We start from the raw sequence: 92,464 nt of genomic DNA on the forward strand, positions 1-92,464 counted from the left end.
CCGCGGATAATGTGGTCAATGCCGCTGAGTCTAACCAGTCTATCAATGTGACCGGTCAGGTTGGCGATCAGGTGCGGGCCGGTGATGCAGTGACCGTCACGGTGGGTAGCGAGACCTATCAGACTACCGTTAATGCCGATGGCGTGACCTGGAGCGTGAGTGTTCCCGGTAGCGTGCTTGCGGGAAATACCGCCGTTAATGCCACGGTGACGACCGCAGATGCCGCAGGCAATACCACTACGGCGGATGCTAACCGTCCTTACGATGTCGACACGGTAGCCCCGGATGCGTCGATTACCATTGATACCATTACCGCGGATAATGTGGTGAATGCGGCTGAGTCCGGCCAGACCATCAACGTCACCGGTCAGGTTGGCGAACAGGTACGGGCGGGCGATGCAGTGATCGTCACGGTGGGCAGCGAGACCTACCAAACCACGGTCAATACCGATGGCGTGACCTGGAGCGTGAGTGTGCCTGGTAGCGTATTAGCTGCCAATACAGCAATTAATGCCACGGTGAGGACCGCAGATGCGGCGGGTAATACCACCACGGCAGAGGCTAACCGTCCTTATGATGTCGACACGATTGCTCCGGATGCCTCAATTACCATCGATACCATCACCGCGGATAATGTGGTCAATGCCGCTGAGTCTAACCAGACCATCAGCGTGACCGGTCAGGTGGGCGATCAGGTACGGGCAGGTGATGCAGTGACTGTCACGGTGGGCAGCGAGACCTACCAAACCACGGTCAATGCCGATGGCGTAACCTGGAGCGTGAGTGTTCCCGGTAGCGTGCTGGCGGGAAATACCTCAGTTAATGCCACGGTAACCACCGCGGACGCGGCGGGGAATACCACCACGGCGGATGCCAGCCGCGGTTACACCGTTGATACCGTGGCGCCGGATGCGTCAATTACCATTGATACCATCACCGCCGATAATGTGGTGAATGCGGCCGAGTCCAACCAGTCTATCAATGTGACCGGTCAGGTGGGCGATAATGTCCAGGCCGGTGATGTGGTGACCGTCACGGTGGGCAACGAGACCTATCAGACCACGGTGAATGCCGATGGGACGAGCTGGAGCGTGAATATTCCCGGCAGCGTACTGGCGGGAAATACCTCAGTTAATGCCACGGTAACCACCGCAGATACGGCGGGCAATACTACCACGGCGGATGCCAGCCGCGGTTACACCGTTGATACCGTGGCGCCGGATGCGTCGATTACCATCGATGCCATCACCGCGGATAATGTGGTGAATGCGTCCGAGTCCAACCAGACCATCAATGTGACCGGTCAGGTTGGCGATAATGTCCAGGCCGGTGATGTGGTGACCGTCACGGTGGGCAGCGAGACCTATCAGACCACGGTGAATGCCGATGGTGTGACCTGGAGCGTGAGTGTGCCCGGCAGCGTACTGGCGGGAAATACCTCAGTTAATGCCACGGTAACCACCGCGGACGCGGCGGGGAATATCGCTACCGCGGATGCCAGCCGCGGTTACACGGTTGATACCGTGGCGCCGGATGCGTCGATTACTATTGATACGATTACGGCTGACAACGTAGTCAATGCCGCTGAGTCTAATCAGTCTATCAATGTCACCGGTCAGGTGGGCGATCAGGTGCAGGCAGGCGATGCGGTGACCGTCACCGTGGGTAGTGAGACTTATCAGACCACCGTTAATGTCGATGGCGTGACCTGGGGCGTGAGTGTTCCCGGTAGCGTGCTGGCGGGAAATACCTCAGTTAATGCCACGGTAACCACCGCAGATACGGCGGGCAATACTACCACGGCGGATGCCAGCCGCGGTTACACGGTTGATACCGTGGCGCCGGATGCGTCGATTACCATCGATGCCATCACCGCGGATAATGTGGTGAATGCCGCCGAGTCCAACCAGACCATTAATGTGACCGGCCAAGTGGGCGATCAGGTGCAGGCGGGCGATGCAGTGACGGTTACCGTCGGTAGTGAGACCTATCAGACCACGGTGAATGCCGATGGCGTGACCTGGAGCGTGAGTGTGCCCGGCAGCGTACTGGCAGGGAATACGGCGGTTACGGCGAGTGTCACCACCTCTGATGCGGCGGGCAATACCACCACGGCAGAGGCTAACCGTCCTTACGATGTCGACACGATTGCCCCGGATGCCTCAATTACCATTGATGCCATCACCGCCGATAATGTGGTGAATGCGGCCGAGTCCAACCAGTCTATCAATGTGACCGGTCAGGTTGGTGATAACGTCCAAGCCGGTGATGCGGTGACGGTTACCGTGGGCAGCGAGATTTATCAGACCACGGTGAATGCCGATGGCGTAACCTGGAGCGTGAATGTTCCCGGCAGCGTGCTGGCAGGGAATACGGCGGTTACGGCGAGTGTCACCACCTCTGATGCGGCAGGCAATACCACCACGGCGGATGCCAGCCGCGGTTACACGGTTGATACCGTGGCACCGGATGCGTCGATTACTATTGATACGATTACGGCTGACAACGTAGTCAATGCGGCCGAGTCTAATCAGACTATCAATGTCACCGGTCAGGTGGGCGATCAGGTACGGGCAGGTGATGCGGTGACCGTCACGGTGGGCAGCGAGACCTACCAAACCACCGTTAATGCCGATGGAACGAGCTGGAGTGTGAATGTGCCCGGCAGCGTACTGGCGGGGAATGCGGCTGTTACGGCGAGTGTCACCACCTCTGACGCGGCGGGCAATACCACTACCGCGAACGCAGAGCGTCCCTACACCGTTGATACGGTGGCACCAGATGCCTCGATTACCATTGATGCCATCACTGCCGATAACGTAGTCAATGCCGCTGAGTCTAACCAGACCATCAGCGTCACCGGCCAAGTGGGCGATCAGGTGCGGGCGGGTGATGCGATCACGGTAACTGTCGGCAGCGAAACCTACCAGACCACGGTGAATGCCGATGGCAGCACCTGGAGCGTCAATATTCCTGGTAGCGTATTAGCTGCCAATACGGCGATTAATGCCACGGTCACTACCTCTGATGCGGCAGGCAATACCGCCACGGCGGACGCCAGTCGTCCTTACTCGGTTGATACGGTAGCGCCGGATATTGATATTACGCATTTCGCGGGCAATGACGGTTATATCAGCCAGCATGAGTTGGTCAATACGGTCGTCAGCGGCACCAGCAGCGAGAAGACCGTCGATTTGGTCTTTACCGACGTCAATGGCCGGTCTGTCACGCTGAGCAATGTGCCGGTAGTTGATGGCACATGGCAGGCGCAAAGCGATCTCAGTTCACTGGCGGAGGGGAAGATCACCGTTGATGCCACGGCGACCGATCCGGCAGGCAATCAGTCTCATGCCAGCAGTGATGCGGTAATGGATATTACGCCGCCGGTTGCTCTCGATGATGCGGTAACCGGCATGGAAGATACGCCGCTGCATATCGGCTGGAGCGATCTCGGCGTATCTGCCGATACCTCCGGTATCGTAATCTCGGCGCTGCCGCCGGCCAATACCGGGACGCTCTATTTTAACGATGGCGGTAGCTGGAAGGCGGTAACGGTCGGCCAGGCGTTTACGGCTCAAGATCTTGATTTACGGTTTGAGCCGGCGGCAAATGCCGCGGGCTCTTCGTTAAGTGAGTTCTCATACCAGCCGGTCGATACGGTGGGAAATATCGGTAGCGATGCATCGTTGAGCATTAATATTACTCCGGTTGCCGACGCGCCGGTAGTTACCCTGAATATCGCCAGCGGCGAAACCACGCTGGTGCCGCAGACGATCGCCGTCAATGGCGGCAGCGAGAATGGCGGATTCGATATCCAGGACGGCAAGATCGTCGCTATCGGCGATGGCGTCCGCGTTTGGCTGACGCAGGGAGATCCGGTTCCCACGGTGGTGGGTAACGGCGTCATTGCCTATTACAACCAGGGGAATATCAGCGGCAGCAGTAGCTACACCGATATCTACGTGGTGCATAACGGCTCCGGATATGTCCAGGACGGCACCCAGCGCGGCCTGAATCAGGTCAGCGGCAATGGCGGATCGGAAGCGAGCGGTACGTCGCCGGACTATATTTTTATTCAAGACGGCGATACCAGTACCTACAGCGTCAGCACGTCGACCAACAACAATGCCGCGAGCAATGTGAATACGTTCGATGGCGTGAGCGTTTACGGCAACGGTCAGCTAATCAACAGCGGCAACCAGTTGGAAGGCGTTATCTACGGTGATGGCTCCACCGTTTTGGCGGATAGCGGCGATACCACCACGGTCGAGGTGATTTCCGTCCAAAGCGGTTATCAGCAGCACACAATCAATGTCTCCGCGGCGTTGACGGATACCGACGGCAGCGAAACGCTATCCGGCATTACTTTATCCGGGCTGCCGGAAGGCACGCAGATTGTCTCCGGCGATACGGTGCTTTATACCGTGGGGAGTGAAGGGACGTACCTGATTCCGAATACGGATAATGCGCAGTCGTTCACCGCTGACCTTAACATTCGGGTTCCGGTCGCGGCCGGCAAATTTGATGTAATCGCTCAGGCCACCTCAACCGAATCGGGCAATTATGATTCCGCGACCGGCTCTTCCGTGGAAGAGGTCGAACAGTATGGTTTAAGTATCGGCTCGACCGGTGATGATGCGATGTCGGGCACGCACAGCCATGATTTGATGGTCGCTGATGTTTCCGGGTTGCAGCTTGTCGAAGGGCAGAACTATAACATTGCGTTTATGGTGGATTCTTCAGGCAGCATGTCGAGTAGCGACATAGCAAAAACGCAGGCTTCGTTGACTAATGTGTTTAACAGTCTGATAAAAAGCGCCAATGGCGCCAACTCAGGCACGGTCAACGTCTTCCTGGCCGATTTTGACACTCAGGTCGGTAAAACGGTTTCCGTTAATCTGAGCGATCCTGACGCGTTGCAAAGTCTGACCGATGTGCTGAATTCGATGGTCGGCGGTTTGGCTAACGGCGGCGGCACCAACTACGAGGATGTGTTCAAAACCACCGCTAACTGGTTTTTAAGCGATCAGGTGACAAGCAATGTCGGCAATAACCTGACCTATTTTATTACCGACGGCGAGCCGACCTTTTATCAGACCGGCGAAACCAATGAAGTACGGGTCAGCGACCGGTGGCAGTGGCTGAATATTGACGATATCAACTATCAGCCCGGCGAAGCTTATTTTATGACTGTAAACGGTAGGTCTCGTGAAGTCATTGATGAACAAGGAAACGTCTATCGTTATAGCGGTCATAACAGTAGCGGTTCCGTCATTGGACAAGTTCATGCCCAGGGGGACGGCACCTACGAAATCTCTAACCTCGGCGGCGCAGGCAACAATAGTTCCTACTGGAACGGTCGCTATTGGGTGGATAATTCAGGTAATCTCGACGCCAGCAATGCACAAGCGACAGAAGCGTTTGCGCAGTTGAAAAAACTGTCCAATGTTGACGCTATCGGTATTGGCGACGATCTGAATGCCAGCAGCCTGCAACACTATGACACTGACGGTCACGTGCAGGATCATATCGATCCCAGTCAGTTGAATGAGGCGATCCTGGGCAGTAATGAGCCGATGCATGCCGGTAATGACGAACTCAACGGCGGCTTAGGTAACGATATCCTGTTCGGCGATGTGGTGACGTTTGATAATATTGAAGGCAACGGCCTCTCTGCGTTGCAAAACTATATTGCTGGGCGGATGGGGCTACAGGATACGCTGCCGACCGCGAAAGAGATGCACGGTTACATTACCGCGCACAGCAGCGAGTTTGATATTTCTTCCGCAAGTGACGGTAATGATATTCTTAACGGCGGCGTGGGCAATGACATCCTCTTCGGGCAAGGCGGCAACGATACCCTGAATGGCGGAAGCGGCAACGATCTGCTGTATGGCGGCAGCGGAGATGATCTGTTGATCGGCGGGGCCGGCAATGATGTGTTGATCGGCGGCGCCGGGGCGGACACCTTCAAGTGGCAGGCCGGTGAAGTGGGGCATGATGTTATCAAGGACTTCAATGCCAGCGAAGGCGACAGGATCGATTTAAGCGATCTGGTCGGCGAACTGGAAGAGGGAACCGATATCAGTCGCTATATTCGCATTACCGATAGCGATGGTTCGCCGACGATTGAAGTCAGTCCCGAAGGGAACTTCACCGGCGCTGGCGGCGGCACGGTGGCGGTATCCATTACGCTTGAGCACTACAGCGGCGCGTTACCGTCGCTTGAAAGTTTAATCAGCAAGCCAGAGCAAACTCAGAGCTGACGGTGATCGCGTGGAAAGGGCCTCAGAGTATGGGGCTCCTTTCATCTTTAAGCATACTTAAAAAGGTCTCGGAATATGTTTTATATCCAGCGCGATGGTGATGGGCATCTGCTTAAGGTTGATGAGAGTCCTTTTCCCGAGATGAATGGCGAATTGCCCGCCGGCTCCGCAGAGGCATTGGAATGGTTTAAAACCCATGATAGCGCCACGGCCAGTTTGCAACAGCTGCGTCAGAGCGACCTGGAGATGGTGCGGGTACTGGAAGATTTGATTCAGGTATTAATCAATAAAGGCGTCATCAGTATTACCGATTTTCCCTCCGCGGCGCAGCTCAAGCTGATCGGCCGGGCGCAGGCGCGCGAAGCCTTGAATAGCGGATTGGATAAATTAATCGGCGATGATGAAGACGGCATGTTCTGACAGGCGTAACAGCATGATGAAAAAGGCCTTAACCGGCCGTTTTTCATCCGATCGTCATCTTGTCGCCGGCGCCGGTTCTCCCAACAGACGTCCCATTGCGCCTTGCAACCCCATTTCCTGAAGCACTTTCAACTCGCCGGGGGTTTCAACACGCTCGGCGATAAGCGGCAGCGCAATGCTATTGGTGGCGCGATACAGGGCTTCAATAAACATTTTTTTATCTTCTTCACGATCGATATCCCGAATATAGCTGCCATCGACTTTTAAGTAAGCCAGTCCCCATTGAGACAAATTACCGATCATATTAAACCGGCCGCCAAAATGCTGAAGCCCCAGCGCGCAGCCATGTTCGTTCAGAAGTTTGATTAAGGCTTCAAGCTGAGCGGTGTCCGGCAGTTGGTTCTCATCCAATTCCAGAATCAGCCGCTTCGCCAACTGGGGCTGCTGCTTCAGCGGCGCCAGTAACTGAGCCATTAACGGCAGGTTAATCACGGTGTTGTAGGACAGACTTAACGCCAGAGCGCCTTGATGCTGGCGTAAATAACCCAGCACCTGTTTCAGCATCACCTGATCCAGCCGGGTATTCCAGCCAAAACGCTGAACCCAGGGAAGGAAGCGGCCTGCGGCGATACTGTTTCCCTGTTCATCCTCAATTCTTGCCAGCACCTTATGATGCAGTATCTGATTTGGATCGAGGCAATTCACCACCGGCTGTAAGAAAAGTTGCAGATTTCCCTGCTCCAGAATGGGAGCGAGCCGGTTAAACCACATGTGTCGGTCGGTGTCCGTCCGGGGGGATGTCGACAGGCTTTCATCGATGGTGATTTTGTCTGAATGCCTTTCGGCGCAGGTCAAAGCCTGATCGCCCTGGATCAGCAGGGATTGTGCGGCGTCTCCCGGTCGGAACGGCACCATACAAAACCGGGCCACCGGAGATACGTCTGTTTCACCCGTCAGGTATAAGCTTTCCATGTTGCGCGTCAGATCGTCTATCAACGCGTGGGCTTCCTTATCGACCAGGCCGGGGCACAGCAAGGCGAATTCGCCGCCGCGGATACGGGCTGACAAGCTCTCTGCTTTGACGTCCCGCTTTTGGGTTTTGTGGATGATTTGCCCGATTGCCGCCAGCACTGAATCGGTGTGTTGTCCTCCCAGACGCTGGTTCATTCCTGAGAGATCCTGGATGCGGATCATAATCAGGAAGCCCGGTGGCGTTTCATCATCGGCGAGTTTGTCCTGAAACTGAATGTCGAAAGCCCGGCGGTTGGCCAACCCGGTCTGAGGATCTTGATAAGCCTCCTGACGTAAGCGCTCGCTTCGTAAGGCTTCTTCCTCAAATAGGGTCTTGAGTTTGCTAACCATCAGATTCATGGCCTGCGCCACGCGGCGCAACTCCGGCGTGTTGGGTAAATCAGGCTGGTTGAGGAATTCCCGGCGGGTAATCGCCAATGACTGATTGACGATATAGTCCAGCGGGCGCAGTTGGCGGCGCAGCAGTATGGCGCCGAGCAAAACCCCAAGCGTACCGCAACTGAGCAGCCAGATGAGCGTGGCCGAACTGCTTTTCCACAAACGGGTGATGGCGAACATGGGATGGCTGACGACTTCCACTTTTGCCGCCTGTTCCCAGCCGCGCATGACGATCGCTTCGCCTGCGCCGGGTTGCAGGTTTACCAGCCGCACAAACCAGCGGGGCACATTGGGCACTTCCGGCGACGCCGTGCGCGCCAGCGTAATGTTATCGGTTTTTAAATCCCGAATGCGGATGCTGGAAAAGTAGCCGCTGTCAAAAATGGAGCTGACCATCAGTTCCACCATCGCCGGATCGTCGATATTCGGCGTCAGGGACAATCCCAGTGCGGTTGCCGCATCCTGGGCATGGGAACGAAGCTGGTTGTTATATTGCTCGCGCGAGTTTTCCAGACTGACGAAAAAACTCCCGCTGAAAATAATCAGCACGAACAGGCAGATGGCTATCAGTAATTGTTTGTATAGAGACATAGCCTTATCTTACTCCTCAAGTGAAAATCCTTCGGCACGCATTTTGGTCAGTAATTCCTGCCAGCGCGAAAGTCGTTTACTGTCACCTACGCGTTTGTTGCCGCCGGCGCCCGGCAGCCATAATCCTTCGCCATTAAAGGAATAGACCGGCAGTAAATCGGTGCGCTGGGTCGCAGGTTGAATGTTATTTATCAGGTTATCCAGCACCAGAGGGATGGCGGTTGGCGTCGGATAATAGGTAAGCACCATATGAGCCTTGTTTAGACGTAATGCCTTGACGTAAGTGATGCGCAGTTTTTCACCCGCCACGCCTAAATGACGCAAAGTGAAATATTTGGCGATGGCGTAGTCTTCACAATCCGCCGCGCCTTTGCGCAACGCTTCAATCGGGCTGGCCCAGTAATCTTCCTGACCCCAGATGACCGTATCATCACGAAACTGCAAACGGTCATTAAAAAAACGATTCACGGCTTCCAGCTGTTGTTGTTCATCCGCGTTGCGCTGGGAAATCAGCAACGCCTGCCATTCATCAATCCGTCGACTGGCCGCCGGGGTCGCCGGGCCATAAAGCTGGGCCGTCCGTTGAGTAATGAGGATGAAATCCCAGTCTGCGCGCAGCGAACCTGCCAGCAGCAATAGACAGCAAATGAGAAAAAGCTTGCAAAAAACGGTCTTAGGCAAGTGGTATTGCACTGATATTTCTCTGTTTGCTCACAAGGCGGCCGCCCCCGGCGTGAAGATTTAATAGATTAGACTATAGTGCAGACTATCTTACTTTTATAATGGCAAAAAGCCATTACTGCGGCACCAGGATAATGGTAGAAAAAAGTGCTGCAACGAAGAGGCAACAGGATGAATTTAGGCGCATTAGTATCAGAAACCCGCAATCCCGACACGATGGATTTGGATCAGTTGTCTACACTGGACATGATGCGTGTTTTCAATCGGGAAGATCAAAAGGTGCCGGAGGCTATCCGTCAGGTATTGCCGGCGATCGCCAGAGCGGTCGATCTGGCGACGGCCGCCTTAAAAGCGGGGGGACGGCTGATTTACCTGGGAGCGGGAACCAGCGGCCGATTGGGCGTGCTGGACGCCTCGGAATGCCCCCCGACGTTTGGGGTGCCGCATGGACTGGTGATTGGCTTGATCGCCGGCGGCCCGGGCGCATTGCTTCAGGCGGTTGAAGGCGCGGAGGATGATCCGGCGTTGGGCGAGGCCGATCTTGTCTCCCTGCATCTCACGGCGGAGGATATGGTGATCGGTCTGGCGGCTTCCGGCCGAACGCCTTATGTCATCGGCGCCTTGCGTTACGCTCGCAGCGTCGGCTGCCGGACGGCGGCGATCTCCTGTAATCCGCACGCGCCCATTGCAGAGGAAGCCCAGGTGGCGATTTCCCCGGTCGTCGGCCCGGAAGCACTGACGGGATCGACCCGCCTGAAATCGGGAACCGCACAAAAGCTGGTGCTGAATATGATTTCCACCGGCGTCATGGTTAAGCTGGGCAAGGTGTATCAGAATCTAATGGTGGATGTGAAAGCCACCAATGTTAAATTGTTGGATCGCGCGTGCCGGATTGTGATCGAAGCCACGGGAGCGGATCCGGATGTGGCCCGGCAGGCGCTGGCGCAGACCGGGAACGAGGTGAAACCTGCTATTCTGATGATTCTGAGCGGGGTGAGCGCGCAAGAGGCGCGACGGAAACTGCTGCAACATAAGGGTTATCTGCGCGAGGCGCTGATTGACTGACACGATGAGACATCGTCTTTTATTTATCGATCGCCGAGGAGTAACGTTTTGAGTGATAAGCGAAGCCTGCGCATTGTGTTTTTTGATTTGGACGGCACGCTGCATCAGCAGGATATGTTCGGTAGTTTTTTACGCTTTCTGCTCAAGCGGTTGCCGCTTAACCTTATTCTTGTTCTCCCGTTATTGCCGGTTATCGGCGCCGGTTTGCTGGTGCGCGGCCGCGCCGCCCGCTGGCCGATGAGCTGGCTGTTGTGGGCGATTACCTTTGGACGCCGTGAGGATAATCTCGTTCAGTTGGAAAAGCAGTTCGTCAGCGATTTTCGCCGTAAAGTGACGCCTTTTCCGCAGGTACAACAGCGGCTGAAAGAATATTTACAGGATACTCAGGCGCAGGTCTGGCTGGTCACCGGCTCGCCTCAGCGCCTGGTTGAGCAGGTCTACCATGATTCCCCCTTTTTACCCGGCGTTCGTCTGATGGGAAGCCAGATAACACGGCGCGCCGGCGGCTGGGTGCTGACGCTGCGCTGTCTGGGGCAGGAAAAAGTCATTCAGATGGAACAGCGGCTGGGCACGCCGCTGAAGCTCTATAGCGGCTACAGCGACAGCAAGCAGGATAATCCGCTGCTCTATTTTTGCGAGCATCGCTGGCGGGTGACGCCAAACGGCAGTTTGCAACAACTGGAGTGATTCCTCTCGGGCGTTGTCCGTATATAATGCCGCCCCCAACAGTGACAGCGAAAAAATTGCCTAAGAGGAAGCCGTGAGCCGCGTATTGGTACTGGATGATGAATATTGGATGCGCCATGCGCTGACCTTGGCCCGGCGCGCTCAGGATGAAGGCGAGGTGCCGGTCGGGGCGGTGCTGGTCTTGGATAATCAGGTAATCGGCGAAGGCTGGAATCGCCCGATAGGCCATCACGATCCGACCGCTCATGCCGAGATTATGGCGCTGCGTCAGGGAGGAAAAGCGCTACAGAACTATCGCCTGTTGCATTCCACGCTCTACGTGACGCTGGAGCCTTGCATCATGTGCGCGGGCGCCATGATCCACAGTCGCATTGGCCGGCTGGTTTATGGCGCGGCGGATGAAAAAACCGGGGCGGCGGGGTCGCTGGTGGATATTTTACGCCATCCCGGCATGAATCATCAGATAACCATCGATTCCGGCATTCTGGCCGCCGAGTGTTCCGCCACGCTCAGCGTATTTTTCCGCCAGCGGCGTGAGCAGCATAAAGCGCGGCGCGCGGCGGGTAAAAAAGCCGCGAATTAATCGCGGCTCAGACTGTTGACAAAGCCCGTTATGTTATTAGGGAGAGCGTGGCGAGGGGCCGTAGCGGCGTAAGCCGCCGACAAATTTGCCAGGAGCAAATTTGAACAGCATTTATGCTGGCCCGCAGGGTGGGGCACAAGGATGTGTCCCATAATGGCCCCTCGGTACGCTAGGCCCGGGTATCTCAGGCTTACAAACGACTTTGTCAGCAACCTCGACTTCAGCTTATGGCGTTATAAGACTTATTCCGGCACTTTATCCGGCGCAACAACCGGATAAGCCTGAGCGGAGAGCAACTGTTGCTGCGCTTTAGTCTCTTTTTCTGACAGATATCCCACCAGACTCACCATATAACGGCGGATATTTTCCACATAGTTGTAGGCTTCATGTCCGCGCGCATAACCGTAAGTGGTTTGCGTGTAATAACGTTTCTGGCTCAGCATCGGCAGACGCAGTTTCACATCGGCCCAGCTATCGGGGTTGCCTTTCTGCCTTTCCGTCAGTTTACGGGCGTCCAGCAAATGGGCATATCCCATGTTGTAGGCCGCCAGCGCAAACCAGATTTTTTCATCCTCAGGGATCGTATCCGGCATCTTCTGCATCATATGCGACATATATTGCGCGCCGCCGCGAATACTCTGTTCGGGATCGAGACGATCGGTAACATCCAGACTTTCCGCCGTATTGCGGGTAAGCATCATCAGCCCGCGTACGCCGGTCGGCGAGGTGGCCAGCGGGTTCCAGTGCGATTCCTGATAGGAGATGGCCGCCAGCAGTTTCCAGTCGATCTCCGTGGCATATTTTTCAAACAACGGCTGGAGATCGGGCAGCGTTTCATCAATGGCGCTGAGGAAGGTGGTGGTATCGACGTAATCAAATTCGCCGACATGGCCCAGATATTTTTCTTCCAGTCGGGCGAGGGTGCCGTCTTCAACGATGCGGCTGAAAAAATCCAGTAACGCTGCGGACAGGCTATCATCATTTGAGCGCCGCATGTACCAGGTGACCGGTTCTTCATCGCTGAGATCGAACGCCACGGCGAGCTGGGGATGAATACGCTGGATTAACCCAATGGTGACCGAATCTCCCAGGGTATAGTCGAGTTTACCGTCGATAACCTGTTTCAGCAGTTCCTGCGTGGTCAGTTCTGACGTTGATTCCCACTCCAACTGCGGATGTTTGTCCGCTTTCAGTTCGCGCAGCGTGGCGACATACGCGGATCCTGATGTCACGGCCAGGCGTCCGGGCAGTTTTCCCAGCGTTTTAGGGCGCGTGTTCCCCAGGCGGTACACCAACTGTTGCGACACCGAATAGTAGGTCGGCCCGGCGCGAAAGCGCGCCAAACGTTCATGATTATAAATGAGTCCGGCGGCCAGTAAGTCCGTATCGTCGTCATCCAGATCGTCAAACAGGTCGTCAAGATTTTTACGTGACGAGACCGTCAGCTTGACGCCGAGATAGTCGGCGAAACGTTTCGCCAGTTCATAATCAAGACCTGCCGGCTCACCGTTACTGATATAGTGAGTCAAAGGCGAGTCGATGGTGCTGATACGCAACTCGCCGCGTGAGAGGATCTGTCTGAGCTGATCGTCCTGGCTGCTGCGCCAGGGGATATTTGGCCATAGGGCCAGCGCCAGCAGTAACGTGATAATCCCGATGAAAAAATAATTTAATTTTAAACGCTTCAAATAATGGTCTCTCGGCGGCTTGGCTAGCCTGTCTATAGTGGCCGTTTTTTATACGAAAAGTCCCGGAGTCGAGGCATTTTGCGTAACAAACTGCCAGTGTGCAACTTTTATTGATTTGGTTAATGGTCATTCGGTGCCGTAAGGCGATGTGCAACAATCGCTACGCAAACGGTTTCGTCCGGGTCAAGGATTCTCTATAATGACGCGCGTTTCCCCCCTGTAGCGCCCAACGACTGCACCGCAGTCGGTGCATCGAAGACGAGAGAACTTTAGATTATGGAAATACTGCGTGGTTCACCTGCTTTGTCGGCTTTTCGTATTAATAAATTGCTGGTTCGCTGCAAAGAGCACTTTTTGCCGATCAGCGATATCTATGCCGAATATGTGCATTTTGCCGATGTCAGCGCGCCGCTGAACAACGATGAACAGGACAAACTGACACGGTTGCTGAAATATGGTCCTTCTCTCGCTGAACACGAGCCGCAAGGCCGTTTGCTGCTGGTGACTCCCCGTCCCGGCACGATTTCCCCGTGGTCTTCCAAGGCAACGGATATTGCGCGTAATTGCGGCTTGAATAAGGTTTTGCGTCTGGAACGCGGTCTGGCTTTTTATATCCATGCGCCGACGCTGAGCGATGAACAGTGGCAGCAACTGGGGGCGTTGTTGCATGACCGTATGATGGAAAGCGTATTCAATGAGATGAAGCAGGCGGAAAAACTGTTCTCTCATCATCAGCCCGCGCCGTTGAAACGTGTAGAGATCTTGTTACAGGGCCGGCAGGCGCTGGAAGAGGCCAATGTCCGGCTGGGGCTGGCGCTGGCGGAAGACGAGATCGATTATCTGCTGGATGCGTTTAACCAACTGGGGCGCAATCCCACCGATATTGAGCTGTATATGTTTGCCCAGGCCAACTCCGAACATTGCCGGCATAAAATTTTTAATGCCGACTGGGTGATCGATGGCGTGGAACAGCCGAAATCGCTGTTCAAGATGATTAAGAACACCTTCGTCCACACGCCGGATCACGTATTGTCCGCCTATAAGGACAACGCGGCGGTGATGGAAGGCTCCGCCGTCGGGCGTTTCTATGCCGATACGCACGGCAACTACGATTACCATCAGGAAGAGGCGCATATCCTGATGAAAGTGGAAACCCACAACCACCCGACGGCGATTTCGCCCTGGCCGGGGGCGGCAACGGGTTCCGGCGGTGAAATCCGCGATGAAGGCGCGACCGGACGGGGCTCCAAACCCAAGGCGGGGCTGGTCGGTTTCTCCGTATCGAACCTGCGTATTCCCGGCTTTGAACAGCCGTGGGAAGAAGATTTCGGCAAGCCCGATCGTATCGTCAGCGCCCTGGATATTATGATCGAAGGCCCGCTGGGCGGGGCGGCGTTCAATAATGAATTCGGCCGCCCTGCGCTGACCGGCTATTTCCGTACCTATGAAGAGCGGGTGGACAGCCATAACGGCACCGAACTGCGGGGTTATCACAAGCCCATCATGTTGGCCGGCGGCCTCGGTAATATTCGCGCCGACCATGTTCAAAAAGGCGAAATCAGCGTGGGCGCCAAACTGATCGTGCTCGGCGGCCCTTCAATGAATATCGGGTTAGGGGGCGGGGCGGCGTCGTCAATGGCCTCCGGTCAGTCTGACGCCGATCTGGATTTTGCTTCCGTTCAGCGCGATAACCCGGAAATGGAGCGCCGCTGTCAGGAAGTTATCGACCGCTGCTGGCAGTTGGGCGAACAGAACCCGATCCTGTTTATTCATGACGTGGGCGCCGGCGGCCTGTCCAACGCGATGCCGGAGCTGGTCAGCGACGGCGGCCGCGGCGGTCGTTTCGAACTGCGTGATATTTTGAATGACGAACCGGGCATGAGTCCGCTGGAAGTCTGGTGCAATGAGTCGCAAGAGCGTTATGTGCTGGCCGTCGCGCCGGAACAACTGGCGTTGTTTGATGAAATCTGCCGCCGTGAGCGTGCGCCTTACGCGGTGATCGGCGAAGCGACGGAAGAATTGCATTTGACGCTGAATGACCGTCATTTCAATAACCAGCCGATCGATCTGCCGCTGGATGTTTTGCTGGGTAAAACGCCGAAGATGCTGCGTGATGTCGAACGCAAACAGGTGGAAGGCGCATCGCTAAACCGTGATGACATTTATCTGGCCGACGCGGTAGAGCGCGTGCTGCATTTGCCGGTGGTGGCGGAAAAAACCTTTCTGATCACCATCGGCGACCGTTCGGTAACCGGTATGGTGGCCCGCGATCAAATGGTCGGGCCGTGGCAGGTGCCGGTGGCTGACTGCGCGGTGACCACGGCGAGTCTGGACAGCTATTACGGTGAAGCCATGTCGATTGGCGAACGCGCCCCGGTGGCGCTGCGCAATTTCGCGGCCTCCGCGCGTCTGGCGGTGGGGGAAGCATTAACCAACATTGCCGCGACCGATATCGGCCCTCTGACGCGCGTTAAGCTGTCGGCTAACTGGATGGCCGCAGCCGGCCATCCGGGGGAAGATGCCGGGCTTTACGATGCGGTTAAAGCCATCGGCGAAGAACTTTGCCCGGCGCTGGGGTTGACTATCCCGGTCGGCAAAGACTCCATGTCGATGAAAACCCGCTGGCGGGAAGGCGACGAAGAACGCGCCATCACCTCGCCGATGTCGCTGGTGATTTCTGCTTTCGCCCGGGTGGAGGACGTGCGTAAAACGGTAACCCCGCAGTTGCGTACCGATGAAGATAACGCATTATTACTGATCGACTTGGGCGCGGGACACCAGGCGCTGGGCGCCACCGCGCTGGCTCAGGTATACCGCCAGTTAGGCCGTGAAACCGCGGACGTGCGCAATGCGCAACAACTGGCCGGCTTCTTTAATGCCATGCAGCAGTTGGTGACGGACAAGGCCTTACTGGCTTATCACGATCGATCTGACGGCGGGCTGTTGGCGACGCTGGCTGAGATGGCGTTCGCCGGCCACTGCGCCGTGAATGTCGATATTGCTTCGCAGGGCGACGACACGTTGGCTACGTTGTTCAACGAAGAGCTGGGGGCGGTTATTCAGATTGCGGCTTCACGTCAGGCCGACGTGCAAAGCGTGTTTGCCCGGCATGGTCTGGCGGATTGCGTGCATTATCTCGGTCGCGCCGAAGAGGGAACACGCTTTATTATTACCCGCGGTGAGGACGTGGTTTACCGCGAAAGCCGCACCACAATGCGTAGCTGGTGGGCGGAAACCACCTGGCAGATGCAGCGCTTGCGTGATAACCCGCAGTGCGCCGATCAGGAGCATACCGCCAAGCAGGATGATAACGATCCCGGTTTGAATGTGGCGCTGACCTTTGAACCGCAGGAGGATATTGCCGCGCCCTATATTGCGAAACAGGTTCGCCCTAAAGTCGCCGTGTTGCGTGAGCAGGGGGTTAACTCCCATGTCGAAATGGCGGCGGCTTTCCACCGCGCCGGCTTTGACGCCGTAGATATCCATATGAGCGATTTGTTGGCGGGACGCCGCGATCTGCAAGATTTTCAGGCGCTGGTCGCCTGCGGCGGTTTCTCTTATGGCGACGTGCTGGGCGCGGGTGAGGGGTGGGCGAAGTCCATTCTGTTCAATCCGCGGGTGCGTGATGAATTCGCCGCATTCTTCCAGCGTCCGCAGACGCTGGCGCTCGGGGTGTGCAACGGTTGCCAGATGATGTCGAATCTGAAAGAGCTGATCCCCGGCGCGGATCTCTGGCCGCGTTTTGTGCGCAATAAATCGGATCGCTTTGAAGCTCGCTTTAGTCTGGTTGAAGTAGAGAAGAGTCCGTCGTTGTTTATGAACGACATGGCGGGATCGCGTATGCCTATTGCGGTTTCACATGGCGAAGGTCAGGTTGAGGTACGTGATGAAACGCATCTGTCGGCGCTCGAAGAGCGTGGTCTGGTTACGCTGCGTTATGTGAATAACTACGGCCAGGTTACCGAAAATTATCCCGCCAACCCGAATGGTTCGCCAAACGGTATTACGGCCGTCACCAGCACCAGTGGTCGGGCGACGGTAATGATGCCGCACCCGGAACGGGTATTCCGTACCGTCAGCAACTCCTGGCATCCGAAAGCGTGGGGCGAAGATGGTCCGTGGATGCGTATGTTCCGCAATGCGCGCAGACAGCTGGGTTAATCATTCTCAGAACGGTAAAAGTAAGACGCGGCAAGGAGCTTTGGCTCCTTGTCGTTTTTTTGCGACAAACGCTTGGTTAGATGTCTCTGATTGGAGACATTTAACTCTTTGATTTGTATAAGTTGGCGTGTTTAGTAGCAAAGGTGTCTGTTTTTGACGACATAAAATCGATATTGGGTTTATTTCGCGAACCAAGAGGGATTCTTGGTAATACATTTTTAAAAATAATAAACTTAAAATCAGTAACTTAAATTATTCCCTTGAAAACTGGCACGATAGGTGCATAATTATCAGCGTTGCTCATTCAACTGGTTATGATTGCGCTGCTGATTGGCAGAGATATTCGCTCATAACAACCGGAATGACGCCAAAAGAAAGGGTGCCTATCGTCCACCAGACCGATAACAGGATGCGCAAGCTGACTTTATCAAGCATCGGGCGACACGTTGAGTGAGGCACCGCCTATTTAGTTACGCGGTCAGGGGCATGATTTTCCTGACCGCGTAATGCTCCAATGCCCACTCCGCTTTCCTTTCCTGTTGATGATCACCTTTGTTTCCCTGTCGCTTTTTGTTTGGCGTTACCGCTGGATTAGACTGCGTTACGCACGTCGCCGGGAAACCTTGGCGGGCCATCTCTACCCGCCGCCTTTTAGGCCGTCGCCATGCGACGTTTAAAAACGTTCCTGACGTTTTTAGCAAATTCAGTTAGCATCAGAGCGGATCGATAGGTAACGAGATGATTTCCTTGAAACGATGGCGTTTATTTCCGCGCTCCTTGCGGCAGTTAGTAATCATGGCTTTTTTGCTGGTGCTGTTGCCTTTACTGGTATTGGCGTATCAGGCATACCAAAGCCTGAATACGCTTAGCGAGCAGGCCGCAGACATTAACCGGACCGCCCTGACGGACGCCCGTCGCAGCGAGGCGATGACCAGCGTGGCGTTAGCGATGGAGCGCAGCTATCGTCAGTATTGCGTGCTGGACGATCAAACGCTGGCCACGCTCTACCAAAACCAGCGCAATCAATATTCGCAGATGCTGGATTCTCATGCCTCCGTCCTGCCGGATCAGCGCTACTATCAAACCCTGCGTCAGCATTTAACCCAGCTTGCGGCGTTGCGCTGCAATAACAGCGGTCCCGATCGGGACGCCTCCGGACTGTTGGAGCGTTTTTCCCAGGCAAACGGGCAGATGGTGCAGGCGACCCGTGAAGTGGTGTTTTCCCGCGGACAGCAACTGCAACAGGCGATTGCCGAGCGCGGGCAGTTTTTCGGCTGGCAGGCGTTGCTGCTGTTTCTGGTCAGTTTGTTACTGGTGGTGCTGTTTACCCGTATGATCATCGGCCCGGTAAACGGGGTTGAGCGGATGATCAATCGTCTGGGGGAAGGCCGGTCGCTGGGAAATACCAGTACCTTTAAAGGGCCGCGTGAAATCCGCTCGCTGGCGCAACGTATTATTTGGTTAAGCGAGCGTCTTTCCTGGCTGGAATCGCAACGCCATGAATTTCTCCGGCATATTTCACACGAGCTGAAAACGCCGCTGGCAAGCCTGCGTGAAGGCACTGAGCTGCTGGCGGATCAAGTGGTCGGCCCGCTGACCGCCGATCAGAAAGAAGTGGTATCCATTCTGGACAGCAGTAGCCGCCATCTGCTGCAATTGATCGATCAGCTATTGGACTATAACCGTAAACTGGCGGATACGCCGACGGAGTTGGAACGGGTCGAAATTGAGGAAATCGTCGATATCGTGGTGTCGTCCCATAGCTTGCCGGCCCGGGCAAAAATGATTCATACCGATATTGAGCTGAAAATTGAACACTGCTGGGCGGAGGCGACGCTATTGATGCGCGTAATAGACAATCTCTATTCCAATGCGGTGCACTATGGTAAGGAATCCGGTAACATTTGGATCTATAGCCGTTCGGTTGGCAATCGGGTTCAGATTGATGTGGCGAATAGCGGTACGCCGATCCCCGACGCGGAGCGTAGCATGATTTTTGAGCCTTTTTACCAGGGTAGCCATCAGCGAAAAGGCGCGGTAAAAGGCAGCGGGCTGGGATTGAGTATCGCCCGGGATTGTATTCGCCGTATGCGTGGGGAGTTAAGCCTGATATCCGTTGACTATGCTGATGTGTGTTTTCGTATTGAATTGCCATTAACTTCTGAGAATGAATAGATAATGAATGCACGGTCTGTCCGTCCTTTTTCGTTACACATCCTGCCCGCCCTATTCGATGTGTCTTTTCGCCGTCTGGCAAAGGCCGTGGCGATGTTATCCCTGCTGTTACCGTCGGCCTTGCTGCTGACTGCCTGCAACGCTAACGTCAGCAGTTACATAGCGTCACAGGACGGGGAAAATTCAACGCCGAAAGAACAGGTCACCGATTACCGCCTTGCACAATGCGGGCGGCTCTGGCAGGCGGACGATCGGGACGTGATGAACAATGCGCTTTACTGGCTGCGGGCGATGGATTGCGCCGGTCGTTTGACCCAGTTTCAGGCGCGTGAAGAAGCACAGCTCCTGACGGTCGATAGCTGGGAGAATGCGTTCAAACGGGGAATTTTACTGGATAACGCGGGCATCACGCAGGCGGAAAGACGCCAGATGCTGGCGCAGATTAATTTGTACCGCCTTGATTTTCCTTCCGCATTGCGTCCGCTGATGCAGACCTGGCGCGATAGACAAACGCTGTTTCTGGCCTTATCCGATGAACGTTTACGTTATCAGCGTTTACAGGAATCCAGTGATAAACAGCTGGATTCCCTACGCATAGAACAAAACCATCTGCAATATCAGTTGGAGATAACGCGACAAAAGCTGGAAAACCTGACGGACATTGAACGTCGGCTTTCATCCCGTAAGCAACTGTCGGGTGAATTGCCCGATAACGATGCCGACCGTCGCAGCGAAGCAGGCCAGGCGCGCGACGGCTCGCCTACCTCGCCGAAATTGGATTCGGAGCCGGTAAACGCGGAGGATACCTACATCCCGCCGACCGAATCGGATACGGATAACTCGACGACGAAGAAGGAGCCGAAAAACCCATGACAGCCCGGAAAGCGGCGAATTTGTTGCTGGTAGACGACGATCCCAGCCTGTTGAAGCTGTTGGGAATGCGCCTGACCAGTGAAGGTTTCAGCGTGACGACGGCGGAAAGCGGCCAGGAAGCGTTGCGCCTGTTGACCCGAGAACGGTTCGATCTGGTGATTAGCGATCTTCGGATGGATGAAATGGACGGGATGGCGCTGTTTTCTGAAATTCAGCGCTATCAGCCGGGTATGCCCGTCATTATTCTGACCGCGCACGGCTCTATTCCTGATGCGGTAGCGGCAACGCAGCAGGGGGTGTTCAGCTTCCTGACCAAACCGGTCGATCGTGATGCGTTATACCAGGCGATCGATGAAGCGATGGCGTTGTCCGCCCCGGTTGGCGATGAAAGCTGGCGTGAAACCATCGTGACCCGTAGCCCCTTAATGCTGCGTCTGTTGGAACAGGCCAAGATGGTCGCGCAGTCGGACGTCAGCGTGTTGATTAATGGTCAGAGCGGCACCGGCAAAGAGGTGTTGGCGCAGGCGATCCATGCCGCCAGCCCGCGGGCGAAAAAAGCCTTTATCGCCATCAACTGCGGGGCGTTGCCCGAACCGTTGCTGGAGTCCGAGCTATTCGGTCATGCCAAAGGGGCGTTTACCGGCGCCGTCAGCAGCCGTGAAGGGCTGTTTCAGGCGGCGGAAGGCGGTACGCTGTTTTTAGATGAAATCGGCGATATGCCGCTGTCGTTGCAGGTCAAATTGCTGCGGGTATTGCAGGAACGCAAGGTGCGCCCGCTGGGCAGTAATCGCGATCTGGATATTGACGTGCGGATTATTTCCGCCACCCATCGTGATTTACCCAAGGCGATGGAAAAAGGCGAGTTCCGCGAAGATCTTTATTATCGGTTGAACGTGGTTAATATGAAGCTGCCGGCGCTGCACGAACGGGCGGAAGATATCCCGCTGTTGGCGAATCATCTGCTGCGTGAGTCGGCCGCCCGACACAAGCCTTTTGTGCGCACGTTTTCGACGGATGCCATGAAACGGTTGATGACGGCCAGTTGGCCGGGTAACGTGCGGCAGCTGGTCAATGTGATTGAACAGTGCGTCGCGCTGACCAGCGCGCCGGTTATCAGCGAGGCGCTGGTTGAGCAGGCGTTGGAAGGTGAAAATACCGCGTTGCCGACCTTTGTCGAGGCCCGCCATCAGTTTGAACTGAACTATCTACGCAAACTGTTGCAGATAGCCAAAGGCAATGTGACTCAGGCTGCGCGTATGGCGGGGCGTAACCGGACGGAGTTTTATAAACTGTTGGGCCGTCATGAATTGGACGCCAACGATTTTAAAGAATAATGTTAATAGATTGTAGGATTGGATTCCGCCAATCTTCTTGTTTGCTGATGCCCGGCTTTGGCCGCAACATAGGTAATCTAAGGTTTCCCCATGAAAAAAATTGATGCGATTATTAAGCCGTTTAAACTGGACGATGTACGTGAAGCGTTAGCTGAAGTCGGCATCACAGGGATGACGGTCACGGAAGTGAAAGGGTTTGGCCGTCAGAAAGGCCATACCGAACTTTATCGCGGCGCCGAGTACATGGTCGATTTTTTACCCAAGGTAAAAGTCGAGATCGTGGTGGCGGACGATATTGTCGATACCTGTGTGGAAACCATCATGCAGACGGCTCAGACCGGTAAAATCGGCGACGGTAAAATCTTTGTTTTCGATGTGGCCCGTGTGGTGCGTATCCGTACCGGCGAAGAGGACGAAGAGGCGATTTAACGCCAACCAACGGGATACAACGCGGAGGGCAGGCCGTTTGCGCTTCCGTCCTCTTGCCAAAAGCGCCTGCCGCCGTTTCAGAAGCCAGCCCTTATCCGGCTGGCTTCACTGTATTATTTTACCGGCGGTACGGAAGGCACCCAGCCACCAAGGACTTTTTCCGCCGTGAACTCCGCGGCTTCCGCATCGCTGAGCTGAGGTCGTTGATCGTTTTTCTCTGCGCCGGCTCCGCGGGATTGATATTCGAAAAAGCGTGAGTCCTGCGGATAAAACCATATTTTTTCGCCTTGCCGGTCTTTGCCGGACATTTTGTCCCAACCGTAAATATGATCGTCCATGCTGGTATTCAGAAAAACAGCCTGCCCGATGGCCTGCGGATCGGCATAGCGGCCGTCCGCAAAGGAGGTTGTCGGGTGCCACGGCCGACCTAAACCATAGCTTTTCGCCGGAACGTCCTGGCTTTCTTTAACGATCCGGCTATTGGTAAACACCAGACCATATTTCTGGTTGATGTTGGTGCTGGGCGCGGTGAGATACCCCAGCGGTTGGTCTTTAATATCCGTGCGGTTGCGGGCGATGATATCGCAATCATCAAATAAGGCCGTGCCGTCGCCAAAGATAAAATCCACGGTTCCGCTGATACGCGATTGCGAGAAGAAACTACGGCCGCCTTTTACATACAGCGTGTCCTGATAGCCCGTCAGGCTGACATTGTGAAAGTAGGCGCGATCGCTGTTTTCGGCGACCAGCAAGGCCACGGCCTGCGAGTCTTTCAGCCTGGTCGGATCGTTATCCGGCTTGCTCTTGTTGCCCGGGTAATCGAAATCGTTGCTGATGGTCAGCGAACGGGCGCTGAAATCCGCCGCATCCACTTTCACCGTATTGCTGCCGTAGGTTCCCCATTTACTGCCGTCGGGTTTGAGCATGCCGGCGGCAATGGCGGCGGTAATCACCGTGCCGTCGCGGCTTTCTCCGATTAGATGAATATTCGGGCGCGTAATGGTCAGTCTTTCATGATACACGCCGTTTTTTACATAAATGACAAACGGGGAATTGTCCGCCGGAGCGCTGGCAATAGCGTCGGTAAGGGTTTTGAACGTCTGGGATGCCGATGTGTTGGCCGAGGGGGAAACCAGCGCATCGTAAGTCGTCCGCGCCAGTGCCGGTTGCCAGGGAGTGGCGATAGATACGGCTAACGCTATCGTTTTGCAAACAGACGCGCCCGAAGGGGGTTTTAACATATCCAGACTCCTGCATTGACAAGTTTCATTGAGTAACGCTCTTCTCCCCGCCAATCAGGGAGAAGAGCGGATGAACCGGCGCTCGGTGTTATCGTTATGACTTATGCTGGCGGACGAGTTTGTCCGCCAGCGTTTTTAATTCCGGCGTCTGGCGAATCGCTTCCGCGACAATGCCTGACACGGCGATGGCCCCTTTTTTCTGAAAATGCGTGGTATCCGGTTTGGTCAGGCTGCCGGTCTGATGACGATAAAAGGGATAACGCGCGGGGTCGGCCGCCAGCCAGTACTGTTTCCAGTGATTGCTGTTTCCCTGGTTCGCCAGCGCGATCGTCGCGGGTTCGATATCCAGCAGAATGACCTTATTGGCCGCCGCCGTATCTTTGATGGTCTGGCTGTAGTCACCGACAAACGCGTAGCCCCCTTCCGCATTTTGCGTTGTAAAGTGACCGTGTACCGCCGGCGTTCCGTCTTTGCCGTCGGCGGTGCGAACCCGGGTGGTGGGCGTCAGCAATACCGGCGTTAATTGATACTGGCGGGCAAAATTAATATAACGTTCCAGCGAGGTCTGGAACGACATATCGGATTTGCCCGGAGGGGACTGGCGTTCTCCCGCCGCATTATTGGGATAGGTACACAGATTGGCGACATCGGCCGCGCCGCGCGCCGGCTTGGCGCTGTTACAATTCTGGTCGTTGTGCCCCATTTGAATAAACAGAAAATCGCCCGCTTTCATCAGCGGCTGCATCTGGCGGAACCAGCCTTCATGAAAATAATCGCGCGAGCTGCGCCCGGAGCGGGCGCCGTTAACGATTTTCACTCCGCTATCTTTACGGAACTGTTGTTCAAAAACCTGTCCCCAGCCCATGCGCGGCAAGCGCGCTTTTTCGTAGGTCGCGGCGGTGGAGTCTCCCACCAGGAAAATCCGCGTCTGGGCGTGTTGGATCGCATCCAGATGCGCTCGGGCAAAGTGGTAATCCAGCGGCTCATAGTCGCCCTGTGGGGTTAAACCCACGATCGGACGAAAAACGCCGTCCGTCAGCACCGTATGTCCCGAGTAACCCGAGTTATTGTGATAATTGCGATTGTGGTTAATCACCTTGATAATTTTGCTGACGGCATCTTGCTGGGCGGCAGGGTAGGTCAGGGGATCAAAACGTGCGGGCGAGGTTATCCCCGCTTGTTTCAGCGCGGCATTAAACCCCGCATGGAAGGCGGCGTACGCCTTTTTCAACGCGGTGCCGTCAAGCGTCGGCGATGCCGGATCGTCACCCAACTGTTGCGGGCCGATATAGCCCGCCGCGACGGCAACGTCGGAAATGATCCGGTCGGTTAGCGGGTTAATGTTGACGATATTTTCATGACCGGATTGCAGCGAGGGAGCCAGGGCGTTCAGGCAAATTGCCCGTGGGATATGATTGATCAGGCAGTTAGTACCGCCGGACTCAATAGCCAAAAGACGCAACGGCGCCGATAATCCTGAAACATCAAGCTGATACCGCCCCTGCTCGTCGGTACGGCCTTGCCTGCGCTGGCCTTGCTGATCCCGGATAATAAGGGTGGCGGGAAGATGGATTTCTCGGTGCGTTACGCGACCGGTCAGCGTGGTGTTTTCTCCCAGCTTGATGCCGGGCATGACTTCGATACCGCTTTTAGGTTTTGCATTATGCGCGGCGGCGGATGGCGCGGCGTTTGCCATCATCCATGGGGCGGAGAATACGATTGCGAAAGTCATACAGCCGGAAAAACGGTTTAACATGATTAGACATATCCCTTGTTGCAGAATCGAAAACATTTTTTGCAGGTTTCACGGGGGATTGGATAAAGGCCGTGATTCCTTGAGTCAAATTTGTTGAAAAGTCCAGGCGGTTATTATGCACCTAATTGAAGCAAGGGCGCGGTCTCATAATCATGCGAAATCATTATTCATTAAAAATGAAATAATATTTCATATTGTGAGCGTTCTGCTGTGATTCACCTCCTTATTCTCAAAATGGCGCGGGGCGAACTGATTAAAGTGTGATCCACATCGACAGCGGAGGGGTTGTATCGTGGCCGCAACGTGAAGAAAAAACAGGTTGGAAATGAAGAAAATTCCGTTTCCCGCCCGAGCGGTTAAATCTCCTCAGCCCTTGCGCCGCCTGTAGCTAATCGTTTGCGTAAAAACCTCTGTCAAAACCTATCTTCATTAGGGATAAACGGTTTACACTATAGGCCACTACCCGGACGGGTGATTATTTTCCAGTACATTCAAGTTAGCTGAGTCAGGAGATGCGGATGTTAAAGCGTGAAATGAACATTGCCGATTATGATGCCGACCTGTGGCAAGCAATGCAGCAAGAAGTGGTGCGTCAGGAAGAGCACATTGAACTGATTGCGTCAGAAAACTACACCAGCCCGCGGGTTATGCAAGCGCAGGGCTCTCAGCTAACCAACAAATATGCTGAAGGTTATCCGGGTAAACGTTATTACGGCGGCTGCGAATATGTGGACGTGGTTGAACAACTGGCTATCGATCGCGCCAAGGCGCTGTTCGGCGCGGATTACGCCAACGTGCAGCCTCACTCGGGTTCTCAGGCTAACTTTGCCGTCTATACCGCGCTATTGCAGCCGGGCGATACCATCCTGGGGATGAATCTGGCGCACGGCGGCCACCTGACTCATGGCTCGCCGGTCAACCTGTCCGGTAAACTTTACAACGTCATCCCTTACGGCATCGACGAAAGCGGCAAGATCGATTACGAAGAGATGGCCGAACTGGCTCGCACCCATAAACCCAAAATGATCGTCGGTGGTTTCTCCGCCTATTCCGGTATTGTCGACTGGGCCAAAATGCGCGAAATCGCCGATAGCATCGGCGCCTATCTGTTCGTGGATATGGCGCACGTCGCCGGTCTGATTGCCGCTGACGTGTATCCGAACCCGGTTCCGCATGCGCACATCGTGACCACCACCACCCACAAAACGCTGGCCGGCCCGCGCGGCGGTCTGATTCTGGCGAAGGGCGGCGACGAAGATCTGTATAAGAAACTGAATTCCGCGGTATTCCCCGGTGGACAAGGCGGCCCGCTGATGCACGTCATCGCCGGTAAAGCGGTGGCGTTGAAAGAAGCGATGGAGCCTGAGTTCAAGGTTTACCAGCAGCAGGTCGCGAAAAATGCCAAGGCGATGGTCGACGTATTCCTGTCCCGTGGCTATGACGTGGTTTCCGGCGGCACCAGCAACCATCTGTTCCTGCTGGATCTGGTAAATAAAAACATCACCGGTAAAGATGCCGATGCGGCTTTAGGCCGTGCGAATATCACGGTTAACAAAAACAGCGTGCCGAACGATCCCAAAAGCCCGTTCGTGACCTCTGGCGTGCGTATCGGTACGCCGGCCGCCACCCGTCGCGGCTTTAAAGAAGCGGAAGTGCGCGAACTGGCCGGCTGGATCTGTGATGTTCTGGACAACATCAACGATGAAGCCACTATCGAGCGTACCAAACAAAAAGTATTGGATATCTGCGCCCGTTTCCCGGTTTACGCCTAATCCGAAGATTTTCCCCCGGTTGTCGTCTGCCGGGGCGTACGTAGAAGCGCCAGCCTTTGGGCTGGCGTTTCAGACCACTGACAAAGCCTGTTATTAGGGAGAGCGTGGCGAGGGGCCGTAGCGGCGTAAGCCGCCGACAAATTTGCCAGGAGCAAATTTGAACAGCATTTATGCTGGCCCGCAGGGTGGGGCACAAGGATGTGTCCCATAATGGCCCCTCGGTACGGTAGGCCCGGGTATCTCAGGCTTACAGACGACTTTGTCAGCAACCTCAAGCGCCAGCCTTTGGGCTGGCGTTTTTTATGACGAATACGCATTGCGCCAGGGGACGCACTCTGACAGAGTAGCCAGCGAGAAAAGGGAGGCGTCATGGTTCTGCAATCAACGCGTTGGCTGGCGTTAAGTTATTTCACGTACTTTTTTTGCTATGGCATATTTCTGCCGTTCTGGGGCGGCTGGCTAAAAGGCGAGGGCCTTTCCGCCGAATCGATCGGGATGCTGCTGGGAGCGGGTTTGATTGCCCGTTTTGTCGGTAGTCTGGTGATCACCCCCAGCGTGAAAGATCCGTCGAAACTGATTACGGTGTTACGGGCGTTGGCGTTGCTGACGCTGGGGTTATCGGTCGGTTTCTGGCTTGGCAATGCCTGGCTGTGGCTGATGTTGGTGATGATTGGTTTTAATCTGTTTTTCGCCCCGCTGGTGCCGCTAACGGATGCGTTGGCGGCGACCTGGCAGCGGCAGATTGTCATGGATTATGGCAAGGTGCGCGTCTGGGGTTCTATCGCGTTTGTTATCGGTTCCGCGGTCACCGGTGAACTGGTCGCGGCATGGGGACATCCGGCGATTCTGGCGGTGCTGAGCGCCGGCTTGATAGCCATGTTTTTATGTATGCTATTCCGTCCCAGCGTGATGCCGCTGGCAGCCGCATCCTCAGCGCAGTCTGCGGCGGTCACTCCCTGGAAAACGTTGCTGTGCGAGCCTTCCGTATGGCGTTTCTTGCTCTGCGTTTCTTTATTACAGGGCGCGCATGCGGCTTACTACGGTTTCAGCGTGATTTACTGGCAGGACGCCGGCTATTCCGCGTCGATTATTGGCTATCTCTGGTCGTTGGGCGTGGTGGCGGAAATCGTGGTGTTTACTTTTAGCCAGCGTTTGTTCCGGCGCTGGAGCGCCCGGCAATTATTGTTGCTCTCCGCCGTGTGCGGCGTCGTTCGCTGGGGACTGATGGGGGCCACGGTAGCGCTTCCGTGGCTGGTTGTGATACAGATATTGCATTGCGGCACGTTCACGGTGTGTCATCTGGCGGCAATGCGCTTTATCGCCGCTCGAACCGGAGGGGATATTTTGCGCCTCCAGGCGGTTTATTCGGCCTTGGCGATGGGCGGCAGTATCGCGATCATGACCATGGTGTCCGGTTTCCTGTTTGAACATTTGCGGAGCGGCACGTTTTGGGTCATGGCGATGCTGGCGATACCGGCGTTGTTTATTCGTCCTTCCGTCAGTCGCCTGACACGCTGATCGCGCGGCGCTCATTACCCGATCGCCGGTAAGAATATTGCTACGAGAAGATTATGTTACATTATAACATTTTTAAGCGCGGGCGCAGGCGGCTAATGTTACTGATAGCCGGTATGGTAATCAGCCAGCCGGTTTTTGCCCACCCCCATAGCTTTATCGATATGCAAACCACCGTTGAAAGTCAGAATGAACGCATTACCGGTTTGCGCATGCAGTGGACGATGGATCCTATTACCTCTGCCGACTTGCTGTACGATGCCGGCGCGGCGGAAAAAGATTCTGAAATATGGAAGAAACTGGCTGCCGAAGTGATGGCCAATGTCCTGGGGCAGCATTATTTCACCGATATTTACCGGGATGAGCAGCCTGTGCCCTATAAGTCAGTACCGACGGAATATCGCCTTTCCCGCCAGGGAAATCAGGCGGTACTGGAATTTGTATTACCGCTGGCCCATCCCCAGCCGTTAATGGGTAAACCGTTGCTGATCTCCACTTATGATCCCACCTATTTTGTCGCTATGTTTTATGAAAATGATCGCGCCATCAGGTTGTCGGCCCCGCTCGCCGCGCGCTGTAAAACCACGCTGACGACGCCTGAACCGAATGCGGATTTACAGGCATACGCCCTCTCGCTGGATAAAGAGGATGCCCCGGGCGAGGATATGGAGCTGGGTAAACAGTTTGCCCAGCGGGTGACGTTGCAATGTCATTGAATATGGACGCCCCGCGTCAGCGAGGGTTTTTTAGCCGCTTGTCTGGTCTATGGCCGCTGTGGTTGTTTCTGCTGTTGCTGGCGCTGACGTTTTACTGGGTGCTGGGCTATTGGCTGCAAATACTGCTGCAAAGCGCGGTCTGGCAGAAATCGTTACACCAGCAGATGGCGCATTTGCTGCAAATGGTCGTGTCCCGGCCGCAGCAGGCCGGACTCGGTCTGATGGTTTTCAGTCTGCTTTATGGCGTGATACATGCCGTCGGGCCGGGTCATGGCAAGGTGATCATCATGACCTATCTTGCCACCCATCCGTCGAAATTGAAAAGCAGCCTGAAGCTGACGTTTGCCGCTTCCCTGGTTCAGGGATTAGTGGCGGTGCTGCTGGTTACCGTGGTGCTGGTTTTTTTACAGCTTTCCAGCCGGACGCTGCATAACAGCAGTTTCTGGATGGAGAAGGGCAGTTTTATCTTGATCGCCTTGTTGGGCGCGGCGCTGTGTTTCCGCGCGACGAAACGATTATACGCCGCTATCTTCCGGCGACCCCGATCGCCGGCTATTTTGCGGGTCACGCCGTCTGGCAGTCGTCCGGCGATCCCGTTCAAGCATGCCAGGCCTCATCAACATGATGAACATTGTGGATGCGGGCATCGGCACCTGCCCGACCATGATGAACTCAGCCGAGCCAGTAGCTGGCGTACGCGTTTGGCGATCGTGTTGGCGATGGGCATGCGTCCTTGTTCCGGAGCCATATTGGTGCTGCTGTTTTCCAAAGTGATTGGGGTTTTTCTCTGGGGCGTGGCTTCGGCGCTGGCTATGGCGTTGGGAACGGCATTGACTATCTCGGCGCTGGCGATGCTGGTGTTTTATTGCCGTGGTTTCATTGAACGTTTGAGTCGTCACCGTACGCCGCCCGCCTGGCAGCGCGTCGCCTGGCCGCTGCTGTCACTGGTCGGCGGCCTTATTCTGCTTGGAACCGGCGTACTGTTGTATTTGAGTGCGCAACCTGCAATCAGCGGCGGCATCCGTCCTTTCTCTGGCTAGCCTTTACGTTTTCTTAACGTATTTATAAAAATAGATTGCCGTGTTTAACATCAACGCTATATCATCCGGCGCAAATGATAATGGTTATTATTTATAACCTTAACCGGAGAAGGGAATAATGAGAAAATGGCTGTGTTCGGTTGTCGCCATGTTGAGCTTAAGCAGCGTTTTTGCCGTCAGCGCCGCCCCGATAGTTATTGAGGATGTCACGGGCAGAAAGGTTGAAATGAAATCGGAGGTTAAACGGATCATTTTAGGCGAGGGGCGGCAAATATATCTGCTGGCGGCTTTCGATACCGAGGCGCCGTTCCAGCGCGTGGTGGGCTGGCGTGACGATCTGCCGAAAGCCGATTACGATGGCTATCTGGCCTATGAAAACAAATATCCGGAAATCAAAAAGCTGCCGACCTTTGGCGGGGCCAAAGACGGCACCTTCAACGTTGAGCAGGCGCTGACGTTAAAGCCCGATCTGGTGCTGATGAATCTGGAATCCAAAGCGGCGACCGACGAAGGCAAGCTGATTGAGAAACTCGGCTCATTGGGTATTCCGGTGGTGTTTATCGATTTTCGCGAAAAGCCGTTTGAGAATGCGGAAAAAAGCATTCACATCATGGGACAACTGCTGGGTAAGCCTCAGCGCGCGGATGAGATTATTCAGTTCCGTCGCCAGCAGATTGAAATAGTCACTGAACGTTTGAAAAATTATCAGGGGCCTCGCCCGAAGGTGATGATCGATCGCGCGGGCGGCTATGAAGATGAATGCTGTATGTCGTTCGGCAACGAAAATTTCGGACGCATGGTTGACGTCGCCGGGGGAGAGAACATCGCCAAGGATCTGATCCCCGGTACTTTCGGTACGCTCAACCCGGAACAGATCATCAGCGCACGGCCGGACGTCGTCATTGTGACCGGCGCCAACTGGGAAAACTACAATACGGCTAACGGTTGGGTGGGCGTCGGCCCCGGCGCAGACCAGAAAGTCGCTTTGCAGCGTTTGCAAAAGCTGATGGAGCGGGCGGCGTTTAAAACGCTGCCGGTCGCCAGCAACGGCAATGCGCATGCCATCTGGCACCAGTTCTATGATAGTCCTTATCAATTTGTGGCGATTCAGGTGATGGCAAAATGGCTGCATCCTGAATTATTCAGCGATATCGATCCCGATGCCACGTTCCGCACTTTTCATGAGAAGTTCCTGCCGTTGCCTTATCAGCCGGGTTACTGGGTGACGCTGCCGGCAAAATCCTGATTGACTGACGGATAAAAAAAGCGCTGACGGAAAATGGTCGGCGCTTTTTTTATTAATTCAATCGGGCTGATCAAACGGTGGGTTCGGTGACCAATCCGTCGATAATCACCTGCGGCACACCCTGTGAGCAACGTTCGATACGTCCTTTGACGCCATAGACCTCAGCCAGACTCGCCGGACTGATAACCTCGGCCGGCGCCCCATCGGCAATCAGGTTGCCATTTTGCAGCATCAGCACGTGGTCGCCGTGGCGTAACGCAATGTTGATATCATGCACCACGACAATCGTAATGATGCCGCGCTGGCGTGTTTCCCGGCGAACCAGATCCATGACATGGAACTGGTAATTCAGATCCAATGCGCTGAGGGGTTCATCCAATAATAATAGCGACGGCTGACGAATTAATGACTGCGCCAGCCCGACCAATTGTTTTTGTCCGCCGGAAAGCTGATCCAGGTAGCTTAGCGCCAGATGTTCGATGCCCAACCGCTTGAGCAGCGTCATCACCTCAGCCTGACTATTGGCGCTATGCAGGCCGCCAGAGGCGCGCTGGGCGACAATAATGGATTCCAATACGTGCAGATGTACGCCGGGCGGTAAAGACTGCGGCAGATAAACCACTTTTTCCGCCCGTTTGGCAAACGGCAGTTGCATCAGGTTGTCGTCATCCAGCCAGAGTTCGCCCTGTGACGGGTTTAATCCGGCCATGGCGCGCAACAGCGTGGATTTACCGCTGCCGTTCGGCCCCAGCAAGACGGTGATTTTCCCCCGGGGCAGTAAGGGAACGGACAGATCGCGAATCACCTGACGCTTGGGATAACCGGCGCAGAAATGAGATACGCGTAATCCCGACGGTGTCTGATTATTCATACATTTCCTCTGTGACGCAGAATGATGCTGAGGAAGAATGGCACGCCGACCAGCGAGGTGACGATGCCGACCGGAATAATCACCCCGGGGATCAGGTTTTTCGAGGCCACGGAGGCCAGTGAAAGCACCAGCGCCCCCACTAGCGCGCTGGCCGGCAGATAAAACCGGTGATCTTCGCCAAATATCATCCGGGCAATGTGCGGCGCGACCAGGCCAATAAAGCCGATCGGGCCGACGAAAGCCACTGACAACGCCGACAGAATACTGATGCGCAGCAGCGTCGCCAACCGTAACCGGCGCACATTGATGCCAAAACTGACGGCGCGATCTTCACCCAGTCTCAAGGCGGTGAGTTTCCAGGAATTCATGAACGACAACGGCATAACGGCGATCAGCACCAGCAGCAGAATCCCCAGTTTTTCCCAGGACGCGCGCGCCAGACTGCCCATCGTCCAGAAGACCAATCCTTGCAGCGTGTCTTCATTGGCGATGAATTGCAGCATCGACACCAGCGCATTAAAGGTAAACACCAGGGCGATGCCGAACAACACCACGCCGGAGGTGGAGACCTGTGTCCAGCGGGTAATACCGTCCAGCAGCAGCGCGGCAAGCAGGGCAAACAAAAAAGCATTGGCGGAAATAAACCACTGGGCCGGAATACCGGGAATGCCGATGCCCAGTACGATGGCGAGGGCCGCGCCAAATGCGGCCGCTGACGACACGCCCAGCGTAAAGGGGCTGGCCAGCGGGTTATTCAGAATGGTTTGCATTTCCGCGCCGGCCAGACCCAGCGACAGCCCGACGATAATCGCCATCAGCGCATAAGGCAGACGGATATCCCAGACGATAACGCGGGTGCCCGCATCGGCGCTGGCGGGATCGGTCAGCGCCTGCCATAACACTTCCAGCGAGAGTCCCGAAGGCCCCATGGTGAAGTCCAGCAGCAAAGAGCCGAAAATAATCAACAGCAGTATCGTCATGATAACCACGCGACGCCGGATAATAGCGCGATAGTCGTCTATAACGGCGCTGTTATCGTTGGCGGCATCGCGGATATTCGGTTCAGTCGTCACACTCATGAAAAATTACTCATCTTTTTTCCCGGCGCTGCGCGTTGCAACGGATGATCCCGATCGCGTAGGCGAGGGCACATCAATCCTCAATAACAATGCTATCAATTGTAATGATTCTGATAACTATTATCATCATATTAAAGTCAGGCAATGTGTATACCGGATTCAGGCGGAAAGAAAAATAGTCACGTTGGTCGCGTACGCCAGACGGCTGACGCGACCAACGAGGGGGGACGATTAACGTTTCAACGCGTCGCTAAGTTCGTCGCGGATGGTTGCCAGCAGGGATTTGACGACGCGTGGATTACCCGCGATCAGGTTACCGGAAGAAAGATAGTTGTGACCGCCGACGAAGTCGGTTACCACGCCGCCCGCTTCACGCACCAGCAGTTCGCCGCCGGCAAAATCCCAGGGCTTCAGGCCGATTTCAAAGAATCCGTCAACGCGGCCGGCGGCAACATAGGCCAGATCCAGCGCGGCGGAACCCGTACGGCGGAAGTCCGCGCATTGGGTAAACAGGGCTTCGAGAATGTTGATATAGCTTTTCGCGTGTTGTTTCGCTTTGAACGGGAAACCGGTAGCCAATATTGTGCCGTCCAGATCGCGGGCATTACTGCTGCGCAGACGATAACCGTTCAACTGCGCGCCCTGACCGCGGGTGGCGGTGAACAGTTCATTACGCATGGGATCGTAAACTACGGCAACTTCAGTGCGGCCTTTCATGCGCACGGCGATGGAAACCGCGAAGTGCGGCAGGCGTTTGATAAAATTGGTGGTGCCATCCAGTGGATCGATAACCCATTGCACATCCCGATCGTCGCCGACCAGCTCGCCGCACTCTTCACCAATGATGGTGTGCTGCGGATAAGACTTACGGATGACTTCAATGATCAGACGCTCGGCATCCCGGTCAACGTTGGTGACAAAATCATTATTGCCTTTTTGACTGGCTTCTACGGCGTCAGGGGTTTCGTAATTTTTAGCAATTAAATTACCGCCTTTACGCGCAGCGCGTATAGCGATGTTGAGCATCGGATGCATGGTATTGTCCACTGGAATGTTAAAGAACGGAAAGCGGTGAGCATTATAGCAGGGGAAAAGGAAAATATCTAAGTTTGTGTTAGAATATTCCGCTTTCCTCCTCGCATTACAGAGTCCGCATGTTACACAATATTCGCATTGTTTTGGTTGAAACATCCCACACCGGCAATATGGGATCGGTTGCCAGAGCGATGAAAACCATGGGTTTGAGTAAGCTTTATCTGGTTAATCCGCTGGTAAAACCCGATTCGCAGGCGATTGCCTTATCCGCCGGCGCCAGTGATGTCATTGGCAACGCGACCCTGGTCGATACGCTGGATCAGGCGCTTGAGGGGTGTGGTCTGGTGGTGGGCACCAGCGCACGTTCGCGTACGTTGCCCTGGCCGATGCTGGAGCCGCGGGAGTGCGGAGCGCGGAGCGCCCGGGAAGCGGAACACGCGCCGGTCGCCCTGGTGTTTGGCCGCGAACGCGTCGGATTAACCAATGATGAGTTGCAGAAATGCCATTATCATGTCGCCATTCCCGCCAATCCTGAATATAGCTCGTTAAACCTGGCGATGGCGGTGCAGATCCTGGCTTATGAAGTGCGCGTCGCACATCTGGACCGTTTGCAGGCCGGCAAGGAAGAGCACGACGAAACGCCTTACCCGCTGGTGGACGATCTGGAGCGTTTCTATCAGCATCTTGAACAGACATTACTGCAAACCGGCTTTATTCGGCAGGCGCATCAAGGGCAGGTGATGAATAAGCTGCGTCGGCTGTTTACCCGGGCGCGGCCGGAGAGTCAGGAGCTGAATATCCTGCGCGGAATCTTGAGTTCGGTTCAGAAAAATAACCCTGAATAATACTTGAGTGGTTTACTGGGTTAAATAGTTGACTAAAATACTCGGGAATGTCAGACTCAAACCACGTTTTGCCAATACATGTTTCAATAATACATGTTTTATCTACAGGTACCACTATCATGAGACTGACATCTAAAGGCCGCTATGCCGTTACCGCCATGCTCGATGTGGCTCTGCATTCCAAAGAAGGCCCTGTTCCGCTGGCCGATATCTCCGAGCGTCAGGGTATTTCGCTCTCCTATCTGGAGCAACTGTTTTCCCGCCTGCGTAAAAACGGACTGGTCGCCAGTGTCCGCGGCCCGGGTGGCGGTTATCTGCTGGGTAAACATGCCAATGAAATCGCCGTGGGCGCGGTGATATCCGCCGTCGACGAATCGGTGGACGCGACGCGTTGCCAGGGGCGAGAAAGCTGTCAGGGCGGCGAACGCTGTCTGACGCACACCCTGTGGCGCGATCTGAGCGATCGGATCACCGACTTTTTGAACAATATAACGTTGGATGAACTGGTCAATAACCAGGAAGTATTGGACGTTGCGGATCGTCAGGAAGCCGATACGCGCCGTACCGCCAACGGACGTATACAAGACACGATCAACGTTAATTTACGCGCCTGAAAAATCATATTTTAACAACGTATCGCGTTGGCCCGAAGGGCTAGGGGCAGGGATAGCCCATTATAAATAAAACAATTTGCACGTTTTGAAGTGATGTACGGAGTTTATGAGCAATGAAGTTACCGATTTATCTGGATTATTCAGCCACCACGCCGGTTGATCCGCGCGTGGCTGAAAAAATGATGCAGTTTTTGACCCTGGACGGTACTTTCGGCAACCCGGCTTCCCGCTCCCACCGCTTTGGCTGGCAGGCGGAAGAGGCTGTCGATATCGCCCGTAATCAAATTGCTGAATTAGTGGGTGCGGATCCCCGTGAGATTGTGTTTACCTCTGGTGCGACGGAAGCAGATAACCTGGCGATTAAAGGCGCTGCAAACTTCTATCAGAAGAAAGGCAAACACATCATTACCAGCAAAACAGAACATAAAGCCGTGCTGGACACCTGCCGTCAGTTAGAGCGTGAAGGGTTCGAGGTCACTTATCTGGCGCCGCAGCGTAACGGTATTATCGATCTGAACGCGCTGCAAGCCGTCCTACGTGATGACACCATTCTGGTTTCCATCATGCACGTGAATAATGAAATCGGTGTGGTGCAGGATATCGCGGCCATCGGCGAAATGTGCCGTAGCCGCGGGATTGTGTTCCACGTCGATGCCACCCAGAGCGTGGGCAAATTGCCCATCGACCTGAGCCGGCTTAAAGTGGATTTGATGTCTTTCTCCGGTCATAAAATTTATGGTCCGAAAGGCATCGGTGCGCTGTATGTACGCCGTAAACCCCGTATTCGTATCGAAGCGCAGATGCACGGCGGCGGTCATGAACGCGGAATGCGTTCCGGTACTTTACCTGTACACCAGATCGTGGGTATGGGCGAAGCGTATCGTATCGCCAAAGAGGAAATGGTCGCCGAAGCGGCGCGTCTGCGAGCGCTGCGCGACCGTCTGTGGAACGGTATCAAGGATATCGAAGAAGTCTATCTGAATGGTGAGCTTGAACAGGGCGCGCCCAACATCCTGAACGTCAGCTTCAACTATGTTGAAGGCGAGTCGCTGATTATGGCGCTCAAGGATCTGGCCGTATCGTCCGGTTCCGCCTGTACCTCCGCCAGTCTGGAACCCTCCTACGTTTTACGCGCGTTGGGGATGAACGATGAGCTGGCGCACAGTTCGATCCGCTTCTCTCTGGGGCGTTTCACCACGGAAGAAGAGATCGACTACACCATTGATTTGGTGCGCAAGTCTATTGGCCGTCTGCGCGATCTTTCCCCTCTGTGGGAAATGTTTAAACAAGGCGTGGATATCAGCAGCATCGAATGGGCTCATCATTAATTCGCAGCACGGGGAACGACGATTATGGCTTACAGCGAAAAAGTAATTGATCACTACGAAAATCCACGCAACGTGGGATCGTTTGATAATGCCGATCCCAGCATCGGCAGCGGCATGGTGGGAGCGCCGGCCTGCGGCGATGTGATGAAGTTGCAGATCAAAGTCAATGATGAGGGTATCATTGAAGACGCTCGTTTCAAGACCTATGGCTGTGGCTCGGCCATTGCCTCCAGCTCACTGGTAACCGAGTGGGTGAAAGGCAAATCGCTGAACGAAGCGGAGGCGATTAAAAACACCCAGATTGCCGAAGAACTCGAGCTGCCGCCGGTAAAAATTCACTGCTCTATTCTGGCTGAAGATGCCATTAAGGCCGCTATCGCGGATTACAAAAGTAAACGCGAAGCCAAGTAGTTAAGAAAAATTCCGAGGTTGTTATATGTCGATTTCCCTAAGCGACAGCGCTGCGCAACGTGTTAATGCCTTTATGGCGAACCGGGGTAAAGGTCTTGGCCTGCGCCTTGGCGTGCGGACATCGGGTTGTTCCGGTATGGCGTATGTGCTGGAATTTGTTGATGACGTGAATGCTGATGACGTGGTGTTCGAAGACAAAGGCGTTAAGGTCATTATCGATGGTAAAAGCCTGGTCTACCTGGACGGCACCGAACTGGATTTCGTCAAGGAAGGCCTGAACGAAGGCTTCAAATTCAATAACCCGAATGTTTCAAGCGAATGCGGCTGCGGCGAGAGCTTTAACGTCTGACCGCTTCCCGGGGTATTGAACGCGCTTTCCCGGTTTCTTCCGGTCGTCGATCGGCAGAAACCGCGGCAAATGACGGCGATTACCCACAACCCCCAGAGTACGCTATGGATTACTTTACGTTGTTCGGGCTGCCGATTCGCTATGATGTGGATGGCGGCCTGCTTGTTTCCCGCTTTCAGGAACTGCAACGGCAGTTTCACCCCGATCGTTTTGCGGCGAGCCCGGAACGGGATCGCCTGTTGGCATTGCAGCAGGCCGCGACGATCAATAATGCCTATCAGACGTTGAAACATCCGCTGAAACGCGCGGAGTATATGCTATCTTTGCACGGTTTTGATTTAAGCAATGAGCAGCATACCTTACGCGACACCGCTTTTCTGATGGAACAGCTTGAACTGCGTGAAGAACTGGATGCCATTGAGCGTCGTTCCGACGCCGAAGCGGCGCTGGCTGAATTCGCTGAACGGTTGCAGGCCATGCTGGTTGTACGCAGCGGGCAAATGCGCGGCGAGCTGGCGAGCGAAAGCTGGGCCGATGCCGCCGACACGGTGCGTAAACTGCGTTTTTTAGACAAACTCCGGCAGCAGGTTGAACAACTCGAAGAACAATTGCTGGACAGATAAGTTTTTAATCCGGCGGAGATGGATGATGCGTCAAATTACAACGTATCGTGCTTCCCGCCAGCCAATTGATGGAAGCTCAATATGGCCTTATTACAAATTAGCGAGCCGGGCCTCAGCGCGGCGCCGCATCAGCGGCGTCTGGCTGTCGGCATCGATTTAGGCACCACGCATTCTCTGGTTGCCACCGTGCGCAGCGGCGAGGCGCAAACTCTGACGGACGGCGAAGGCCGCGATCTGCTGCCGTCCGTTGTCCACTATCATGCCGCTGGGCATGAGGTAGGATGGCAAGCCCGTGAAAAAGCGGCCGGCGATCCTGTCAACACCATCAGTTCGGTAAAACGGATGATGGGGCGTTCTCTGGCTGACGTCCGGCAGCGCTATCCGCATTTACCCTATCAATATCAGGTCAGCGATAACGGCCTGCCGTTAATTCAAACGCCGGCCGGCAACCGCAATCCGGTGCAGGTGTCGGCGGATATTTTGTCGGCGCTGGCGCAGCGGGCGCAGGAAGCATTGGGCGCTATGCCGGATGGCGCGGTGATCACCGTTCCGGCCTATTTCGACGATGCGCAGCGTCAGGGCACCAAAGACGCCGCCCGTTTAGCCGGTCTGCACGTACTACGGCTGCTGAATGAACCGACCGCCGCGGCGATCGCCTATGGTCTGGATGCCGCTAAAGAAGGCGTCATCGCCGTTTACGACTTGGGCGGCGGCACGTTCGATATTTCTATCCTGCGCCTGAGCCGCGGCGTATTTGAAGTGCTGGCGACAGGGGGCGACTCTGCGTTAGGCGGCGATGATTTCGATAATCTGCTGGTGGAATGGCTGCGCGAGCAGGCGGGTATTACCGCCCGAGACGATCACCATTTGCAGCATGCCTTACGGGAAGCGGCGATACAGGCCAAGATAGCGTTAAGCATGGCGGAATCGGTTAATGTCGAGGTTGCCGGCTGGCGAGGTGAGCTATCCCGCGCCCGGTTCAATACGCTAATCTCCTCACTGGTCAAGCGTACGCTGCTGGCATGTCGACGCACGCTGAAAGATGCGGACGTGACGCCGGATGAGGTGCGGGAAGTGGTGATGGTCGGCGGTTCCACCCGCGTACCGCTGGTGCGCGAGCAGGTGGGCGCGTTCTTTGGCCGCACGCCGCTGACCTCCATCGATCCTGATAAAGTGGTGGCGATCGGCGCCGCGATCCAGGCGGACATTCTGGTCGGCAATAAGCCGGACAGCGAAATGCTGCTGCTGGATGTGATTCCGCTTTCCCTGGGGCTGGAAACCATGGGCGGGCTGGTGGAGAAAATCATCCCGCGCAACACCACCATTCCGGTAGCCAGAGCGCAGGAGTTCACCACATTCAAAGACGGTCAGAGCGGCATGATGATCCATGTTTTGCAGGGGGAGCGCGAACTGGTGCCGGACTGCCGTTCGCTGGGCCGCTTCACGTTACGCGGTTTGCCGCCGTTGCCCGCCGGCGGCGCGCACATTCGCGTCACCTTTCAGGTTGATGCCGATGGTCTGCTGAGCGTAACGGCGATGGAGAAATCGACCGGGGTCGAAGCCTCTATTCAGGTCAAGCCGTCTTACGGACTGAGTGATACTGAAATCGCCGCCATGATTAAAGATTCTATGCTTAACGCGCAGGGCGACGTGGGCGCCCGTATGCTGGCGGAACAGCAAGTCGATGCCGCCCGGGTACTGGAGAGCTTACACGGCGCGCTGGCTTCCGATGGCGATTTGCTGACCGGCGATGAGCAAGCCGCCATTGCCGAGGCCGTCGAACATTTGCAGCAAGCGATGTCGGGAACGGATGCGCTGGCGATTGACGCCGCGATAAAAAAATTAGATCAACAAACCCAGGGGTTTGCGGCCCGTCGAATGGATGCGTCTATTCGTCGTGTGTTGGCGGGCCATTCTGTGGACGAGGTGTAAATATGCCTAAGATTGTCTTTCTGCCGCATCAGGATCTGTGTCCTGACGGGGCGGTTTTGGAAGCAGAGCGTGGAGAAAGCATTCTGAATGTGGCGCTGCGCAACGGGATTGAAATTGAGCATGCCTGCGAGAAATCCTGTGCCTGTACGACCTGTCATTGTATCGTCCGCGAAGGATTCGATTCTCTGGCCGAAAGTACGGAAGACGAAGATGACATGCTGGATAAAGCCTGGGGGCTGGAACCGGAAAGCCGGTTAGGATGCCAGGCGTGCGTTGCGGATGAGGATTTGGTGGTTGAAATCCCGCGTTACACGATTAATCATGCTCGTGAACACTGACAGGAGTGGCTATGGGATTAAAATGGACCGACAGCCGCGCCATTGGCGAGGCGCTTTATGACCAATTTCCCGATATCGATCCAAAAACCGTTCGTTTTACGGATATGCACCAATGGATCTGCGATCTGGAAGAGTTCGACGATCTTCCCGATGCTTCCAGCGAGAAAATTCTGGAAGCGATCCTGCTGGTCTGGTTGGATGAAGCGGAATAATTGACGTCACGGGCTGCCTTACGGTGGCCCGCTTATTTTCGTGCGATGACGGGTATAAAGAACAATCTGGAGCAGAATTATGACAAGCGAAGCTATGCTGATTTCACTCTCCGATCAACCCGCTGATGCGCGCTGGGGAGAGAAGGCGCCGTTAAGCGTGAACGATCGCGGGATGACCATTCATCTGAATGGCAACGCCCGGTTGGCGACCATCCAACGCGCCGCCCGCAAAATCGACGGGCAGGGCATCAAACAGGTCAAGCTGGCCGGCGACGGCTGGGATCTGGAAAGCAACTGGGCATTCTGGCAGGGATTCCGCGGGCCAAAAGGGCAACGCACGGTTGACTGGTCTGAACTGAATGAGGCGGACAGAAAAGAGCTGGACGACCGCCTGAAGATCGTTGACTGGGTACGCGATACCATCAACCTGCCGGCTGACGATCTGGGGCCGGAACAACTGGCCACCCGGGCCATCGACCTGCTGTGCGATGTCGCCGGCGATGCCATCAGCTATCGGATCACCAAAGGCGATGATCTGCGCAAGCAGAACTACGCCGGTATTCATACCGTCGGCCGCGGTTCCGAGCGCGCGCCGGTACTGCTGGCGTTGGACTACAATCCGACGGGCAACCCGGATGCGCCGGTGTTCGCCTGTCTGGTCGGTAAAGGAATTACCTTTGATACCGGCGGTTACAGCCTGAAGCCCAGCGGCTTTATGGATTCCATGAAGTCGGATATGGGCGGTGCGGCCACGGTGACCGGCGCGCTGGCGCTGGCGGTGGCCCGCGGGCTGCAACAGCGGGTTAAAATGTATCTGTGCTGCGCCGACAATATGGTCAGCGGCAATGCGTTCAAGCTGGGTGATATTATCCGTTATCGCAATGGCAAGAGCGTTGAAGTGATGAATACCGATGCGGAAGGGCGTCTGGTGCTGGCCGATGGCTTGATTGATGCCTCAGAGCAGAATCCGCAATGGATTATCGATTGCGCGACATTGACCGGCGCGGCGAAAACGGCGCTGGGTAACGACTATCACGCCTTGTTCAGCTTTGATGATCAACTGGCGGCGGCTTTACAGCAAAGCGCCCAACAGGAAGGCGAACCGTTCTGGCGTTTGCCGCTGGAAGAATTCCACCGCAGCCAGTTGCCGTCCGGTTTTGCGGATCTGAATAACATCGCCGGTGCGGCATACGGCGCGGGCGCCAGCACGGCCGCCGCGTTTCTGTCTCACTTTGTGAAGCGCTATCAGCAGGGCTGGCTGCACATTGACTGCTCGGCCACCTACCGTAAAGGGGCGGTGGAGCAATGGTCGACGGGCGCCACCGGGTTGGGGGTGCGAACGCTGGCGAATTTACTGCTTAGCAAGGCCGGCTAGTCAAGGGCCGGTCAGCGCTATTATCATGTCAACGTAGGATAGATGAAACCGGGTCAATTGCCCGGTTTTTAACGCAGTGCGGGTTGAGGAACGTTATGGATTTTTCGCCACAAAATAAACTGGAAGAGGTGCTGATACTGGCGGCGACCGAGCCGGCGCATCGGCCTGAATTTTTCAGCCAACTGCTGGACGCGACGGTATTTGTGTTAGGCAGCAGCGACGAAAGCGACGCGCCGGGGGAGAAAACCCTGCATGCCGGCAGCAACGTGCAGATCCAGCATTGGGAAAAGGCCGATGGCGTTTCCGTCATTCCTTTTTTCTCTTCACTGGACGCGCTTCAGCAAGCTATCACTGAAGAGCAGTCATTCCTGGCTTTACCGGCGCGTTCGCTGTTTGAGCTTACGCTCGGCGCCACGCTGTTTCTCAATCCCAAACTGCCTTACGGCAAAGAATTTCTGCCGCAGGAAGTGGAGCATATGCTCTCCGGCGAAGGCCACGGATTCGTGCAGCGGCAGGTGGTGGAAGAAGATACCGAGGTGCTGCTCAGTCAGCCTGCCGACAAGCCGGTGCAGATGATTGATTCGCTGACGCAGTTGTTTAGCAAATACCGCCATGTCCGTCGGGCGTTTGTGGCCCAGATCCACGAGGCCGGCGAGCAGGAGCCGCATCTGATAATCGGTCTGGACGTTGATACGGATGAGGTGGACGAACTCATTCATGCCGCGGGCAGCGTCGCCAGCGATACGGCGCCGGATGATCGGCCTGTCGATTTATGTCTGGTGAAAGAGGGGGAGCCGGGCGTCAGTCACTATCTGATAAAACACACCACGCCGTTCTATGAGCGCAAGTGGGGCAGCTTCCTGCGCGACTTCAAAAGCACGGGGCGCGCCTGACGCCGAAATAAGCCTCTTTCTGGCGGCGCAACGGCGGTTAATTATCCGCCGTTGTGGCCTGCAATAACAGCAGATCGATCAGCATCACCAGATTGGATTCGAACGAGCTGATCTCGCCCGCTTCCGCCGCATAGTGAACCGCATCGTCATACAGTTTAAAATGCAAATCGGCGAGTTCCCCCAGCGAATTCAAGGATGCGCGGGTAAAAGCGATCACCTGCATCCCAATCGTCCTGGCGATACGCGCTTTATCCAGTACCTGCTCCGTCTCACCGCTACGCGATATGGCAATAAATACCTGATATTTTGGCGCATTGTTGAGAAAAATCCCCCTGCTGTCTCCCAGCCCGGACGAGAACGCATCTTTGCCCAGCACCTGAAGCTTTTTTGCCAGATACTCGGCGAACAGATGAGAAAATCCGGCGCCGTAGAGGAAAAAGTGACTTTCCTGACGCAGTATTCGGCTGAACGCGGCCATATCCTCGGTGGTTATATAGGAAAAAGAACGCTGATAATTGTCGATAAAATGCTGAAATGCAGCGGGAATATGACCATCGGCCGGCAAAGGCGCGGCCGCCGGCGATAAGCGAGGATTGTCCGTCAGTAGCTGTTTGCAGTGGTAGATAAACTCACTGTACCCGCTAAAGCCTATTTTCCGGCACAGACGCATGATCGTCGCGGTGGAAACATAGGTTTTCTGCGCCAGTTCACGCACCGTTATTTTACCCACCATCGAGGCGTGTTCGGCGATAAAGGCCAGCACGCGATATTCGGCGCGGGTTAAGTCCTGACCGTGCTGCATCAACGATGCCAGCCGATTATCCATGTGTTGCTCCTGAAACCTTCACGGCAGCCGGGAAATCAATCCAGCGCGATAGGGACATCATCGCGGCTTCCCCAGTCGCTCCATGAGCCATCGTATAAGGCGACATTCCGGACATTAAGCACCGTCAGCGCCAGCACCACCACCGCGGCGGTTACGCCTGAACCGCAACTGGCGACCACCGGCCGGCTGAAATCCACGCCGTACTTGTGCAAAATGGTCGCCAGTTCAGCGTTGGGCTTCAGCGCGCCATTGGCGACCAGCTCAGTCCAGGGAACGTTCAGGCTGCCCGGAATATGGCCGCGATGCAGACCCGGGCGTGGTTCATCCACTTCCCCTTTAAAACGGGCGGCGGGGCGGGCATCGACAATTTGTGCCGATTTATCCCGGCCGATCGCCAGCACTTCGTCACGCTGGCGAATGACCGAGGCGTTAAGCCGGGCATGAAAAGACTGGGCGGGGCGTTGAACATTTCCCAGCTCCAGCGGCAGGTTTTGCTGCTTCCAGCCCGCTAATCCGCCGGCCAGAATCGAAATCCGCGCCACGCCGAACGTATGCAGCATCCACCAGGCGCGCGGGGCGGAGAACAGATTGCCTTCGTCATAGATGACAAGATGCCGCCGATCGCTGACGCCGAGCGTGCCCATCGCGTGAGAAAAATCGTCGCCGTCGGGCATCATGTGCGGCAGCGGCGTGTGCCGGTCTGACAAGGTTTCAATATCAAAAAATACCGCGCCGGGTAAATGTTCGGCACGGTATTCGGCGTGGATATCGCGGGTCGTCTCTCCCGGCGGCAACATGCGGGCGTCAAGCAGGATGATATCGCTATCGTCAAGATGCCCGGCAAGCCAGGCGGCAGTAACAAATAATTCAGAAGAAGATGCTGACATGGAACCCCCCACGCTGGGGCTGAGGGATTCAGCCCCGCTGTGAAATTATAGATTCATTGTCAGCGATTTATCCTGTCCCGACAAGCGCGTCGTTATTGTGCGACGCCGTTGCTGTAAGCCTGTTTCAACCGAGGCCAGTATTCGCGATTGGCCGCGATCATCTCGTCAAGAATGGCTTTGGCGTGTTGCATGGTGGGAACGGTGCGATTGAGCGTAAAAGCCTGTAACGCTTTTTCATAGTTGCCTTCCAGGGTAGCCTCGACCAGCAACTGCTCCGAGGCTAACTGTTGCTCCAGCAAGGCGCGATGGAACTGCGGCGCGTTACCCATGCGAACCGGCTCCGGCCCTTGCGCGGTGATATACGCAGGCACTTCCACCATGGCGTCGTAAGGCAGATTGGCAATCGCGCCTTTGTTTTCCACAATCACCAGATGGCGCTGACGCAGGTCAAAGGCCAGCGAACAGGCCACATCAACGATAAACGCGCCATGTACGCCAACGTGGAACGCATCCGATAAAATCCCGGTTTCTTTATAGCCGGCGGCGGCGGTAAAGAGTTTCTTCTCGCGTCCGTCCATCACCTCATTGGCACGGGTGTAGTTCGGATCCTGATGTTCAACGATCTGATTGGGCATCAGATAATACTGTAGGTAAGGGTTGGGCACGAACTCGGGGAAATGATCCATGATCGGCTTGATGTTGCGCCAGGTCTTGACCCAGGAGGGATCGGAATGTTGCGGATCGGTATCGGCGGCATCGGCGGTCAGTAACCCGTACCGGGCAATATGCTTACGCAACTCCGGCAAACGATCGACGCCATCCACCAATATCCGGGTAAACCAGCCAAAGTGGTTAAGGCCGAAATAATCCACGGTGATATCTTCGCGGTTAACCCCAAGCACCGCGGCGATATTACGCATCGCCGCAACCGGCATATCGCAGATATTCAGCACCCGCGCCTGTGGGCGCAGGCGGCGGATGCCCTCGGCGACAATCGCCGCCGGGTTGGAATAGTTGACGATCCAGGCGTCTTGGTGGGCATAGCGTTCGACCAGATCGATCAGTTCGACCATCGGCAGAATCGTGCGTAAGCCATAGGCCAGCCCGCCGGGGCCGCAGGTTTCCTGGCCGACGACGCCGTGGCGCAACGGGATTTTTTCATCCTGCTCGCGCATTTTATATTGGCCGACGCGCATCTGGGCAAAGACAAAGTTTGCGCCGCTGAACGCCGTTTCGGCATCGGTGGTGACGGTAAAAACAATGTCGTTGCTGTGGTCGCGGATCACTTTTTCAACCACCGGGGCAATGGTGTCCTGACGCGGGCCGTCAATGTCGTACAGGCGTATTTCCGCCAGCGGGAAATCGGCGAGGCGCACCATCAGACTTTTTACGATGCCTGGCGTATAGGTGCTGCCGCCACCGGCAATAGTCAGAATGAATGGGGGTTTGGTCATGATCGGTCTCCTGTTAAAGCGCATTTTCAACTGCTTCGCGAATGGTTTTGACGTGCAGTCCGTAGACCACCTGTACGTTGTTGCCCTGACGGATAACCGCTTTGGCGCCGGTGGTTTTCAACTGGTTTTCGTCAACAATGGCGGGATCGATGACGGTCACCCGCAGACGGGTATAGCAGTTATCCACCACCTCGATATTGGGTTTGCCGCCGAGTCCGGCGATGATGGTGACGCCGAGCAGACGGGCGTCGTCTTTCACCTGCTGTTGCGCTTTGGCCTGATACTCTGTTTTCGAGTACAGCTTGGTCTGTTCCTCATCGGATTCACGCCCTGGCGTCGGCATATCGAAATACAGAATCAGGGAGCGGAAGACGAAGAAGTAAATAACCGACATGATCAATCCGACCACGATATACATTGGCCAGTTGGACTTCTCAATGCCCAGCGGCAGGTTATACAGCAGGAAGTCGATCACCCCGTTGGCGCCGATGGCATGGACGCCCAGCACATAGAACAGCATCATGCCGAGGCCGGTCAGTACGGCGTGCACCACAAACAGCAGCGGGGCGACGAATAAGAAAGAGAACTCCAGCGGTTCGGTCACGCCCAGCAGGAAAGAGGTAAACGCGGCGGGGATCAGAATCGCTTTGGCCGCCAGCCGTTTTTCCGGTTTGGCGGTCACGTACATGGCCAGCGCCGCGGCGGTCAGACCGAACATTTTACTGATGCCGCGCGCATCCCAGGCGACCGTCGGACTCAGCTGTTTGACGCTTTGACAAGCCATCTCCGCAAAATAGATGTTACGGGCGCCCTGATACAGATTGCCGCACACTTCCGCCGAACCGCCTAATTCGGTGTACAGGAACGGGGTGTAAACCAGGTGGTGTAACCCGGTCGGGATCAGAATACGCTCCAGGAAACCATAAATAGCCACGCCGAACGGCCCGGCGCCTTTAATGGCGAACGCCAGATAGCTGATCCCCTGCTGGGCAAAAGGCCAAATGGCGCTCATCACAAAGCCGAGGGCGATCGCCAGCGGGATCGCCAGAATCGCCACGAAACAGTGACCGGAGTAAATAGCCATCACGCCGTCAAACTGTTTGCTGGAATAACGGTTATACAGATATCCGGCGAAGGCGCCGATCAGAATGCCGGCGAAAACGCCCATTTCCAGCACCTGAACGCCCAGCACCATGCCTTGCCCGGCGGCGCGCATTTCGGCGGCAGGCACCAGCTTGCCCTGTAGCTGAAGCGTAATATTCATCGCATTGATGAAGATGATAAACGTCACCAGACCGATCAGCGCGGCGTAGCCTTTGTCGCGCTTTGCCAGGCCAATCGGAATGCCGACGGCAAACACCAGCGCCAGATTGACCAGGATCGCCACGGCGGATTTAGATACCAACTGACCAAAATCCTGGATCAGCGGATGATTGAGTAGGGGGATGTAGCCGGCCAGATTGCCGTTACCAAACACATTACCAAAGGCGATAAACAGCCCGACAATCGGTAAAATCAGCACTGGCCCATACAGTGATTTACCGAAATTCTGCAATGCATTGACCGCTCTTTTCATTATTTGCTCTCTTGGTGGCCATTGTTGGGGAGGTACGGGGCAAGGCTAGCAGTGAATGAATAGGTTTTTCCAGTTATCTTATTGTTTTAAAAACAAATAACGCATAAGGTTACAAGTAACGCTCAGAACTGTGATCGTCGATGATTTGTTACAACCTTGCGGTTCTGCCGAGAGGGAAGAAATGCAGAGGGGGAGAACCGATAATAAGGTAGGAGATAAGATAATATTTTTTTAAAAAAATGTTACGTCTCTGATAGGCAAGTGCTGCGGGTCACCCTATAATCTGCGCCACTTTCACTGGCCGGGATTATAATTCCCTCAATCCGGCTGCTATCTGATAGTTTTGAATGAGGTCAATATGACGGTAGAACGTACCTTTTCCATCGTAAAACCCAATGCCGTGGCAAAGAATGCCATCGGCGCCATTTATGCGCGTTTTGAAAGCGCGGGTTTTAACATTGTGGCGGCCAAGATGCTGCATCTGACTCGTGAACAGGCTGAAGGCTTTTATGCCGAACATCAGGGCAAACCGTTTTTTGAGGCACTGGTCGAGTTCATGATCTCCGGGCCGATCATGGTACAGGTGCTGGAAGGCGAGAATGCCGTTCAGCGTAACCGCGATATCATGGGAGCCACTAACCCGGCGAATGCGCTGGCCGGTACGCTGCGTGCCGATTATGCCGACAGCTTCACTGAGAACGCGGTACACGGTTCGGATTCCATCGAGTCCGCGCAGCGCGAAATCGCTTATTTTTTCAGCGCCGATGAAATCTGCCCGCGTTGAAGGTCGACTAAAGTAGCTTACCTGCTTTAAACTTTGTACAATGCTGCGCCCTGGATGAGCACAGGCTTATCCGGGGCATTTCTTTATTATCCTTCGAGCCATAACGTGTAATAACGAGGCCAAGAGTTCCTATGTCTGAACAAATCGTAGCTGAGCAAACCGTGTCCGAATTTTCGCCGGCGTCCGCCAATATTCCCCAATCCGCCAAATCCGGGGCGGAAAAAATAAATCTGCTGGATCTTAACCGTCAGCAAATGCGCGAGTTTTTCGCCTCATTGGGCGAGAAGCCGTTCCGTGCCGATCAAGTGATGAAGTGGATCTATCACTACTGTTGTGATGATTTCACGCAGATGACGGACATCAATAAGGTTTTTCGCGCCAAATTACAGCAGGTCGCCGAGATTCGCGCGCCGGAAGTGGTGGAGGAGCAGCGCTCCTCGGACGGCACCATTAAGTGGGCGATCCTGGTTGGCGGCCAGCGGGTGGAAACGGTGTATATCCCGGAAGAAGATCGGGCGACGCTGTGCGTCTCTTCTCAGGTTGGCTGTGCGTTGGAATGCAAATTCTGCTCAACGGCGCAGCAGGGTTTTAACCGCAACCTGCGCGTTTCTGAAATCATCGGCCAGGTGTGGCGGGCGGCAAAAATTATCGGCGCGTTCAAAGTCACCGGCCAGCGTCCGATCACCAACGTGGTGATGATGGGCATGGGCGAACCCCTGCTCAATCTGACTAACGTGGTGCCGGCGATGGAGATCATGCTGGATGATTTTGGTTTCGGCCTCTCCAAACGCCGGGTGACGTTGTCAACGTCAGGCGTGGTGCCGGCGCTGGATAAGCTGGGCGATATGATCGACGTTGCGCTGGCGATCTCCCTGCATGCGCCGAACGATGAAATTCGTAACGAAATCATGCCGCTTAATAAGAAATACAATATCGAAACCTTCCTGAGCGCGGTGCGGCGCTATCTGGAGAAATCCAATGCCAATCAGGGGCGCGTCACGGTGGAGTACGTGATGCTTGACCACATTAATGACGGCACCGAGCACGCTCACCAGTTGGCGGAATGTTTGAAAGACACGCCGTGCAAGATTAACCTGATCCCGTGGAACCCGTTCCCCGGCGCGCCCTATGGCCGCAGCTCAAACAGCCGTGTCGATCGTTTTTCCAAAGTTCTCATGGAATATGGCTTTACGACGATTGTGCGCAAAACCCGCGGCGATGATATCGATGCCGCCTGCGGACAACTGGCGGGTGAAGTCGTAGACAGAACCAAGCGCACGCTGAAGAAAAAAATGGCCGGTGAACCTATCATGGTTAAAACGGTCTGATACCTGATTGTCCCGGTTAGCCATTGGCGTCATCAATACTTTCCCGGGGCTTATCATACCTATCTTTTCAGAGATGGCTGCGACCGGGCATGGATTAAGGTAACATACACTTTGTGTGAAGGCCGGGACGGCAAGGAAGGGAGTCAGGAATGACGCAACAGTTAACACAGGGAAAAGGGTGGTTGTTGGCCGTCGCGGCCGTGCTGTCGGCGGGGTGCGCGCATTCGCCCCGCGAAGCGGTAAACCCGGCGCTGGCGCAAACCCGCTTGCAGTTGGGGCTGGAGTATCTGGCTCGCAACAACCTTGATGCCGCTCGCCAGAATTTTGAAAAAGCGCTGCAAGCCGCGCCGCAAGACTATCGTACGCAATTAGGCATGGCGCTTTATGAGCAGCGGATAGGTGAAAATCAGGCGGCCGAACAGCGTTATCAATCGGCATTGAGGCTGGCGCCGGAAAACGGTGGCGTAATGAATAATTACGGTGCGTTTCTGTGTGGTTTAGGGCAGTATGTAGCGGCGCAGCGACAGTTTAGCGCCGCGGCGCAACTCCCTGATTACCGTCAGGTTGCCGATGCGTTGGAAAATGCCGGATATTGCTTTTTCAAAGCAGGGCAGAATGATAATGCGCGTAGCGTATTAAGTCGGGCGCTGAAGTATGATCCCGCGAAAGGCGACATGCTTCTGGCAGAAGCGGATAAACAGTTTTCCGCGGGAAAACACGAGCAGGCTCAATTGCTTCTGGATGTTTATCAGCATATTCTTCCGGTCAGCGCCGAAAGTTTATGGTTACAGATTCGTTTCGCCGCGTTGGCGGGCCGTGATGGCGATATTGACCGTTATGGCAAATGGCTGGCGCGAAGTTTTCCACAATCTAAACAGTACCAGCAGTTCTTAGCTAATGAATACTGAAGCCACTCAAGATAATAAAGAATCAACCATTCCTGGCGAACGTCTGCGTCAGGCGCGCGAGCGTCTGGGATTGACCCAGCAGACTGTCGCTGAACGTTTATGCCTTAAGCTTTCCACCGTTCGTGAAATTGAAGAAGGTAATACGCCAACCGATTTGGCGCCGACGTTTTTACGTGGCTATATCCGTTCTTATGCCAAGTTAGTCCACTTGCCCGAGGATGAACTGTTGCCGATGCTGGACAAGCATGTGGCGCCCAGAGTATCCAACGTCGCTCCGATGCAAAGTTTTTCCTTAGGCAAAAGCCGCAAAAAGCGGGATGGCTGGTTAATGACCTTCACCTGGCTGGTGGTGCTTGTCGTCCTGGGGTTGACCGGGGCGTGGTGGTGGCAGAACCATCAGGCGCAGCGGCAGGAAATCAACACCATGGTCGACCACGCCAGTTCGATGCAGGCGCAGAGTGAAGGTCAGTCCGTGCCGTTGATGGGTAACAGCGAGCCGCAGGAGCCGGATGTTTCCGAGGTTGCGCCTTCCGTTCCGGCGGAGGTGCCGACGGATGCCGCCAATGCCAATTCCGCGCCTGAGAACAGCGAATCCGTTCCCCCTTCCGCCGCACAGTCTGCGACGACGCCAGAACCTTCCATGTCTTCACCGCAGCCGTCGGCGGCGGATGATGCGCTGTTGAGCCGGAACGCCACGGCGCCGGCGACCGACACCGCATCCGCGGACAATAGCCAGGCTGCTGTCGCCGCCCCGGCGCTGGTGATGAATTTCAATGCTGATTGCTGGTTGGAGGTTACGGACGCCAGCGGAAAAAAACTGTTCAGCGGCATGCAACGTAATGGCGGCGCTCTAAGCCTGAGCGGTCAAGCGCCCTACCAACTGAGAATCGGCGCGCCTGCTGCGGTACAGATTCAATTTCAAGGTAAGCCGGTCGATTTAAGCCGGTTTGTGAGAAGCAGTCAGGTTGCGCGTCTGACGTTGGCGGCGGAATAACACCGGTTTTACCCGTGCCCGCGATGTTGCAATTTTGGAGAAGAAGTAATGCATAACGCAGCACCCATAACCCGTCGGAAATCAAAGCGGATTTACGTCGGTAAGGTGCCTGTTGGTGACGGCGCGCCGATTGCGGTGCAGTCCATGACCAACACCCGAACCACTGATGTTGAAGCGACGGTTAATCAAATCAAATCACTGGAACGCGTCGGCGTCGATATTGTGCGCGTCTCCGTTCCCACCATGGATGCGGCCGAAGCGTTCAAACTTATCAAACAGCAAGTCAATGTCCCACTCGTCGCCGACATCCATTTTGACTATCGTATCGCGCTGAAAGTGGCGGAATACGGCGTCGACTGCCTGCGGATCAACCCCGGCAACATCGGTAATGAAGAACGTATTCGTTCCGTTGTCGACTGTGCGCGTGATTACAATATCCCGATTCGTATCGGGGTCAACGGCGGATCGCTGGAAAAGGATTTGCAGGAGAAGTACGGCGAGCCGACGCCGGAAGCGTTGCTGGAATCCGCCATGCGCCATGTTGATATTCTCGATCGCCTCAATTTCGATCGGTTTAAAGTCAGCGTGAAAGCGTCCGATGTTTTTCTGGCCGTGGAGTCCTATCGGTTGCTGGCCGCCCGTATCGATCAGCCGTTGCATCTGGGGATTACCGAAGCCGGCGGGGCGCGCAGCGGGGCGGTTAAATCGGCAATAGGACTGGGTCTGCTGTTATCTGAAGGGATCGGTGATACCTTACGTATTTCGCTGGCCGCCGATCCGGTAGAAGAAGTTAAAGTGGGCTTCGATATTCTGAAATCGTTGCGTATCCGTGCTCGCGGCATCAATTTTATCGCCTGTCCGACCTGTTCGCGGCAGGAGTTTGACGTGATTGGTACGGTCAACGCGCTGGAGCAACGGCTGGAAGATATCATCACGCCCATGGATGTATCGATTATCGGTTGTGTGGTCAACGGGCCGGGCGAGGCATTGGTGTCCACCATCGGCGTGACCGGCGGGCACAATAAGAGCGGCTTCTATGAAGACGGCGTGCGCCAGCGAGAACGTTTCGACAACGAACAGATGATCGACCAGCTTGAAGCGAAAATTCGTGCCAAGGCTTCGATGATGGATGAAAGCCAGCGCATTACGGTAAATCTGGTCGATAAATAACCGTGCCGGTGCGGCTTGGGGCCGCCATCCGCATAAGTATGATTCCTGAACCCGATGGGGAGCCTGTGCATTGAAGATGCGACACCAATCCCCCTATAATCGGGTTTATTTTTTGAAAAACGGATAGAGAACAGACGTGGCAAAAAATATCCAAGCCATTCGCGGCATGAACGATTACCTCCCGGCCGAAACGGCATTGTGGCAGCGTATTGAAAACAGCTTGAAACAGGTGCTCGGCAGCTACGGCTACAGTGAAATCCGTACCCCTATCGTTGAGCAGACCTCGCTGTTTAAACGTGCCATCGGTGAAGTCACCGATGTGGTTGAAAAAGAGATGTACACCTTTGAGGATCGCAACGGCGACAGTCTGACGTTGCGCCCTGAAAACACCGCTTCGTGCGTTCGCGCCGGTATCGAACACGGTATACTCTACAATCAGGAGCAGCGCCTGTGGTATCTCGGGCCGATGTTTCGTCACGAGCGCCCGCAGAAAGGCCGCTATCGCCAGTTTCATCAACTGGGGTGTGAAGTTTTTGGTCTGCAAGGGCCGGACATCGACGCCGAGTTGATTCTGCTTACTGCCCGCTGGTGGCGGGCGCTGGGTATTTCACAGCATGTTAGGCTGGAACTGAATTCGATTGGTTCGCTGGACGCGCGGGCGAAATACCGTGAAGCGCTGATCGCTTTCCTCGAACAGCATAAAGAAAAGTTGGACGAAGATTGCCTGCGCCGTATGTATACCAATCCGCTGCGGGTGCTGGATTCTAAAAATCCCCAGATTCAGGCGTTGCTGGACGATGCGCCGGCGCTGACCGACTATCTTGATGATGAATCCCGGGCGCACTTTGAGGCATTGGGTGAACTTTTAACGCAGTCCGGTATCCCATATACCGTTAATCCGCGTTTGGTTCGCGGTCTGGATTATTACAACCGCACCGTGTTTGAGTGGGTAACCACCAGTCTGGGCGCTCAGGGCACGGTCTGTGCCGGCGGGCGTTATGACGGCCTGGTCGAGCAACTGGGCGGACATGCGACGCCTGCCGTGGGCTTTGCGATGGGACTGGAGCGGTTGGTTCTGCTGGTGCAGTCCGTCAACCCTGAGTTTAAGGCCCACCCGGGAGTCGATGTTTATCTGATTTCGTCCGGCGAGGGAACGCAACTGGCGGCCATACAGTTGGCGGAGAAATTACGTGATACGCTGCCGCAGTTGAAGCTGATGACCAACTACGGCGGCGGCAATTTTAAAAAGCAATTTACCCGCGCCGATAAATGGGGCGCGCGCATTGCGCTGGTATTAGGCGAAAACGAAGTGGCGGCTGGTCAGGTGGTGATAAAAAATCTGACCAATGGCGAGCAGGATACATTGGCACAGGCCGACGTCGCCGCGCGGCTGGCAACGTTACTGGATTAAGGAGAGAGACACCGTGGAAGTCTATACCACAGAGAATGAGCAGGTTGATGCGTTGCGTCGTTTCCTCGCTGAAAACGGCAAGGCGTTGGTTGTGGGCGTTGTGCTGGGTGTCGGCGCGCTGATTGGCTGGCGCTTTTGGCTGAATCACCAAAGCAACAGCGTACTGGCGTCATCAACATCTTATCAGCAAATCAGCGACCATCTGGCGAGCGGTAAAGTTGAAGATATCTCGTCAGCGGAGAAATTTGCCGCTGAAAATAAAAACAACTACGGCGTGCTGGCCTCGCTGGAGTTGGCGCGTCATTACGTCGATCAAAATGATTTTGCCAAAGCGGAACAACAGCTGGCGCACGCGCAGTCCCAAACCAAAGATGCCGATTTGCTGTCTCTGGTGAATCTGCGTTTGGCGCGGATCCAGTTGCAAGAGCAAAAAGCCGATGAAGCGTTGAAAACGCTGGATGCCGTCAAGTTAGACGGCTGGGTGGCTCTGGCGGCGGAAGTCCGTGGTGACGCCCTGGCCAGCAAAGGGGATAATCAGGCCGCGCGCGAAGCTTATAATAAAGGTTTGGCCGCTAATCCACCGCAGGCATTGCAAGCATTGCTGCGTATGAAACTGAACAACCTGTCCAGCTAAGAGGAATTCCATGCAACTGCGTAAAACACTTCTGGTAGGACTGGTTTCCGTCGCCCTGCTGAGCGGATGTTCGCTGTTTAACAGCGAGGAAGATGTCGTGACCATGTCTCCATTGCCGACGGTGGAAAATCAGTTCACGCCGACGAAAGTGTGGAGCCGTTCCGTAGGGAGCGGCATCGGCGAGTTCTATTCCAATCTGCACCCGGCCTGGCAGAGCGATCGGGTGTTTGCCGCCGATCGCCGCGGGACGGTAAAAGCGCTTGATCTCAACAACGGCACTGAAATCTGGCATGCCGATCTGTCGGAAAAAACCGGCTTCCTTTCGCGCAATACACCGGCGTTATTATCCGGCGGCGTCGCGGTCGCGGGTAATCATGTTTATGTCGGCAGTGAAAGAGCGCAGGTATTTGCGCTGAACGCCGAAGACGGCGCCCCGGTATGGCAAACCAACGTCGCGGGCGAAGTGCTTTCGCGTCCGGTAAGCAGCGATGGCGTCGTGCTGGTTCATACCAGCAATGGGATGCTGCAAGCGCTGGATGAAACGGATGGCGCGATTAAGTGGACGGTTAATCTGGATATGCCGACGCTTTCTTTGCGCGGCGAATCGGCGCCGACCACGGCGTTTGGCGCGGCCATCGTCGGCGGCGATAACGGTCGGGTCAATGCGGTGCTGATCGAACAGGGCCAGTTAATCTGGCAGCAGCGTATTTCACAACCCAGCGGGGCGACTGAAATCGATCGCCTGAACGATGTCGATACCACGCCGGTTGTTGTGGGCGAGGTCGTGTACGCGCTGGGTTATAACGGCAACATGACGGCGCTGGATCTGCGTTCCGGTCAGATCTTGTGGAAACGGGAACTGGGTTCGGTGCACGATTTCATCGTTGATGGCGACCGCATTTATCTGGTCGATCAGGATGACCGCGTTGTGGCGTTGAACACCAACGGCGGAGTGAATCTGTGGCGTCAGAGCGAGTTGTTGCACCGTAATCTGACGGCGCCTGTGCTGTATAACGGCTATCTGGTGGTAGGGGATACCGAAGGGTATCTGCACTGGCTGAATACGTCGGACGGTCGCTTTGTGGTTCAGCAAAAAGTGGATAGTTCAGGTTTCCTGAGCAAGCCGGTGATCGCCAGCGACAAGCTGCTTATTCAGGCGAAGAACGGCGAAGTCTACGCCTTCACCCGCTAGTTAAGAAGACAGAACCTTTGGATCGCTGCCGGTTGCAGATACGATCCCCCAACGGCTCCTGACAGTATCAGGGGCCGTTTCGTCTTTTATCGTCAGCGAGTAATTTCGCTGTAACGTATTGAAATATAAGTAATGAGGTTGTAACAATGATACCTGTCGTCGCGCTGGTCGGACGTCCGAACGTGGGGAAATCCACTTTATTTAACCGCTTAACGCGTACGCGTGATGCATTGGTGGCGGATTTCCCGGGGTTGACGCGTGACCGCAAGTATGGCCGTGCAGAAGTGGAAGGCCATGAGTTTATCATCGTCGATACCGGCGGCATCGATGGCACGGAAGACGGTGTGGAAACCCGAATGGCGGGGCAGTCGCTGGTGGCGATTGAAGAGGCCGACATCGTGTTGTTTATGGTGGATGCCCGTGCGGGACTTATGCCCGCCGACCAGGGCATCGCCCAACATCTGCGCAGCCGCCAGAAAGCAACTTTTCTGGTCGCCAATAAAACGGACGGTATTGACCCCGATACCGTCATCGGCGATTTCTATTCGCTGGGAATGGGGGAGATTTATCCGATAGCGGCTTCCCACGGACGCGGCGTCACCTCCTTGCTGGAAAAAGTGCTGTTGCCGTTTGTGCAGAGCGATGAGTCCGCCCCTGTTGAACTGACGGAAGAAGAAGAGAACGCCGCTTACTGGGCGGAGCAGCTTGCACAAGAGCAGGGTGCTGAAAAAGCCGAGGCGGAGGAAGACGATTTTAACCCGGAAGATCTGCCGATCAAGCTGGCTATCGTCGGCCGCCCCAACGTGGGGAAATCTACGCTGACCAACCGTATTCTGGGTGAAGAGCGCGTGGTGGTTTACGATATGCCGGGCACCACGCGTGACAGTATTTACATTCCGATGGTGCGTGATGAACGAGAATATGTGCTGATCGATACCGCCGGGGTGCGTAAACGCGGCAAAGTAACCGATACGGTTGAAAAATTCTCGGTGATTAAAACGTTGAAGGCGATTGAAGACGCCAACGTTGTGATGCTGGTCATTGACGCCCGTGAAGGTATTTCCGATCAGGATCTTTCATTATTGGGCTTTATCCTCAATAGCGGGCGCTCACTGGTGATCGTGGTCAACAAGTGGGACGGCCTATCACCGGACGTTCGCGATCAAGTCAAGGAAACGCTGGATTTGCGCCTCGGCTTTATCGATTTTGCCCGTATTCATTTCATCTCGGCGTTGCATGGCAGCGGCGTGGGCAATCTGTTCGAGTCGGTGATTGAAGCCTACACGTGCGCCACCCGCCGGGTGGGCACCTCCATGCTGACCCGCATTATGCAAATGGCGGCGGACGACCATCAGCCGCCGCTGGTACGTGGGCGCCGGGTGAAGCTTAAATATGCGCATGCCGGCGGCTACAACCCGCCGATTGTGGTGATCCACGGTAATCAGGTCAAAGATCTGCCCGATTCCTACAAACGTTATCTGATGAATTACTACCGCCGCTCGCTGGATGTGATGGGAACGCCGATCCGCATCCAGTTCAAAGAGGGGGAAAACCCCTTTGCGGATAAGCGCAACACATTGACGCCAAACCAGTTACGCAAGCGTAAACGTTTGATGCAGCATCTTAAAAAGAGCAAATAATGAATAAGCGGGGCGGATAGCAATATTCGCCCCGCATTGTTGAGTAGCGACCATGATTGAATGGCGATCATGTTGAATCATTAAGGGCATTTATGTCTTGGGAAACCTGGAGTTTTGCATTTAACGTTACAATGCCGAATCTGTTGATGCTGCTGATGGGAATGGCGTTGCGGAAAATAGGCATGCTGAACGATGCCTTTTGCGATTCAGCCATGCGACTGGTATTCAATTTATCTCTCCCGTGCTTGCTGTTTTTCAGCGTGGCCACCAATCACCAGTCGATTATTGAGCAACTGCCGCTGGTCATTTACGGCGTTATCGGTACGCTGGCCACCTTTCTGCTGCTTGAAGTGGCGGCTATTCGTTTGGTTAAAGAACCGACCGAGCGTGGGGTTTTTGTTCAGGGCGGATTTCGATCGAATACCGGAATTATGGGGCTGGCGTTTGCCATGAGCGCCTATGGCGAAGAGGGGGTAGCCGTCGGATCGCTATATTTGATTGTCACGGTGATTATGTTTAACGCGCTGTCGGTGATCACCCTGACGCGCAGCCTGCATAATAAATCGCACGGTCAGGGCATCAGCAAGCGTGAACTGTTGATGAGTATCGCCACCAATCCGCTGATTATCGGCTTACTGAGCGGATTGCTCTATTCACAAAGCCGGCTGCCGATGCCCGGGGTGATCCATCAGACCGGAAGTTTTATCGCTTCGTTGGCTCTGCCGTTAGCCTTGCTGTGCGCCGGCGCCAGCCTTGACTGGCGTAGTATGTTCCGATCGTCCAATGTCGCACTGCTCTCTTCCACGGCTAAACTATTGATCGTGCCGGCGATACTGACGTTGGGCGGATGGCTGGTAGGTTTTCGCGGGGTGACGCTCGGCGTTATTTTTCTGTTTTCCGCCACGCCGACGGCGGCGGGCAGCTATGTTATGACCAGGGCAATGGGCGGAAATGCGACGCTGGCGGCCAATATTATTGGCTTAACCACCGCAGGTTCGTTCTTTGTCATCGCGCTGGGACTCTATTTCTTACGTTCGCTGGGTGTGATTTAGGTATTTCAGAGAGGAGAAAAAATGGAAGCCATCTGTCCACAATGCCACCACGCGATGACGTGGCAAAACGGCGATGTGTTCGGTTGTCCTCACTGCCGGCAGCGTTATCGGCGCGCGGCATATTGTCCCGAATGCCGGCACGAGCTTCAGACGTTAAAAGCCTGCGGGGCGCTGGACTATTTTTGCCAGCAAGGGCACGGGCTGATCTCCAGCAAGCGCGTCATTTTCGACTATCTTCCTGTCGATCGGTGATGGATGTGCCATTGCGCCAGAGCGCTTCCAACTCCTTAGGCGCGGATTGCTCCGGGATCAGTAAAATTGCCTCGGCATACTGATTCTTTTGCGGGTGGCTATAGCTGATGTGAATGCGGTAATAGAACTGATCGCCGCGGCCGGGGCCGTCCGGCTCGCCGGGTTCTCTGGCTTGCGGGAGCGCGTCGCGCAGCGCGCGGCACAGACGCTCCCGCTCCGCCGACGGCATCGTCGCCAGTGCGAAACGTCGCTGCCCGGCCAGTTTGGGCAGCCAGGCAATCCCTCCCTCGCGCGCCAGCTCGACAATGGCGTCATCGGTAAGCTCAGGCAGGGTTTTCATACGTTATCCATCGTCGATACCACCCCTACTTTTTCCCAGGATTGTTTAATGATATCGGCGACGGCCCGATCGAAACGCTGTGCGGCATGGTGGATGGTAAGGCGGGAAAAAACCTCAAAATCGGCATTCTGCGGCAAAGATTTATCGCACAGCGTGTCATACCAGATTCTGCCGGCTTTTTCCCAGGAATAACCGCCCAGTTCGCTTGCCGCCAGATAGAACGCCCGATTCGGTATCCCGGAGTTCAGGTGTACGCCGCCGTTGTCTTCGCGGGTGTTGATATAGTCATTCATGTGCGCCGGCTGCGGATCCGTTCCCAGCAGCAGGTCGTCATAGGCCGTTCCCGGATTCGACATAGAGCGCAGACCGCTGCCGTGGATCCCCTCGGCAAGCAACTCCTCGCCAATCATCCAGTCTGCCTGCTCCGCGGTTTGCCCGCGGTGAAATTGTTTTACCATGGATGCAAAAACATCGGACAGCGATTCGTTCAGAGCGCCGGATTGTCTGAAATAGATTAAGTCCGCTTCGCTTTCTATCACGCCATGCGTCAGTTCATGCGCCACGATATCGATGGCGATAGTGAAGCGGTTGAAGATTTTGCCGTCGCCGTCGCCGAATACCATCTGTTGTCCGTTCCAGAACGCATTTTGATAATCCTGACCGTAATGTACCGTACCGGCGAGCGTCAGCCCCTGATTATCAAGCGAATTTCGCTGAAACGTCCGCCAGAAGAAATCATAGGTGGCGCCCAGGTAATCATAGGCTTCATCGACGGCGATATCGCCGTTGCTGCTTTGTCCTTCCGCCCGCACTTGTTTGCCAGGCAACTGCTGCTGGTTTTCCGCATCATAAATCTCGCGGTGCGCCTGACCCGCGACAGCCAGCGCGTGAGGCGCCGGTCTGGGATGCGTGCTTACCATCAGAGACTGAACATGCATTAAGGTCTGCTGGGCGCAGTGACGCTCGGCCTCTGAACCATTAGCGATAATACGATGCAAGATGTAGGGAGGGATTACGCTGTGAATCGGTCTGGACTTCATACCTCTATCTCCTTGAGAAGGTGGTCATCGGCAATTCAGACGTTCAGCTACAGCCGTAAGTATAACCCAGAAGCAGGCGCTAGGTTCGGCGCTTTTTGACTATTGGTGCCGTCGACTTTTCCGCCACTAGCGCAGTGACCTGGCTTTCGATCCAGCCATCCCGCAGGCGGGTTTTTAAGGTATCGCCCGGCGCAGTTTGGGCAATGTTCTTCAGCACCCGTCCATCGGGCGTGGTGGTAACGTTATAACCGCGCGCCAGCGTCGCCAACGGGCTGACGCCTTCCAGATGCGAGCAGGCGACGCCCAATCGCTGTTTGTGCTGATTGAGCTGACGTTCAATGGCATGCCGCATCTGATACTGTAACTGCTGCAAGCGTTGCTGCGCGCGATGAATTTTCGGTTGCGGCTGTTGCTGAATCAGGCGCTGTTGTATACGTTCACTGCGGCGCGACAGTTGCCTGAGCTGTAACTGCATAGCCTCATCCAGCCGCTGGCGCAGTTTAATCAGTTGGGTTTGCTGGCGAGCCAGCCTAAGCTGCGGATGCTGCTGCTGTAAGCGATGGTTTAAGCGGGTAAACTCGCGATTGCGCTGGGCCAGATAATAATCCATCGCCATTTCCAGCCGCTGACGCTGGGATTGTATCTGGCGCAGCAGTTCAAGCTGATTGCGGCTGACCAGCTCCGCCGCGGCGGAAGGCGTCGGGGCGCGTAAATCGCCGACAAAATCGGCGATGGTGACATCGGTTTCATGGCCGACCGCGCTGACGATGGGAATGCGGCTGGCGAAAATCGCCCGGGCGACGCGCTCATCGTTAAAGCTCCATAAATCCTCCAGCGAACCGCCGCCGCGGCCGACGATCAGCACGTCGCATTCATTACGCCGGTTAGCCAGTTCAATGGCGCGCACAATTTGCAGCGGCGCTTCGCTGCCCTGTACGGCGGTGGGGTAGACCACCACCGGCAGCGAAGGATCGCGTCGCTGCAACACCTGCAAAATATCATGCAGCGCCGCGCCGCTGGCGGAGGTCACCACCCCGACCTGTCGGGCCGGACTCGGCAATACCTGTTTAAACTGCTGATCGAAAAGCCCCTCTTCGGCCAGGCGCTGTTTTAATTGCTCAAACTGCTGTTGCAGCAGCCCGTCGCCCGCCGGCTGCATACTTTCCGCCAGCAGTTGGTAATCGCCGCGGGGTTCGTACAGCGTGATCGCCGCGCGTATCAGTACCTGCTGACCGTTTTGCGGACGAAAGGTGACGCGGCGGTTACTGTTGCGGAACATGGCGCAACGTACCTGCGCGCGTTCATCTTTCAGCGTGAAGTACCAGTGGCCGGATGAGGGCTGAGAAAAGTTGGAGATTTCGCCGGAAAGCCATATCTGGCCCATTTCCATTTCCAGCAGTTGCCGAACCGTCTGGTTCAGGCGGCTGACGGTAAAAATTGCAGAGGAGGAAAATTGAGACATTGTGAGCCAGATCAAATTTTAAAACAGTGACTTAATTGATCGATACTACCTGCCTGCAACAGGTAATCAAGCATTTTATTAAAAATAGTGCTGGAGGCAACCGGTTACGCTCTGTATAATGCCACGGCAATATTTTATCCGTTCTTAACATCCACCTTGGTGAGATATTGCCCATGTTACGTATCGCTAAAGAAGCACTGACGTTTGACGACGTTCTCCTTGTTCCCGCACACTCCACTGTCCTGCCTAACACGGCTGATTTGACTACCCAACTGACGAAAACCATCCGTCTGAATATCCCTATGCTATCCGCGGCGATGGATACCGTAACGGAATCCAATCTGGCGATTGCGCTGGCTCAGGAAGGCGGTCTGGGATTTATTCATAAAAATATGTCCATTGAGCGTCAGGCTGAAGAAGTCAGCCGCGTTAAAAAATATGAAAGCGGTGTGGTTGTCGATCCGCAAACCGTTACGCCCGCCACCACGCTGCGTCAGGTAAAAGAGCTGACCGAACGTAACGGGTTTGCGGGTTATCCGGTTGTGACGGAAAGCAACGAGCTGGTGGGGATTATTACCGGCCGTGACGTGCGTTTTGTCACCGATCTGGAAAAACCGGTCAGCGCCGTGATGACGCCGAAAGAACGTCTGGTCACGGTAAAAGACGCGGAAGCGCGTGACGTCGTGCTGCAAAAAATGCATGAAAAACGTGTGGAAAAAGCGTTGGTTATCGACGATGAATTCCACCTGCTCGGCATGATCACCGTAAAAGATTTCCAGAAAGCCGAGCGTAAACCCAACGCCTGTAAAGATGAGCACGGTCGCTTGCGAGTCGGGGCGGCGGTCGGCGCCGGCGAAGGCAACGAAGAACGTATTGATGCGCTGGTCGCGGCAGGGGTTGATGTGCTGTTGATTGACTCCTCGCACGGTCATTCCGAAGGCGTGTTGCAGCGTATCCGCGAAACCCGCGCCAAATACCCGGATCTGCAAATCATCGGCGGCAACGTGGCGACGGGGGCCGGTGCGAAAGCGCTGGCGGACGCGGGCGTCAGCGCGGTGAAAGTCGGTATCGGCCCGGGTTCCATTTGCACCACCCGTATCGTTACCGGCGTCGGCGTGCCGCAAATTACCGCCATTTCCGATGCGGTTGAGGCCCTGGAAGGCACCGGTATTCCGGTTATCGCCGATGGCGGTATTCGTTTTTCCGGCGATATCGCCAAGGCGATTGCCGCGGGCGCCGCCTGCGTGATGGTGGGGTCGATGCTGGCGGGAACGGAAGAGTCTCCCGGGGAAATCGAACTGTATCAGGGCCGTTCCTTCAAATCTTACCGCGGCATGGGTTCGCTGGGCGCGATGTCCAAAGGATCTTCCGATCGTTATTTCCAAAGCGACAACGCCGCGGACAAGCTGGTGCCGGAAGGTATTGAAGGCCGCGTGGCTTACAAAGGCCGCCTGAAAGAGATTGTCCACCAGCAAATGGGCGGTCTGCGTTCCTGTATGGGTCTGACCGGATGCGGCACGATAGATGCGCTGCGCACGCAGGCTGAGTTTGTGCGCATCAGCGGCGCCGGCATTCAGGAAAGCCATGTCCATGACGTTACCATTACCAAGGAATCACCGAATTACCGTATGGGTTCATAAGGTATTTGTCGGCTGATTTAAACAGCTAAACCCGGTAATATTCGCCGGGTTTACTTACTTTTTAGCTTTTATATTATTCGCATTTGGAATATGCCTCTCATGACAGAAAATATTCATCAACACCGCATTCTTATTCTGGATTTCGGCTCGCAGTACACGCAACTGGTTGCACGGCGTATCCGTGAATTGGGCGTTTATTGTGAACTTTGGGCATGGGATGTTACTGAAGCGCAGATCCGCGAATTCAATCCTAACGGGATTATCCTTTCCGGCGGCCCGGAAAGTACCACTGAATTTAACAGCCCGCGCGCGCCGGAATATGTTTTCCAGGCCAGCGTACCGGTTTTAGGCGTTTGCTACGGCATGCAGACCATGGCGATGCAGTTAGGGGGCCAGGTTGAAGGCTCCAACGAACGCGAGTTCGGCTATGCGCAGGTGGAAGTGAAAACCGACAGCCTGCTGGTGCGTGATATTCAGGATGCGTTGAGCGCCGCTGGCGCGCCGCTGCTGGATGTCTGGATGAGCCACGGCGATAAAGTCACGGCGATCCCCGACGGGTTCGTGACCGTCGCCAGCACCGATACCTGTCCGTTCGCCATTATGGCTAACGAAGAAAAACATTTTTACGGCGTGCAGTTCCACCCGGAAGTGACCCATACCCGTCAGGGGCAGCGCATGTTAGAGCGCTTTGTCCGTGATATCTGCCAGTGTGAAGCTCTGTGGACGCCCGCCAAGATTATCGACGACGCGGTAGCGCGTCTGCGCCAGCAGGTGGGGAACGATCGCGTGATCCTTGGTCTGTCCGGCGGCGTAGACTCCTCGGTAACCGCGATGCTGCTGCACCGCGCCATCGGCAATCGTCTGACCTGCGTATTTGTGGATAACGGCTTGCTGCGTTTAAACGAAGCCGATCAGGTACTGGAAATGTTTGGCGACCACTTTGGTCTGAACATTATTCACGTACCGGCGGAAGATCGTTTCCTGAGCGCGCTGGCCGGTGTGGATGAACCGGAAGCGAAACGTAAAATCATTGGTCGGGTGTTTGTTGAAGTCTTTGACGAAGAAGCCAGCAAGCAGTCTGAAGTGAAATGGCTGGCGCAGGGCACCATCTACCCTGACGTGATTGAGTCCGCGGCTTCCGCAACGGGTAAGGCGCACGTCATCAAGTCTCACCATAACGTCGGCGGCCTGCCGAAAGAGATGAAACTGGGTCTGGTTGAGCCGCTGAAAGAGTTGTTCAAAGATGAAGTGCGCAAGATTGGTCTGGAACTGGGCTTGCCGTACAACATGCTATACCGTCATCCGTTCCCGGGGCCGGGCCTTGGCGTGCGCGTACTGGGCGAAGTGAAAAAAGAATACTGCGACCTGCTGCGTCGCGCCGATGCGATCTTCATTGAAGAACTGCACAAAGCCGACCTGTACAACAAGGTCAGCCAGGCATTTACCGTCTTCCTGCCGGTTCGTTCCGTCGGCGTCATGGGCGATGGTCGTAAATATGACTGGGTAGTCGCCCTGCGGGCGGTAGAAACCATCGATTTTATGACCGCTCACTGGGCGCACCTGCCTTACGAATTCCTCGGCCGCGTATCCAACCGCATCATCAACGAAGTGGATGGCATCTCCCGCGTGGTTTACGACGTATCGGGCAAGCCGCCAGCGACGATTGAGTGGGAGTGAGGTTTTAGCATCCACTGAGTTCCGCTAACGTCTAAAATCGCCAGTAAAATCATGTGGTTTACTGGCGATTTTTTCTTTTGTGAGCCATAGCAATCCATCGAAATCCACGCGTTGATACCGTCATTTTTGACGGTAGCGTTTTTCCTCTGTTGTGCTAAGTTGAAAAAATACCGTCGTGGGTGACGGTACTTTGGAAGCAGAATGGGAGGCGGAGATGTTGACGGATACCCGGTTGAAATCGCTGAGGCCTAAAGAACGGCTTTACAAGGTTGCCGATCGCGATGGGATGTATGTGGCGGTGTTGCCTTCGGGAACCGTTTCGTTCCGCTACGATTATCGTATCAACGGCAGACGAGAAACGCTGGCGATAGGCAAATACGGCCCGATCACGCTATCAGAAGCCAGAGAGCGGTTACGGGAGGCCAAACGGCTAATCGAACAAGGCATTTCTCCGTCTATTGAAAAACAACGCCAGAAACAGCAGGCCAAATCCACCTATTTCGGCGACTGGCTGACGCGCTGGTTTGACGATGCCAACTACAAAGACAGTACGCGCCGCATGATACAGGGCATCATCAAACGCGACGTTGCGCCGAAGTTCGGCAAAAAGCTATTAAGCGAGATCACGCCCGATATACTGCGCAACCACTGCGACAAGGTAAAGAACCGGGGAGCATCTGCATCGGCGGTGAAAACGCGCGATATCGTCGGCAGCGTATTTACCTACGCCAAAGCGCGCGGCGTGAAATGCGACAATCCGGCGGAGCATGTGCCGCCGTCTACTATCGCAACCTTTGTTCCGCGGGACAGGGCGCTATCCAAAAAAGAGATCGGCCTGTTTTTTAACACCTTAAAAAACGCGCAAACTTCTCATGCGCTGAAAGTTGCTCTCAAGATCATTATGCTGACGCTGGTTAGAAAAAATTCCATCGTTAACGCTATGTGGGATGAGATCGATTTTTTGAATGCCGAATGGACGATACCGGCGGAGAAAATGAAAGCCAGCCGCCGTGGCGCGGGACGCCCGCATGTAGTCTATCTCTCTTGGCAGGCGTTGGATCTGTTTATGCAGTTACATATTCTGGCCGCTGGATCGCCGTTTGTACTGCCGAGTTTCAGCCAGTCTCAACATGGCACTATCGCCTTAAGCTCGCTTAACCGCGCAGCGAATCACGCGATCCAACTGGCGCAAAAGCAGGATCTACCGTTAGAGGATTTCACCATCCACGATATGCGCCGCACCGCCTCCACACATCTGCATGAAGCCGGGTATAACTCGGACTGGATTGAAAAAGCCCTTGCCCACGAACAGCGCGGCGTGCGGGCGGTTTACAACAAGGCGGAATACGCCGAGCAACGCCGAAATATGTTGCAGGATCGGGCGGATATGGTTGATGGGTGGGCTGGGAGTCTGTAAATTAAGGGTATGTATTGTTTTTTTATAAAAATTCACCATCGGATGGTTGATCTGATATCTTGCTAGCCAAGTGGAAATTAGATCTGACCGGCAGCTCGGTGCCAGAAGCGGACGTATCCAAATTTTCGATGCGCTAAACAACTGGGAGCAGGTCAAAATCTATATTTATTAAAGGTGGTAACCATAATATTATTGTTAACCGTTCAGGCTTCCAACATTGAATCTTCAACGAATACAGTAGATCTTAGGTTAGCAACGCTGACCTATGTAATTGAAGATAATCATCTTATGGGAGTAACTATACAGAATGTGAGAAACAGATGACGATACATGAAGACTGGCTACTCCTAAAACAACAACTGGTACACATTCAAAATGAGATCAACAGTTGGGCTATATCTCCGAATCTAGTAAAAATGTTGATTGCTGCTGAGGATCATAGGTTCAATAGACACTTTGGCGTTGATTTTGTATCTATCTGTCGTGCATTATGGAGAACATTATTTTGTAGAAGAAGAGAAGGCGCTTCAACAATTGCCATGCAACTTGTAAGAGTGTTGACAGGTCGTTATGAGAGGACACTGAGCAGGAAGCTATTAGAAATGTACTTAGCTGTGCGCTTAACTAAATATATAAAACGAGACGATGTTCCTAAACTTTACTTATTTGTTGCTTATTATGGATGGAGAATGAATGGATTGATTCAAGCATCCCATCGATTAAATATTAATATTTTGACTGTTACTGATTTTGAGGCAGCTAGTATAGTAGCCCGACTCAAGTATCCTGAGCCACAAAAATATAATAAGATTCGTCATGATAAAATTCTAGCACGAACAAAACATATACTTTCACAAGCGATTGCACACACAGAAGTAAGACAACCACATCATTTACAAAAAGGTGATAATAATGGAACCGTTTAAAGTCTCACCTCATCTATCCACGTTATTGGATTGCTACCCCGATGTAAAACTGATTGTTGAAGCTGCAAAAAATGGTGGAGAACCTTCTAAAGCAGCTATTGCAAGGTTGTGGTTATCAGAAGGAATTCCTTTTGCTTTCAAAAATACACCAGCGTTGTATGAGGTTTTAAGGGTTTGGTTAGGTAACCGCCTTGACGTTGATCCAAAAGAGATACACTTATGTGGTAGTGCCAGAATTGGACAGTCCTTAGCACCAAAAAAGCTGGGGACAAATTTTGGAAGCCACTCGGATTTAGATCTATTCGTGGTTTCTGAGGAGCTATTTGACAGAGTCAGAACAGATTTTAATAACTGGTCATATGAGTTTGAAGGAGGCTTAGTTCAACCAACCAATGAGAGGGAAGGAAAGTTCTGGGTGGAAAATAATAATCGTGGTCAAAGGAATTTACAACGAGGTTTTCTTGATTCGAACATAGTGCCCAATCGAGATGCATATCCTACAATAAAAAATATTGCGCAATCGATGTGGTTACTTAAGGGAAAGTTAGACGTTACGAAAGATGCTCCAAGTATAAAATCAGCTTCTGTAAGATGTTATAAAAATTGGGGGAGTTATGTCCGGCAAGTAGTTCTTAGCTTAGCTTAGGATTATTGACTTTGTAAGTTAATGCCGAAATTTAAAATTACTAAATCATTTATTGGACTTCACATATGAAAACAGAAACATAGAAATTCTATTTCTGTTGGGACTCTTCAATTTTTGATTTATTGTAGGTGGATTTTTTGATCGGCTTGCTATATTCGAAGGATCTAGCGTACGTTGACTTAGCTGAAGTCTTATACTTTTCTACTTATAGCTTAACTACGTTATTCCTATTTTTTACTATTCTACTTGTCTGCGATAATAATCAACGATCATAATCATCTCTCAAAATTCATCGGCTCATTTATAATATAAATAATAACAACTAGAAAAATTTAAAAATCAAAAAGAGTCTTTAAATTAATCCCCAACCCATCAGCAATCACCCCAATCACTTCCAGCGTCGGATTTCTAACGCCTCGCTCAATCCCACTGATATAAGTGCGATCCAAACCGCACTTATCGGCGAAAGCCTCTTGCGAGAGTCCGGCCTGTAAGCGAAGTGTTTTTACGCGTTGTCCAAAACGGACAGTGATGTTTTTTGCATTTTCCATGCAGATAAGCATTATCTCTCGTTGCTTATCAGACCACGGACGATGAGTCACATATGAGAGATTTTGTCGATTTAATCGGTAAGGTTGGAACGTCAGGCTGGATCGTAGAAGGTAAACAGTGTGGCTAGATTGGTATGTAATCCGATCGCGATGATGTAGAGCACTTCCAGTGTTGGGTTTCTGATCCCACGTTCAATGCCGCTGATATAAGTACGATCCAGCCCGCACTTTTCCGCAAAGGCTTCCTGAGATAGGCCTGCCTGCAATCTGAGCTCTTTAACACGTTGTCCAAGCAGGACTTTGATCGAATCGGATGTTTTCATGTGATAAGCATTCCGTTTTGATGCTTATCAGTCCACGGACTATTAGTCACAATCGTTAGCTTTTGTGCTACTATGTGACTAATAGTCAACAATTTGGGAGGGTATATGGAGCATCATGACTGGCATCCTGCGGATATTATTGCGGGTTTAAGGAAGAGGGGAACAACACTGGCGGCGATTTCCAGAGAGGCGGGACTGGCGTCGTCCACGTTGGCAAACGCGTTGACGCGGCACTGGCCAAAAGGCGAGCGCCTGATCGCCGAGGCGCTAAATAAACTCCCCGAAGAGATCTGGCCGTCGCGCTATCAAAACATCAGGCGAAGGCAAAGTGGGGCAGGGGAGCCGGATTGAAAATCAGCTTAGCAGAGATTTACAAAAACTTATATTTTGCACGAATGGATTTCGGAGCTCCTTAACGGATTTCTATGGAATGGAAATCCGTTAAGGAGCTAACAAGCGCAGCGCGTTAGCCGCTTGATATACGGATTTTGGCGCAGTAAATTGTCAGTGTTACACCGCTACTGCAAGCAGCTCTCCCATGTTGCCACGACCTTCAAGGCAACGCACAGGCCCGGCCTGTGAGGTCGACACCCAGCCCGCCATCACTGCCATTCAGCGGGCGTTCGCTTCGGCGACGGTAGTTACCTTATCTCCGCGCTTTAGGGCTGCATCCTGTTCGTGATGCTATCGCTTCGCTGCTATCCGTTTATGCGCTGATGCGTGTTCACATTTCTGTCGCCAGTAACTGGCGCAACCGTCCACGGCCTTTTGCTGTCTCAGCGAATGCTTCCATGAGGCAGCGGCGTCACTTCATACGGCGGAAAGCCGTTGCAAGTGACGCCGTCGTCGATTACCGCGCCAGCCCTTACGCCACAGCGCTTTCCGGCGCGACCTGTCATCTGACACACATTTGCTGCGCCAATTCTCATCAACCCATTTATTAGAGGAGGACTGAACCGATACCTGAGGCAGGCTTTCAGCCTGAGGGGATTACCCTGCTGATGCAGGCGGCTGCACCGAGTGCATAACCGATATCCCCGCCATACCTCAACCGCTGCCGCTCCGGCGCGCAGGTATTGTTCAGCGCGGCACGGGATACCGTGTCGTGAAACGCCGTGCGCCGGAGAGTAGGGGAACCATTGGGGAATAAGCATCAAAAGAAGATATGTATGTCACGATTGGAGCGGGAGATGCAAAAACGGGCTCGTCAGGCGGGCGGCAGCCACAAGACGGTGCATGAGTGGCTACGGATAACGGAACGGGTGGCAAAGCATCTGCTGACACCGAATATTCAGATTTGCTCGGCGCAGTACCTGAAAATCCGGCATATTGAATGTTATATAACGGTACGCTTAGAACAAGGGGTAACGCTGTTCACGCTGCATAATGATATGCGGTGACGCATGCGATTTGTGCAAATAGACACCGAATTGGATAAGAGGCATCTACCTGTAACGGTATATATCACGGTATTTCTTTTTATGATTATTTTTATTCATTTAATATCAATTAGTTGTTATTGAATGCCATAATCGAGTGGGGTTCTTCAGGAACTATCGCCAACTATCGAAAAATCGAAATAACAGTTTGATTTATAACTAAATGGGTTATGGTGACTATCGCTGGCCAGCGGAACAGGCTGGCGGTAGACGCGACGGTAAAACAAGAGACCCGGATTATGACCCTCCCGTTGATGATTGATTCTTTTTCGGTCATGACGGTAAAAATTCCTTCCAAAAGCGAGACATGACGCGGCTTTCGGGGCATCTTCAGACTTCCTGACCCCTGACGGTAAAAACCGCCATTGAACAGGAGGAAAGCGCGATGCTCACCGACACCGCACTACGCAATCTCAAGCCCAAAGCCAGACCGTACAAGGTTTCCGACCGGGACGGCATGTATATCATGGTGGCTAATGCTAACCAAGACTGTCGGTTTTTATGCGACCCCGCTCGTCCGGGCGGGGTTTTCGTAAATGAATATCGGGCTTAATTGCCGTTCTTGCTGAACCAGTGAGCGCAGCTTGTTTGCGTGCTTCAATCCATTTTTCTACTTCATCCAGATCCCATACGACACAACGCGGCGTCAGATTGAAACGCTGTGGAAATTCTCCACGACGTTCCATCTCGTAGATCGTTGTTTCCGATAACGGTACGATTTGACGCAACTCCTGGCGCTGGATCTGGATAGTCCGGCGAAAGGGAAGGGGCAATGCCGGGAATATTGTGGCAGCGCTTCGTAGGCTTTAGTACCGAGGAAAGGTGATGCTCTATTGGAATCCCGTTCCGTGGTGCCTGTTTTAATCTCTGGTGGTTGCGCTGGATATCTCTCATCTTCGGCTACCTTCTGGTAGAAGACATCTTCAGTCGTAAAATCGTGGGATATGAAGTACATGAAACAGAAAGTGGCGAACCGGCGGCAGAGCTGATACAGCGCACGGTTCTGAGGGAGGGATGCTGGCGGTGCGCCGGTACTGCATGCCGATAATGGCACGGCGGTGAAGTCACAGACGTTGCAAATGAAGCTTTATGAGTTGGCAATAACACCGTCTCAAACCGGCCAAGGGTCAGTAACGATAACGCGTATGTGGAATTCCTGTTCAGGACGCTGAAATATGTACAGCAGTAGCCGTCATCGGGGTTCAGCAAGCTGGATGAGGCACGGGAATGGGGAGAGTGTTTTACGCAGCGGCACAACGAAAACCATCGGCATAGCGGCATCAGGTATGATGACGCCGGGCCAACGGCACCGAGGCGAAGATAGTGCGCTGTTGAAGAAACGGGATAAAGTATACTAAAAGGCAAAAGCGTAGCGTCCTGAATGCTGGTCAGGAAGGACACGAAACTGGCAATCGACGGGAACAGTAATGCTGAATCCAGAGCGGGAAAAAACAGGTAGCTTCAATCAACTGGGGGTGCCAACTACCTTGACACTTACCAGGATGGCGGCGGGGGCGGTAACAGCATACATCTGAACCTATTTCAGTTAAAACCAGCATTCCGGCATAATGACCGCCTCCTGATGGAGAAGCTACTGTGATGGGATGATGCCTGGTGTCGGTTCGCTGAAACTGGGGACCATTTATGCGTCAGCGCTCATCCGATCGCTGTTGCGAAGCACCCAACCGTCAGGGCTGACACAGACGACAAAGGAGGCTGGAAGAGTTAATAGAGAACGGTATCTTCTTAACTCTATTGATGATGAGGATTATCGTCGCTGGATCCTGAAGAAGAGCATATCACACGACTTTTGCCCTGATGCATGGTCATATCAACATGCTGGGGCATTCGTTCACGTTACCGGAAGATATTATGACAGGTGTTGAGATCATTGAATTTAAATACAAACAATGAATTATCTCCTTAGTGTGGTTTTTTACATCGGCCGTCCTCAAACCTCGATTAGCCGTGGCAATTTAATTCTTGGTTAAAAATTGCACCAATGTTAAGAATCATAAATTTCATATGCTATTTTTTAGATTTAAATCAAATTTCGTTGATTATTCCCATTGAATTTAAATTCTTCATTTTATTTAAAAATAAAAATAATACCCCCATATACTTAATAAATTTAGTGTTTTTTACCATTAATTATATTAATTTTAGTGAATGATAATGTTTTTCGTTAAAGTGGTTTATATACGGATAAATAAAAAATATTGATATATTTTTGATGGCTGATAGCATCTGCCCCTCTCAGGAAAAGAGTTTATCTAATAGAAAGAACGGAGAAAGTCGCCAGGTAGCGAGGCGACGGTTTTTTTGGGCTTCAGGACAATGATTATGCATAAAAATTATTACATTATTAATCTAATAGTGCGGAGTAATGCAGCCTGATATGATGCAAACGCTAATTAATGCATCGCTAAGTGCTGAGGCTAAAGCAGTCGTTGCCCATGCTTATAATTCAGGTGTCTCACAATCAGTAACTACAATTATAGAAGTAGAAAATGAAAGGACTCTTAGCGATGAGATATTACACGAATTTATAGTTGCTGGCTGGGGAGAAGAACTTGCTAAATATACTGAATTCAGAGAAGTTCCAGATGCAACAAATTGTGAAGCTATACGTCAAGTCCAGTTATCGGTCCAAAATGGTGCGGCCTTATTTGCAATATGTAAAGTAGTAACTAACGATTATAATCGGTACTACCTTTCAATCCATCATGCTTTGGCAGATGAAAAAACTCTTAGTTTGATTAAAAATATTGTTAATGTGTTTTGCGTTGGTAAGTCAGATATTGCGCTGAAAAATATGAATCAGGGCAGGTTGTTATATCGGAACTATATAGAACGACAACGTATTCTGGCTAAAACCGAAAAATGCGTGTCGTATCAATCGATGATACCAGTCAGACTGTCACAAACAGGGCCAATAGCGTGGAATAAGAAATGCACAAGAATAAATATACACAGAAGGATAAAGGTTGGTAGCACTAATAATGAAGTGTCACTACTCAATAAAATATTGCCTTATTTGTGTGATGCCGGCGTTATTTCAGAAGGTAGTATAGCGTGTTCGTCTCATGACTGGCGTTTACCGTACGAATCGGCAGCAATAGGCATGATGACCGGCCTTGTTGCTCTTCCTGTGAATACAGGTGCAATGAATTACCTGCAAACCAGCTTAGAGAGTTGTATCCGATATCATTCAACTATGTCTGAGGTTTTGAGGTGTTGCCGTGCGTCTGAATTGTTTATCAATGGTTCTATGCCACGAGGGATTCCTTCATCGCAAGTAGTGGGTAGCATTTTCCCCGTTGGAATAAATATTCAGCGCATAAATTCATCAGAGTTCCGGTTAGATATGGAAGGTCCTTTTTGTAGTAGGTCTGCCGTCAATAACCTGCTTATTAACCTTACTGAAGCCCTGTCGGAAAGAAGGAAATAAAATGACTAATAACGTTGAAATATATAAGAGAGTATTTGCAGATGAAGTGCAGCGCATAACTAATATATTTAGTGAAGTCCTTGGAATAAAAAATATTGCCTCAAGTGATAACTTTTTCAAACTTGGAGGCGACTCTTTTGATGCGATTCGTGCCATATCAAAGTTAGGGAATGATCTTCAACTGGTCACTTTTTTCGAACACCCAACAGTTGAAGATTTAGCGAAATTCATTCTCTCAGGACAAGGAAAAACTCAGCTACGACTGGTCCCTCTGTATGACAATGCCTCAGCTTGCGGGTCAACAGTCGTCATTGGTGTGCCGTTTGGTGGGGGAGATCCAACAGCATATCAGGATCTTTTTCGTAGGAACCATGATGTACGAGTTTTTGGGGTGGATTTTGGTGATATTGAACTTGTTAAAGAATCAGAATTTCTTTTGCTTATTAATATTATTGCTGCTGAGATCGAAAAAATTGATGCCAAACACCTCATTATTTACGGCCATTGCGCTGGGGCAGCGACTGCGGCCTGTATCGCTTCGGCTTTAGAACCTATTGAAAATCACCTGTCTCTGATTGTTGCAGCGGCGAAGCCAATGGATGACCCGGATGCTGCAATTCAAGAAGCCGATGCAACATCTGATGACTCATGGGAGCAATTCCTCAGATCCATAGGCGCATTTTCTGGGCTGGAGAGTGCAGAAATTCACGCGATGCTCTCCAGAGGCCGTAGAGACCATCGTATTGCTGCAACTGCTTACAGAACCCTAGCTAAAAAACCTGCTCGTGGAGTGCCAGCTCTGGTGTTGTTGGGTGATGAAGATCCTGTTACCCCGACCTCTCATCATGCCGACATCATAGAGCATTGGCGGCGCTTTATTGATGTTGTTGACTCAAAGAGTCTGGCTGGAGGCGATCACTATTTTTTAAGTACGCACCCAGATGAGGTTGCTGATGCAGTTCTGTCATTCGAAGGACATTGTTTATTAAGAACACCTAGATCGTAAGAGGAAGCATAATGGCAAACGGTAATAACTTGCTACAAAGTCAGGTTGAACTGCTAGGGAAAGGCCAGATTGATCTCCAGACTGAAGACCCCGAATTAGCAACTATTCTGGACACTGAAGTTATGCGGCAGCACCGAACGCTTTCGCTGGTTGCATCTTGTTGTGCAGTAGAACCAAGAACGCTTGCTGCATCGGCTTCCGCGTTAGTTAATGTCACAGCCGAAGGAACCCCAGGTCGACGCTATCATGCTGGGTGTGAGAACGTCGATTTGGTCGAGTCTTTGGCGATTAAAAGGGCTGAAGAACTGTTTGGTGCACAGTACGCGGGTGTTCAGTCTCATTCGGCCTCAAGTGCAAACTACCAGGTATTGTCAGCATTACTTAAGCCTGGAGATACTTTACTCGGAATGTCGCTTGATTATGGTGGTCACCTTACTCACGGTAGCCCTGTCACATTCTCGGGGACTTATTACAAAGCAATTGGATATGGAACGACTACTGAAGGAGTGATTGATTATGAAGAGGTGCGTAAGTTAGCTCATGCCCATCACCCACGCATAATCATTTGTGGTGCTACTGCCTATTCGCGGATTGTGGATTTCGAACGATTCAGGGAAATTGCTGATGAAGTGGGGGCGATTCTACTTGCTGACATATCGCATATTGCCGGTCTTGTGGCTACAGGACGGCACCCAAGTCCGATCAATGCCGCACATGTAACCACGACATGTACACATAAACAATTGGCAGGTCCCCGGGGAGGATTAATCATGTCCGGACGGGATGCTGATGAGTTCGTCCCGGGCCGAAAAGTGACCTTCAGCCGTATCCTGGAGCAGGCCGTTTTCCCAAAAATGCAAGGGGCTCCTGCTGTCAATATGATGGCTGCGAAAGCGGCTGCATTTGGCTATGCAATGTCACCTGAATTTGATGCTTACATGGGGCGAATCAGGATAACGGCTGACGCTATAGTCAATGCGTTTCATTCAAAAGATTATGAAGTCATAGGGGGACGTTCGGAAAATCACACGATTTTGATCCGCCTATCTGGTGGCATGACAGGTTCTATCGCTGAATCAGCTTTGGAGCAGTGCGGAATTGTTGTGAATAAGAACCGCGTGCCGGGAGAGACCCGCTCTTCATTTGTCACCAGTGGGCTAAGAATCGGTACAGGTTCTCTGGCGCAACGTCATTTCGACGAACATGGGTGCCATCAGGTCGTTGATTTAGTTTGCCGGATTTTGAAAGCGGTAGAGCCAACAGGAGAACAGGAGTTCTCGCTGGCTTCGGCCTTACGGGAACAGTTCCGCTCGGAGTCCGCTGCACTATGCGCCGCATATCCATTGATTAATTATATGCGCCGTTGATTTCACGGTTTGCCAAGTAGAGTATTCACACTCTAAAAGGAAGGAATATGAAAGATAAAATTAGATATGCCGCTATTAATGGATCGGAGCGCATCGATGGGAATAATGCTCGCGCATTGGAGTGGGCTGGCCACTATTTGGAAGAACAAGGTATTAGTCTGGAAGTATTCTCTCTGGCTGATGCTCAAATTGAACCTTGTGGTGCATGTGGAGATTGTAATTTTCGAAACGAACCGTGCGAACAGAATGATGATTCAGCACGTGCTGTTCGGCTTATGGAAGCGAGTGACGGAGTGATCTTCGCGAGTTCAGTGCATGGATTTGGCCCAACTCCTCTGATGTCTGCGTTTCTAGAACGGGTTGGTACTGGATTCCTGCGCCATAATCGTACGCTAACTAACAAAGTGGCTGGGATCATAGTGACCGGCAGGCGTATGGGGCACGTCGAGGTATACAATCAGATGCTTCAATGTGCGCTTTTGAACCGAATGATTATGGTTGGATACGGATTCCCAGCGATGCTCGTCGGTGACAAAAAAGGTGAGGTTTTGGGAGATAGCGAAGGCATGGAAATGATGCGCCGGATGATTGATCGAATGGTCTCAATGACACGTCTTATGCGTGAGTATGAGCAACTTACAGGACGGGTTGCGCTTCAGGTTGCTGAGCCAGGGGAACGGCATCGTGTGAATAAGGATGGTAAGTTTTATGTCCCGCCAAAGCCCAATATGTATCAAAGCAAAAATATAGAATGATTATCTGGTTTATATGATCTATTTCCTTTGTATTATCCAAAGGACGTAATATCAAAAATATTTCACGTATTTACCCTCCGGAAATATATGCGAGGAATTATGATAATTTTTCAATGGAGTTAAGCTTTATTTTTTTGATTTAAATATTATTTACACTCAAGGGATAATAAAAAATGACGGGAAGGAAAATAGGCGGAGGGAGTATATTTCACAGCTATTTGGCAAAGTGGATTGCGGTGGAGCATCTCGAACGTTTCTCAAATTCAACCATTACAGAAATATCTCAGGCTTATGCGGGAATATATTCGTCCCGGCCTACTAGTTGGCTAGCCTTGATGGCGCGGAACGGTAATGTCAAACGGGATGAAGCCATTGCTATGGAAACAGATCCCGGCTTAGTGCGAATACCTGGAATGCGACGTTCAAAGTTTCTACTCCCACACACTCTGGCGTCCAAGGTTTTTGGCGCAACCCGTCTACCGCTAGCCAGCCATGAGTGGAGATTAACCGAAGCCGGACTTACGTTGGATGATTATCAACGAATACTACCTGATCTAATTGAATTCACTCGCTGTTCACCCGTCCAGCAGAAAGATATCGGTTATGCCCTTGGCTTGGTCGGCTCTCAAATTCGGGCATGTACGACCGTCGCTACTTATCAAGGGGTAATAATTCGGACCCCTCCGGCGAATCCTTGGTCCAGTCGGTGGTTGTATGTTGCTGCGCCTGATTCTTTACTCTCTTTCGAGGACAAGCCTTCCAACCGTGAGCAATTACTGCGTGAGATTGCCTGTCGTTACATTGAACATTATGGGCCGGTAACTGTAGGCGATCTTGCCTGGTGGCTGGGGGTGTCGAAGGGGAACGCACGTTTATACATAGAGGGAGCAGGGGCATACGAAATTGGCGCTGAAATGTGGATAAGCGCCAGTAAGCGGGATCGTTTTCAACAATACATTTCATGTGCCGACCAACACTCTGGCGCAGAGGTACGATTTCTCCCCGCCTGGGATCCTCTGGTTATGGGGTATGCGCCCGGTTCTATGCAACGCGATTGTCTTGGGCTTAATCAGATCGGAGGGTATGACTCCGCAGGGAATGGGCGACCTGTTGTGATGATTGGTGCCCGAGCTGTGGCTACCTGGCGCACCATTGCAAAAGGGGGCAATCGCTCTATCTGGATAGATTTGTCACAGGTTTCTGACCATGAGCAAAAAATCCTTAAAGAAGCCGCCTCTGTATGGACGAACAGAATTGGCACTCTCCAGTATCAAGAGAATTAACTATAAAACGCCAACAATAAGTAAGGCAGGATAACATGGCAAATGAGATGACTTTAGTACCTCAAAAACCAGATTTACAGCATTTGACTGAAAGTTTGTCTGGGAAGACTCCAAAGAATGTTCGCTCTATATGGGAGGCATTCGAGTGTAAAGGGACCAAGTCTTCGTCTTTGGAACGCGTAGAGGAAATTATTAGCCTGCCTAATGGGCTCACCACTTCAATAGAAGACCTCGTAACGACGGCGGCCATGTTGGGGGCATTGCTCAGTACTGAAGGTAGGGTCACAGTTGGAATAAATGTTAATGGTGTCGCTAGTTACCTTGAAATCGATGCGGCTGAGTTATGCCGTACGGATGATACGCGTGCTTATATTTGTCATTTACGCCAAACCGCAGAACGGGTAAGGCATGATGAAATTAACGGTGTGGATATTGAGGTTACTGATGGGCAAACCAAACCTGCCGCCCAATCATTAGTCTGGTTGTCAGCCAAGGACGAGCGGTATGTATTGTCTTTACCAGAAAACCGTATCGAACAAACTGCGCGAACGCACCTGTGTAGGGTTGCGAGTTTTGCGTGCGCCCGCGTCTTGAGCTGTGGGGTAACTCCTGAAACGAATACCCTGCCTAAGCACTATATATCTGAACCAAGGCAGCGCAAGTCAATGATCGAACGCATTTTCAAACATGTGCAGGAGAGACCTACATCTCCAGCGATTGTGGATGATACATGTGGTCAAACCTTGACTTACGCCGAGGTGTGGGCCGCTTCAGCACAGCTGATAAAACAGTTAAACGAACAGTTTCCTCATCGATCATCGCCCCCTTGTGTCGCGCTATTTTTAGATAGGGGTTGGCGGCATCTCGTTTCTATCATTGCCGTTCAGCGTATGGGAGGGACTTGTGTACTGATCGATCCTTCTCATCCAGACGAGCGGATACGCACATTCATTAATGAATGTGACCCGGTCGCAGTTTTTTCTGCCGGCAGCCTAGTCAGTAGAGCTTATGATCTTGCCAATGTCCCCGTACTGATCATAAACAAAGAATATGGCTCACAGCAGCAAATTGAATGGGAAGTCGATACGGGGATTGGAACGACTAATGAAGTATGTTTCATAGCGGGAACATCAGGATCCACCGGCCGTCCGAAAGCTGTCTGTCTATCTTATAGTGGAATAGGTGTAACGCTTGACGCCATTATTAATCATGCTGGTTTGGAAGAACGCTCCAGAGGTTCATGGCTATCATCACCAGGGTACGGGATGGTTGAAGTTGACCCTCTGCCGATATTGTGCGCTGGCGGGGTGGTCTGTATTCCCTCGTCTGAGGTTTTACAAGATGTAAGGTTACTGGCCATTTGGCTCTCTAAGCAAAAGATCACACATTCGTTAGTCATGACATCAATCGCTGAAGCTTTATGGGCTGGCGGCGGACTGGCAACAGATCTACGCACGATGCTGATCGCGGGTGAGAGGTGTAAACAGTGGCAACCTGCGAATCTCAACTATCGGGTGCTTAATGTCTACGGATCTGCTGAGGCTGCCGTCGTGTCAATTGAGGATCTTTCAGCGGCGCGTCGAACATTATTGCCATCTGTAGGTCGCGCAGTGCGCGGGGCGAACATGTATGTGGTCGATGATTATGGGCAAGAACTTCCTGCAAACTGCGTCGGTGAGTTAATCATTACAGGTGAAACGCTATCGGTATGTTATCTCAATGCGGAAGAAACCAAGAAATCTTTTCATCCGAACAAGTTAGATAAAACCTCACTTATGCAATATGTTTCGGGTGATAGAGCTCGGATGCATCTGGATGGGACTGTTGAAATATTTGGTCGAACAGATACGGTTGTAAAAATTCGCGGGCACCGCGTAGATCTCACAGAGGTGGAGATCTCTGCTCTCGAGGTTTCTGGTGTGGCTAAAGCAGCAGCTACCTGCTTGAGTGATGACACTGGTACGACACTGGTATTATTTATTGAACAGATCCAGGGAGCAACAGGTGTTAAAGATGCAGTACGTAAACATCTTGGGGGGCAACTTCAACCCTCGGCTCAGCCAAGTCAGATTGTTACAAGCATATTACCGTTAGGCAGCAACGGTAAGGTGGATTACGCATCTTTACAAGTTCATACATTAGCGCGAAATGTGAATCAAACGGTCTTCACCCCCATAACTGAAAATGAAATGGTGTTGCGTGAATGCTGGTTGACCTGGACTCGATGTGATGAGGCGACATTTGAATCCAATTTTTTCAATTCCGGTGGGGACTCATTACGTGCGATGCGCATGATGGGAGAACTTGCCTGCCAGCATAGCATACATGTTGAGATGAGTTCTTTCCTTGAAAATCCTACTCTTTCGAATCTTATATATTTGGCTAACACCTCACACTACACCGACCTGCCAACGTTTAAGCATCTTCCAGATAACCAACAGTTGGAGCCTTTCAATCTGAACGAGAGCCAACAGGCTTTGTGGATTGGTCGTGGTGCTGATTTTGACTATGGTGGTGTTGGTTGCCAGGGATACTTCGAGTGGGAAGTAAAGGATCTGGATAAGGAAAGGTTTGAGCGAGCGGTTGGTTTATTGGTTGAGCGCCATTCAATGCTTCGTATGACAATTGATGCCGCCGGCCATCAGAAAATTGGCATTTTTCATGGAAAACAAGCCGTTAAGTTTACGGATTTGAGTCAGCTTTCTCAGGAAGATATTGATAATGAAATCAATAAAATCCGCCTGCATATGGCTAATGAAGAGATCGGGACAACCCAATGGCCTCTTTTCCAGTTTGTTATAAGCCAGATTAATGTGACTTTAAGCAGGGTGCACTTCTGTATCGATATGTTGATCGCTGATGCCTGGTCAATTTTCCAAGTGATCATCCCCGACCTCATCGACTTTTATTTTGAGGACAATCCCCAATTACCTGAGCTTAAAACCACGTTTCATGACTATGTTGCTTATAGAGAGAAAGTTGTTCTGAGTGAGCGATATCGTGCCGATCGTGAGTATTGGTTAAAGAAAATAACCACATTACCCGTTGCTCCTAAGTTACCGCAGCTTGAATCGGGCGTTTCTGATTCGGATGCAAGATTTGAAAGATACGAAAGTTCTCTTGGCAAAGAGACCTGGAATCGCCTGAAAGCCCAGGCTCAGAAAAGGAATATTTCGCCGTCAGGGGCTATCGCCCTGGCACTATGTGAGGTGTTACGTACCTGGAGTGAAGAAGATCAGTTTACATTGAACTTCCCGGTCTCGGATCGGATGCCCGTGAGTGATGATATTGACTCCGTGGTGGGTGATTTTACAAATACACTCCTTGTTCCTTATGAAGCCAGTGTCGGTGATACGCTCGAGGTTCGCGGCAAACGGTTACAGAACGCAATTTGGGAAGCGCTTGATCACCGACTGTTTAGTGGTGTAGAGGTATTACGTGAACTCTCCAGGCTGCGTCGAACAGGGCTTGTTCCACTAATGCCTGTGGTGTTGACGAGCCTTCTTGGGCATCCCGGGCGACATGACGTTGCTCGCTTAGGGAGCGAAGTTTTTGGCGTATCACAAACCCCGCAGGTAACCCTGGATGTTCAGATACGAGAGTCAGAAGGGACGCTGTACTTTAAATGGGATTACTTATCAGGAGTCATTCGCCCCGATGTTATCCAGGCGATGTATAGTGCCTTCTGCTCATTGTTGCAGCAGTTGGCGGACGAACCCGAGATTTGGGAAAACACCCGGCCAGACCTGCGCCCCCCCGAGCAGATTGAAGTACGAAACGCGGTCAATGACACGGGCTATATCGTCCCTCAGGTTCATTTGCGCGATTTGCTTCTGGAACGTCTTACTAAGAGTGTAAATGAACCCGCCGTCATCGACGCCTATAAGACATATACCTGGGGTGAACTCGGTCATATTGCAGCCTATATCAGTTCGCAGATCCGGCAGGCATGTTCCTTCGATGAGCAATTTGTCGGGATAGTGCTACCGAAAGGAATGACACAATATGCTACCGTTTATGGTTGCCTGTTGGCTGGTGTTGGTTATGTTCCTGTAGATATTGACCTACCGTCTGAACGTATAGGTGCGATGTTTACGCAGGCAGGGGTGCAAGTAGCAATTGCTCTACCTGAAATTACACTCCCTGCCAATATCCATAAGATTGAACTGGTAGTTGCAGATCTCAGCGGCCTGGCTCAACAACACCAGGATATTGATTTGCCGCCATGCGATCTGGGTCGAAAAGGTTATACACCGTATGTGATCTTCACTTCTGGCTCTACCGGAACTCCTAAGGGTGTTGAAATTCCAGAGGCAGCCGTTATCAACCATATTTTCGACGTGGTCGAGCGCTTCGGTTTGAATGCATCCACCAGACATCTGGCTTCTGCTGCATTCCACTTTGACATGTCAGTCTTCGATATTTTCGGTCCGTTAATGCACGGAGGTTCTGTCGTGGTGCCAGAACATGCAACTGGGCCAGATCCGGACTCCTGGTTGCGATTGATTCAAAGGCACGAAATCACATTCTGGGCATGTGTTCCCGCCGTTATGGAACTCGTATGCAGCGTAGCTGAGATTGGCCGTTCGACGTATGCTGTGGCCTCGGTCGCTAACATCGTAATGGCCGGTGACTGGATTCCATTATCGTTACTCCCTCGAGCCAGAACGCTTTTCCCATCTGCCCGGCTGTTTTCGTGTGGTGGACCTACCGAAACAACTAACTGGTCAGTGATTCATGAGATCAACGAACAGGAAGGTAGCGTTGTCAGAACAGTTATTTATGGCACGCCGATGCGGAACTCTAAGTATCACATCGTCGCTAATGACTGGAGTGATTGTCCTGACTGGGTACCTGGTGAAATGTTGGTAGAAAGCGATATTTCATTGTCATGTGGATACATTGGTCAACCAGATTTAACCAAGCGCACATTTATTCGCCATCCCCGAACTGGCATGCGGATGTATCGTACAGGGGATCTGGGGCGCTATCTGCCCAATGGCGAGATAGAAATCTTGGGGCGGTTAGATAATCAGATCAAGATTAACGGATTCAGAATTGAGCTTGGGGAAATTGAAAAGGTTGCCGAGACCTGTGTTGGAGTATTCCGTGCTTGTGCCTTCTCATTACCTGGCCAGAATGGACACCCTAAGAATATTGCATTGGTCTATCTCGGTGAACCAATGCTTGAATCCGTGATAATCAAGGCTCTGACGCAACACCTGCCTAACTACATGATACCAAAATCCATCCGGCATGTACCCCATCTCCCTTTATCGAAGAATGGGAAGGTGGATGTATTAGCCTTACGTAATGCATTGAGGAATGAAATGAAAGAGCCAAATATTACATCCCGGAAGAGCACCTTACGGGAGGTTATTCATGTAATTTCCACTCAATTGTCTGAGCCTGTTGTGTTGCCTGAAGACAACTTCTTCGACTTGGGAGGGGATTCACTGTCCGCGACAAGGATCAAGGCTGAACTGGAAGCCAGGTTGTCGGTTGTCATTCCACTGGAGAACATCATGCTAACCGAAACGATAGATGAGTTAGCCAATAGCTTGTTCATTGGGGGGGACTATGAATAGCAATCAGACTCACCAGAAATGGCTCGATCATGTCACAGCATATCTGAATCAGCATACGACACCACAAAGTCTCCTTCAGAAGAGGGAATCGCACATTCAGGAAGTACTTGAGTACGTTAAAGATCGCTCCTCATTCTATCGTGAGCACCTGAAAAGGGAAAATAAGACCCAGAGTATCTTAAAAATCCTTGAAAATGTGCCTTTCACTACGAAGGGGGACTTACGTTCTGCTGGCATATCAGTTTGTAGCGCCCCGTTTGATGAAATCGCGATGTATTACGAAACGACAGGAACCACTGGGAAGCCAACACCGTGTCCACGAGCACCAATAGATGCCGATACAAGCGGGGCTTATGTGCAATACGCAATGAATAAGTTGTATCAATCAACTTTCGGAACGATGAAGGCGCTCACTGCCATCATGGGGCCATCAGAGTTGTATGCCTTCGGGGACACCTATGGGGAAGCTTGTCGGAATCTTGGTATCCCATTTGTTCGACTGTGGCCAGAGAGCCCCCGCGTTGGGTTGGATAAGGCAGCTCAACTGATAAAGGATCTCGGTGTGCGCTCATTAATCTGTTCCCCCGCAGTAGCGCTTGCCCTTGCACGGTTGTATGTAAGTCTCGGTATCGAGCCACGTGAGACAGCAGTAAAACAAATCCTTGTTCTTGGTGAGTTATGTACACCTGAGATGCTGGTGAACATTGGCAAGATTTGGGGGGCGCAATGTACTCACGGTCTGTATGGATCACAGGAAGCACATGCGGTCGCCACGGGTTGCCCTGAAGGTAACTTGCATTTATCTGAAACGAACTATCTGGCGGAAATACTTCCTATACCTGAACTCGGCAGCGAATTGGGTGAATTATGTCTGACAATGTTGGTTCCGGGGGCCAAACCGTTGATTCGCTTCTGTACCGGCGATTTGGTTAGTCTTCAGCCAGCAACTCATTGCAGCTGCGGTAATCACTCCCGCTGCTTACGAGTATACGGTAGAGCTGATGATGTTATGGCTATTGGGGGTCGTAAAGTTTACCCAGCCGCAATTGAGTCGATTATTTTAACATCAGCTGATTGGGTTTGGGGGTATCAGGTCAACGTTAGTAGGGCGAAAGATGGCACTGACGAGATTGACGTTTTGATGACGGCAAATATTGGTTCGAGATCGGTGGATGAAGTCCAGAAACTGCTAGCAGATTTTTTTGGCGTTCCGGTCAGATTGCAGTTGGTCGAACGTTTAGATTCAAGAACAGAGACCGGTGCTTACATTTCCTGGAAGCATGCCAGGGTTCAGGACAACAGGAAAGAATCAACGTCATGAGCGAGGCACAATCAGAAAGTTCGTGGGTTGTGGAGCGCCGCAATGTTCCCGACGCGATGACGAAAGTTCATGCGCGGCGACGCATACTCTCCCTCTATCCTCAACCTGCCTTGTTTGAGACAGGGGAAAGTTCTCAGGCTGTAGATGGTAATCAAACTCTCTTTATGGTCGATCTGTTATTCGAGTTGAAGTTGATAGATGGCAATTGGCATGTACACACCTGTGGCCCTTTTGAGGGTGATGTCAATACATATCGGGCAATCGTGAATGATATGACCCAAACTTTGTGGGAACGCCTGCGACAGGTGATGCGCTGTCTCGCATTGCCTGATGGCTACCCGTTGGTACTGCTCTTGGGATATAGCGCTGCTCGATTTATTGAGAACCTACCAGACATGGACATCGAAGAGGGGATCCCCGAAGTCCTGTTTCGTGTTTATCGATATACGATTCGTTATGACGATGCGCAAAATGGGGCACTAATCGATATATTGAAGTTTAGTCCCAATGATGTTTCGAATGTTGCCACGTTACTTGATGCCCTGACAAAAAATGAGAGTTCGCCGCCTGTCAAGGACTGGGACTTGGGCTGTATACGTGATCTGACAGAGAAAAGTGTGTTTAGTGCGGCTGTTGAGCGGGCGAAAGAGTATATCCGTGCTGGTGATATCTACCAGGTGCAGTTATGTCGACGTGCTGTATTGAGTGCAACTATTCCGCCGATAGATCTCTATGAGCGTCTTGCGTCAATTAATCCAGCGCCCTACATGTATTACCTGGATATTGGTAACCAACATATTGTGTCTTCCAGCCCAGAACTCATGATTCGGGTACAAGACGGTGTTGCCCAGGTTCGTCCGATAGCAGGGACGATGAGGCAAAAGGATCAAAGAGGAGAGAGCTTAAACAACATCCCTAAAGAGGCCGCTGAACACCTGATGCTGGTCGACTTGGCACGTAATGATTTGGCTCGTTGCGCTATTCCCGGCGGAGTAGCAGTAACGTCGTTTATGCAAGTAACCTCCTATGGACCTCTCCTTCATTTAGTTTCGACGATTGAGACTAAGATTCGCACTGGGTGCGATATATGGGATCTGATTATAGCAAACTTCCCAGCAGGTACGATGACAGGAGCTCCCAAGGTTCGTGCTATGGAAATCATTTCTGAGCTCGAAGGGGCGCCTCGTGGATTATATACCGGATGTGCGGGATATATTACGGGCTTGAACAGCGGGGTTTTCGCTCTGACAATTCGGACGATCATTGGAAATCCTGGCCGGTATATATTGCAATCTGCCGCTGGAATTGTTACTGACTCACAAGCGGCGGCAGAGTGGGATGAAACAGGTGCGAAGATTGACTCGTTTTCTCGAACAATGGTGGTGAACGCATGAAAGTATTATTGGTGGATGCTTTTGACAGTTTTGTGTTTGTCATCGAACAATATTACCTGATGGTCGGAGCAAAGACGAAAGTAATCCGAGTCAACAATGACCCAATTAGCTATTACGAGCAATGGAAGCCAGATCTCTTGGTCTTGGGACCCGGGCCAGGCACACCTCAGGAGCATGGTTATTTGGACATACTCCTGAGAGTGAAAAAACAGCAAGCTATTTTTGGTGTATGTTTGGGGCATCAAGCGATCGGGGAATTTTTTGGCGGGGAGCTCTTTCACGCACCTACTGTTGAACACGGTAAGTACGCGCGAGTACAACACGATGGACAAGGTGTTTTCCGTAATATTCCGACGCCAATAAACGTAGTCCGTTATCACTCATTGGCTATTACCAACTTTGCGATGGTGAGGGACTTGTTACCTACTGCCTATTCTGAGGAGGATAATGTAAATATGGCGGTACGACACCGCACACGTCCAATTGAAAGCGTACAGTTTCATCCTGAAAGTATCGGAACAGATCACGGATTAAGGATAGTCGAAAACTCATTGTCATTAGTCAATCATGTTGTTACGTAATTATATTAGATAGGTGATAGTTTTTTAAGGTAATAGAATAAGTAGCAAAATTATGACTCAAAAATTAGAGAATGGAATAATGAATAGAAATAGATGGAAAGCGTTAAGTGTTATTTCAATTATACAATTCATACTACTGCTTGATGCCACAGTAGTAAATGTGGCATTACCTCAAATCAAGTCTGATCTAGGGTTTAGCGATGGATCTTTAACATGGGTGGTGAATGCTTATCTTATTGCGGCAGGATCACTATTATTGCTTGGCGGGAAGATTGGTGATGCTTTTGGTGTGTTGCGTACATTCCAGATAGGCATCTCCATCTTTGGTTTGTTCTCTCTTGTCGCAACTGTTGCACCTAATGTTTCTGTACTTATTTTAGGACGTACTGGCCAGGGGGTTGGCGAGGCTCTTGCTGCTGCGACTGGGTTAGCCATGGTTTCTTTGTTATTTCCCTCAGGCCCTGAGCGTGGGAAGGCTTTTTCAATCTGGACCGCACTTGGTGGTATGGGGTCAATTATAGGCGTTCTGCTATCTGGTATACTCACTGAACATCTTTCATGGCGTTGGGTTTTTGGGATAAATGTACCAATAGTTATACTCCTTGCCGTAGCAACAGTAATATTGATTCCAAAATTCTCCGAGCGGATACGTTCGCATTTAGATCTCGGTAATGCATTAACACTAGTAGCGGCTGTATCCTCGATAGTTTTAGGTGTGATCGGTTCTGGTATTGAACAGTTATATTGGCTCCGTTTTATGCTATTTGTATTAGGCCTATTGGGCATAATGTTGGTGCTTAAGCGTTGTAAGTTCTCAGAAGATGGCATCATCCCTGCTCGGTTGATGACTCGTTCACCGCGGCTTTTAGGGTATGCCATCGTTGCGATTCAAGCTGGTACATCAGGAGCTCTTTTTTATCTTGGTGTTTTATTATTGCAAGACTATCTCGGTATGACACCTATGCAAACTGGGTTTGCCTGGCTACCTTTCTGTTTTGGTTTTTTCCCTGGTATTTTTATGTCTCAGTCAGTCACAAAGCAAAAGGGAGCACGGATTGCCGCTATCACAGGACTCGCTATTTCAGCTATTGGTTTTGTGTTATTTGCAATTGGAGTAACGACTCAGAGCTATTGGATAGGAATGATGCCTGCCATGCTCGTCACCTCCATTGGTTTTGGTTGTGTTGCTCCTGTCGCACAATCACTCGCGACTAATGGACTTTCCGATAATGACGCGGGTGCTGGATCAGGCATGGCAACAACAATACAACAGTTATTTCAAGTGGGAGGGGTGACGTTATTGACCACTGTCGCCATTGCTTTCACTAATGAAGCTTCTACCATTGGAGCAAACGGATTCATCGTTGCGTTTGCGCTGGGTGCTGTAATGTTGAGCGGTGGAGCTATTTTTATCGGAACTACACGTAGCGCCCTGATACTTGAAACGGATTATTCACATCTTAAAGATTAGGATAAAATCGATGACTCAAAATTATTTAATCCCATCGGTTAGTGGTCCACTCATAGATATTCCATGCACGACAGGATTACGTGAAAAATGGATAGGAGCTATGTTGGATCAAACTGGTCGGGCTTATTCTGGTGCATTTCGCCTCGATTTTTCCTCTGGATGCAAGCCGGAAAAAGTATTGAACGCTGTTGTTGAAACGTTTGCCAGACATCCTGTTTTGGCCGCTCGATTTGATATTGAATGCGACACTCTCGTCGGGCGGGCACCGAGTGAGTCTATGTTATATGAGATACTGCAACTGCATTTATGTACGATACAATCTGGAATTACAGACGAATCGTTTCTTGCATACCGTTCAAAGCGTGCAAGTGAACCGGGACTCAGAATAGCTTCAACGATGGATGATGAAGGATTACATGTCTGGATAGGTTTTTGGGTCTTTACCTGTGATGGCGCATCAATAGACTTGCTGGTTGAAGATATTGCTCATTTCTATCGTGGAGAACCAGCCAGTTCATCCCGGTATTGGCAGGAATATGCCAGGAAGGAAATATTCCTTACGTCAAAGAGAGTGATAAGCAATCGGGATAAGTTGGCTGCTTATCCTGAGGCTGGTCCATATGGAATAGATGCGCTGCGGGCTACTTCGCCTGGTACCATAGGGCAAATGCAGAGTATAAGATTCAATTCTAAAATAGCGCGTAGAAAGCTCTATGCAAGTGCAAAAGCCTGTCGTATTACACCATTTGTGCTGTTGTTTTCTGCCTTTCAACACGCAATAAGTGTCGTCAGTGGAGTAACAACTATTGTTACAGGTGTTCCATTTATTAATCGGCAGCGACAGCATGAACATACTATTGTTGGCCCAGTGTCTACAACAGTCCCCGTCACAACTCTCCATATACCAGATGAACCGTTTGTAACTAAGCTTAATCAGTTTCAACGTGCGGTAATTGACGCAGCAGGACGGCAAGATATTGAACCCTCGGCACTGTATCCTAAAGGGGGTTCGGCACGAACTGCCGCGTATGAACTACCTTATCCTCAGTTGTTCAATGCTTGGAACTCACAACGAGAGGGGGTTCCCATAGCACTGGATGAGTCTGAGTTTATGGTTCTTCACCTGTTACCTAATGATACATGTCGTGTGGGGTTCGAGATTACCCTTGATGAACACACGGAGTATATATCAGGTCGTTTTGATCTCGATATTAACTCCTATGGTAAGTATACAAAAGAGATATTAAGTCAGATGATTATTATTTTAGATGATATCATATTAAAAAAAACGTGAGTGTTCTTATTTAAGAATATGGCTCCTCCAATCGGCAGAATAAACTCTGTTCAGTACATATATTGATGTTCGGTTTTTTTATGAAAATTGGTAGGAGCTTATGTCATTATCATATTTTTAAGAGGGATTTTATGATTAGTGCAGTCCAACATTATCTACGTGAAACAATGAAACATTATCCCCATAAGATTGTAGTTAAATATGAAATTGGTTCCATTAATGAATCGATTACATATAGTTAGTTGGATAGGTTTAGTGATGAATTTGGTCATCATCTTCAAAAAATTTGGGTACAGAAAGGCGACATGGTCGCCTTCTTTTCAGACTGAAGAAAATATTGTGTGCTGGCGAAGTGTTATCAGTTAGTGTGCTAAGAAAATGGATGAATTTTTTCCCTCATGTACGGTTCACTAATATGTATGGACCTACCAAAATTACAGTGGATTGTTGCTATCATATCATTGAAAGTATCCCATCACCTGAAGATAAATACGTCCTAATTGGTTTGCCTTGAACTAACATGGAAATGTATATATTGACGGATGAAGGGAGTATCACTCTAGAGCCTAAAGTTGTGGAGATTTGTCAGTCAGAGGGACATCTGTTTCTCAAGGGTATTTGATGAGTAAAGGAAAAACGCAAGAAAAATTCATCCAAAACCCTATGAATGATAAATATTCTGATACTATGTATAAAACAGGTTATTTAGTATTTACTGATGATGCCGGTTTTTTATTATTCAGGTAGAGTTGATAACCAAATAAAATATTTCGGATATCGTATTGAGTTAAGGGAGATTGAGACGGGAGTTTTACGTCTTGATTTTATTGATGAGGCTGTTGCTATCTATAATGAATCGAATGTTAATTTAAACTCATTTATTGGTATGGTCGTTAAATCCTCTCATTTTATTGAATTAAAACAGTTTCGCACGGAGTTATCCAGGGTGTTACCTAATTATATTATTCCTTCTAAAATTATTTTTGTGGAAACTCAATTCCTCAGACTAGAAAATGGTAAGTGTAATAGAAGAGAAATAGCCAAGTTGTTTGTTTAATGGTTTTATAGTACTTTGGGAAAGATAAAAATTTATAATTTTTGTTACCTATGATTATTATTGTAATCCAACAACATTAGAGAACAGGTTGTTATTGGCATTCATAGGAAAGTGACTTAGTCAAAATCATTTGTTTTTGTAATTTAATTGTTAAAAAAGGAGTAGCGGAGTGGGTTTAATATCTAATGGTGTTAACAATAGAAAAATTAGTAAATTTCTTCATCGCAATAGCCTTCTTTCACTTTGCACTTATAGTCAGGATGATTTTTGGCCTGCAAGTTGCCTTTTTAAATTCAATGAAAAGAGCATGAGTCTTTGGGTGTCAACCAATGAAAATACCAGGCACTCAAAGATCATGACTGTAAATAATAGTGTTGTTGGTACTATAAATTCAACATCTTTATTCCTTCCATTTAAAAGAGGGGTGCAATATAAAGGTCGTATTTCTAAATTGGATGGTAAGCAGCTAAGTATAGCAAAAGGAGAATACCTGAAGAAATTCCCTTTTTTTAAAAATAAAGTGAAATGCATATGGGAGATTGAACTTGATGAGATAAAATATACAGATCTGCGAATGGGGGCCATACAAGTTGCTGTTTGGCTCAGGTCTAATGATAAATACTATTATGGTTGAGTGATCTCTTCCCTGATCTCTTCCCATTAAACAGGACCAGGCTAAACTGGAGTTTTCTGCCCTTCTTTTCCTTAAAAAAGAGGCAATCCGGCCATGAAAAAGATCCGCTGTACTGAAGAGCAAATTGCTTTTGCCCTGA

General features: G+C 52.4%; 76 protein-coding genes and 3 pseudogenes. 61 read left to right on the forward strand and 18 right to left on the reverse strand.

Annotated elements, in window-relative coordinates; genetic code table 11:
- Positions 1-11: 11 nt before the first annotated feature.
- Positions 12-6,266 (forward strand): Ig-like domain-containing protein, encoded by a 6,255-nt coding sequence (locus tag JG725_RS18585; protein WP_330529055.1) that lies wholly within the window; start codon positions 12-14, stop codon positions 6,264-6,266.
- Between the two features lie 75 nt (positions 6,267-6,341).
- Positions 6,342-6,686, forward strand: coding sequence for a tryptophan synthase subunit beta (locus JG725_RS18590; RefSeq protein WP_199379358.1), 345 nt, complete (start codon positions 6,342-6,344; stop codon positions 6,684-6,686).
- A gap of 54 nt (positions 6,687-6,740) precedes the next feature.
- On the opposite strand, the gene lapD is transcribed toward JG725_RS18590, so the two are convergent.
- Positions 6,741-8,687 (reverse strand): cyclic di-GMP receptor LapD, encoded by a 1,947-nt coding sequence (gene lapD / locus JG725_RS18595; RefSeq protein WP_199379360.1) that lies wholly within the window; start codon positions 8,685-8,687, stop codon positions 6,741-6,743.
- 9 nt (positions 8,688-8,696) lie between these two features.
- A complete protein-coding gene (lapG, locus tag JG725_RS18600; RefSeq protein WP_233356498.1) occupies positions 8,697-9,368 on the reverse strand; it encodes a cysteine protease LapG in 672 nt (223 codons plus the stop codon).
- Between the two features lie 171 nt (positions 9,369-9,539).
- On the opposite strand from lapG, the gene murQ reads away from it, so the two are divergent.
- From murQ to tadA, 3 genes are all read left to right on the forward strand, one after another.
- Positions 9,540-10,433 carry an N-acetylmuramic acid 6-phosphate etherase gene (gene murQ, locus JG725_RS18605; protein WP_199379364.1) on the forward strand — a complete coding sequence of 298 codons (894 nt, stop codon included), beginning with the start codon at positions 9,540-9,542 and terminating at the stop codon, positions 10,431-10,433.
- Positions 10,434-10,481: 48 nt separating this feature from the next.
- Positions 10,482-11,120: a phosphatidylglycerophosphatase C gene (gene yfhb / locus JG725_RS18610; protein ID WP_172291578.1), complete on the forward strand. Its 639-nt coding sequence runs from the start codon at positions 10,482-10,484 to the stop codon at positions 11,118-11,120.
- Between the two features lie 73 nt (positions 11,121-11,193).
- Positions 11,194-11,703 carry a tRNA adenosine(34) deaminase TadA gene (gene tadA, locus JG725_RS18615; RefSeq protein WP_199379366.1) on the forward strand — a complete coding sequence of 170 codons (510 nt, stop codon included), beginning with the start codon at positions 11,194-11,196 and terminating at the stop codon, positions 11,701-11,703.
- A gap of 242 nt (positions 11,704-11,945) precedes the next feature.
- Here the strand turns inward: tadA and mltF are convergent, their stop codons facing one another.
- Positions 11,946-13,391 (reverse strand): membrane-bound lytic murein transglycosylase MltF, encoded by a 1,446-nt coding sequence (gene mltF, locus JG725_RS18620; protein WP_172291580.1) that lies wholly within the window; start codon positions 13,389-13,391, stop codon positions 11,946-11,948.
- Positions 13,392-13,667: 276 nt separating this feature from the next.
- Between mltF and purL the strand changes: the two genes are divergently transcribed.
- The 5 genes from purL to glnB all read left to right on the forward strand — a co-directional run bounded on the left by purL (position 13,668) and on the right by glnB (position 22,363).
- The gene (gene purL, locus JG725_RS18625) at positions 13,668-17,552 is read left to right on the forward strand and encodes a phosphoribosylformylglycinamidine synthase (protein WP_199379368.1); all 3,885 of its coding nucleotides are present in this window, start codon (positions 13,668-13,670) and stop codon (positions 17,550-17,552) included.
- Positions 17,553-18,290: 738 nt separating this feature from the next.
- Positions 18,291-19,727, forward strand: coding sequence for a HAMP domain-containing sensor histidine kinase (locus JG725_RS18630; protein ID WP_172291582.1), 1,437 nt, complete (start codon positions 18,291-18,293; stop codon positions 19,725-19,727).
- Positions 19,728-19,820: 93 nt separating this feature from the next.
- Positions 19,821-20,600, forward strand: coding sequence for a two-component system QseEF-associated lipoprotein QseG (qseG, locus tag JG725_RS18635; RefSeq protein ID WP_233356500.1), 780 nt, complete (start codon positions 19,821-19,823; stop codon positions 20,598-20,600).
- Positions 20,597-21,934, forward strand: coding sequence for a two-component system response regulator GlrR (gene glrR / locus JG725_RS18640; RefSeq protein WP_172291584.1), 1,338 nt, complete (start codon positions 20,597-20,599; stop codon positions 21,932-21,934). The genes qseG and glrR overlap by 4 nt, the downstream gene beginning before the upstream one ends.
- Positions 21,935-22,024: 90 nt before the next feature.
- The gene (glnB, locus tag JG725_RS18645; protein WP_172291585.1) at positions 22,025-22,363 is read left to right on the forward strand and encodes a nitrogen regulatory protein P-II; all 339 of its coding nucleotides are present in this window, start codon (positions 22,025-22,027) and stop codon (positions 22,361-22,363) included.
- Between the two features lie 113 nt (positions 22,364-22,476).
- On the opposite strand, the gene JG725_RS18650 is transcribed toward glnB, so the two are convergent.
- Together JG725_RS18650 and paeY are read right to left on the reverse strand one after the other, a co-directional pair.
- Positions 22,477-23,604: a pectinesterase family protein gene (locus JG725_RS18650; RefSeq protein ID WP_199379372.1), complete on the reverse strand. Its 1,128-nt coding sequence runs from the start codon at positions 23,602-23,604 to the stop codon at positions 22,477-22,479.
- Between the two features lie 94 nt (positions 23,605-23,698).
- The gene (gene paeY, locus JG725_RS18655; protein WP_199379374.1) at positions 23,699-25,360 is read right to left on the reverse strand and encodes a pectin acetylesterase PaeY; all 1,662 of its coding nucleotides are present in this window, start codon (positions 25,358-25,360) and stop codon (positions 23,699-23,701) included.
- Between the two features lie 518 nt (positions 25,361-25,878).
- Here paeY and glyA (JG725_RS18660) point away from each other — a divergent pair.
- The 5 genes from glyA (JG725_RS18660) (at position 25,879) to JG725_RS18680 (ending at position 31,649) form a co-directional block, all read left to right on the forward strand.
- Positions 25,879-27,132, forward strand: a complete 1,254-nt coding sequence (gene glyA / locus JG725_RS18660; protein WP_172291588.1) for a serine hydroxymethyltransferase — start codon at positions 25,879-25,881, stop codon at positions 27,130-27,132.
- 369 nt (positions 27,133-27,501) lie between these two features.
- Entirely contained in the window at positions 27,502-28,650 is a 1,149-nt protein-coding gene (locus JG725_RS18665; protein ID WP_199379376.1) for a 3-phenylpropionate MFS transporter, read from the forward strand.
- 53 nt (positions 28,651-28,703) lie between these two features.
- Positions 28,704-29,363 carry a DUF1007 family protein gene (locus tag JG725_RS18670; protein ID WP_172291590.1) on the forward strand — a complete coding sequence of 220 codons (660 nt, stop codon included), beginning with the start codon at positions 28,704-28,706 and terminating at the stop codon, positions 29,361-29,363.
- Entirely contained in the window at positions 29,354-30,403 is a 1,050-nt protein-coding gene (locus tag JG725_RS18675; protein ID WP_199379378.1) for a nickel/cobalt transporter, read from the forward strand. Before JG725_RS18670 ends, JG725_RS18675 begins: the two co-directional genes overlap by 10 nt.
- A 118-nt stretch (positions 30,404-30,521) precedes the next feature.
- Positions 30,522-31,649, forward strand: coding sequence for an ABC transporter substrate-binding protein (locus JG725_RS18680; RefSeq protein WP_172291592.1), 1,128 nt, complete (start codon positions 30,522-30,524; stop codon positions 31,647-31,649).
- A gap of 70 nt (positions 31,650-31,719) precedes the next feature.
- Here the strand turns inward: JG725_RS18680 and JG725_RS18685 are convergent, their stop codons facing one another.
- The 3 genes from JG725_RS18685 to suhB form a co-directional block, all read right to left on the reverse strand.
- Positions 31,720-32,520 (reverse strand): ABC transporter ATP-binding protein, encoded by an 801-nt coding sequence (locus JG725_RS18685; protein ID WP_199379380.1) that lies wholly within the window; start codon positions 32,518-32,520, stop codon positions 31,720-31,722.
- The gene (locus tag JG725_RS18690) at positions 32,517-33,599 is read right to left on the reverse strand and encodes an iron ABC transporter permease (RefSeq protein WP_172291594.1); all 1,083 of its coding nucleotides are present in this window, start codon (positions 33,597-33,599) and stop codon (positions 32,517-32,519) included. Before JG725_RS18690 ends, JG725_RS18685 begins: the two co-directional genes overlap by 4 nt.
- Before the next feature lie 231 nt (positions 33,600-33,830).
- Entirely contained in the window at positions 33,831-34,634 is an 804-nt protein-coding gene (suhB, locus tag JG725_RS18695; RefSeq protein WP_172291595.1) for an inositol-1-monophosphatase, read from the reverse strand.
- 119 nt (positions 34,635-34,753) lie between these two features.
- Here suhB and trmJ point away from each other — a divergent pair, with 119 nt between their 5' ends.
- The 11 genes from trmJ (at position 34,754) to sseB (ending at position 43,554) form a co-directional block, all read left to right on the forward strand.
- Positions 34,754-35,479, forward strand: a complete 726-nt coding sequence (gene trmJ, locus JG725_RS18700; protein ID WP_199379382.1) for a tRNA (cytosine(32)/uridine(32)-2'-O)-methyltransferase TrmJ — start codon at positions 34,754-34,756, stop codon at positions 35,477-35,479.
- Between the two features lie 119 nt (positions 35,480-35,598).
- Positions 35,599-36,093 (forward strand): Fe-S cluster assembly transcriptional regulator IscR, encoded by a 495-nt coding sequence (iscR, locus tag JG725_RS18705; protein WP_172291597.1) that lies wholly within the window; start codon positions 35,599-35,601, stop codon positions 36,091-36,093.
- A gap of 113 nt (positions 36,094-36,206) precedes the next feature.
- Positions 36,207-37,421: an IscS subfamily cysteine desulfurase gene (locus tag JG725_RS18710; protein ID WP_199379383.1), complete on the forward strand. Its 1,215-nt coding sequence runs from the start codon at positions 36,207-36,209 to the stop codon at positions 37,419-37,421.
- A gap of 24 nt (positions 37,422-37,445) precedes the next feature.
- A complete protein-coding gene (iscU, locus tag JG725_RS18715; RefSeq protein WP_172291599.1) occupies positions 37,446-37,832 on the forward strand; it encodes a Fe-S cluster assembly scaffold IscU in 387 nt (128 codons plus the stop codon).
- 25 nt (positions 37,833-37,857) lie between these two features.
- Positions 37,858-38,181, forward strand: a complete 324-nt coding sequence (gene iscA / locus JG725_RS18720) for an iron-sulfur cluster assembly protein IscA (protein WP_172291600.1) — start codon at positions 37,858-37,860, stop codon at positions 38,179-38,181.
- Between the two features lie 104 nt (positions 38,182-38,285).
- Positions 38,286-38,804: a co-chaperone HscB gene (hscB, locus tag JG725_RS18725; RefSeq protein ID WP_199379385.1), complete on the forward strand. Its 519-nt coding sequence runs from the start codon at positions 38,286-38,288 to the stop codon at positions 38,802-38,804.
- 81 nt (positions 38,805-38,885) lie between these two features.
- A complete protein-coding gene (gene hscA, locus JG725_RS18730; protein WP_199379388.1) occupies positions 38,886-40,736 on the forward strand; it encodes a Fe-S protein assembly chaperone HscA in 1,851 nt (616 codons plus the stop codon).
- 2 nt (positions 40,737-40,738) lie between these two features.
- The gene (gene fdx / locus JG725_RS18735) at positions 40,739-41,074 is read left to right on the forward strand and encodes an ISC system 2Fe-2S type ferredoxin (protein WP_172291603.1); all 336 of its coding nucleotides are present in this window, start codon (positions 40,739-40,741) and stop codon (positions 41,072-41,074) included.
- An 11-nt stretch (positions 41,075-41,085) separates the two neighbouring features.
- Positions 41,086-41,286, forward strand: coding sequence for a Fe-S cluster assembly protein IscX (gene iscX, locus JG725_RS18740; protein WP_172291604.1), 201 nt, complete (start codon positions 41,086-41,088; stop codon positions 41,284-41,286).
- Between the two features lie 79 nt (positions 41,287-41,365).
- The gene (gene pepB, locus JG725_RS18745) at positions 41,366-42,661 is read left to right on the forward strand and encodes an aminopeptidase PepB (RefSeq protein ID WP_172291605.1); all 1,296 of its coding nucleotides are present in this window, start codon (positions 41,366-41,368) and stop codon (positions 42,659-42,661) included.
- Positions 42,662-42,756: 95 nt separating this feature from the next.
- The gene (sseB, locus tag JG725_RS18750; protein ID WP_199379390.1) at positions 42,757-43,554 is read left to right on the forward strand and encodes an enhanced serine sensitivity protein SseB; all 798 of its coding nucleotides are present in this window, start codon (positions 42,757-42,759) and stop codon (positions 43,552-43,554) included.
- A gap of 37 nt (positions 43,555-43,591) precedes the next feature.
- Here sseB and JG725_RS18755 read toward each other — a convergent pair whose 3' ends face one another.
- From JG725_RS18755 to JG725_RS18770, 4 genes are all read right to left on the reverse strand, one after another.
- Positions 43,592-44,380 (reverse strand): MurR/RpiR family transcriptional regulator, encoded by a 789-nt coding sequence (locus JG725_RS18755; protein ID WP_172291607.1) that lies wholly within the window; start codon positions 44,378-44,380, stop codon positions 43,592-43,594.
- Between the two features lie 35 nt (positions 44,381-44,415).
- Positions 44,416-45,267: a 3-mercaptopyruvate sulfurtransferase gene (sseA, locus tag JG725_RS18760; RefSeq protein ID WP_199379392.1), complete on the reverse strand. Its 852-nt coding sequence runs from the start codon at positions 45,265-45,267 to the stop codon at positions 44,416-44,418.
- Positions 45,268-45,359: 92 nt separating this feature from the next.
- On the reverse strand, positions 45,360-46,721 hold the full coding sequence (locus tag JG725_RS18765; RefSeq protein ID WP_199379394.1) for a 6-phospho-alpha-glucosidase: 1,362 nt from the start codon (positions 46,719-46,721) through the stop codon (positions 45,360-45,362).
- 13 nt (positions 46,722-46,734) lie between these two features.
- A complete protein-coding gene (locus JG725_RS18770; RefSeq protein WP_199379396.1) occupies positions 46,735-48,297 on the reverse strand; it encodes a PTS transporter subunit EIIC in 1,563 nt (520 codons plus the stop codon).
- A gap of 358 nt (positions 48,298-48,655) precedes the next feature.
- Between JG725_RS18770 and ndk the strand changes: the two genes are divergently transcribed.
- From ndk to JG725_RS18825, 11 genes are all read left to right on the forward strand, one after another.
- Positions 48,656-49,081 carry a nucleoside-diphosphate kinase gene (ndk, locus tag JG725_RS18775; protein WP_199379398.1) on the forward strand — a complete coding sequence of 142 codons (426 nt, stop codon included), beginning with the start codon at positions 48,656-48,658 and terminating at the stop codon, positions 49,079-49,081.
- Between the two features lie 131 nt (positions 49,082-49,212).
- Positions 49,213-50,409 carry a bifunctional tRNA (adenosine(37)-C2)-methyltransferase TrmG/ribosomal RNA large subunit methyltransferase RlmN gene (locus JG725_RS18780; RefSeq protein ID WP_172291612.1) on the forward strand — a complete coding sequence of 399 codons (1,197 nt, stop codon included), beginning with the start codon at positions 49,213-49,215 and terminating at the stop codon, positions 50,407-50,409.
- A gap of 149 nt (positions 50,410-50,558) precedes the next feature.
- Positions 50,559-51,317, forward strand: coding sequence for a type IV pilus biogenesis/stability protein PilW (gene pilW / locus JG725_RS18785; RefSeq protein ID WP_172291613.1), 759 nt, complete (start codon positions 50,559-50,561; stop codon positions 51,315-51,317).
- A complete protein-coding gene (gene rodZ / locus JG725_RS18790; protein ID WP_172291614.1) occupies positions 51,307-52,311 on the forward strand; it encodes a cytoskeleton protein RodZ in 1,005 nt (334 codons plus the stop codon). The genes pilW and rodZ overlap by 11 nt, the downstream gene beginning before the upstream one ends.
- A gap of 48 nt (positions 52,312-52,359) precedes the next feature.
- The gene (gene ispG, locus JG725_RS18795) at positions 52,360-53,481 is read left to right on the forward strand and encodes a flavodoxin-dependent (E)-4-hydroxy-3-methylbut-2-enyl-diphosphate synthase (RefSeq protein ID WP_172291615.1); all 1,122 of its coding nucleotides are present in this window, start codon (positions 52,360-52,362) and stop codon (positions 53,479-53,481) included.
- A gap of 136 nt (positions 53,482-53,617) precedes the next feature.
- Entirely contained in the window at positions 53,618-54,892 is a 1,275-nt protein-coding gene (gene hisS, locus JG725_RS18800; RefSeq protein WP_172291616.1) for a histidine--tRNA ligase, read from the forward strand.
- Between the two features lie 13 nt (positions 54,893-54,905).
- Positions 54,906-55,526 (forward strand): YfgM family protein, encoded by a 621-nt coding sequence (locus JG725_RS18805; RefSeq protein ID WP_172291617.1) that lies wholly within the window; start codon positions 54,906-54,908, stop codon positions 55,524-55,526.
- A gap of 10 nt (positions 55,527-55,536) precedes the next feature.
- Positions 55,537-56,718, forward strand: a complete 1,182-nt coding sequence (bamB, locus tag JG725_RS18810) for an outer membrane protein assembly factor BamB (protein WP_199379399.1) — start codon at positions 55,537-55,539, stop codon at positions 56,716-56,718.
- Between the two features lie 146 nt (positions 56,719-56,864).
- The gene (gene der / locus JG725_RS18815; RefSeq protein WP_199379401.1) at positions 56,865-58,358 is read left to right on the forward strand and encodes a ribosome biogenesis GTPase Der; all 1,494 of its coding nucleotides are present in this window, start codon (positions 56,865-56,867) and stop codon (positions 58,356-58,358) included.
- Positions 58,359-58,450: 92 nt separating this feature from the next.
- A complete protein-coding gene (locus JG725_RS18820; protein ID WP_172291620.1) occupies positions 58,451-59,410 on the forward strand; it encodes an AEC family transporter in 960 nt (319 codons plus the stop codon).
- Between the two features lie 21 nt (positions 59,411-59,431).
- Positions 59,432-59,662: a zinc ribbon domain-containing protein gene (locus JG725_RS18825; protein ID WP_172291621.1), complete on the forward strand. Its 231-nt coding sequence runs from the start codon at positions 59,432-59,434 to the stop codon at positions 59,660-59,662.
- Here the strand turns inward: JG725_RS18825 and JG725_RS18830 are convergent.
- From JG725_RS18830 to xseA, 3 genes are all read right to left on the reverse strand, one after another.
- Complete coding sequence (locus JG725_RS18830; RefSeq protein WP_172291622.1) at positions 59,631-60,002, reverse strand: protealysin inhibitor emfourin; 372 nt, start codon at positions 60,000-60,002, stop codon at positions 59,631-59,633. The genes JG725_RS18825 and JG725_RS18830 overlap by 32 nt on opposite strands.
- The gene (locus JG725_RS18835) at positions 59,999-61,042 is read right to left on the reverse strand and encodes a M4 family metallopeptidase (RefSeq protein ID WP_199379403.1); all 1,044 of its coding nucleotides are present in this window, start codon (positions 61,040-61,042) and stop codon (positions 59,999-60,001) included. The genes JG725_RS18830 and JG725_RS18835 overlap by 4 nt, the downstream gene beginning before the upstream one ends.
- 79 nt (positions 61,043-61,121) lie before the next feature.
- Positions 61,122-62,504 (reverse strand): exodeoxyribonuclease VII large subunit, encoded by a 1,383-nt coding sequence (xseA, locus tag JG725_RS18840; RefSeq protein ID WP_199379404.1) that lies wholly within the window; start codon positions 62,502-62,504, stop codon positions 61,122-61,124.
- Between the two features lie 173 nt (positions 62,505-62,677).
- On the opposite strand from xseA, the gene guaB reads away from it, so the two are divergent.
- The 5 genes from guaB to JG725_RS18865 all read left to right on the forward strand — a co-directional run bounded on the left by guaB (position 62,678) and on the right by JG725_RS18865 (position 68,810).
- Positions 62,678-64,144, forward strand: a complete 1,467-nt coding sequence (guaB, locus tag JG725_RS18845) for an IMP dehydrogenase (protein WP_172291625.1) — start codon at positions 62,678-62,680, stop codon at positions 64,142-64,144.
- A 99-nt stretch (positions 64,145-64,243) separates the two neighbouring features.
- Complete coding sequence (gene guaA / locus JG725_RS18850) at positions 64,244-65,821, forward strand: glutamine-hydrolyzing GMP synthase (RefSeq protein WP_199379407.1); 1,578 nt, start codon at positions 64,244-64,246, stop codon at positions 65,819-65,821.
- 214 nt (positions 65,822-66,035) lie between these two features.
- Complete coding sequence (locus tag JG725_RS18855) at positions 66,036-67,238, forward strand: integrase arm-type DNA-binding domain-containing protein (RefSeq protein WP_199379409.1); 1,203 nt, start codon at positions 66,036-66,038, stop codon at positions 67,236-67,238.
- A 320-nt stretch (positions 67,239-67,558) separates the two neighbouring features.
- Positions 67,559-68,164 carry a biosynthetic peptidoglycan transglycosylase gene (locus JG725_RS18860; protein WP_199379411.1) on the forward strand — a complete coding sequence of 202 codons (606 nt, stop codon included), beginning with the start codon at positions 67,559-67,561 and terminating at the stop codon, positions 68,162-68,164.
- Positions 68,151-68,810, forward strand: a complete 660-nt coding sequence (locus JG725_RS18865; protein WP_199379413.1) for a hypothetical protein — start codon at positions 68,151-68,153, stop codon at positions 68,808-68,810. The genes JG725_RS18860 and JG725_RS18865 overlap by 14 nt, the downstream gene beginning before the upstream one ends.
- A gap of 332 nt (positions 68,811-69,142) precedes the next feature.
- On the opposite strand, the gene JG725_RS18870 is transcribed toward JG725_RS18865, so the two are convergent.
- Entirely contained in the window at positions 69,143-69,361 is a 219-nt protein-coding gene (locus tag JG725_RS18870) for a helix-turn-helix domain-containing protein (RefSeq protein WP_199379415.1), read from the reverse strand.
- 92 nt (positions 69,362-69,453) lie between these two features.
- Positions 69,454-69,684, reverse strand: a complete 231-nt coding sequence (locus JG725_RS18875; protein WP_199379417.1) for a helix-turn-helix domain-containing protein — start codon at positions 69,682-69,684, stop codon at positions 69,454-69,456.
- A 105-nt stretch (positions 69,685-69,789) separates the two neighbouring features.
- Here JG725_RS18875 and JG725_RS18880 point away from each other — a divergent pair, with 105 nt between their 5' ends.
- The 3 genes and pseudogenes from JG725_RS18880 to JG725_RS20920 form a co-directional block, all read left to right on the forward strand.
- Positions 69,790-70,035, forward strand: coding sequence for a helix-turn-helix transcriptional regulator (locus tag JG725_RS18880; RefSeq protein ID WP_199379419.1), 246 nt, complete (start codon positions 69,790-69,792; stop codon positions 70,033-70,035).
- An 818-nt stretch (positions 70,036-70,853) separates the two neighbouring features.
- Positions 70,854-71,084, forward strand: coding sequence for a phage integrase N-terminal domain-containing protein (locus tag JG725_RS18885; RefSeq protein WP_199379421.1), 231 nt, complete (start codon positions 70,854-70,856; stop codon positions 71,082-71,084).
- A gap of 424 nt (positions 71,085-71,508) precedes the next feature.
- Positions 71,509-71,598 (forward strand): annotated as a pseudogene (locus JG725_RS20920) (DUF4102 domain-containing protein); the annotation flags it as partial.
- Between the two features lie 4 nt (positions 71,599-71,602).
- Here the strand turns inward: JG725_RS20920 and JG725_RS18890 are convergent.
- Entirely contained in the window at positions 71,603-71,809 is a 207-nt protein-coding gene (locus JG725_RS18890) for a helix-turn-helix transcriptional regulator (RefSeq protein WP_370541775.1), read from the reverse strand.
- A 221-nt stretch (positions 71,810-72,030) separates the two neighbouring features.
- Between JG725_RS18890 and JG725_RS20745 the strand changes: the two are divergent.
- From JG725_RS20745 to JG725_RS18965, 16 genes and pseudogenes are all read left to right on the forward strand, one after another.
- A pseudogene (locus tag JG725_RS20745) lies at positions 72,031-72,658 on the forward strand (transposase); the annotation flags it as partial.
- A gap of 54 nt (positions 72,659-72,712) precedes the next feature.
- Positions 72,713-73,050: pseudogene (locus JG725_RS18895) on the forward strand (Tn3 family transposase); the annotation flags it as partial.
- Positions 73,051-73,521: 471 nt separating this feature from the next.
- On the forward strand, positions 73,522-74,574 hold the full coding sequence (locus JG725_RS18900) for a hypothetical protein (protein ID WP_199379425.1): 1,053 nt from the start codon (positions 73,522-73,524) through the stop codon (positions 74,572-74,574).
- A 1-nt stretch (position 74,575) separates the two neighbouring features.
- Positions 74,576-75,580 carry an alpha/beta fold hydrolase gene (locus JG725_RS18905; RefSeq protein ID WP_172291628.1) on the forward strand — a complete coding sequence of 335 codons (1,005 nt, stop codon included), beginning with the start codon at positions 74,576-74,578 and terminating at the stop codon, positions 75,578-75,580.
- Between the two features lie 11 nt (positions 75,581-75,591).
- Positions 75,592-76,947: a serine hydroxymethyltransferase gene (gene glyA / locus JG725_RS18910; RefSeq protein WP_172291629.1), complete on the forward strand. Its 1,356-nt coding sequence runs from the start codon at positions 75,592-75,594 to the stop codon at positions 76,945-76,947.
- 47 nt (positions 76,948-76,994) lie between these two features.
- Positions 76,995-77,702 (forward strand): flavodoxin family protein, encoded by a 708-nt coding sequence (locus tag JG725_RS18915; RefSeq protein WP_172291630.1) that lies wholly within the window; start codon positions 76,995-76,997, stop codon positions 77,700-77,702.
- 173 nt (positions 77,703-77,875) lie between these two features.
- The gene (locus JG725_RS18920; protein ID WP_199379427.1) at positions 77,876-78,985 is read left to right on the forward strand and encodes a DNA glycosylase AlkZ-like family protein; all 1,110 of its coding nucleotides are present in this window, start codon (positions 77,876-77,878) and stop codon (positions 78,983-78,985) included.
- 35 nt (positions 78,986-79,020) lie between these two features.
- Complete coding sequence (locus JG725_RS18925; RefSeq protein ID WP_199379429.1) at positions 79,021-84,573, forward strand: non-ribosomal peptide synthetase; 5,553 nt, start codon at positions 79,021-79,023, stop codon at positions 84,571-84,573.
- The gene (locus tag JG725_RS18930; protein WP_199379431.1) at positions 84,566-85,894 is read left to right on the forward strand and encodes a phenylacetate--CoA ligase family protein; all 1,329 of its coding nucleotides are present in this window, start codon (positions 84,566-84,568) and stop codon (positions 85,892-85,894) included. Before JG725_RS18925 ends, JG725_RS18930 begins: the two co-directional genes overlap by 8 nt.
- Positions 85,891-87,288, forward strand: coding sequence for an anthranilate synthase component I family protein (locus tag JG725_RS18935; RefSeq protein WP_172291633.1), 1,398 nt, complete (start codon positions 85,891-85,893; stop codon positions 87,286-87,288). The genes JG725_RS18930 and JG725_RS18935 overlap by 4 nt, the downstream gene beginning before the upstream one ends.
- Entirely contained in the window at positions 87,285-87,869 is a 585-nt protein-coding gene (locus tag JG725_RS18940) for an aminodeoxychorismate/anthranilate synthase component II (protein ID WP_199379433.1), read from the forward strand. Before JG725_RS18935 ends, JG725_RS18940 begins: the two co-directional genes overlap by 4 nt.
- Positions 87,870-87,921: 52 nt before the next feature.
- Positions 87,922-89,340 (forward strand): MFS transporter, encoded by a 1,419-nt coding sequence (locus JG725_RS18945; RefSeq protein WP_199379434.1) that lies wholly within the window; start codon positions 87,922-87,924, stop codon positions 89,338-89,340.
- 10 nt (positions 89,341-89,350) lie between these two features.
- Positions 89,351-90,634, forward strand: coding sequence for a condensation domain-containing protein (locus JG725_RS18950; RefSeq protein WP_199379435.1), 1,284 nt, complete (start codon positions 89,351-89,353; stop codon positions 90,632-90,634).
- 286 nt (positions 90,635-90,920) lie between these two features.
- A complete protein-coding gene (locus tag JG725_RS20925; RefSeq protein WP_370541774.1) occupies positions 90,921-91,148 on the forward strand; it encodes an AMP-binding protein in 228 nt (75 codons plus the stop codon).
- Between the two features lie 204 nt (positions 91,149-91,352).
- Positions 91,353-91,691: a hypothetical protein gene (locus JG725_RS18960; protein ID WP_199379437.1), complete on the forward strand. Its 339-nt coding sequence runs from the start codon at positions 91,353-91,355 to the stop codon at positions 91,689-91,691.
- Between the two features lie 169 nt (positions 91,692-91,860).
- The gene (locus JG725_RS18965) at positions 91,861-92,325 is read left to right on the forward strand and encodes a hypothetical protein (protein ID WP_199379438.1); all 465 of its coding nucleotides are present in this window, start codon (positions 91,861-91,863) and stop codon (positions 92,323-92,325) included.
- The last annotated feature ends 139 nt before the right edge of the window (positions 92,326-92,464 follow it).

The organism is Brenneria sp. L3-3C-1 (assembly GCF_016456245.1).
Taxonomy (GTDB): domain Bacteria; phylum Pseudomonadota; class Gammaproteobacteria; order Enterobacterales; family Enterobacteriaceae; genus Brenneria.

Bases quoted from the DNA above. Each gene is read 5' to 3' on its own strand.
- JG725_RS18590 (WP_199379358.1), top strand. From the start codon at position 6,342: ATGTTTTATATCCAGCGCGATGGTGATGGGCATCTGCTTAAGGTTGAT.
- lapD (WP_199379360.1), bottom strand. From the start codon at position 8,687: ATGTCTCTATACAAACAATTACTGATAGCCATCTGCCTGTTCGTGCTG.
- murQ (WP_199379364.1), top strand. From the start codon at position 9,540: ATGAATTTAGGCGCATTAGTATCAGAAACCCGCAATCCCGACACGATG.
- purL (WP_199379368.1), top strand. From the start codon at position 13,668: ATGGAAATACTGCGTGGTTCACCTGCTTTGTCGGCTTTTCGTATTAAT.
- JG725_RS18630 (WP_172291582.1), top strand. From the start codon at position 18,291: ATGATTTCCTTGAAACGATGGCGTTTATTTCCGCGCTCCTTGCGGCAG.
- qseG (WP_233356500.1), top strand. From the start codon at position 19,821: ATGTTATCCCTGCTGTTACCGTCGGCCTTGCTGCTGACTGCCTGCAAC.
- glrR (WP_172291584.1), top strand. From the start codon at position 20,597: ATGACAGCCCGGAAAGCGGCGAATTTGTTGCTGGTAGACGACGATCCC.
- glnB (WP_172291585.1), top strand. From the start codon at position 22,025: ATGAAAAAAATTGATGCGATTATTAAGCCGTTTAAACTGGACGATGTA.
- JG725_RS18650 (WP_199379372.1), bottom strand. From the start codon at position 23,604: ATGTTAAAACCCCCTTCGGGCGCGTCTGTTTGCAAAACGATAGCGTTA.
- paeY (WP_199379374.1), bottom strand. From the start codon at position 25,360: ATGTTAAACCGTTTTTCCGGCTGTATGACTTTCGCAATCGTATTCTCC.
- glyA (WP_172291588.1), top strand. From the start codon at position 25,879: ATGTTAAAGCGTGAAATGAACATTGCCGATTATGATGCCGACCTGTGG.
- JG725_RS18665 (WP_199379376.1), top strand. From the start codon at position 27,502: ATGGTTCTGCAATCAACGCGTTGGCTGGCGTTAAGTTATTTCACGTAC.
- JG725_RS18670 (WP_172291590.1), top strand. From the start codon at position 28,704: ATGTTACATTATAACATTTTTAAGCGCGGGCGCAGGCGGCTAATGTTA.
- JG725_RS18675 (WP_199379378.1), top strand. From the start codon at position 29,354: ATGTCATTGAATATGGACGCCCCGCGTCAGCGAGGGTTTTTTAGCCGC.
- JG725_RS18680 (WP_172291592.1), top strand. From the start codon at position 30,522: ATGAGAAAATGGCTGTGTTCGGTTGTCGCCATGTTGAGCTTAAGCAGC.
- JG725_RS18685 (WP_199379380.1), bottom strand. From the start codon at position 32,520: ATGAATAATCAGACACCGTCGGGATTACGCGTATCTCATTTCTGCGCC.
- JG725_RS18690 (WP_172291594.1), bottom strand. From the start codon at position 33,599: ATGAGTGTGACGACTGAACCGAATATCCGCGATGCCGCCAACGATAAC.
- suhB (WP_172291595.1), bottom strand. From the start codon at position 34,634: ATGCATCCGATGCTCAACATCGCTATACGCGCTGCGCGTAAAGGCGGT.
- trmJ (WP_199379382.1), top strand. From the start codon at position 34,754: ATGTTACACAATATTCGCATTGTTTTGGTTGAAACATCCCACACCGGC.
- iscR (WP_172291597.1), top strand. From the start codon at position 35,599: ATGAGACTGACATCTAAAGGCCGCTATGCCGTTACCGCCATGCTCGAT.
- JG725_RS18710 (WP_199379383.1), top strand. From the start codon at position 36,207: ATGAAGTTACCGATTTATCTGGATTATTCAGCCACCACGCCGGTTGAT.
- iscU (WP_172291599.1), top strand. From the start codon at position 37,446: ATGGCTTACAGCGAAAAAGTAATTGATCACTACGAAAATCCACGCAAC.
- iscA (WP_172291600.1), top strand. From the start codon at position 37,858: ATGTCGATTTCCCTAAGCGACAGCGCTGCGCAACGTGTTAATGCCTTT.
- hscB (WP_199379385.1), top strand. From the start codon at position 38,286: ATGGATTACTTTACGTTGTTCGGGCTGCCGATTCGCTATGATGTGGAT.
- hscA (WP_199379388.1), top strand. From the start codon at position 38,886: ATGGCCTTATTACAAATTAGCGAGCCGGGCCTCAGCGCGGCGCCGCAT.
- fdx (WP_172291603.1), top strand. From the start codon at position 40,739: ATGCCTAAGATTGTCTTTCTGCCGCATCAGGATCTGTGTCCTGACGGG.
- iscX (WP_172291604.1), top strand. From the start codon at position 41,086: ATGGGATTAAAATGGACCGACAGCCGCGCCATTGGCGAGGCGCTTTAT.
- pepB (WP_172291605.1), top strand. From the start codon at position 41,366: ATGACAAGCGAAGCTATGCTGATTTCACTCTCCGATCAACCCGCTGAT.
- sseB (WP_199379390.1), top strand. From the start codon at position 42,757: ATGGATTTTTCGCCACAAAATAAACTGGAAGAGGTGCTGATACTGGCG.
- JG725_RS18755 (WP_172291607.1), bottom strand. From the start codon at position 44,380: ATGGATAATCGGCTGGCATCGTTGATGCAGCACGGTCAGGACTTAACC.
- sseA (WP_199379392.1), bottom strand. From the start codon at position 45,267: ATGTCAGCATCTTCTTCTGAATTATTTGTTACTGCCGCCTGGCTTGCC.
- JG725_RS18765 (WP_199379394.1), bottom strand. From the start codon at position 46,721: ATGACCAAACCCCCATTCATTCTGACTATTGCCGGTGGCGGCAGCACC.
- JG725_RS18770 (WP_199379396.1), bottom strand. From the start codon at position 48,297: ATGAAAAGAGCGGTCAATGCATTGCAGAATTTCGGTAAATCACTGTAT.
- ndk (WP_199379398.1), top strand. From the start codon at position 48,656: ATGACGGTAGAACGTACCTTTTCCATCGTAAAACCCAATGCCGTGGCA.
- JG725_RS18780 (WP_172291612.1), top strand. From the start codon at position 49,213: ATGTCTGAACAAATCGTAGCTGAGCAAACCGTGTCCGAATTTTCGCCG.
- pilW (WP_172291613.1), top strand. From the start codon at position 50,559: ATGACGCAACAGTTAACACAGGGAAAAGGGTGGTTGTTGGCCGTCGCG.
- rodZ (WP_172291614.1), top strand. From the start codon at position 51,307: ATGAATACTGAAGCCACTCAAGATAATAAAGAATCAACCATTCCTGGC.
- ispG (WP_172291615.1), top strand. From the start codon at position 52,360: ATGCATAACGCAGCACCCATAACCCGTCGGAAATCAAAGCGGATTTAC.
- bamB (WP_199379399.1), top strand. From the start codon at position 55,537: ATGCAACTGCGTAAAACACTTCTGGTAGGACTGGTTTCCGTCGCCCTG.
- der (WP_199379401.1), top strand. From the start codon at position 56,865: ATGATACCTGTCGTCGCGCTGGTCGGACGTCCGAACGTGGGGAAATCC.
- JG725_RS18820 (WP_172291620.1), top strand. From the start codon at position 58,451: ATGTCTTGGGAAACCTGGAGTTTTGCATTTAACGTTACAATGCCGAAT.
- JG725_RS18825 (WP_172291621.1), top strand. From the start codon at position 59,432: ATGGAAGCCATCTGTCCACAATGCCACCACGCGATGACGTGGCAAAAC.
- JG725_RS18830 (WP_172291622.1), bottom strand. From the start codon at position 60,002: ATGAAAACCCTGCCTGAGCTTACCGATGACGCCATTGTCGAGCTGGCG.
- JG725_RS18835 (WP_199379403.1), bottom strand. From the start codon at position 61,042: ATGAAGTCCAGACCGATTCACAGCGTAATCCCTCCCTACATCTTGCAT.
- xseA (WP_199379404.1), bottom strand. From the start codon at position 62,504: ATGTCTCAATTTTCCTCCTCTGCAATTTTTACCGTCAGCCGCCTGAAC.
- guaB (WP_172291625.1), top strand. From the start codon at position 62,678: ATGTTACGTATCGCTAAAGAAGCACTGACGTTTGACGACGTTCTCCTT.
- guaA (WP_199379407.1), top strand. From the start codon at position 64,244: ATGACAGAAAATATTCATCAACACCGCATTCTTATTCTGGATTTCGGC.
- JG725_RS18855 (WP_199379409.1), top strand. From the start codon at position 66,036: ATGTTGACGGATACCCGGTTGAAATCGCTGAGGCCTAAAGAACGGCTT.
- JG725_RS18860 (WP_199379411.1), top strand. From the start codon at position 67,559: ATGACGATACATGAAGACTGGCTACTCCTAAAACAACAACTGGTACAC.
- JG725_RS18865 (WP_199379413.1), top strand. From the start codon at position 68,151: ATGGAACCGTTTAAAGTCTCACCTCATCTATCCACGTTATTGGATTGC.
- JG725_RS18870 (WP_199379415.1), bottom strand. From the start codon at position 69,361: ATGGAAAATGCAAAAAACATCACTGTCCGTTTTGGACAACGCGTAAAA.
- JG725_RS18875 (WP_199379417.1), bottom strand. From the start codon at position 69,684: ATGAAAACATCCGATTCGATCAAAGTCCTGCTTGGACAACGTGTTAAA.
- JG725_RS18880 (WP_199379419.1), top strand. From the start codon at position 69,790: ATGGAGCATCATGACTGGCATCCTGCGGATATTATTGCGGGTTTAAGG.
- JG725_RS18885 (WP_199379421.1), top strand. From the start codon at position 70,854: ATGTCACGATTGGAGCGGGAGATGCAAAAACGGGCTCGTCAGGCGGGC.
- JG725_RS18890 (WP_370541775.1), bottom strand. From the start codon at position 71,809: ATGGAACGTCGTGGAGAATTTCCACAGCGTTTCAATCTGACGCCGCGT.
- JG725_RS18900 (WP_199379425.1), top strand. From the start codon at position 73,522: ATGATGCAAACGCTAATTAATGCATCGCTAAGTGCTGAGGCTAAAGCA.
- JG725_RS18905 (WP_172291628.1), top strand. From the start codon at position 74,576: ATGACTAATAACGTTGAAATATATAAGAGAGTATTTGCAGATGAAGTG.
- glyA (WP_172291629.1), top strand. From the start codon at position 75,592: ATGGCAAACGGTAATAACTTGCTACAAAGTCAGGTTGAACTGCTAGGG.
- JG725_RS18915 (WP_172291630.1), top strand. From the start codon at position 76,995: ATGAAAGATAAAATTAGATATGCCGCTATTAATGGATCGGAGCGCATC.
- JG725_RS18920 (WP_199379427.1), top strand. From the start codon at position 77,876: ATGACGGGAAGGAAAATAGGCGGAGGGAGTATATTTCACAGCTATTTG.
- JG725_RS18925 (WP_199379429.1), top strand. From the start codon at position 79,021: ATGGCAAATGAGATGACTTTAGTACCTCAAAAACCAGATTTACAGCAT.
- JG725_RS18930 (WP_199379431.1), top strand. From the start codon at position 84,566: ATGAATAGCAATCAGACTCACCAGAAATGGCTCGATCATGTCACAGCA.
- JG725_RS18935 (WP_172291633.1), top strand. From the start codon at position 85,891: ATGAGCGAGGCACAATCAGAAAGTTCGTGGGTTGTGGAGCGCCGCAAT.
- JG725_RS18940 (WP_199379433.1), top strand. From the start codon at position 87,285: ATGAAAGTATTATTGGTGGATGCTTTTGACAGTTTTGTGTTTGTCATC.
- JG725_RS18945 (WP_199379434.1), top strand. From the start codon at position 87,922: ATGACTCAAAAATTAGAGAATGGAATAATGAATAGAAATAGATGGAAA.
- JG725_RS18950 (WP_199379435.1), top strand. From the start codon at position 89,351: ATGACTCAAAATTATTTAATCCCATCGGTTAGTGGTCCACTCATAGAT.
- JG725_RS18960 (WP_199379437.1), top strand. From the start codon at position 91,353: ATGATGCCGGTTTTTTATTATTCAGGTAGAGTTGATAACCAAATAAAA.